Annotated in this window: 114 protein-coding genes, 1 rRNA gene, 1 pseudogene and 3 other annotated features (1 of these 119 running past the window's edge); of the genes and pseudogenes, 85 read left to right on the forward strand and 31 right to left on the reverse strand. The window is 35.6% G+C overall.

Annotated elements, in window-relative coordinates; genetic code table 11:
• Positions 1 to 10: 10 nt before the first annotated feature.
• Together rrf and ACTWP4_RS16730 are read left to right on the forward strand one after the other, a co-directional pair.
• A 5S ribosomal RNA gene (gene rrf / locus ACTWP4_RS16725) occupies positions 11 to 127 on the forward strand.
• A gap of 109 nt (positions 128 to 236) precedes the next feature.
• The gene (locus tag ACTWP4_RS16730) at positions 237 to 713 is read left to right on the forward strand and encodes an ASCH domain-containing protein (RefSeq protein WP_443129932.1); all 477 of its coding nucleotides are present in this window, start codon (positions 237 to 239) and stop codon (positions 711 to 713) included.
• 38 nt (positions 714 to 751) lie between these two features.
• Here ACTWP4_RS16730 and ACTWP4_RS16735 read toward each other — a convergent pair whose 3' ends face one another.
• Positions 752 to 2011 carry an NAD(P)/FAD-dependent oxidoreductase gene (locus tag ACTWP4_RS16735; protein WP_443129933.1) on the reverse strand — a complete coding sequence of 420 codons (1260 nt, stop codon included), beginning with the start codon at positions 2009 to 2011 and terminating at the stop codon, positions 752 to 754.
• A 300-nt stretch (positions 2012 to 2311) separates the two neighbouring features.
• Between ACTWP4_RS16735 and ACTWP4_RS16740 the strand changes: the two genes are divergently transcribed.
• Together ACTWP4_RS16740 and ACTWP4_RS16745 are read left to right on the forward strand one after the other, a co-directional pair.
• A complete protein-coding gene (locus ACTWP4_RS16740) occupies positions 2312 to 3934 on the forward strand; it encodes a putative polysaccharide biosynthesis protein (protein ID WP_443129934.1) in 1623 nt (540 codons plus the stop codon).
• 16 nt (positions 3935 to 3950) lie between these two features.
• Positions 3951 to 4652, forward strand: coding sequence for a pseudouridine synthase (locus ACTWP4_RS16745; RefSeq protein WP_443130080.1), 702 nt, complete (start codon positions 3951 to 3953; stop codon positions 4650 to 4652).
• A 50-nt stretch (positions 4653 to 4702) separates the two neighbouring features.
• Here ACTWP4_RS16745 and ACTWP4_RS16750 read toward each other — a convergent pair whose 3' ends face one another.
• A complete protein-coding gene (locus ACTWP4_RS16750; protein WP_018933617.1) occupies positions 4703 to 4921 on the reverse strand; it encodes an HTH domain-containing protein in 219 nt (72 codons plus the stop codon).
• A 142-nt stretch (positions 4922 to 5063) separates the two neighbouring features.
• Here ACTWP4_RS16750 and ACTWP4_RS16755 point away from each other — a divergent pair, with 142 nt between their 5' ends.
• The 4 genes from ACTWP4_RS16755 (at position 5064) to ACTWP4_RS16770 (ending at position 8516) form a co-directional block, all read left to right on the forward strand.
• Complete coding sequence (locus tag ACTWP4_RS16755; protein WP_443129935.1) at positions 5064 to 6077, forward strand: potassium channel family protein; 1014 nt, start codon at positions 5064 to 5066, stop codon at positions 6075 to 6077.
• A 4-nt stretch (positions 6078 to 6081) separates the two neighbouring features.
• The gene (gene thpR / locus ACTWP4_RS16760; RefSeq protein WP_443129936.1) at positions 6082 to 6633 is read left to right on the forward strand and encodes an RNA 2',3'-cyclic phosphodiesterase; all 552 of its coding nucleotides are present in this window, start codon (positions 6082 to 6084) and stop codon (positions 6631 to 6633) included.
• Between the two features lie 9 nt (positions 6634 to 6642).
• Positions 6643 to 7572: an NERD domain-containing protein gene (locus ACTWP4_RS16765; RefSeq protein ID WP_443129937.1), complete on the forward strand. Its 930-nt coding sequence runs from the start codon at positions 6643 to 6645 to the stop codon at positions 7570 to 7572.
• A 140-nt stretch (positions 7573 to 7712) separates the two neighbouring features.
• Complete coding sequence (locus tag ACTWP4_RS16770) at positions 7713 to 8516, forward strand: phosphotransferase (protein ID WP_443129938.1); 804 nt, start codon at positions 7713 to 7715, stop codon at positions 8514 to 8516.
• Here the strand turns inward: ACTWP4_RS16770 and ACTWP4_RS16775 are convergent.
• Positions 8497 to 8781, reverse strand: coding sequence for a YtzH-like family protein (locus ACTWP4_RS16775; RefSeq protein ID WP_443129939.1), 285 nt, complete (start codon positions 8779 to 8781; stop codon positions 8497 to 8499). The genes ACTWP4_RS16770 and ACTWP4_RS16775 overlap by 20 nt on opposite strands.
• 169 nt (positions 8782 to 8950) lie before the next feature.
• On the opposite strand from ACTWP4_RS16775, the gene trmB reads away from it, so the two are divergent.
• Positions 8951 to 9589 carry a tRNA (guanosine(46)-N7)-methyltransferase TrmB gene (gene trmB / locus ACTWP4_RS16780; protein WP_443129940.1) on the forward strand — a complete coding sequence of 213 codons (639 nt, stop codon included), beginning with the start codon at positions 8951 to 8953 and terminating at the stop codon, positions 9587 to 9589.
• 343 nt (positions 9590 to 9932) lie between these two features.
• On the opposite strand, the gene ACTWP4_RS16785 is transcribed toward trmB, so the two are convergent.
• Entirely contained in the window at positions 9933 to 10271 is a 339-nt protein-coding gene (locus ACTWP4_RS16785) for a PepSY domain-containing protein (RefSeq protein ID WP_443129941.1), read from the reverse strand.
• A 178-nt stretch (positions 10272 to 10449) separates the two neighbouring features.
• Between ACTWP4_RS16785 and ACTWP4_RS16790 the strand changes: the two genes are divergently transcribed.
• From ACTWP4_RS16790 to ytxJ, 11 genes are all read left to right on the forward strand, one after another.
• The gene (locus ACTWP4_RS16790) at positions 10450 to 11517 is read left to right on the forward strand and encodes a M42 family metallopeptidase (protein ID WP_443129942.1); all 1068 of its coding nucleotides are present in this window, start codon (positions 10450 to 10452) and stop codon (positions 11515 to 11517) included.
• Positions 11518 to 11525: 8 nt separating this feature from the next.
• Entirely contained in the window at positions 11526 to 12035 is a 510-nt protein-coding gene (locus ACTWP4_RS16795; protein WP_443129943.1) for a DUF84 family protein, read from the forward strand.
• Positions 12036 to 12123: 88 nt separating this feature from the next.
• Positions 12124 to 12654, forward strand: coding sequence for a hypothetical protein (locus tag ACTWP4_RS16800; RefSeq protein ID WP_443129944.1), 531 nt, complete (start codon positions 12124 to 12126; stop codon positions 12652 to 12654).
• Position 12655: 1 nt separating this feature from the next.
• Positions 12656 to 12970, forward strand: coding sequence for a thioredoxin family protein (locus tag ACTWP4_RS16805; protein ID WP_443129945.1), 315 nt, complete (start codon positions 12656 to 12658; stop codon positions 12968 to 12970).
• A gap of 178 nt (positions 12971 to 13148) precedes the next feature.
• Positions 13149 to 13952 (forward strand): DUF1444 domain-containing protein, encoded by an 804-nt coding sequence (locus tag ACTWP4_RS16810; RefSeq protein WP_443129946.1) that lies wholly within the window; start codon positions 13149 to 13151, stop codon positions 13950 to 13952.
• A 17-nt stretch (positions 13953 to 13969) separates the two neighbouring features.
• Positions 13970 to 14569 (forward strand): YtpR family tRNA-binding protein, encoded by a 600-nt coding sequence (ytpR, locus tag ACTWP4_RS16815; protein WP_443129947.1) that lies wholly within the window; start codon positions 13970 to 13972, stop codon positions 14567 to 14569.
• Positions 14570 to 14720: 151 nt separating this feature from the next.
• Positions 14721 to 16796: a DNA translocase FtsK gene (locus ACTWP4_RS16820; protein WP_443129948.1), complete on the forward strand. Its 2076-nt coding sequence runs from the start codon at positions 14721 to 14723 to the stop codon at positions 16794 to 16796.
• 352 nt (positions 16797 to 17148) lie between these two features.
• Positions 17149 to 18444, forward strand: coding sequence for a UDP-N-acetylmuramate--L-alanine ligase (gene murC / locus ACTWP4_RS16825; protein ID WP_443129949.1), 1296 nt, complete (start codon positions 17149 to 17151; stop codon positions 18442 to 18444).
• A gap of 483 nt (positions 18445 to 18927) precedes the next feature.
• Positions 18928 to 19353 carry a DUF948 domain-containing protein gene (locus ACTWP4_RS16830; protein WP_443129950.1) on the forward strand — a complete coding sequence of 142 codons (426 nt, stop codon included), beginning with the start codon at positions 18928 to 18930 and terminating at the stop codon, positions 19351 to 19353.
• Positions 19354 to 19356: 3 nt separating this feature from the next.
• On the forward strand, positions 19357 to 19794 hold the full coding sequence (locus ACTWP4_RS16835) for a YtxH domain-containing protein (protein WP_443129951.1): 438 nt from the start codon (positions 19357 to 19359) through the stop codon (positions 19792 to 19794).
• A 112-nt stretch (positions 19795 to 19906) separates the two neighbouring features.
• Positions 19907 to 20230 (forward strand): bacillithiol system redox-active protein YtxJ, encoded by a 324-nt coding sequence (gene ytxJ, locus ACTWP4_RS16840; RefSeq protein ID WP_443129952.1) that lies wholly within the window; start codon positions 19907 to 19909, stop codon positions 20228 to 20230.
• Positions 20231 to 20246: 16 nt separating this feature from the next.
• On the opposite strand, the gene pilM is transcribed toward ytxJ, so the two are convergent.
• Positions 20247 to 22385 carry a pilus assembly protein PilM gene (gene pilM, locus ACTWP4_RS16845; protein WP_443129953.1) on the reverse strand — a complete coding sequence of 713 codons (2139 nt, stop codon included), beginning with the start codon at positions 22383 to 22385 and terminating at the stop codon, positions 20247 to 20249.
• Between the two features lie 161 nt (positions 22386 to 22546).
• Here pilM and ACTWP4_RS16850 point away from each other — a divergent pair, with 161 nt between their 5' ends.
• From ACTWP4_RS16850 to motS, 4 genes are all read left to right on the forward strand, one after another.
• Positions 22547 to 23611 carry a bifunctional 3-deoxy-7-phosphoheptulonate synthase/chorismate mutase gene (locus ACTWP4_RS16850; RefSeq protein ID WP_443129954.1) on the forward strand — a complete coding sequence of 355 codons (1065 nt, stop codon included), beginning with the start codon at positions 22547 to 22549 and terminating at the stop codon, positions 23609 to 23611.
• Between the two features lie 639 nt (positions 23612 to 24250).
• Positions 24251 to 25246 carry a catabolite control protein A gene (ccpA, locus tag ACTWP4_RS16855; protein WP_443129955.1) on the forward strand — a complete coding sequence of 332 codons (996 nt, stop codon included), beginning with the start codon at positions 24251 to 24253 and terminating at the stop codon, positions 25244 to 25246.
• Positions 25247 to 25330: 84 nt separating this feature from the next.
• Positions 25331 to 26158 carry a flagellar motor protein MotP gene (motP, locus tag ACTWP4_RS16860; protein ID WP_443129956.1) on the forward strand — a complete coding sequence of 276 codons (828 nt, stop codon included), beginning with the start codon at positions 25331 to 25333 and terminating at the stop codon, positions 26156 to 26158.
• Positions 26148 to 26951 (forward strand): flagellar motor protein MotS, encoded by an 804-nt coding sequence (gene motS, locus ACTWP4_RS16865; protein ID WP_443129957.1) that lies wholly within the window; start codon positions 26148 to 26150, stop codon positions 26949 to 26951. Before motP ends, motS begins: the two co-directional genes overlap by 11 nt.
• A gap of 115 nt (positions 26952 to 27066) precedes the next feature.
• Here the strand turns inward: motS and ACTWP4_RS16870 are convergent, their stop codons facing one another.
• The 5 genes from ACTWP4_RS16870 to ACTWP4_RS16890 all read right to left on the reverse strand — a co-directional run bounded on the left by ACTWP4_RS16870 (position 27067) and on the right by ACTWP4_RS16890 (position 33135).
• A complete protein-coding gene (locus ACTWP4_RS16870; protein WP_443129958.1) occupies positions 27067 to 27465 on the reverse strand; it encodes a hypothetical protein in 399 nt (132 codons plus the stop codon).
• A 129-nt stretch (positions 27466 to 27594) separates the two neighbouring features.
• On the reverse strand, positions 27595 to 28755 hold the full coding sequence (locus ACTWP4_RS16875) for an acetoin utilization protein AcuC (RefSeq protein WP_443129959.1): 1161 nt from the start codon (positions 28753 to 28755) through the stop codon (positions 27595 to 27597).
• Entirely contained in the window at positions 28745 to 29395 is a 651-nt protein-coding gene (locus tag ACTWP4_RS16880; protein ID WP_443129960.1) for a CBS and ACT domain-containing protein, read from the reverse strand. Before ACTWP4_RS16880 ends, ACTWP4_RS16875 begins: the two co-directional genes overlap by 11 nt.
• A gap of 11 nt (positions 29396 to 29406) precedes the next feature.
• The gene (locus tag ACTWP4_RS16885; protein ID WP_443129961.1) at positions 29407 to 30027 is read right to left on the reverse strand and encodes a GNAT family N-acetyltransferase; all 621 of its coding nucleotides are present in this window, start codon (positions 30025 to 30027) and stop codon (positions 29407 to 29409) included.
• A gap of 111 nt (positions 30028 to 30138) precedes the next feature.
• Positions 30139 to 33135 (reverse strand): transglycosylase domain-containing protein, encoded by a 2997-nt coding sequence (locus ACTWP4_RS16890; RefSeq protein WP_443129962.1) that lies wholly within the window; start codon positions 33133 to 33135, stop codon positions 30139 to 30141.
• Between the two features lie 127 nt (positions 33136 to 33262).
• Positions 33263 to 33471, forward strand: a binding site (T-box leader).
• Positions 33472 to 33548: 77 nt separating this feature from the next.
• Here ACTWP4_RS16890 and tyrS point away from each other — a divergent pair.
• Positions 33549 to 34820: a tyrosine--tRNA ligase gene (tyrS, locus tag ACTWP4_RS16895; protein ID WP_443129963.1), complete on the forward strand. Its 1272-nt coding sequence runs from the start codon at positions 33549 to 33551 to the stop codon at positions 34818 to 34820.
• Between the two features lie 761 nt (positions 34821 to 35581).
• Here the strand turns inward: tyrS and ACTWP4_RS16900 are convergent.
• From ACTWP4_RS16900 to ACTWP4_RS16915, 4 genes and pseudogenes are all read right to left on the reverse strand, one after another.
• Positions 35582 to 36064, reverse strand: a pseudogene (locus ACTWP4_RS16900) (IS110 family transposase); the annotation flags it as partial.
• Between the two features lie 385 nt (positions 36065 to 36449).
• On the reverse strand, positions 36450 to 36548 hold the full coding sequence (gene cydS, locus ACTWP4_RS16905) for a cytochrome bd oxidase small subunit CydS (RefSeq protein WP_443129964.1): 99 nt from the start codon (positions 36546 to 36548) through the stop codon (positions 36450 to 36452).
• 71 nt (positions 36549 to 36619) lie between these two features.
• Entirely contained in the window at positions 36620 to 37636 is a 1017-nt protein-coding gene (locus ACTWP4_RS16910) for a cytochrome d ubiquinol oxidase subunit II (RefSeq protein WP_443129965.1), read from the reverse strand.
• A gap of 5 nt (positions 37637 to 37641) precedes the next feature.
• Positions 37642 to 38979, reverse strand: coding sequence for a cytochrome ubiquinol oxidase subunit I (locus ACTWP4_RS16915; protein WP_443129966.1), 1338 nt, complete (start codon positions 38977 to 38979; stop codon positions 37642 to 37644).
• 249 nt (positions 38980 to 39228) lie between these two features.
• On the opposite strand from ACTWP4_RS16915, the gene ACTWP4_RS16920 reads away from it, so the two are divergent.
• Together ACTWP4_RS16920 and ACTWP4_RS16925 are read left to right on the forward strand one after the other, a co-directional pair.
• The gene (locus ACTWP4_RS16920; protein WP_443129967.1) at positions 39229 to 39684 is read left to right on the forward strand and encodes a CoxG family protein; all 456 of its coding nucleotides are present in this window, start codon (positions 39229 to 39231) and stop codon (positions 39682 to 39684) included.
• Positions 39685 to 39798: 114 nt separating this feature from the next.
• Positions 39799 to 41223 carry an alanine/glycine:cation symporter family protein gene (locus tag ACTWP4_RS16925; protein ID WP_443129968.1) on the forward strand — a complete coding sequence of 475 codons (1425 nt, stop codon included), beginning with the start codon at positions 39799 to 39801 and terminating at the stop codon, positions 41221 to 41223.
• Between the two features lie 612 nt (positions 41224 to 41835).
• On the opposite strand, the gene ACTWP4_RS16930 is transcribed toward ACTWP4_RS16925, so the two are convergent.
• On the reverse strand, positions 41836 to 42123 hold the full coding sequence (locus ACTWP4_RS16930; protein ID WP_443129969.1) for a hypothetical protein: 288 nt from the start codon (positions 42121 to 42123) through the stop codon (positions 41836 to 41838).
• Positions 42124 to 42293: 170 nt separating this feature from the next.
• Here ACTWP4_RS16930 and ACTWP4_RS16935 point away from each other — a divergent pair, with 170 nt between their 5' ends.
• Both ACTWP4_RS16935 and ACTWP4_RS16940 read left to right on the forward strand, forming a co-directional pair.
• Positions 42294 to 43289: a glutaminase gene (locus ACTWP4_RS16935; protein ID WP_443129970.1), complete on the forward strand. Its 996-nt coding sequence runs from the start codon at positions 42294 to 42296 to the stop codon at positions 43287 to 43289.
• A 304-nt stretch (positions 43290 to 43593) separates the two neighbouring features.
• Positions 43594 to 43797: a VOC family protein gene (locus ACTWP4_RS16940; RefSeq protein ID WP_443129971.1), complete on the forward strand. Its 204-nt coding sequence runs from the start codon at positions 43594 to 43596 to the stop codon at positions 43795 to 43797.
• 380 nt (positions 43798 to 44177) lie between these two features.
• Here ACTWP4_RS16940 and rpsD read toward each other — a convergent pair whose 3' ends face one another.
• Positions 44178 to 44780 carry a 30S ribosomal protein S4 gene (gene rpsD, locus ACTWP4_RS16945; protein ID WP_443129972.1) on the reverse strand — a complete coding sequence of 201 codons (603 nt, stop codon included), beginning with the start codon at positions 44778 to 44780 and terminating at the stop codon, positions 44178 to 44180.
• 229 nt (positions 44781 to 45009) lie between these two features.
• Entirely contained in the window at positions 45010 to 45489 is a 480-nt protein-coding gene (locus tag ACTWP4_RS16950; protein WP_443129973.1) for a GAF domain-containing protein, read from the reverse strand.
• A 255-nt stretch (positions 45490 to 45744) separates the two neighbouring features.
• On the opposite strand from ACTWP4_RS16950, the gene ezrA reads away from it, so the two are divergent.
• The 6 genes from ezrA (at position 45745) to ACTWP4_RS16980 (ending at position 52327) form a co-directional block, all read left to right on the forward strand.
• Positions 45745 to 47451, forward strand: coding sequence for a septation ring formation regulator EzrA (gene ezrA, locus ACTWP4_RS16955; protein WP_443129974.1), 1707 nt, complete (start codon positions 45745 to 45747; stop codon positions 47449 to 47451).
• 24 nt (positions 47452 to 47475) lie between these two features.
• Complete coding sequence (locus ACTWP4_RS16960; protein ID WP_443129975.1) at positions 47476 to 47823, forward strand: hypothetical protein; 348 nt, start codon at positions 47476 to 47478, stop codon at positions 47821 to 47823.
• A gap of 145 nt (positions 47824 to 47968) precedes the next feature.
• Positions 47969 to 49111: a cysteine desulfurase family protein gene (locus ACTWP4_RS16965; protein ID WP_443129976.1), complete on the forward strand. Its 1143-nt coding sequence runs from the start codon at positions 47969 to 47971 to the stop codon at positions 49109 to 49111.
• A gap of 6 nt (positions 49112 to 49117) precedes the next feature.
• Positions 49118 to 50320 (forward strand): tRNA uracil 4-sulfurtransferase ThiI, encoded by a 1203-nt coding sequence (thiI, locus tag ACTWP4_RS16970; protein ID WP_443129977.1) that lies wholly within the window; start codon positions 49118 to 49120, stop codon positions 50318 to 50320.
• Between the two features lie 99 nt (positions 50321 to 50419).
• Entirely contained in the window at positions 50420 to 50626 is a 207-nt protein-coding gene (locus ACTWP4_RS16975; RefSeq protein ID WP_018933566.1) for an alpha/beta-type small acid-soluble spore protein, read from the forward strand.
• A 105-nt stretch (positions 50627 to 50731) separates the two neighbouring features.
• Positions 50732 to 52327: an amidohydrolase gene (locus tag ACTWP4_RS16980; RefSeq protein ID WP_443129978.1), complete on the forward strand. Its 1596-nt coding sequence runs from the start codon at positions 50732 to 50734 to the stop codon at positions 52325 to 52327.
• 321 nt (positions 52328 to 52648) lie between these two features.
• Here the strand turns inward: ACTWP4_RS16980 and ACTWP4_RS16985 are convergent, their stop codons facing one another.
• Positions 52649 to 53449, reverse strand: a complete 801-nt coding sequence (locus tag ACTWP4_RS16985; protein ID WP_443129979.1) for an NAD kinase — start codon at positions 53447 to 53449, stop codon at positions 52649 to 52651.
• 156 nt (positions 53450 to 53605) lie between these two features.
• Between ACTWP4_RS16985 and ACTWP4_RS16990 the strand changes: the two genes are divergently transcribed.
• The 4 genes from ACTWP4_RS16990 (at position 53606) to ACTWP4_RS17005 (ending at position 57025) form a co-directional block, all read left to right on the forward strand.
• Positions 53606 to 54142 (forward strand): hypothetical protein, encoded by a 537-nt coding sequence (locus ACTWP4_RS16990; RefSeq protein ID WP_443129980.1) that lies wholly within the window; start codon positions 53606 to 53608, stop codon positions 54140 to 54142.
• Positions 54132 to 54608 (forward strand): GerW family sporulation protein, encoded by a 477-nt coding sequence (gene ytfJ / locus ACTWP4_RS16995; RefSeq protein ID WP_443129981.1) that lies wholly within the window; start codon positions 54132 to 54134, stop codon positions 54606 to 54608. The genes ACTWP4_RS16990 and ytfJ overlap by 11 nt, the downstream gene beginning before the upstream one ends.
• An 86-nt stretch (positions 54609 to 54694) precedes the next feature.
• Complete coding sequence (locus ACTWP4_RS17000; RefSeq protein ID WP_443129982.1) at positions 54695 to 55672, forward strand: class I SAM-dependent methyltransferase; 978 nt, start codon at positions 54695 to 54697, stop codon at positions 55670 to 55672.
• A gap of 168 nt (positions 55673 to 55840) precedes the next feature.
• Positions 55841 to 57025, forward strand: coding sequence for an acetate kinase (locus tag ACTWP4_RS17005; protein ID WP_443130081.1), 1185 nt, complete (start codon positions 55841 to 55843; stop codon positions 57023 to 57025).
• 150 nt (positions 57026 to 57175) lie between these two features.
• Here ACTWP4_RS17005 and ACTWP4_RS17010 read toward each other — a convergent pair whose 3' ends face one another.
• The 4 genes from ACTWP4_RS17010 to ACTWP4_RS17025 form a co-directional block, all read right to left on the reverse strand.
• Positions 57176 to 58165 carry a glycosyltransferase gene (locus ACTWP4_RS17010; RefSeq protein ID WP_443129983.1) on the reverse strand — a complete coding sequence of 330 codons (990 nt, stop codon included), beginning with the start codon at positions 58163 to 58165 and terminating at the stop codon, positions 57176 to 57178.
• 17 nt (positions 58166 to 58182) lie between these two features.
• A complete protein-coding gene (locus ACTWP4_RS17015) occupies positions 58183 to 58680 on the reverse strand; it encodes a TVP38/TMEM64 family protein (RefSeq protein ID WP_443129984.1) in 498 nt (165 codons plus the stop codon).
• A 104-nt stretch (positions 58681 to 58784) separates the two neighbouring features.
• Entirely contained in the window at positions 58785 to 59987 is a 1203-nt protein-coding gene (locus ACTWP4_RS17020; protein ID WP_443129985.1) for a glycosyltransferase family 4 protein, read from the reverse strand.
• A gap of 653 nt (positions 59988 to 60640) precedes the next feature.
• On the reverse strand, positions 60641 to 61084 hold the full coding sequence (locus tag ACTWP4_RS17025; RefSeq protein ID WP_443129986.1) for a universal stress protein: 444 nt from the start codon (positions 61082 to 61084) through the stop codon (positions 60641 to 60643).
• 213 nt (positions 61085 to 61297) lie between these two features.
• Here ACTWP4_RS17025 and ACTWP4_RS17030 point away from each other — a divergent pair, with 213 nt between their 5' ends.
• The 8 genes from ACTWP4_RS17030 to ACTWP4_RS17065 all read left to right on the forward strand — a co-directional run bounded on the left by ACTWP4_RS17030 (position 61298) and on the right by ACTWP4_RS17065 (position 68578).
• Positions 61298 to 62050 (forward strand): SDR family oxidoreductase, encoded by a 753-nt coding sequence (locus ACTWP4_RS17030; RefSeq protein WP_443129987.1) that lies wholly within the window; start codon positions 61298 to 61300, stop codon positions 62048 to 62050.
• 87 nt (positions 62051 to 62137) lie between these two features.
• On the forward strand, positions 62138 to 62647 hold the full coding sequence (locus ACTWP4_RS17035; protein ID WP_443129988.1) for a DUF4178 domain-containing protein: 510 nt from the start codon (positions 62138 to 62140) through the stop codon (positions 62645 to 62647).
• Between the two features lie 21 nt (positions 62648 to 62668).
• Positions 62669 to 63337 carry a PspA/IM30 family protein gene (locus ACTWP4_RS17040; protein WP_443129989.1) on the forward strand — a complete coding sequence of 223 codons (669 nt, stop codon included), beginning with the start codon at positions 62669 to 62671 and terminating at the stop codon, positions 63335 to 63337.
• 118 nt (positions 63338 to 63455) lie between these two features.
• A complete protein-coding gene (locus ACTWP4_RS17045) occupies positions 63456 to 64121 on the forward strand; it encodes a DUF4247 domain-containing protein (protein ID WP_443129990.1) in 666 nt (221 codons plus the stop codon).
• Positions 64122 to 64140: 19 nt separating this feature from the next.
• Positions 64141 to 64536, forward strand: coding sequence for a DUF350 domain-containing protein (locus ACTWP4_RS17050; RefSeq protein ID WP_443129991.1), 396 nt, complete (start codon positions 64141 to 64143; stop codon positions 64534 to 64536).
• A gap of 75 nt (positions 64537 to 64611) precedes the next feature.
• Complete coding sequence (locus ACTWP4_RS17055) at positions 64612 to 66162, forward strand: polyamine aminopropyltransferase (RefSeq protein WP_443129992.1); 1551 nt, start codon at positions 64612 to 64614, stop codon at positions 66160 to 66162.
• A gap of 71 nt (positions 66163 to 66233) precedes the next feature.
• Positions 66234 to 66914 carry a metal-dependent hydrolase gene (locus ACTWP4_RS17060; RefSeq protein WP_443129993.1) on the forward strand — a complete coding sequence of 227 codons (681 nt, stop codon included), beginning with the start codon at positions 66234 to 66236 and terminating at the stop codon, positions 66912 to 66914.
• Between the two features lie 350 nt (positions 66915 to 67264).
• A complete protein-coding gene (locus ACTWP4_RS17065; RefSeq protein ID WP_443129994.1) occupies positions 67265 to 68578 on the forward strand; it encodes a DRTGG domain-containing protein in 1314 nt (437 codons plus the stop codon).
• Here the strand turns inward: ACTWP4_RS17065 and ACTWP4_RS17070 are convergent.
• From ACTWP4_RS17070 to ACTWP4_RS17080, 3 genes are all read right to left on the reverse strand, one after another.
• Positions 68564 to 68833, reverse strand: a complete 270-nt coding sequence (locus ACTWP4_RS17070; RefSeq protein ID WP_443129995.1) for a hypothetical protein — start codon at positions 68831 to 68833, stop codon at positions 68564 to 68566. The two genes, ACTWP4_RS17065 and ACTWP4_RS17070, sit on opposite strands and share 15 nt — an antisense overlap.
• Positions 68834 to 68909: 76 nt before the next feature.
• A complete protein-coding gene (locus ACTWP4_RS17075) occupies positions 68910 to 69209 on the reverse strand; it encodes a YtpI family protein (protein WP_443129996.1) in 300 nt (99 codons plus the stop codon).
• A gap of 676 nt (positions 69210 to 69885) precedes the next feature.
• Positions 69886 to 70785, reverse strand: coding sequence for a nucleoside hydrolase (locus ACTWP4_RS17080; protein ID WP_443129997.1), 900 nt, complete (start codon positions 70783 to 70785; stop codon positions 69886 to 69888).
• Positions 70786 to 71373: 588 nt separating this feature from the next.
• On the opposite strand from ACTWP4_RS17080, the gene ACTWP4_RS17085 reads away from it, so the two are divergent.
• Positions 71374 to 72318 (forward strand): DHH family phosphoesterase, encoded by a 945-nt coding sequence (locus ACTWP4_RS17085; RefSeq protein WP_443129998.1) that lies wholly within the window; start codon positions 71374 to 71376, stop codon positions 72316 to 72318.
• Positions 72319 to 72380: 62 nt separating this feature from the next.
• On the opposite strand, the gene ytrI is transcribed toward ACTWP4_RS17085, so the two are convergent.
• Both ytrI and ACTWP4_RS17095 read right to left on the reverse strand, forming a co-directional pair.
• The gene (ytrI, locus tag ACTWP4_RS17090; protein WP_443129999.1) at positions 72381 to 72893 is read right to left on the reverse strand and encodes a sporulation membrane protein YtrI; all 513 of its coding nucleotides are present in this window, start codon (positions 72891 to 72893) and stop codon (positions 72381 to 72383) included.
• The gene (locus ACTWP4_RS17095) at positions 72893 to 73225 is read right to left on the reverse strand and encodes a YtrH family sporulation protein (RefSeq protein WP_443130000.1); all 333 of its coding nucleotides are present in this window, start codon (positions 73223 to 73225) and stop codon (positions 72893 to 72895) included. Before ACTWP4_RS17095 ends, ytrI begins: the two co-directional genes overlap by 1 nt.
• A 145-nt stretch (positions 73226 to 73370) precedes the next feature.
• Between ACTWP4_RS17095 and dnaE the strand changes: the two genes are divergently transcribed.
• From dnaE to ACTWP4_RS17130, 7 genes are all read left to right on the forward strand, one after another.
• Positions 73371 to 76658, forward strand: coding sequence for a DNA polymerase III subunit alpha (dnaE, locus tag ACTWP4_RS17100; RefSeq protein ID WP_443130001.1), 3288 nt, complete (start codon positions 73371 to 73373; stop codon positions 76656 to 76658).
• Positions 76659 to 76746: 88 nt separating this feature from the next.
• Positions 76747 to 77313 carry a FadR/GntR family transcriptional regulator gene (locus tag ACTWP4_RS17105; RefSeq protein ID WP_443130002.1) on the forward strand — a complete coding sequence of 189 codons (567 nt, stop codon included), beginning with the start codon at positions 76747 to 76749 and terminating at the stop codon, positions 77311 to 77313.
• A gap of 52 nt (positions 77314 to 77365) precedes the next feature.
• Positions 77366 to 78244, forward strand: coding sequence for an acetyl-CoA carboxylase, carboxyltransferase subunit beta (gene accD, locus ACTWP4_RS17110; protein WP_443130003.1), 879 nt, complete (start codon positions 77366 to 77368; stop codon positions 78242 to 78244).
• Positions 78222 to 79196 carry an acetyl-CoA carboxylase carboxyl transferase subunit alpha gene (gene accA, locus ACTWP4_RS17115; protein WP_443130004.1) on the forward strand — a complete coding sequence of 325 codons (975 nt, stop codon included), beginning with the start codon at positions 78222 to 78224 and terminating at the stop codon, positions 79194 to 79196. Before accD ends, accA begins: the two co-directional genes overlap by 23 nt.
• Before the next feature lie 918 nt (positions 79197 to 80114).
• Entirely contained in the window at positions 80115 to 81074 is a 960-nt protein-coding gene (gene pfkA, locus ACTWP4_RS17120; protein ID WP_443130005.1) for a 6-phosphofructokinase, read from the forward strand.
• 50 nt (positions 81075 to 81124) lie between these two features.
• Positions 81125 to 82885 (forward strand): pyruvate kinase, encoded by a 1761-nt coding sequence (gene pyk / locus ACTWP4_RS17125; RefSeq protein ID WP_443130006.1) that lies wholly within the window; start codon positions 81125 to 81127, stop codon positions 82883 to 82885.
• A gap of 200 nt (positions 82886 to 83085) precedes the next feature.
• Positions 83086 to 83478 (forward strand): FxsA family protein, encoded by a 393-nt coding sequence (locus ACTWP4_RS17130; protein ID WP_443130007.1) that lies wholly within the window; start codon positions 83086 to 83088, stop codon positions 83476 to 83478.
• On the opposite strand, the gene ytvI is transcribed toward ACTWP4_RS17130, so the two are convergent.
• A complete protein-coding gene (gene ytvI / locus ACTWP4_RS17135) occupies positions 83459 to 84583 on the reverse strand; it encodes a sporulation integral membrane protein YtvI (protein ID WP_443130008.1) in 1125 nt (374 codons plus the stop codon). The two genes, ACTWP4_RS17130 and ytvI, sit on opposite strands and share 20 nt — an antisense overlap.
• 96 nt (positions 84584 to 84679) lie before the next feature.
• Between ytvI and ACTWP4_RS17140 the strand changes: the two genes are divergently transcribed.
• The 26 genes from ACTWP4_RS17140 (at position 84680) to ACTWP4_RS17265 (ending at position 110881) form a co-directional block, all read left to right on the forward strand.
• Positions 84680 to 85150, forward strand: a complete 471-nt coding sequence (locus ACTWP4_RS17140) for a DUF441 domain-containing protein (protein WP_443130009.1) — start codon at positions 84680 to 84682, stop codon at positions 85148 to 85150.
• A 180-nt stretch (positions 85151 to 85330) separates the two neighbouring features.
• Positions 85331 to 86446 carry a citrate synthase gene (citZ, locus tag ACTWP4_RS17145; RefSeq protein ID WP_443130010.1) on the forward strand — a complete coding sequence of 372 codons (1116 nt, stop codon included), beginning with the start codon at positions 85331 to 85333 and terminating at the stop codon, positions 86444 to 86446.
• Between the two features lie 56 nt (positions 86447 to 86502).
• On the forward strand, positions 86503 to 87768 hold the full coding sequence (gene icd / locus ACTWP4_RS17150) for an NADP-dependent isocitrate dehydrogenase (protein WP_443130011.1): 1266 nt from the start codon (positions 86503 to 86505) through the stop codon (positions 87766 to 87768).
• Between the two features lie 738 nt (positions 87769 to 88506).
• Positions 88507 to 88674, forward strand: a complete 168-nt coding sequence (locus ACTWP4_RS17155) for a tRNA U-34 5-methylaminomethyl-2-thiouridine biosynthesis protein (protein ID WP_443130012.1) — start codon at positions 88507 to 88509, stop codon at positions 88672 to 88674.
• A 180-nt stretch (positions 88675 to 88854) separates the two neighbouring features.
• Complete coding sequence (locus ACTWP4_RS17160) at positions 88855 to 89514, forward strand: HAD hydrolase-like protein (RefSeq protein ID WP_443130013.1); 660 nt, start codon at positions 88855 to 88857, stop codon at positions 89512 to 89514.
• A 373-nt stretch (positions 89515 to 89887) separates the two neighbouring features.
• Positions 89888 to 90583, forward strand: coding sequence for a response regulator transcription factor (locus ACTWP4_RS17165; protein WP_443130014.1), 696 nt, complete (start codon positions 89888 to 89890; stop codon positions 90581 to 90583).
• Positions 90583 to 91962 carry a two-component system histidine kinase PnpS gene (gene pnpS / locus ACTWP4_RS17170; protein ID WP_443130015.1) on the forward strand — a complete coding sequence of 460 codons (1380 nt, stop codon included), beginning with the start codon at positions 90583 to 90585 and terminating at the stop codon, positions 91960 to 91962. Before ACTWP4_RS17165 ends, pnpS begins: the two co-directional genes overlap by 1 nt.
• Before the next feature lie 193 nt (positions 91963 to 92155).
• Positions 92156 to 93160, forward strand: a complete 1005-nt coding sequence (gene hflK / locus ACTWP4_RS17175) for an FtsH protease activity modulator HflK (RefSeq protein WP_443130016.1) — start codon at positions 92156 to 92158, stop codon at positions 93158 to 93160.
• Positions 93147 to 94079: a protease modulator HflC gene (hflC, locus tag ACTWP4_RS17180; RefSeq protein ID WP_443130017.1), complete on the forward strand. Its 933-nt coding sequence runs from the start codon at positions 93147 to 93149 to the stop codon at positions 94077 to 94079. The genes hflK and hflC overlap by 14 nt, the downstream gene beginning before the upstream one ends.
• A gap of 715 nt (positions 94080 to 94794) precedes the next feature.
• Entirely contained in the window at positions 94795 to 97434 is a 2640-nt protein-coding gene (polA, locus tag ACTWP4_RS17185) for a DNA polymerase I (protein ID WP_443130018.1), read from the forward strand.
• 13 nt (positions 97435 to 97447) lie between these two features.
• A complete protein-coding gene (gene mutM / locus ACTWP4_RS17190) occupies positions 97448 to 98275 on the forward strand; it encodes a DNA-formamidopyrimidine glycosylase (protein WP_443130019.1) in 828 nt (275 codons plus the stop codon).
• A gap of 69 nt (positions 98276 to 98344) precedes the next feature.
• Positions 98345 to 98932, forward strand: a complete 588-nt coding sequence (gene ytaF, locus ACTWP4_RS17195; RefSeq protein ID WP_443130020.1) for a sporulation membrane protein YtaF — start codon at positions 98345 to 98347, stop codon at positions 98930 to 98932.
• Positions 98933 to 99055: 123 nt separating this feature from the next.
• Positions 99056 to 99661 (forward strand): dephospho-CoA kinase, encoded by a 606-nt coding sequence (gene coaE / locus ACTWP4_RS17200; protein ID WP_443130082.1) that lies wholly within the window; start codon positions 99056 to 99058, stop codon positions 99659 to 99661.
• 244 nt (positions 99662 to 99905) lie between these two features.
• Positions 99906 to 100283 (forward strand): adenosylmethionine decarboxylase, encoded by a 378-nt coding sequence (speD, locus tag ACTWP4_RS17205; protein ID WP_443130021.1) that lies wholly within the window; start codon positions 99906 to 99908, stop codon positions 100281 to 100283.
• Positions 100284 to 100958: 675 nt separating this feature from the next.
• The gene (locus ACTWP4_RS17210; protein ID WP_443130022.1) at positions 100959 to 101348 is read left to right on the forward strand and encodes a cytosolic protein; all 390 of its coding nucleotides are present in this window, start codon (positions 100959 to 100961) and stop codon (positions 101346 to 101348) included.
• Between the two features lie 22 nt (positions 101349 to 101370).
• A complete protein-coding gene (nrdR, locus tag ACTWP4_RS17215) occupies positions 101371 to 101844 on the forward strand; it encodes a transcriptional regulator NrdR (RefSeq protein ID WP_443130023.1) in 474 nt (157 codons plus the stop codon).
• Positions 101845 to 101866: 22 nt separating this feature from the next.
• Positions 101867 to 103234 (forward strand): replication initiation and membrane attachment family protein, encoded by a 1368-nt coding sequence (locus ACTWP4_RS17220; RefSeq protein ID WP_443130024.1) that lies wholly within the window; start codon positions 101867 to 101869, stop codon positions 103232 to 103234.
• 10 nt (positions 103235 to 103244) lie between these two features.
• A complete protein-coding gene (gene dnaI, locus ACTWP4_RS17225) occupies positions 103245 to 104180 on the forward strand; it encodes a primosomal protein DnaI (RefSeq protein WP_443130025.1) in 936 nt (311 codons plus the stop codon).
• Between the two features lie 93 nt (positions 104181 to 104273).
• A complete protein-coding gene (locus tag ACTWP4_RS17230; RefSeq protein ID WP_443130026.1) occupies positions 104274 to 105116 on the forward strand; it encodes a putative sporulation protein YtxC in 843 nt (280 codons plus the stop codon).
• A gap of 146 nt (positions 105117 to 105262) precedes the next feature.
• Positions 105263 to 105492, forward strand: a binding site (T-box leader).
• Between the two features lie 101 nt (positions 105493 to 105593).
• Positions 105594 to 107540: a threonine--tRNA ligase gene (gene thrS, locus ACTWP4_RS17235; protein WP_443130027.1), complete on the forward strand. Its 1947-nt coding sequence runs from the start codon at positions 105594 to 105596 to the stop codon at positions 107538 to 107540.
• A gap of 220 nt (positions 107541 to 107760) precedes the next feature.
• Positions 107761 to 107893 (forward strand) — a sequence feature (ribosomal protein L20 leader region).
• Between the two features lie 84 nt (positions 107894 to 107977).
• Positions 107978 to 108484 carry a translation initiation factor IF-3 gene (gene infC / locus ACTWP4_RS17240; RefSeq protein WP_443130028.1) on the forward strand — a complete coding sequence of 169 codons (507 nt, stop codon included), beginning with the start codon at positions 107978 to 107980 and terminating at the stop codon, positions 108482 to 108484.
• Between the two features lie 52 nt (positions 108485 to 108536).
• On the forward strand, positions 108537 to 108731 hold the full coding sequence (rpmI, locus tag ACTWP4_RS17245) for a 50S ribosomal protein L35 (RefSeq protein ID WP_443130029.1): 195 nt from the start codon (positions 108537 to 108539) through the stop codon (positions 108729 to 108731).
• Positions 108732 to 108790: 59 nt separating this feature from the next.
• Positions 108791 to 109147 (forward strand): 50S ribosomal protein L20, encoded by a 357-nt coding sequence (gene rplT, locus ACTWP4_RS17250; protein ID WP_443130030.1) that lies wholly within the window; start codon positions 108791 to 108793, stop codon positions 109145 to 109147.
• A 103-nt stretch (positions 109148 to 109250) separates the two neighbouring features.
• On the forward strand, positions 109251 to 109982 hold the full coding sequence (locus ACTWP4_RS17255; protein WP_443130031.1) for a DUF3784 domain-containing protein: 732 nt from the start codon (positions 109251 to 109253) through the stop codon (positions 109980 to 109982).
• Between the two features lie 13 nt (positions 109983 to 109995).
• A complete protein-coding gene (locus ACTWP4_RS17260) occupies positions 109996 to 110247 on the forward strand; it encodes a DUF1294 domain-containing protein (RefSeq protein WP_443130032.1) in 252 nt (83 codons plus the stop codon).
• A 55-nt stretch (positions 110248 to 110302) separates the two neighbouring features.
• The gene (locus ACTWP4_RS17265; protein WP_443130033.1) at positions 110303 to 110881 is read left to right on the forward strand and encodes a TVP38/TMEM64 family protein; all 579 of its coding nucleotides are present in this window, start codon (positions 110303 to 110305) and stop codon (positions 110879 to 110881) included.
• Between the two features lies 1 nt (position 110882).
• On the opposite strand, the gene ACTWP4_RS17270 is transcribed toward ACTWP4_RS17265, so the two are convergent.
• Positions 110883 to 111266, reverse strand: coding sequence for a sigma-w pathway protein ysdB (locus ACTWP4_RS17270; protein ID WP_443130034.1), 384 nt, complete (start codon positions 111264 to 111266; stop codon positions 110883 to 110885).
• Between the two features lie 127 nt (positions 111267 to 111393).
• Between ACTWP4_RS17270 and ACTWP4_RS17275 the strand changes: the two genes are divergently transcribed.
• The 3 genes from ACTWP4_RS17275 (at position 111394) to ACTWP4_RS17285 (ending at position 113673) form a co-directional block, all read left to right on the forward strand.
• The gene (locus tag ACTWP4_RS17275; protein ID WP_443130035.1) at positions 111394 to 111879 is read left to right on the forward strand and encodes a dUTP diphosphatase; all 486 of its coding nucleotides are present in this window, start codon (positions 111394 to 111396) and stop codon (positions 111877 to 111879) included.
• Between the two features lie 18 nt (positions 111880 to 111897).
• Positions 111898 to 112980: a M42 family metallopeptidase gene (locus ACTWP4_RS17280; RefSeq protein ID WP_443130036.1), complete on the forward strand. Its 1083-nt coding sequence runs from the start codon at positions 111898 to 111900 to the stop codon at positions 112978 to 112980.
• 246 nt (positions 112981 to 113226) lie between these two features.
• A complete protein-coding gene (locus ACTWP4_RS17285; protein ID WP_443130037.1) occupies positions 113227 to 113673 on the forward strand; it encodes a hypothetical protein in 447 nt (148 codons plus the stop codon).
• Here ACTWP4_RS17285 and ACTWP4_RS17290 read toward each other — a convergent pair.
• A complete protein-coding gene (locus ACTWP4_RS17290) occupies positions 113637 to 114269 on the reverse strand; it encodes a lytic transglycosylase domain-containing protein (protein WP_443130038.1) in 633 nt (210 codons plus the stop codon). The two genes, ACTWP4_RS17285 and ACTWP4_RS17290, sit on opposite strands and share 37 nt — an antisense overlap.
• A gap of 118 nt (positions 114270 to 114387) precedes the next feature.
• The gene (sspI, locus tag ACTWP4_RS17295) at positions 114388 to 114600 is read right to left on the reverse strand and encodes a small acid-soluble spore protein SspI (protein ID WP_443130039.1); all 213 of its coding nucleotides are present in this window, start codon (positions 114598 to 114600) and stop codon (positions 114388 to 114390) included.
• Between the two features lie 224 nt (positions 114601 to 114824).
• On the opposite strand from sspI, the gene ACTWP4_RS17300 reads away from it, so the two are divergent.
• Positions 114825 to 115343 carry the 5' portion of a TrmH family RNA methyltransferase gene (locus ACTWP4_RS17300; RefSeq protein ID WP_443130040.1) on the forward strand. The gene runs 222 nt beyond the window's last position, so the window shows 519 of its 741 coding nt (coding positions 1-519); its start codon is at positions 114825 to 114827; its stop codon lies off the right edge, out of view.

Raw genomic sequence — 115343 nt, forward strand, 5'->3', positions numbered from 1 at the left:
ACATACAAAGTCTGGTGGCGATAGCGGAGAGGTCACACCTGTTCCCATGCCGAACACAGTAGTTAAGCTCTCCAGCGCCCATGGTAGTTGGGGCTCGCGCCCCTGCAAGAGTAGGACGTTGCCAGGCAATTGAAAAACTTCTTAGTCACTGGACTAGGGAGTTTTTATTATGTAAAAAAAAACAGTTTAAAAACAATTTTGTAGGTAATTTATTAAAATTAAAAGGTGGAAGTTAAATGACACAGGATAGAATAGACGAATATTGGAGTCAATTTAAAAAGCTATCTCCAAATGCACCTGATACATATGATGCCTGGCCATTTGGAGCAAGCAAACAAGATGCTGATGACCTTGCTCAATTAGTTTTAGAAGGTAAAAAGACAGCAACATCATCTAATTATATAATGTATCAAGTTGAGAGTGACTCGTTACCCTATGTTGGGCTTTATAATCTCATTTTAGATGGGAATGATGCGCCAGTTGCAATACTCAAAACGGTCGAAGTAAATATTATGCCATTTGAAGAGGTATCTGAAGAACACGCATACTTAGAAGGAGAAGGAGACCGTAGTTTAAAATATTGGCGTGAAGTTCATCAAGCTTTTTTTGAAAGGGAACTTAATGAAATCAATCAAACATTTAACGAGCAAATATTAGTTGTATGTGAACGTTTTGAATTAGTTCACCCTATAATCGGGAAAAATCTAGACTAGGCATAAAGCTGAAGTCTAGATTTTTAATATCCTTTTGATTATGAACTTAGACTTTCCCAGGCGGCGTGCATACCTGCTACTCTTCCAGTAACCATAGCTGAAGTGATATTATAACCACCTGTATATCCATGAATATCTAAAACTTCCCCACAAAAGTATAGCCCATTCATTAATTTAGATTGCATCGTGTTTGGTACGACTTCTTTAATGGAGACACCTCCACCTGTGACAAAAGCTTTTGTCAATGAAAGACTGTCATGAACTTGAAAAGAAAAAGCTTTGAGATCATTTACAAAATCTTCCAACTTTTCCCGGGAAATATTAGCGCTTTTAAGCGTTTGTGAAATATCATTACGTTCTAATAAAAAATCTAAATATCTTTCAGGAACTAATCCTTTGACGATATTTTTGAATGTTTTTTTCGAATTCTCATCTATCATTGTTGAAAGTTCTGAGACAAGCTCATGTAAAGGTTTGTTAGGAATTGCATCGATTCGTACTTCAACATGTTTTAGACCTTTCATAAACAGCTTAACAATATATTGTGAGCATCTTAAAACCGCTGGACCTGAAATACCAAAGTGAGTAAATAACATATCCATTTGATGTGTGACAATTTTCTTACCTTTTTCGTCATAAACAGACAAGGCAATATCTCGTAAAGCAGTCCCTTGTAATAATTTGTTACGGATAAAATCTTCATTAGAAACGATTGGAACCTCTGTGGGATATAATTCTGTTATTGTATGTCCCGCCTTCTTAGCCCATGGATAAGCGTCACCAGTCGATCCAGTATGAGGAACAGCCTTACCTCCTGCAGCAATAACGACCGCCTTCGTTTCTATGTTATCTTGATTATCAAGTATAATTTGATGTGTACTCTCCCTGTAGTCAATTGCTTTTACAACAGTGTTTTTCTTTACTGTGACATTTAGTTCATCTAATCGGTGTAATAAGGCATTTACAACGTCGTTTGCCTTATTACTGACTGGGAACATGCGGCCATGATCTTCTTCCTTCAGAGCAACGCCTAGGCCTTCAAAAAAGTCTATAATGTCATAGTTATCAAAAATTGAAAATGCACTATATAGAAAACGGCCATTACCAGGAATATGTTTAATAACTTCATCAGCTGGTAACCGATTCGTTACATTACATCTTCCTCCACCAGATATCGCCAGCTTTTTTCCTAACTTATTTCCTTTATCAATCAATAGTGTTTTTGCGCCTTGCTCTGCGGAAGCAATAGCTGCCATCAGACCGGCTGGTCCGCCACCTATAATCGTTACATCCATCATTGTCTACATTCTTCCTTCCGCTCATATTCTTTTAGTAATAGTTTATCACGGTGCTAACCATCTGTAAGAGCCCGACTTCAAGCTTCTAAGTAACACAAAGAAGCTAAATGGGGATAACAGATGTTAAAACCCTGATAAGTTTTGCTAATGATCAGTAGGGATCAAAACGCCCACTTATCATAATCTCACTTTATCGCAGTTCTATCAGATTCACAAATAATCTGTCGAAATGAATAACATTATATGGAATGCTATGTTAAAATATTAACGTTACATATTTTAATGAATAAAGGTGAAAGCATGTCAAGTTCAAATTTTTTACGTGGAACACTCTTGCTCACTGGAGCAAGTTTTTTATCTAAATTTTTAGGGATGATTTATGTTATTCCTTTCACTAATATGGTTGATGAAACGGGAATGAGCCTATATGGTTATGCATATATCCCCTACACAATATTGCTAAGTATATCGACCGTAGGCGTACCATTAGCAGTTTCCAAATTTGTGGCAAGATATAATACATTAAATGACTATTATACAAGTATGAGAGTGTTAAAAATAGGTAGCTTGTTAATGTTAATAACTGGGTTTATTGCCTTTATAATTATGTATTTTGGTGCTGATTTGATAGCGCACCGGACTTTAGATGAAGACAGCAAAGTTATCACTGTGGATCAAGTAAAACATGTCATTCAAATGGTCAGCTTTGCTTTAATCATTATTCCTAGTATGGCCATTATGAGAGGTTTTTTTCAAGGCAATAAATCAATGGGGCCAACCGCCGTATCTCAAGTTATTGAACAAATTGTACGAATCGTATTTTTACTTACTTCCGTATTTATCGTATTAATTATTTTTAAAGGGGAAATATCAACTGCTGTTGGTTTTGCAGCATTTTCGGCACTTATTGGCGGATTGGCTTCTTGGGTTGTCCTTGCTTTATACTGGAAAAAACGAAAAAAATATTTAAATGCAGCAATCGAAAAACAAACAAAGAAGGTGAAAATTCCTTCATCTGAAATATTGAAAGAACTATTTCGTTATTCAGGTCCTTTTGTCCTCGTTGGTATAGCTATACCATTATATCAATTAATCGATCAATTTACGTTTGATCATACCATGGCTGCAATTGGTAAAGGTGATGAAGCAAAGATTGCTTTTTCTGCCTTTAGTGTACAAGGGCATAAATTAGTCATCATCCCTGTTACCATCGCGACAGGTTTATCACTGGCTTTAATACCTGAAATCACTAATGCTTTTAATGCTAATAAGATGGAAAAATTAAATGCACAAATTAACCAGGCATTACAAATCATTATGTTTTTTGTTTTACCGGCAGTATTTGGCTTAATTCTCCTAGCAGATCCGATCTATGGTGGTTTATTTGGAATAGACAATCTTGATATAACTGGTAAAGTTTTTGCATGGTATGCACCAGTTGCTTTAACTTTTGCTTTTTATACGGTGACTTCTTCGATTTTACAAGGAATAGAAAAGCAAAATTTCACATTAATTAGTTTATCAGCAGGAGTTCTTACCAAAGTATTATTAAATTCTATTTTTATACAAATGTTTCATGCAAAAGGGGCTATTATTGTAACATTAATCGCAACTAGTATAGCCGTGGCGCTTAATTTATGGCAAATTAAAAAAGCAATCAACTTTAGTTACCGTAAATCTTATAAATTATCCCTATTAATGCTTATTTTCACAAGCATTATGGTTATCGTGTTGTTAGTAGTAAAATACGTATTTGGTTTATTCCTAGATGTTCAGGAAAACCGACTACATGCCGTATTAATGATGTTAATTGGCGTTACAGCAGGTGGTGCTGTATATCTATACTTAGGTTATGCATCTACTTTATTTGAAAGGATAACAGGAAGAAGAATCGCCATTTTAGATCGACTAATCCGAAGATAGAAAGGAGGCAACACTTATTCGTTTAGATAAATTTTTAGCTAACATGGGTTATGGGAGTAGAAAAGATGTCAAAACGTTAGTGAAAAAGAAAAGAATTACAGTAAATAATCAAATTGTTCGTAAAGCAGATATCCATATCGATCCTAACAAAGACCAAATAATGTGTGATGATTTAATAATTGAATATAAAGAATATATCTACTTAATGTTGCATAAACCGGCAGGCTATCTATCAGCTACTGAAGATCAAAAGCAAAAAACAGTACTTGATCTGATAAAAAAACAGGATAAGGTGTTAGAACCTTTTCCTGTTGGTCGGTTGGATAAAGATACAGAAGGATTATTATTATTAACGAATGACGGTCAACTAGCACATGAATTACTGTCACCAAAAAAACATGTAGATAAAACATATATAGCAAAGTTAGCAAGGAATATTACGGATGAAGAAGTTAAACAATTTGCTGAAGGTGTTCTGTTAGAGGATGGTTATGTAACTAAACCCGCGAGATTGCGAACCATAGAAGATAATATGGTAAAGATTACGATAACAGAAGGGAAATTTCATCAGATAAAACGAATGTTTGAAGCTGTGGATAATAAAGTGCTGTATTTAAAGAGATTATCGATGGGAAGCTTGTATTTGGATAAGAATCTAGATATTGGTGAGTACAGGGAGTTAACAACAGAAGAGGTAAGTCAGTTATCTAGCAAATAAAATACCAGTATTAATCCAATACTGGTTAAGGCTATATTCAATAAATCAATTTACGATATTTTTACTTTTTTGTTTGTGATTTTCCAACGTCCCCGATTTGGACTGTTAACAAGTCCATTGTATGCTAGCAAATGTAAATCTCGTTGTACAGTACGATCCGTAATGCCAAACTCTTCAGCTATTTGGCTCGTGGTGACTGGCCCATTCTCTCTAATAAACAGGTAGACAGCCTTCACACGAGTTAGCATGCGGGTGGTTGATTGACTCAAAAAATCACTCCTTCAAAGTTTTCAAGTTAAACCTTGTTAAAGTATATTCATGATGTACTTTCTATTTTACACTTTATTCGAGGTATTATCTAGACATAACTATTAATTTACAGATAATTAAAAAAATGAGGTGAACATTTATATGCTCTTATTAAAACAATTGATGAAAAAAGTAATTCATATTTCGAATTATATGTTGTTTATTGCAAGTATTTTGTTAGTTATACTTTCCTCCATGTTAATCGTGTTGATAGAAAGAGAGTCATTTCCAACATTTTTCGATGGCTTCTGGTGGGTAATGACTACCGTTACCACAGTTGGATATGGTGACTTTTATCCAGAAACGGTTGGGGGCAGATGGTTGGCATTATTTTTATATGTGTTTGGCATCGGGCTTATTGGTGTGGTGATTGGGAAGATTATTGACAGTCTGGCGATTTATCGTAAAAAAAGACAGGAAGGTGATATTATGTATAAAGGAAAAGGGCATTATATTATTATCGGCTGGTCTCAGAAAGCGAAGTATGCTATTAAGGAAATGCTAGCGACACATGAAGATATTGACATAATTATTATAGATCAATTAGAGAAAGCGCCAATGTTAGAAACTAATATTTATTACATAAAAGGAAATCCGTCAGAACAAGAACCATTAGAAAAGGCAAATATTCAGGAAGCAAAATCAGTATTAATCTTTGCAGATGATGATATTACGGATGATCAATTAGCAGATGGTAAAACATTATTAATAGCTTCTACTATTGAATCAATGGCACCGGAAGTACATACAATAGTGGAGATTATGGAAGAAAGCCATATTAAGAATTTTAAATATATGCAAATTGACGAATTTATTATATCTAATGAAACCATTTCGTCTTTATTTGTACGATCAGCATTTCGTAATGGTATGTCTAATATTTTTGGTCAGTTGCTTCGGAGATCACAGGGCGACGATTTATTTTATGTACCTGTAAAATCAACGTGGAATACTTATAAGGATGCATTTGATGATTTATTAAAGCAAGGGGCAACACTGGTGGCGGATCGTCATCAGTTAAATATAAATCGAATGCTGGATCAGACTATACCTAATGATGCTGAACTATATGTTATATGTGATAAACCAACATATCAAAAAATAAAAAGAGGGTAAGAAGATGTGCAATATGAATAGACATTACTTTATCGCTGTTGAAATAGATACGGAAACAAAGAAATGGCTATATCAGATTCAGCAAAAACTAACAGAAGATTTTCATTATAAAAATTGGGTGGATCAGAACGATTTTCACATAACATTACATTTTTTCGGAGCGATTACAAAATCGATATTAAACGAAATAGCAACTCAATTGGAACGGTTGGATAACCAAGCTTTCACTGTGGAAATTACTAAATTGTCTACTTTTGGTTCTGCAAACAAGCCACGTGTTTTGTGGATGGGTGTAGAAAAAGATCCAAAATTATTACAACTACATCAGGATATTCAACAAATTGTAGGGAAGCACGTGCCAATAGATAAGCGTTCTTTTACTCCTCATATAACTCTTGCTAAAAAATGGGCGAGTGAACAACAATTGCAGAATAAGACCATACTTAACCAACCGACAGAAAAAAAACATTTATACGTTAATAAAGTGGTGATATACGAAATACATCCTGAAAAAAGGCAAAAATATCAAATTTGGCGACAGTTTGAGCTGAAATGAGGTGGCAAAGTGGCTCAATTAATTAAACTGGACAATTATATATCTCGTTATCAACGTGATATATTTCATTATCCAAGTCAATTTTCAAGGCTGAAAAAAGAAAACTGGGAACGTTTAAAATTTTTATGGGAAGATCAGATGCAACTTAAGTTAGAAGCAGAACCTGAAGAAGAGTTAAAAGAATCAAATTTTTCAAAATGGAGGTCTTTTTTCAGGAGTCGTTCTGAATCAGAAGATATCTATATGGAAGAGGATGAAACAGATGAGTTGGATATATTACCAGCTTCAGAGGAAGAATTAAAACATTACTTCTTAGATACTTTAATTCCGTTTCAATTAAAATGGGCTTCGACAACGATAAATGAAATGTCATTTATTAACCGTGATTATTATCAGGATTTTTTATTGAAATATTTTTTACAACGAATCCCTGATACGCATTTACTCATGTACTATCCGGTATTCCAATTGAAAAACGGACCAATGGACGGCGATATTATCTTAATTAGCCCCTTGGAAATTGAAATCATTACACTCATTGAAAAACCTAGTAATCAGACTATTATTCCAAATGACTCCAGATTGTGGTTTATCGAAGAAAATAATATTCAAAGTAAGTTTTTAAGTCCTTTAATAAGCACGAAAAGAACGGAAACCGTCATTCAAAGCATTTTAAAAAAATATCAACTAGATTACCCAATCAAAAAAGTTATCTTATCACGAACGAACTTGTTCGATTATCAATTGGAGCCATATCATACTAAATACATTGATCGTGACCATCATGAAGAGTGGTTAAAGCAAAAACAGCAATTGCATACGCCATTAAAGCATCAGCAACTAAAAGTAGCAGAATTAATATTAAAGCATTGTGAGTCAGTAGCTGTCAAAAGACCGGAATGGGAACAAGATGATACGTCAGATTCTTTTTCAAAATGACAAAAAAAGATAATATTTTTGTCGAAAATTAAATTTTCTCTTGAAATTATACCTAATTTTGCGTTAATCTATTATTACTATTCCCTTTTTAAAGATAAAGAGGTTAAGAGACTACTAAGAGGAATTGAGGGTGACAAGCTGTGGAACATATTCTAGGTGAAGATTGGACGATTATCCCTGCTGGTGGATCCACCGGTGCGGCTTATTATGCCCAATCGAATCAGAAAAAATTATTTTTAAAACGAAATTCATCTCCATTTTTGGCTGTACTATCTGCACAAGGTATTGTACCTAAACTTGTTTGGACAAAGCGCCTTGAGAACGGTGATGTAGTAACGGCTCAACAATGGCTGGATGGTAAAGCTTTAAATATTGAAGAAATGCAGCACCCTAAAGTAGCTAAATTATTAAGTAAAATCCATCATTCCTCGGAATTATTAGATATGTTGTTACGGATTGAAAAAACTACTATTATACCAGATCAAATGTTAGTAAGAGTGAAACAATTTGTGCAAGGTAATAAATTCGCACGTCATTCACTTACGATATATAAGGCGATAAAATATTTAGAAAAGCGGATCTTAGACGTTTATTATGATCAACAAGTTGTATGTCATTGTGATTTAAACCATCACAATTGGATGCTATCTAATAATGGTGAATTATATTTAATTGATTGGGATAATGCACGTGTCGGTGATCCAGCTATGGATATAGGAAGAATTCTTCAATCTTATATTCCAAAACAAGAATGGGATCAATGGCTTGAACATTATGGAATTGAAAATAGCAGATATTTAATGCAACGGATGCACTGGTATTTAATGATTGATGAAATAATTGGTTATGTATGGTCTGAAAATCGCAATAAAACAAAAGAAGCTAATACTCATTTAAATGAGATAGATCAGCTTCTTCATCAAATTAATGAATGGAATCTTTAATAACTTGTAACCATTGTTCGATTTCGGGTTGGTGCTTATTTATATGTTCATCAATATTATGAGATGTAGCACCTAATGTTCCATATTGGTCGATTACATCTATAATTTGCACTAAATCACTATTTTGAATGGATGGCTGTTGTTGAAGAGATCTGATTAATCTTGATATTTGTTCGCATTCTGAAGCACTCCCGCAACATTCTTCAGCGTGAAGACTTAAAAGATCATGTAGTAAATCTAACTGGTTATTAATGTTTAATGCCATAACTTATCTCCCACCTTTATGATTAGCATGATCTAAAAAGGAAAATAGTATACAAATTCAAAGTAGAAGGCTTTTGCTAAATAATTTGCAAAAGCCAATTTCATGTATGATCAAAATGACAAATGGCAAAATGAAACATAAAGATACTCTTCGTAAAGGAGCATAATTCATGAGAGCAAGACATAAACCATGGGCTGATGATTATTTGAAAGAAAATCACGAGATTGTAGAATTAAACCCTGCCGATAATAAAGGCAAATGGCAAAAACGGATTAGTAATGATAAACCAATACATCTTGAAATAGGCACAGGGAAAGGCCAATTTATTGAGGGAATGGCAGCACAATACCCAAATATTCATTTCATAGGGATTGAAGTTGTCAAAAGCATTATTGTGTCTACAGTGGAAAAAGTAAAAGATGCCCAGAGGTCAAATGTAACATTAATAAATGAAAATGCGCAGGATCTGTCAGACTTATTTGAAGATAATGAAATAGATCAAATGTACCTTAATTTTTCTGATCCATGGCCAAAAAACAGACATGAAAAAAGAAGGTTAACTTATCATACATTTTTAAAACAGTATCAGAGAATTTTGAAACCAAATGGTGAATTAGTATTAAAAACCGATAATAAAGGATTGTTTGAATATTCCTTAGTAAGTTTTTCACAGTTCGGATGTACATTGGAAGAAGTGACATTAGATTTACATGGTTTAGAAGACCCGACAAATGTGATGACTGAATATGAAGAGAAATTCTCAGCTAAAGGGCAACCCATATACCGTTGCCGAGTGAAATTTCCATAAGTTCTTATTAAGAAAAGCGCAGAGCGCCCGCTTAGAAACGTAGCGACTTCAGAATCAACATGGTAAGTAGGTCTGTGGCGATTGCTATTAGTAGCCATTATGAAATATATCGATCACTACTCCGGCGGCCTACTTCCCATTACGTGAGGTTGCCCTTCAGCAAACTTTTTCGAGCAAAAACCGTTCAAAAAAGTGGATCTTCAGGGCAAACGAGTCCCACAGGAGTTGAACTGGGCTGCCGAAGCGATTTCCTTGCACACAATAACTTTTATAATAAACACCATATACTTTTCTACCTTATGAAAAAAACCGAGCGAAGCTCGGTTTTTTTGTGTGGGCATTATTAAGCAGTAGTATGGACTTGATTTGGATGTTGTGGAAACATATCGATGACAGTTCCGGTATGTGCATCTACATAAAATTCATATGGAACATATTCGCCATCGATATGTTTGGTAATCCCACCGTGATATACATCATAATGTAGGTCATTTTTTTGAAATGGCTCTGATTTCATATAAATCCATGAACCACTAACTTCATACTTTTTTTGATAATTCTCTTTTACTGTTTTTAATGCTTTTTCAGGTTTAATTAGTTGTTTCTCATTCTGCTGTTGTTTCAGAAAATACCCTAATAAAAAGGCACATCCAGCAACAATAATAGTATTCTTCTTATTCATCGTTTCACTCCATCCATTGATTAAGTTAAATGACGAAACATATATCTTCATCTTAAGGATAATAATAGAAAAAAAGCAAGTAAAAAGCTATTCATGATAGTACCATCTTTTAAATGTATAATACTTTTCGAAAAATAAAGAAAAATGATATAGTATATTAAAGAAAGGATGACGACAAATGAATCAAGAAACGCTAGAGCTTTTTCGGACTCTAACAGAACTTCCAGGCGCTCCGGGTAATGAACATCAAGTTAGAAAATTTATGAAACAAGAATTAACAAAATATGCAGATGACATCATTCAAGACAGACTTGGTGGTGTTTTTGGTGTGAAACATGGTCAAGGACCAAAAGTTCTTGTTGCCGGTCATATGGATGAAGTGGCATTTATGGTAACTCAGATTACTGATAACGGTATGATTCGTTTTCAACCTTTGGGTGGCTGGTGGTCACAGGTATTATTATCCAAACGAGTGGAAATATATACGGAAGCTAAAAAAATCATCGGAGTTGTTGGGTCAATTCCACCACATAATCTTACACAAGCTGAACGTTCTAAACCTATGCAACAGAAAAATATGCTGATAGATATTGGGGCAGATAATAAGGAAGACGCTGAAAAGATGGGTGTAAAGCCTGGTCAATCAATCATCCCTGTTTCTGAATTTACTCCAATGGCGAATGAAAAGAAAATTTTAGCAAAAGCTTGGGATAATCGGTATGGATGCGGTTTAGCTATTGAATTGTTAAAAGAATTGAAAAATGAAACTTTACCAAACGAACTTTATTCTGGTGCTACCGTACAGGAGGAAGTTGGACTACGTGGTGCAAAAGTAGCTGCAAATATGATTAAGCCGGATATTTTTTATGCATTAGATGCTTCTCCTGCTAATGATATGTCTGGTGATGATAAAGAGTTTGGTCAGCTTGGAGAAGGAGCACTGCTACGTATTTTTGACCGTTCGATGATCACACACCACGGCATAAGGGACTTTGTTTTAGATACAGCAGAGAGTAACGGTATTCCATATCAATATTTTATCTCACAAGGTGGAACAGACGCTGGTAGTGTTCATCTATCTAATCAGGGGGTTCCATCAGCTGTTATTGGTATTTGTTCTCGTTATATTCATACACATGCATCGATTATTCATGTAGACGATTACCAAGCAGCAAAAGAATTGTTAATCAAGCTGGTAAAACAAACAGATCAAAATACGGTAGACGCAATAACAAATAATGGGTGAACTTCATAATGAATATTGTTGTAGGGTCGTTTAATAAAGCAAAGGTAAAAGCTGTTCATCGTGTTTTTCCTAATGCAAATATAAAGAGTGCTGATGTGGATTCACACGTGGATGCACAACCGAAATCGGATTCGGAGACTATGCAAGGAGCAATAAATCGAGCGAAAGCAAGTAAGGAAATAGCGGATAATGGTTATGGTATCGGTCTAGAAGGTGGAATTATGCAAATCGGTAGTCAAGTATTTTTGTGTAATTGGGGTGCTCTCGCTACACCAGATGAACAATTATATATAGCCAGCGGCGCAAGAATTCCCTTACCAGTTGAAATTACTCGACCCATATTAAATGGACAAGAATTAGGCGAAATAATGAAAGAATGGACAAAAATAAATGATATTCGCCATCACCAGGGTGCTATCGGTATTTTCACGGATTCGTTTGTTTCAAGGGAAGATATGTTTACTCATGTAACAACACTTTTGGCAGGTCAAGAAAGTTATCATCGCAATAGTAAATAAATGGCATGAATTTTTTCTTGTGAAATGTATAAAAAATAGTATTATAGATAAAGGGGGAAACTAGGACTAATTTATCAGGAGGATTTATATGAAAATGGAGAAAACTGGTTTGGTTGTTGTTTCCTTATTAATTGTATTTTTAATAGGAATGAGTATTTGGACGATCAAACCAACAGAGGAAGTTTTGTCTGAAGCAATTGATGTAGCAGAGCAACAATTTAAACAAGAGTCGAAAGAGCAGAATAAACAAGTTGATAACTTTTCCTTATATTTACCAGAAGGTTTTGAAGTAGAAGAACAGACGGTAAATAATTTGATACTGACAAAAGGAGAAAAAAAATATATTATATTTTATAATGCATTAGAGTCACAAACAAGCAGATTAAATTATGAAGCAGCAAAAGAAACAGATGATCATGAATGGTTAGTTCCCTTTGAAGAGAAAGATCGTTTTGGTTATATTAATATCGTTGAGTTAGAAGATCAATTTGAAGTACAGTTAGGAGTCGGTGGTGTTAAAGTTACGACTTTTAGTACTAAAAGTGAACTCACGGAAGATGTGAGAGATATGATGGATATCGCCAACTCAATAGCATACGAAGAGACAGGAGCATCATAATATGAGAACTTTACAAACAGAACAAGAATTTGAACAGTTGAAAAATGAACAAAAAGTCATCTTTTTATTTTCAGCAGATTGGTGTCCGGATTGTCGCATAATTGAGCCGATTTTACCTGCAATTGAAGAAAAATATAATGACTATTTATTTATCTATGTCGACAGAGATAAATTTATTGATATATGTGTGAACAATGATATCTTTGGGATTCCGAGCTTCTTAGCTTACGATCATGGAAAGGAATTAGACCGTTTTGTAAGTAAAGATAGAAAAACACAAGAAGAAATCGAAAATTTCATCGAAAAATTATCATAAATCATAAGAATCTATCTGTGCAGGTAGATTCTTTTTGCTTTTATCATGGTGCTAGCCATAAAACTTCTGCTAAAAGAAGTTTTACTTTAGTCAAATGCAGATTGGCTATTTTTCATTTGCTTAAAAAAGTGTTACAATACCTTTTAGTGTTTTCTTCCGCAAAAGGAGGATGAAGATAATGAAAATGACTTCAATAGAAATGAAAAGAAAACTAGATGAAATATTTGAAAATGATGAATGGCGTGTCTCTTTTAATAGGGATAAAGATGTTTATCGTGTTGAATGGAAGGATAGCAAACAAGGTGTTTCGATAAATATTCCCAATGTTATTGCAAAATATGAACGTAGAGGCGAAGTAGCACTTGAAGAGTTACAATTCCATGTGAGTGAATCTTTAAAAATGATGCATGAAGAACATCAATTAGAAGGACAAGAAAAGCAAATTTACCCTGTTATACGAGCAACGTCTTTTCCTAAGAAAACAAAGGCAGGTACACCTTTAGTTTATTCCGAACATACGGCGGAGACAAATATCTATTATGCTCTAGATTTAGGAACAACTTACCAACTTATAGATGAAAAAATGTTAGAAGAGCAAGGCTGGTCTTTCGAACGGTTAAAAGAAATATCGTTATTTAATATTCGTTCTTTAACGGTTTCACCAAAAAAAGATACAGTTGCCGATAATGATTTTTATTTTATTGCTACTCAAGATGGCTATGATGCCAGCCGTATATTAAACGAATCATTTTTAGAAGAAATGAAAGCTAATGCACTTGGAGAGGTAGTTGTAGCTGTACCTCATCAAGACGTATTGATAGTAGCGGATATCAAAAATGAAGCAGGATATGATATCATTGCGCAAATGACAATGAAGTTTTTTGCGGAAGGGCGAGTGCCCATCACATCACTATCGTTCATTTATGAGGATAAGCATTTAGAACCAGTTTTCATCTTAGCTAAAAATAAACCAAAAGAATAAGAGAGGAATAAGAAGATATGTTTGTTTACTACAATCAAAAAGGTATTGGAGATGTACTGCTTTTTCCAATCAAAAATAGTGAAAAAGTGACATTTGAACCGTATGAAGATATAGTGAAAATTCTTGACGAAAAATCAAATGAGGTAGTAGGATATAATGTTTTCCATGCATCTAACTATTTTACCAATTTATCAGATGGAAAAATGAAATTAACAGAAGCCCTTCTTGCCGAAATGAGAAAAGCTTTTGAACAGAATAATCTTTCAGATCGATTAGATTTAGATTTATCTCCTAAATTTGTTGTAGGATATGTAAGTGAAATCCAACCTCATGAAAATGCGGACAAATTAAGAGTCTGTCAAGTAGATGTAGGTAATGACAAATTACAAATTGTTTGTGGAGCGCCAAATGTAGACCAGGGGCAAAAAGTAGTAGTTGCAAAAGTGGGCGCTATCATGCCAAGTGGATTGGAGATTAAACCAACGAAACTTAGAGGGGTTGACTCTGTTGGAATGATTTGTTCACAGAAAGAATTAGGATTGCCAAATGCCCCAAAAGAAAAGGGAATTTATGTATTGCCAGCTGAAAAAGAAGTAGGTAATGAGTTTCAATTTTAGAACCTTTGTCTCCGGACAAGGGTTCTTTACACGTTTGAACGTGATTTTTCAGAAAATATAACTATTACAAGGAGCCTTTTCATGATAAAATAAGGAAAGAGTTCTCGATTGTAAAATCGTACATAAATTAGGAAGAGAGCGTGAACGTACGATGTGGAAAAATATTAAAAAGAGATGGGAACACTTATTTGAAGAGAACGAGCAAGAATTAACGAGTGAAAAAAAACCATTACAATATAAATCAATAGAAACGAAGATGGCATATAAGTATCCAAAAAGTAATACACCCGACACGATTATAAAAAGAAAACCAGTACATAAAGAAAAGCGTTCATCAGAACAACATCAAAGTAAAGAAGTTTCAGAGTATGAAAGTAAGCAAGAGCCTTTTAAAGCACAGGATGTACCGTCACCAGTGCATGGTTTTCGGAATCACACCAAGCTCGTGTTAGATGAAAACGAATCACCGAATAAACAATTGGAAACGACAATTGAACCTGATACCATCACTACAGAAGAAGAAAAGATGGAGGATGATCAATTGGTGGAAGAAAGTGAGTTAACTGAAACGACACCTTTACCTTCACCAATTATAGAAGAGAAAAATGATCATGAGAAGGAAAGTAAACCCAGTAAAACAGTTGAGATTTCGAAAGTAATGGAATCCAGGAAGAAAGATAAAAAGGACCAGAAAGCGAATGTGAAGCCATTAAATGTGATGATGACACCTCGGGATAAATGGAAACGTCACAATCAACGGAAAAACTCAACGCAACAAAAGCGTGAAAACCATTATTCGACTTCAGATCATGCTCAAATACAAAAATCAGTACCTATCCACTTGCTCAATGATGTAGAACACACTGAGCAAAATCATGATAATTGGGTAAATGAACAAGCAGAAACGTTACAAACAACTTTACGTTACTTTAATATAAAGGCAAAAGTCGTTGATAAGACACAAGGACCGTCTGTTACCCGTTTTGAAATTCAGCCTGAACCTGGTGTGAAAGTAAGTAAGATTAAGAATTTAAGTGATGATATTAAGTTAAATTTAGCGGCAAAAGATATTCGGATTGAAGCACCGATCCCAGGGAAAAATACCATAGGAATTGAAGTACCCAACTTGAATCCGGAGCCTGTTTTTTTGCAAAAGATGTTAGAGAGTAACACATTTCAAGAAAGTTCATCACCACTCACCGTTGCCCTTGGTTCAGATATTGAAGGGCAATCTGTAGTAACAGATTTGAAAAAAATGCCACATGGTCTTATTGCTGGTGCAACAGGTTCTGGAAAAAGTGTTTGTATCAATACGATCTTAATTAGCTTGTTATATAAAGCAAATCACGAAGAAGTCAAATTTTTGTTAATTGATCCAAAAATGGTCGAATTAACGCCTTATAATGATATCCCACATTTAGTAGCACCTGTCATTACGGATGTAAAAGCAGCGACCTCTTCTTTAAAATGGGCTGTTCAGGAGATGGAGGACAGATATGCGAAGTTTGTTGAAGAAGGTGCAAGGGATATCAATCGCTATAACGAGAAAATGAAACGTCAAAATCGTCCTGAAGATCATATGCCGTACATTGTTATTGTGATTGATGAATTGGCAGACTTAATGATGACATCACCGCAAGATGTAGAGGATGCGATTTGTCGAATTGCACAAAAAGCAAGGGCATGTGGTATTCACTTGCTTATCGCCACACAGCGACCATCTGTAGATGTTATTACTGGCTTAATAAAAGCTAATATACCTAGTAGAATTGCGTTTAGTGTATCGTCCCAAGTAGACTCTAGAACGATCCTAGATACGAACGGTGCAGAAAAGTTACTAGGAAAGGGCGATATGCTGTTTGTTGAGAACGGATCTGGGGAAACAAAAAGGATACAAGGTGCCTTTGTATCTGATGACGAAATTGAGCGTATCACTAACTATGTCAAGCAGATAGCGAGCCCAAACTATTTATTTGAACAAGAGCAATTGATTCAGCAAGTTTCTTCCAGTGAAAATACCGATGAACTTTATCATGAAGCGGTAGAATTTGTTCTAGATTATAATGGAGCTAGTGCTTCTTTACTACAGCGTCGATTTAAGATTGGATATAATCGTGCTGCAAGATTAATTGACATGATGGAGGATAATGGTATTATTTCTGGACAGAATGGAAGTAAACAACGTGAGATTCTAGTATCTCGTCATGATGTAATAAATAAGAATTAATCATAACCGTTTCATCAATTTTTTAATGGACATTTATCACGGTGTTTCGTTCCCAAAACCCCCACTTCAAGTTTCGAGTAAATCGAAAAAGATAAGTGGGGATTAGGAGAGCTAACACATTGATAACTCGCACATTATAGTCTGTTCAATATGATTTGATGAACATTCAACATTGATTGCGTATATAATAGCATAAATACCGTTTAGAATAATAAATATGCTTAAAGACTTGACACAAATCAAGATTTATTAGAAGATAATCTCTTGTGTTATATAAATTCTAAAAGATGATTAGAAAAATAATCATGATGAGACGAGTTAATTTTATCATTGATTTTGGAGGTTCTTTTTTATGAAAATTTACCATTTTATTGGTATTAAAGGGACAGGAATGAGTGCCCTGGCACAAATCCTGGCAGACTCTGGCGAACAAGTACAGGGCTCTGATATTGAAAAATATATATTTACACAGGATGCTTTAGAAGATAAAAATATTCCAATATTACCTTTTTCGGAAGATAATATTAAAGAAGGTTTAACTATCATTGCTGGAAATGCCTTTAAAGAGGATCATGAAGAAATAAAAAAAGCAAAAGAATTAGGGCTACCATTTTATCGCTATCACGAGTTTTTAGGTGAATGGATTAACCAATATACAAGTATTGCCGTTACTGGTGCGCATGGAAAAACATCTACGACTGGCTTACTTGCTCATGTTTTGGACAGAGCTTGTCCAATCTCTTATTTAATTGGTGATGGCACCGGAAAAGGAGCAGAAGATAGTGAGTATTATGTTTTTGAAGCATGTGAATATCGTCGTCATTTTTTAGCGTATAAGCCAGATTATGCGATTATGACGAATATTGATTTTGATCATCCCGACTATTTTAAAGATGTTAATGATGTATTTGAATCTTTTCAACAAATGGCTGATAATGTAAAGAAGGGTATTGTTGCTTGTGGTGATGATGAGTATTTACAGGCAATCCAAGCAAAAGTACCTGTACTTTATTATGGTTTAAATGACAGTAATGATTTTTGTGCTAAAAATATTCAAGTGGATGAAGATGGTACGACGTTTGATGTATTTGTTCGTAATAACTATTATGAAACATTCCGTATTAATGCATATGGAAACCATAATATATTGAATGCATTAGCAGTTATTACCATTTGCCATTATGAAGATTTTACTGCGTCACAAATTAAAGAGATCGTATCATTCAAAGGAGTTAAAAGAAGATTTTCCGAGAAACAAATCGGTAATCAAATTTTAATTGATGATTACGCTCATCACCCGAAAGAAGTAGAGGCTACGATAGAAGCGGCTCGAAAAAAATATCCTGAAAAGGAAATTGTTGCGATATTTCAGCCACATACGTATTCTAGAACGAAAACCTTTTTGAATGAATTCAGTGAAGCTTTATCACAAGCGGATGCTGTATACTTATGCGATATTTTTGGATCTGCTAGAGAATCTCAAGCAAATTTATCGATTAATGATTTGAAACAGTTAATCAATCAGAGTGAATTATTGAAATTAGACAATATTCATCTTTTAGAAAATCATCAAAATAGTGTATTAGTCTTTATGGGAGCGGGAGATATTCAAAAATACCAGGAAGCATACGAAAAAGGCTTTAAATAAGAAGGATTCGGCCTTTTTTGTATATTATATATGAAATGTGTAAAAAAGAAGGGTGGATTCCTTCTTTTTTTATATGAATGAAATGATAAAAAAGATACTGCGAGGCAACATTCACAGGGATTTGCTCCCCTTCCTTTATATACAATAGATTCTGTTGAGCCAGAATGCGATACTCGTGTGATCAACGCCGACACTGAACTTTCTGTTCTTCAAGAAGGTGATGTTCTCTGAGTCTTCTGGAAACGGTTTATAGTATGGTTCCTAAAGCAGGGGGAACAATGGAGTCCGCTCAAGTAGTTCTCTGACTGAAATGTTGTCCGATCGCTTTTAATAGACATAACCTAAGAGTTTATACTTGACTTTTAGAAGCTCTTTATTCTTATTACGTGCAATTTAGTATTATCTTGTTTAGAATAGCTAATAAAGGGTATACCATAATTAACAGGTTAATTAGTATTACATAACGAAGGAGTGAAGGCTCGGATGGAAATTCTTTTATACCTTGCAGCAATCATCGCAGCGGTTGCTTTTGCCATTTTAGTTATTTACTTAGTGAAAGTTTTGAAAGAAACCAAACGTATGATGTCACATGTGGCAGATACATTAGAAGGTTTAGAAAAACAAATGGAGGGTATTACAGTAGAAACAACGGCTTTATTAAATAAGACAAACAAATTAGCCGAAGATGTTAATGAAAAAACAGCTAAGCTAAACACATTAGTAGATGGTGTCAAAAATATTGGGGATAGTGTGAAAGACTTTACCCAATCCATCCGAAAGGTATCACAATCGGTCAATCGTATAGCAGATGAGAACAAAGAAACAACGGCAGAAGCTATTAAATGGAGCACTGTAGTAATGGAATTGTTTAAAAAAAATAGAAAAAATAAAACTAAATTGGAGGAATGAGAAATGACGAATCAAAACCAGAATCAGAATGAGGAGAACCAAAACATTAACAGTAAGGACTTTTTAATAGGATCATTAATTGGTGGGATTGTCGGGGCATCATTGGCGTTAATTTTTGCTCCGAAGTCAGGTAAAGAACTAAGAGGAGACCTAAACCAGGGAGCACACTATGTAAAAGACCGTGCAAATGATTGGAAAGATGTTGCTTATGAAAAAAGTGGAGAATGGAGAGACTATGCAAAAGAACAATCTCAACAACTGGGTCAAACTGTTTCCGAAAAATCACAAGACTTATCCAGTAAATTAAAAGAAACAAAAGCAACCATTCAAGAAAAAATAGCCAAAGATGAAGATCCTGAAAAGGCAGCAGAAGAAGTGGCACAAGCCATCGAAGAAGCAGCACAGGCTGTAGAAGAAGAAAACAATACAAACGTAAAATAACAGAATAAAGGCTGTCTTAGGGCAGTCTAGTAAGATATAGCCCGTTTCGGTGTCATCAATGAAACGGGTTTAATATTGGAACAATTCTTCACTTATTAAGGATGTGGTACTAATGGAAATAAAAAATATCGAATCGATTGAACAATTTCAGCAGATAGTTGAAGATAATGATGAATTTGTTTTGTTGAAGAATAGTTTAACCTGTCCGATCAGTGCAGCTGCCAATCAAGAATATGAAAGCTTTAGTGGACAAGCTGACATTCCTCTTTTTCGCTTACACCTACAGCATGCTAGAGAGCTTTCTAATTATATTGCTGAAACCTATCAGATAAAGCATGAATCACCACAAGTGATAAAAGTAGAAGATGGAAAACCAGTATGGAATACGAGTCATTCTAATATAACAGTAAATAGTTTAGAAAGTAATTGTATATAAAAAGAGACGCCGTGATTTAAGCATGGCGTCTCTCTATATTTATTTCAATATCATCATTTGGTTGTAACACTTCAAAGAATGTTGCAGATTGTCCATTTCTTTTTAATTCTACTTTTCCTTTTGCTTGGGATAAGTCAAGTGAAATAAAACGGAAGATATCTTGAAAAATAAACGGCTCTGCTTTCTGCTCAATGATTTGCAGTTTATCTTGATCTTCAATAACATCCTCTAAAGAAAGTACCTCACCACGTCGATAAACCTTAACGAGCTCTTTGGAAAGTGTCAGACGCTTTTTATTGTACGTAATAGTCATCTCATTCTGGTAATGAATCTCTAAGTTCTCAAGAAGTTCTTTTAAAGTTGGGAGTTCCGCCGTATATGTTTCTAGCATATCACCATTGTTAAGAAGGTTATCTAGTTTTGCTGGTTTTCCATTCTGCAGCATTGTTTTACTATAAGCTGCTAAAACCTTTTTATTATCATCAATCCAAATCGTATAAGGCGTGTTTACGTGTTCTGCAATCTGATAATCACGTAAGAAGTCTTGTAAAGTAATTTTCTGACTATATTTTATTTTATCACCATCTTTTAATAGATAGCTAGTTTTGACTTCTTTATCGTTTACAAGAATTCTTGGTTCTATCTGATAACTTTTTTGATTGTAATGCACTGTAATAGCAGATGGTTCTCCAATAAATTCTCCAAGACCCATTTCTGCGGCTGCACCATCCTGGCCTTTCTCAATGATTAACACATCTCCATTATGAACGATATCGTCAATATTCGATTCGTTATCATTCAATAAAATTTTGGGAGAAGTTCCGAATTCACCTGGTAAAGTGACAGACTTACCATTGTATTCAACCATTGCTGCCATACCTGGTTTTCCGTACAGTTTTTTGATATTAATTCCTGCAGCAAGCAGGCAATCAGCAATTGTTAAGTCTTTCATTTCAAATAAGCGAATTACTTGTTCATTAACCGTAACACTTATATAATGTACAGGATTTTGTTTCGCTGCAATGGCAATACCAATCGGAGTGATAAATTCAGGACCAATTGGTAAACCTTCATCTTTAGCTAACAATTGAATGGCATCAACACCTCTAATCGCTACTCGGTTAGTTGGGAGTTTCAGTTTGATCGCAAGTCTTTTTGCTAACTCAGGAGTTTGACTACCTCCACCAACTAACATGACTGCTTTTGGCGCCTTACCATTTAAAGCCAGTATTTCTTCTGAAATTGAGCTGGCTAGTTTGTCTACCGCGGGCGATATATGTTCGATTAATTCTTCATAGTTTACTTCCTGTTCAAATCCTAAAATGTCTGCAACTGTTGCAGTTTTATGTAAAGTAATCTCTTTTTTGAAATCTTCAGCCTGGTTAAAATCTAATAAATAGTGATCGCTAATGGCTTCGGTTATTTCGTCTCCTGCTCTTGGAACCATACCGTAAGCCGTGACTGTTCCCTCAGAAGTCAGTGCAATATCACTTGTACCTGCACCGATATCTACTAACGCAACATTTAATCTTCTCATTGATGGGGGGATCAATACATGAATTGCAGCTATCGGTTCTAACGTCAATGCTTCTAATTGCAATTCTGCACGATTTAAGGCAGATAATAATGACTCTACCACCACTTTCGGTAAGAAGGTTGCAATGATCTCTACTTCCGCTGTTTCACCTTGCTGGTCAATTAATGAACCAATTTCCTCCCCATCTAACGAATAATGAATAACAGAATAACCGACACAATAATAGTGATGACTAGCATCTTCATCTCCAGTGGCCAATTCATATTGTGCTTTTTGCACTGCTTCTAATTCTAAGAAAAGAATATCTTCTTCATTCATTAATGGTTGTTTTATAATTTCCTTCGTTGTTTGAATCCTTTTAGTTTTTAACGCACGACCAGCAGCAGCTACACAAACTTTCTCTAAAATAGTATTATGTTTTTCTTCCAAATGAATTTTTACTTGCTGGATTACTCTTGCAACAGAGACAATATCATGTATTTGTCCGTCTAACATGGAACGTTCATCATGTTCTACCATGTGATAGTCAATTAAATGATATTGCTCATTTTTCTTTTCCATTAATAGCCCAACAACAGACCTTGTACCGATATCTAGTGCGAACATTTGCTCATTCATAACTGTTTTTTTCCTTTCTATTGTGAAAAAATTTTAAATATTCTACAAAATATTCTATCTAACTGGTGACAAGTCGCCACTTTTTAGCTATAATTATCCGTAATTCTATAGAAAGTATAACATTTTTTTAGGAATTTAAAATAGGAGTAGGGGGATTTATAATGAGTAATGAACAATTGGATCAGCTTCGTGAAAAGCTTGACCAAGTTAACTTAGAGATCTTAGAGTTAATTAATAAACGTGCCGAATTGGTGAAAGAAACTGGTCAGGTAAAAGAAAAACAAGGTGCTAATCGTAGTTATGATCCAGTTCGTGAACGCGATATGCTAAATTTAATTACAAAGCATAATAATGGACCATTTGAAAATTCTACGATTGTTCACTTATTCAAAGAAATTTTCAAGGCTGGTCTTGAATTACAAGAAGATGACCATAGTAAAGCATTACTAGTATCTCGAAAGAAAAAACCAGATGATACTGTAATTGATATAAACGGAGATAAGTTTGGTGATGGTAACCAACACTTTATTTTTGGTCCATGCGCAGTGGAAAGCTATGATCAAGTAGCAGAAGTTGCTTCTGCTATTAAGAAAGAAGGCTTGAAGTTAATTCGTGGCGGTGCCTTCAAACCAAGAACGTCGCCATACGATTTCCAAGGTTTAGGTTTTGAAGGTCTGGAAATCTTGAAAAAGGTGTCAGATGAGTACGGATTAGCAGTAGTCAGTGAAATCGTAAATCCGGCACATATAGAAGAAGCAGTCAATTATATTGATGTCATTCAAATTGGTGCGCGTAACATGCAAAACTTTGAATTATTAAAAGCTGCTGGTGAAACGAATAAGCCGGTTCTATTAAAACGTGGTATGTCTGCTACTATCTCTGACTTTATCAATGCAGCTGAATATATAAATTCTAAAGGGAACGGACAAATCATCCTTTGCGAACGTGGTATTAGAACATATGAAAAAGCAACACGAAACACATTAGATATAACAGCTGTTCCAATCTTAAAACAAGAGACACATTTACCTGTTATGGTTGATGTAACACATTCAACAGGTAGAAGAGATTTATTATTGCCGGCAGCGAAAGCAGCATTAGCAATTGGCGCAGATGGTGTCATGGCAGAAGTGCATCCAGATCCGGCAGTAGCACTATCTGACGCAGCACAACAAATGGACATCCCAACATTCCATAATTTTATGAAAGAACTTTTAAATAATTAAGAAAAAAACTCCTGTTTGACAGGAGTTTTTTTTGTAAGGAAGGAAAGTATATAACCATTGGTATCACAGTGTTTTTGTATCTTATTTACGTTTAAAAAGTGTAATAAATAAAGATTTAGTTGACTAGTCATGTTGTTTATGATGAGAGTTAAAGTGTGCAAGCCACCCGCTGCGGCTGACCGTTTCGCTTTCCAAGGGACATGCTCTTCAGCTAACTTTTCCGAGCGGTCTTTGCTTGGAAAAGTTAGCTGAAGATAAAACCCACGGAGGGAATCGGGCAGTCGGAGCGGATGTTTAGCATTTCAAACTATGTCAAAATTGGCACCAGAGTTACTACGCATTATTTGATCAATAGTTACACATCATTTTGATGGCGAAGTACTATCACTTTACACGAGCAAAATGACGTGACTATTGTGGGATAATGTAGTATCTTATAAAGAGTTTTTGGCTGGTATAAGGTGCAAAAATGAAAACTTTTCATAAATTGATTGTTTTATTGTTAATTTTTCTGCAAAATTTGTTATAATATGAATGATATACATAAATAATGTAGATATCAATTAATTTTTGCAGAAATACTATTTGTAGCGTATGATGAGAGAAATATACGGTTTATGAATATTGGAGGTTATAATAATGAATGTGACAATTTATGACGTAGCAAGAGAAGCTAACGTCTCCATGGCTACTGTATCGCGTGTTGTGAATGGAAACCCGAACGTTAAGCCAGCAACTAGAAAGAAAGTATTAAATACGATAGAAAGATTAGGCTACCGTCCAAATGCTGTAGCACGTGGTCTGGCAAGTAAAAAAACAACGACAGTAGGGGTAATTATCCCGGATATTTCAAGCATCTTCTTTTCAGAATTAGCAAGAGGTATCGATGATATAGCTACTATGTATAAGTATAACATTATTTTAAGTAACTCCGACCAAAATAAAGATAAAGAGTTACGTTTGATTAATACCATGTTTGAAAAGCAAGTAGATGGCTTGGTCTATATGGGTGCGACCATTAGTGAAGAGCATGTACAGCAATTGAAAACATCACCTGTACCAGTAGCACTAGCTGCTACAATCGATCCGAGCGAAACGATTCCATCAGTTAATATTGATTATGAGCAAGCGGCTTATGAAGCAACTTCTCTTCTTATCGAAAATGGAATAAAACATCCAATTTATATAACTGGTGAAGAAGAATCTGCAGTCAATGAAAAGAAATATGCAGGTTATGTAAAAGCTATTAAGGAATCAAATAAAGAAGTAAATGAAGAATACATCATTAAGGCAGATTTTTCTTATGAATCAGGGATTGAGGCTGCTAAGCAAATCATTAACATTAAAGATTATCCAAAAGCGATTTTCGTAGCTACGGATGAAATGGCATTAGGTGTTATCCATGGTTTACAAGATAGCGGAATAAATGTCCCAGAGGATGTTGAGGTAGTTGGATTTGATAATACAAGGTTAGCAACCATGGTACGACCAACCCTTTCAACAGTTGTACAACCTATGTATGACATTGGTGCAGTTGCTATGCGTTTATTGACGAAATTTATGAATAAAGAAACTGTAGAAGAACAAAATGTAGTATTACCACATCAAATTGTTAAAAGAAACTCAACAAAATAAAATAAATGCCGATATTAATGCTAGGATGTTTTGTTACATCCTGGCATTTTATTTTTAGAGCTTTTTTACTGGGGAGAGAATACTATGAACAAAAGAGATTTATTGACTCCAATCGGCATTACCGTTGGTTTTATAATGATTATGTTTGGGATCGTTAGTAGTGGTGGTATGGGAGGATTTGTAGGTTTTGTGCAAGGATCCTCTGCCTTGATCGTACTTGGTGGACTAATAGCCGCACTTCTAGTGAATTTTAATATTGAACAAATAAAAACAACAAAAAATGTAATACAAGAAGTATTTAAACGAAATGAACATGATTTAGCTGAACTTATTGAGTTATTTGAGAGATTATCTGAAAGAGCTAGACGGGAAGGTTTATTAGCTCTCGAGAACGAGTTAGAAGAGGTTAATGACCCATATATTAAAAAAGGTGTATTGTTAGCCATTGATGGGATAGAGCCGGAAGTAATTAATGATATTATGAATGCAGAAATCGACGCAATGGAAGATCGCCATTATCGTGGTCGTTTAATAATTGAAAAAGCTGGTGAATACGCTCCATCCTGGGGGATGATTGGTACTTTAATAGGTTTAATTCTGATGTTGCAGAATTTACAGGATCCAACTACGCTTGGTCCTAGTATGGCTGTGGCTTTACTGACAACTTTTTATGGATCTGTATTAGCGAACTTAGTGTTTACTCCGATGGCTGGTAAATTAGAAACGAAAACTAATGAAGAAGTCTTTATGAAGCAAGTTATTATAGAAGGTGTAATTGGTGTACAATCTGGACAAAATCCTAGAATATTGAAAGAAAAACTTAGCGCATTTCTATCTAATAAAGAAAAGAATAATAAGAAAGTAACAGAAGAAGAGGAGAATTTTACGGAGGAATCCTTCAATGAAGCGTAGGAACAAACGTCCAGAGAAAAAAGGTGCACCAAAATGGATGGTTACTTATTCGGATATGGTAACATTGATTTTAGTATTTTTTGTCTTACTATTTTCAATGTCTCAAATTGATGCGAAAAAGTTTAGGGCGATCGCGGAAGCTTTTAGAAGTGAAACCATATTTGAAGCAATGCCATCAATTATCGAAGAAGAATTTCCAACAGAAAATGTAGAAGTACAAAAAGAAGCAGAAAATCATGATAAATCTGAAGACACTGCTTCTCCTGAAGACCAGGCAGGACAAGAACAGACTGAACCAGAACTGAATACAGTAGAAGGTACCCCTGATCAAGATGAACTGGATGAGTTGTTGGCTGAAGTGGAATCTTATTTGAATGAGCATGATTTAAATCGGGTTATTTCTGCTACTAGAACTGATCAAGGTGTTGTACTGGTTTTACAGGAAAGTGTTCTTTTTGAAACAGGAGAAGCTCAAATTCTTGATCCAGCAAAGCCTTTTTTGAATAAAGTTAGTGCCTTATTATCTAATATTCCGAATGAAGTCAGGGTAGAGGGACATACAGATAATCGCCCCATTTCAAGCTATCGATATCCTTCTAATTGGGAATTATCAGGTGCTCGAGCAAGTAGTGTTATTCGATTTCTGATAAACTCAAATGATTTTAAGGAATCTCGTTTTATTGCTGCTGGATATGGTGATACAAGACCAGTAGCATCAAATGATAGTGCTGAAGGATGGAGTGCCAATCGGAGAGTGGAGATTGTGATACTAGATTCTTCGGAAGAGACGTAAGGATAATATTGACGTGTTACAGTAAATTAAGAAGAAAAAGGCTTTGGAACATCAATCTAGACCAAGCCTTTTCTATATTTTGGTATGTTTGATTAATATAAAGCCCATCATTGCTTTAATTATCGAACAAACTCTCTAAATAATTATAATCAATGGAATTATCTTTCGCTGTGTAGAAAAAACCTTTATATCTTATTACTTCATTTGAATTAACAATTAGTTCATCAATGGCTTTTCCATTATCATTGTAAATGGTTGTTCTAAAACTATAACCTGTATATCCAAAAGAAGGTTTGCCTTTTTGAAATGTCACATCACTTAAATTGTTAATGATATATTCTATTTCTGTTTGATCAATAATTTCTAATTCGGATCCTGTATTACCATTAAAAACGGTTATTTTGGATACATTTGAAGGCTCCCAATTCACAACTTTATAGGGTATATATGTAAGTCCAAATATAAGAAGTACTAATAACGGTATTATCACTACAATAAGTAGTCGTTTTTTCAAAATATCCCCCTCCGCTCGTTAGTTACATTCTGTGACTAGACCTTTAAGTTCCTCAGCGGTTTGTAATCTCACCCTGATATATTTCTATACGTTAAAGATTTATGTATCATGTTAACCAGCTTAGTGAAACTATCCTCTTCTCTTGTTCTCAATGAATTTCAGTACTTGTTGATACATACGTCTATTATTTTCTTCAATCTCTTCACGTCTAGGAATTGCTCGATAATCTTGTAAACTATCTTGCCATGTATTAGGTAAAAGAATAGGGGATTCTGTCTGCCATTTATCCAACCAACTTTGCGGGATCATTCCGTGAAATGTCTCATTTGTATTCATTACTTTCCATAATTGTGACCAGGCTCTTGGGACAACTCTCCAAATATCATAGCCTCCACCGCCTAATGCCACCCATTTTCCTTGGCAATATTGATGGGCAAGTTGATGAATAATTCTAGGCATTTCTTCGAAGATGTCTAGGGTGCAATGTAAATGGGTAAGAGGGTCAAGGTAATGTGCATCGACCCCATGCTGGCTCACAATAACATCTGGTTGAAAGTACTCGACGATTTTTTCGATAGACGAATGAAATACTTCGAGAAATGAATCATCTTCTGTAAAAGCATCCAAAGGAAAGTTAAAAGAATAACCAAAGCCTTCTTTTATCCCACGCTCATTTGTTTTCCCTGTTCCTGGATATAAATATCGACCTGTTTCATGAAAGGATACCGTGCATACATTTGGATCATCATAAAAACAATGCTGTACTCCATCCCCGTGATGTGCATCTGTATCAATATATAATATTCTGACATCATAGTTTTTCCTCATATGTTGAATAGCAATGGCTATGTCATTAAAGATACAAAAACCAGAGGCACGGTTGGGAAATCCGTGATGAAGTCCACCACCTAGACTTAATGCATGGTTTACGTTACCTGCCATTACTTGTTCACATGCTTCGACAGATCCACTTACTGAAATAAGTGATGCATCAAACATACCTGCAAAACTAGGAGTATCATGTGTTCCTATCCCATAGCTTTCATTGGAGACAGGGTGATTTTTACTCGCTGTTTTTACTGCCTCAATATAGTCAATATCATGTATAGAGTACAAGACCTTTTCATTCAGTTTTGCCGGTTTTACAATTTGTTCTTTTGTTAATTCATTGCTTTTTTCTAATAGCTCTTTTGTTAACAGAAGTCTTTTTTGATTAAAAGGATGTTCTTCATGGAAGGAATAAGCCAGGAAGTCATCTGTATAAATAAAAGCTGTCTTATCAGATTTCATCTTGGTCCTCCCTATATGGATATAGTATTTGATATTCCGATTGCTGGAAATCTGTAACAACCGGCATAGGATTCATCGTTTGAATACGAAAAACGAGTACTTTAAAATTTGGATCATCAGTATCCGGATAACTGTAAACGGATACAATTTTAATATTTCTCTTGGTGAAATATTGGCATACATCTGATAATACTCCTATCCGATCAGGTACTTTGATCTCAAGCTGAGTGCTCGGTGAGTGAGTACCTGTTAGTTGAATAAAGGCATATAACATATCTTTTTCGGTAATCATGCCAACCAACTGATGGTTTTTAACTACAGGTAAACACGCAAATTCCTTTTGATAGAAAATAGCAGCTACCTCTTCAAAAAATTCATATGGATGTGTAGTAATGACAGGTGTAGACATAATGTCTTTAATGGAGCTTGATAGTACTTCTAGCTTTATTTCACTATCTAAGATCGAAGGACTAGCATCGCGTACATCACGATCTGAAACGATGCCAATGACATGCTTATCTTTATTAATAACAGGTATATGCCGGATACAGTGTTTTTGTAATAACTGTAATGCATCTGACACCGATGCTTCAGGTGGTAAAGAAACTACTTCTGTTTTCATAATATCTTTTACTAACATTTGCCCACTCCTTAAGTAAGAAATCTTAGCTTTTTAAATAATTCTTCATCTTCTTTCGTGACATTTTTGCCGATCCGAACCATTAAACAATTGGCAGGATGCGCCATTATTTCAGGTTCATTGGTAGGTGCAGGATACAGATTGCCGGCTTTCATCATTTTCTCCATGATTTTTCGATAGTCCCAAACACTTAATTCAGAATAGTTTAAATCCCAATGCCAGTAGTACTCAGTTGAAATAATAATATAGTTCTCCATATTCTCATCATTCATAGAAGTTTCAATTAAGCGGGAACCGAGCTTATTCCCCCGGAATTGTGGTGCAATTTCAATAGCTCCCAATTCTAATATATTTTCTTTTGGATACTTTGACCATCTTTCAATAGGGTCAGGGTGAAGGAACGTAACATAGCCTATAATTTCTTGGTTTACTGTAGCTATTAAGATTCTACCTTCTGGTAAATTAGCTATTTCTTTTAATGCTTCTAACTGTTCATTTGGAGGGCGAAAAGCTGTCAATGATTCATGGATCGTTAATTCTGAAAGTTTTTCAGACGATACAGGTCCTTCGATATGAATACGTGTGGCTTTGGTGTCAATGATTAATGCCTGGTAGAGTTTTTCGTGTATCAAAAGTTATATCACCCCTAGTACATCCATTTATTTTATTATAACGTAGAACTATCTTGGTGAACAGTAAATAAAAAGGACTCTTATCCTCAGCGAATAAGAGTCCTTTTACATTTATTCATTAGCATTTTCGGGTTCTGTCTCTGGTGCTTCTGATTCGTTTTCAGGTTTTGGTTCGGAAGTGTCACTGGTATTTTCAGTTGGTTTTTTATTGTCGCTACCAGATTCAGGAGTTTCATTCTCCGAACCGCTGTTATTTTGCTTTTTCTTAGGTTTTTTTTCTTCCGGCTTCGTTTTCGGTTCTGGTTTGGAGAAATCTCCTTTTTTTACTACATTACTTGGTTTTGATTCTTGTCCAAAGTAATCCACGGCTCTAACTTGGTAAACAGCATCGCTTCCTGGAATAGTAAACGATGTGTCGGTAGTAGAGCCCATCCGTTGGAAATTCTTATCATCAGGATTACTTGCTCGATAAATCCGATAACCTACTACATCAGAACTGTTTGATTTTTTCCAATTCAGTTCCTGATTATTCAGTTTTAAAGAAGTAGGTGGATTTGGCGCCTTTCCATCATTATTCACTTCTTTTTCATTTGGATATTTAATATCTTGCCATACACCTGATTTTGCAGCTGTAAGTTGCTTAATATTTGGTAATTTATCATAACCCATTTCCTTTAACCATTCCGGATTAAAACTTACGCCATCTCCATCTATAAATTCATCTGGTGAATTTTCACCTGCAAGTACCACCTTACCATCAATTGTTGCATATTTTTCTTTGATAAGACTGTTATCTCGTTTAGTTGGTACGTATTTTGCATTATAGATATCAGTTTGGACTAATCCCATCTCGCTACATATATCAGAAGGTAGAAGACCAGACGTAGCACAATAAGATCTTGAAACAATACCACCAGGACTCTCAAAATTATTAGAAGGTGCCATTAATTTAGGACGAATCTCGGTTGCAGCATTTACTAATTTAGCCCAGAACGTATTGTTACGTCTACTATAGCCTTTATCTAGACCTTGATTGTAGTCATATCCCATCCAACTTCCTAACGTAACATTTGGATTAGTTCCGACAAACCAAGTATCTCGATAGCCATTTGAAGTACCAGTTTTTCCTGCCCAATCTACACTTTTGTTTACGAGGTTAGCTCTTGCTGCTGTTCCCGTACCACGTGTCAGAACATCTCGCATCATATCGATCATTAGGTAGCTAGTCTGAGGACTGAATACTTCTACTTTTTTGCTTTCGTGTTCATAAACAACTTCTCCATCTTTTGTTTCGATTTTTTCAATCATGTAACCATCGACGAAACTACCCATGTTACCAAAAGTAGCGTAAGCATTCGTGTTTTCTTCGACTGTTACACCATTATAGGTACTACCTAGAGTTAACGATAAGTTTTCGTAATCACTATGATTTGGATCATCTGTTAAACCATCAAATCCCATTTTGTCTAAGAACATTTTGGCTGGATTTTGATCCAAAATTCTTTTGTACACCGCTAAAGCTGATACGTTGTGAGATCTATAGAGTGCTTCTCTTGCAGATACAAGTCCATAATACCGCTGTGAATAATTTGTTGGTGGTCTCTTATACCCGTAACTAGAAAAATCCTGAGCAACATCTGGTAGGACGGATCCTGGTTGAACAGCTCCTAATTCCATTCCTGGTGCATAAGCTGCAAGAGGCTTCATTGTACTACCATTATGTCTTCTAACTTCTGTCGCATGATTTTGCTGTGAAATTTCAAAGTCGCGTCCACCGACAAAACTTAAAATTTTTCCAGTACTATTCTCGATTAGGATACTACCTACTTGAACAGGTTGGTTACCTAACTGTACCATTTCACCTGTTTCAGGATCCTCTATCATAATAGGTTGATTATTTCTTTCGTTTCTAGCTAGCTTATCATTTCCATAGTTGTCATACTCACGAGCAATTTTCTGGAATGAATCATATATTTTTTTATCGATTGTAGAATGAATTTTATAACCATTTTTTCCAATTTCCCTGTTTGCTCTAATTTCGTATTCCTCTTGTAAAATTTCACTAGATTCTAAATCTTCTTTTGTATAACCGTCTTGTTTAGCAAGAACTTCAACTAAAATATCAACTGCTCTATTTTGTAGTTCTTCCATTAAATATGGATAGTTTTTAAGTACAGATTCCTCAGGTTCTTTAAAATCTGCTACTATGTCGTACTCCATTGCTTCTTGATATTCTTTTTTATTGATATACCCAGCGTCTAGCATTCTACTTAAGACAGAATGCATCCGATCTAGACCAGGCTCTAGGCCTTCTTTATCTTTTATTCCTCCACCATTTAGAAATGGCGTATAATAAGAGGGGCTTTGTGGTAAACCAGCAATAAAAGCAGATTGTGCAAGATTTAATTCACTAGCATTAACCCCAAAAATACCGGTAGCCGCTGTTTGGATTCCTGCTATATTTTGACCGGAAGCGTTTCGACCAAAAGGCACAATGTTTAAATATGCTTCTAATATTTCATCTTTTTCGAAAAAGCGTTCCAATCGCATAGCTAATAGCATTTCTTTTGCTTTTCGCTCAAAGGATACTTCGTTCGTTAAAATTTGATTTTTAATAATTTGTTGTGTTAATGTACTTCCACCACTCTTAGTAGCGGAGTTCGTTACTTCTTGAAAAACCGCACGAAAAATCGCTTTAGGTACGATACCATTATGTGTTTCAAAATATTCATCTTCGGTCGCAATTACAGCATTTCGTACATGTTTACTAACTTTATCCAATGAAATTTCATCTCGTAACAAATCGGTGCTAACGTCAGATAGAAACACATTATCCGCAAAATATAACTCTGAAGTTTCCTCATAGTTATAGATTGCACTAGCCATTTGTTCTTCCGTTTGGATTTTTTCGTCAGCAACTAATGAGGCAAAGTAACCTGCACCAAGACCACCAACGAAAAAGCCTCCAATAATACCAATCGTAATAAAGAATAAAACGATATTCCAAATGATATGATAGCTAATTCTTGTAGATCTTTGAATAATTTTTTTATTCCAAATTTCTTTCATAGATTGCCACATATTATGAAAAAAATCTTTTATATCCATAATATTACCTCCTAAATATTCCACTACATATTATAGCACAGCCGTCAAACAGTTTTGATATAAATTCACGAAAAAAATATTGCAATTATATTACAAATATGCTTTAATGATATAACAATTAAACATCCATAAAACAATGAAGGTTTGAAGTAGTGGAAGATTCCCTTTTTTAGAGAGTTGGCGGTTGGTGAAAGCTAGCAAATAATCTTACCATGAATTACGTTCCAGAGTTTCTTCATGTTGAATGAAGACGGTGTGGTCTGCATCGTTAATTCCTTAAGTGGCATTTCGCTTGAAGTGCAACAAGGGTGGTACCGCGAATATCTCGTCCCTTTTTTATGAGGGAGGAGTTTTTTTATGGATTTTTTTCTTCGTTACAGAATCAAATATTCTATAAAAGGAGTGTTATTAAAATGCACATTTTAGACGAACTTTCCAAGAGAGACCTGATTCAACAGACAACCGATGATGAAGGATTGAGAAAACATTTAGATGAAAATCTAGTTACACTTTACTGTGGTTTTGATCCGACGGCAGACAGTCTACATATTGGGCATCTATTACCGATATTAATGCTGAAAAGATTTCAAAATGCTGGTCATCGTCCTATCGCTTTAATTGGTGGTGGAACAGGTTTGATTGGTGATCCGAGTGGTCGTTCTACAGAAAGATCTTTAAATAGTCCAGAAGTAGTGAAGGGCTTCAGTGAGAAAATCAAAGAACAATTAGCAAGTATTTTAAACTTTGACCAAGGAGAAAACAGTGCGGTAGCTCGAAACAATTATGAATGGCTATCGTCAATGACGTTTATTGAATTTTTGCGTGATATTGGTAAACATTTCAGTATCAACTATATGTTAGCGAAAGACTCTGTAGAATCAAGACTCGAGAATGGTATCACCTTTACAGAATTCAGTTACATGATGTTGCAATCGTTCGACTTTCTTAATCTCTATGAGAAAGAAAATTGCACACTTCAAATTGGTGGTAGTGATCAATGGGGGAACATTACTGCGGGCAAGGAATTAATCCGCCGTAAACGGTTTGAAAACGACGAAGAAGAGGCAGAAGTATTCGGTTTAACGGTACCACTGATCACAAAGAGTGATGGTACAAAATTCGGAAAAACTGCTGGTGGAGCGGTATGGCTGGATTCAAAGAAAACTACACCATATGAATTTTACCAATTCTGGATTAATACGGATGACCGTGATGTGATTCGTTTCATTAAATACTTCACATTTATCGGCTTTGATGAAATTGAAGCTTTAGAGAAAGATTTGGAAGATGCACCAGAGAAACGTATTCCTCATAAACGTTTAGCAGAGGAAATGACGAAACTTGTTCACGGGGAAGAAGCGTTACAACAAGCACAGAAAATTACAGACGCATTATTTAGCGGTGAATTAGCAAGCTTGAATGCGGAGGAGATTGAGCAAGGCTTTAAAGACGTTCCTTCTGTCTCCATCGAGAATAAAGAAATTAGTTTAATTGATTTATTAGTGGAAGCCAATATTTCTTCTTCCAAACGTCAGGCGCGGGAAGATATTAAGAACGGTGCCATTTACATTAATGGTACAAGAAATCAAGAGTTAACACATCAATTAACTGATGAAGACCGCATTGAGGATAAATTTACGATTATTAGAAGAGGAAAGAAAAAATACTTTTTAATTCGATTTTAATATTAAGATGTAGCAGAAACCAGGCAAATACAGCCTGGTTTTTTTGTAAGGAAGGAAAGTATATAACCATTGGTATCATAGCATTTTGTATCCTACGTTTAAAAAGTGTAATAAATAAAGATTTAGTTGATTAGTCATGTTGTTTATGATGAAAGTTAAAGTGTGCAAGCCACCCGCTACGGCTGACCGTTTCGCTTTCCAAGGGGCATGCTCTTCAGCTAACTTTTGCAGGAGGAGTTCGCTCCTGCAAAAGTGGATCTTCAGATCATGCTATTCCCTTAGGAGTCGAAACGGTCGGCCTCCGCTATACCTTTTTCTACAACGAATATCAGAAAAAGCATATTGGTTTTATAACCATATGAGTGATGCAAATGCCATATTTTTGCACTTTCACAGGGATAATCACCCAAGTTGCTAGGTCTGACAAATGTTGTAGCGCAGGCATTAAACGAAGGCGCCCACTTCAACTCCTGTGGGACTCGTTTGCCCTGAAGATCCACTTTTTTGAGCGTTTTTTGCTCGAAAAAGTTAGCTGAAGGGCAAATCCCACGGAAAGACCAGCTATGGAAAGTCAACCCTAAAAACACTTAAATTAAAAATAATTATTTGTTTAAAAAAAGGCATGCGAAAATACACCTCATGTGAGAGGTGTTTCAAGGGAAAATATGTTCGATTTTTACTTACTTAACGTGTGGCTCATATGGCTTGTGATCTCGTAATATGGCAAAAATAATATGTGTTAGCTTTCTGGCTACGGCTCCTGGGAAGACCTGGTCGAGAAGTGCTATGACCTTTCGTTTGATATCCGAACTTTGATCTACCAGGGAATAACGCAATCTTTCCAAATGCCTTATCTGAAGCAAATCCTCTTCTATAAAAGGTGTTGCATCTGGAGCGTCCATTCGAATAACTTGTGCAATGAGAAAAGCATCACGAGTATCTGTTTTTGTCTTACGTATATAAAAATTTCGCAAAGCATCAGATTGTAACGGATTGAAGGCTGTTACCTTAAAACCAAGTTGGTGAAGATAAGTGAACACAGAGAGCCAATAATGTCCAGTCGCTTCTAAGCCGCAAGCACAATTATCAGGGGTGAGTTGATGTTTGTTTACAAAAGCTAACAACTTGTCACTCCCGGGTTTAGAATTAGAAAAACGAAGCGTTTTTCCAATCGCATTACCTTGCTGGTCAATCACTCCGGCTTCGTGTTCTTTTTTTCCAATATCAATCCCTAAGTAGTACATGTAAACACCACCCATATGATAGATTAATCAGAAAAGAGGAATCCTCCGCATCTTTATAGATATCCATCCTCGTTCGATATTCGACAACATGTGTCATCCAGCTGATACGAATCATTCTATAAAGAAGGAGGCATCAGACTTTCCGACGAAGACTAAGCTTCAAGGGAAGTAACGATACCTCCATCTGATTCCCCCCATTATACAATTTCATGGGGATACCTTAAAATTAAGGTTACCTATATCATACGAGGGGAGTGGGCAGCCGGAGTGGTGGTCAAACGGTCGATATAGGCGGGTTTTGCCCAGTTTTTCTTAAACAATCATAAGATATTACAAAGGCCATGGTTTTGTTTTGTTTAAGGTTAGAAAATCCAGTCAGGGTTCATTATTTTATTTTCATATCTTTTGCGATAAACCAAAACGTAAACATAATACTGACAATAATGATAATAAATGGTGCATAAAAATATAGAAATTCGTTCATCTATTTTACCTCCTAGTTTATTACGATGATCATGCCCCCACTTTAATACGCAGAAGGATTCACGCTAATCATTACTTTATTTTTCCTTCTACATAATCTTTATTGAACAGGAAAAGCCGTAATAATAGCCATAAAGAAGGCAGCAATAAGCAAAGTCCTGCGATAAAGGCAACAATTAAAGCAATAGCCATACCCTCGCTGGTAAAACCTTCTTCTATCGTCAAATAAGGATACAGCAAGTAGGGATAATGAGAGAATCCGTAAGCATAAAAGGCAACTAAAAATTGTCCAGTCAGTAAGAAAAAAGCAAGACCATAAGATTTTTGTCGCCAAATTAAATAGACTGCAGTGATAAACAATATTCCTGAAAGAGCAAACATCCACCATAGATCGAGCATTCTTTGATAATGAATTGGATTATGTGTTCTCAATTCAACAATAATACCAGTAGCAGTAATAATAGCAGGTCCTGCCCAGATTAATGCATATTTCCGCAATAGAGCTGTTGCCGCTTTATCTTTTGCTTTTTTGGCATACCAGGTTAAAAAAACAGCAGAAATATAGAGAACAGAAGTTAAACTTAAGATCACGATACTCCATGTTAAAGGGCTTGAAAACAAGGCAGTATATTGTAAAGAAAGTTTATTATTACTTTCTTCAATAAAACCACCTTCAGAGATGGTTAATACGACCGAGAGTGATGCTGGAATTAATAAGCCAGAAAAACCATATAAGTAAGTCCAAACATTACTCCTTAATTTCCCATAAGTAGTGAAGGCATAATAACCACCTCGAATCGCTAACAAAATTAGGGATAGACTGGCAGGAACTAATAATACTGTTCCATAATAAAAAGCAGTACTAGGAAAGAATCCTACAATTCCGACAAAGAAAAAGACAAGAAAGACATTGGTGACCTCCCAAACTGGTGAAAGGTAACGTTGTACAATTTTACTAATGATATGATTTTTTTTGGTTAAGACACTGTATGCATGAAAGAATCCCGCTCCAAAATCGATAGAGGCAACGATTATATATCCAAATAAAAATAGCCAAAGCACAACAATTCCAACGATTTCATAGGACACATAATTCACCTTCCATTCCTTTGTTGATCCAATAGTTCTCGCTCTACTGGATTGTTTTGAAACATTCGGGTTAATACAATAATACTTGCTAATCCAAGTACTACATATAAGCCAATAAAGAGCAAAAGCATTAAATCAACATGGTTACTGGTTGTCGCGGCATTTTCTGTACGTAAAATGCCACGCAATACCCATGGTTGCCTGCCAACTTCTGCTAACCACCAACCAGCTTCAATAGCAATGATGGTTAATGGACCTGTGCTTACGATCAACCATAGAAAGGTCCTGTTGTTTATAAAGCTTTTTTTCAATGCATGACCAACAAGGTAAAATAGTGCGATCATGGTTGCAAATAAGCCGATGATCACCATTATGTTAAACAAATAATGGATGTAGAGAGGTGGGATTTCGTCTTCAGCGAATTGGTCTAATCCAATAACCTCTGCATTCGGATTTCCATGAGCAAGAATACTTAATGCATAAGGAACTTCAATGGAAAATTTAATCTCTTCTCCATTGGTTAAAACTCCGAACAATGTCAGTGATGCCTGTTCTTCTGTTTCAAAGTGCCATTCCATTGCCGCAAGCTTTTCTGGTTGATATTCTGCCAAGTATTTACCAGCAAAATCTCCAATTACAGCAGAAGCAATCGAGAATACTAGTCCAACTTTCATCGTAAGTAAAAGAGCTTTTTTGTGATAAACATGATTTGACCCTGTTAAGAGACGAAAAGCACCAATCGCAGCTAATACAAATGCTGAAGTCATATATGCTGTCGCAATTACATGAGCAACTTTTGTCGGCATGGCAGGATTAAACATGGCGACGAGCGGCTCAACATTAATGAGATTGCCATTCATTAATTCAAATCCTTGCGGTGCATTCATAAAGGCATTTACCATAGTAATAAAAACCGCAGAAAAAGATGCTCCTATTGCTACTGGGAGTAACAGTAACATATGCTTGCGTTGATCACGAAACCTGTCCCAAGTATATAAATAAATGCCAAGAAAAATGGCCTCAAAGAAGAAGGCGAATGTTTCCATAAATAATGGAAGTGCGATTACATTCCCCGCTAACTCCATAAAGGTTGGCCATAACAAATTAAGCTGCAATCCAATTGCCGTCCCTGTAACTACTCCAACAGCAACCGTAATAATGAAACCTCTTGTCCACCTTCTGGCTAATAAAATGTAGTGCTCATCCTGTTTCTTAATCCCAAGCCACTGTGTTAGGAAGATTAGAAAAGGAATCCCTACACCAATTGTTGCATAAATAATATGGAACGAAAGTGTTAATTCGGTTAATAAACGACTGTAAAATACAGCTTGTGCAGAATCCATTGTCTCTCCCTCTCATCCTGAAAGAATACGCCCTAGTAATGACAAACCGATAACAAAGGCAACAATAAAGGCTAACATAATCAACCAGCGTTCTTGCTTTTTATACATGGTAGGATCCTCCGATTAGCGATAAGCTATTGGTAGTGTATAACACGAAGGGGTGGAGTATTCCTTTTTTACATAAAATCAATGTAAAAATGTGAATGATTACTCAAATATTGACATATGAAATGATAAGGAGGGATTTAAATGCCGAATGGTACACATTTTGTCCGATTAGATTTGCCGATTGAAAAGGTTTGGGATTTTGTCAGCGATATAAACAGGTGGGCTCCGTTAGCACCAGGATATATCGACCATCAGATTATTAATGATCACCAATCGACATGGCATTTCAAAGGTGACGTTGGCAGGATGCAGAAGAAGATAAGGCTAAAAGTAAATATAAAAGAATGGGTAGAGCCAACGAGTGTTCGGTTTGAGTTGAAGGGAATTAGCGAAAATTTAGAAGGAAGCGGGTATTTTCAAGCAGAGAAAATAGCTTCTAAAAAAACGAATGTCACTGGTTGTCTAACCATATCCGCAGGTGGCATGATGGGGCCAATGATAAATAGTATTTTAAAATCGGTCGTACCAAAAACTACAATTGAATTTACAGAGTCTGTGGCCAATCAATTGATGGAAGAAGAAGCTGTTTCGAAGTAATTACATATCCCTCAACCATAAAATGGATGAGGGATTTACTTGTTTTTTTAGAAAAGTTGTATTATATTATTGATTTTGGGGTATAAGTTTTTCATACGAAAGGAGTGGGTCATCATGGATAAAGTAGAATTTATTGCTTCCAAAATAATCGAATGGGGTAATTTGATCCTTTGGGATTATGTACTAATTTACTTATTAATAGGTGCAGGTTTATTCTTTACCCTTCGCTCTAAATTTGTTCAGTTCCGCTTGTTTGGGGATATGTTTAAAGTTATTTCTGAAGAAGCAGTTGAGCAGAGCGGTAAAAAAGGTACGAATGCATTCCAAGCATTTAGTATTTCGATTGCATCGAGAGTAGGGACAGGAAACCTAGCAGGAGTGGCTTTAGCAGTTGCAATAGGTGGACCTGGTGCTGTGTTTTGGATGTGGGTAATCGCCATAATTGGAATGGCAACTGCCTTTATCGAGAGTACGCTTGCTCAAGTTTATAAAGTACCGGATAAAGATGGTTTTAGAGGCGGACCGGCTTATTATATGGAAAAAGCATTAGGACAAAAATGGATGGGAATTTTATTCTCGATATTGATAACCATTACATTTGGTTTTATTTTTAATGCGGTTCAAGCAAATACGATTTCAGCTGCAGTGGAACAAGCGTTTAATATTGATAAATTGTGGACTGGTATTGCTCTCGTTGTGTTAGCAGGATTAATTATTTTTGGCGGTATTAAACGTATTGCTTCGGTTGCTGGAGTAATTGTACCTATCATGGCAATAATCTATATGGTTGTTGGATTTTACGTTGTATTCACGAATATCACCGCTATCCCGGATGTATTTATGCTGATTATAAGAAATGCACTCGGATTAGAAGAAGTCTTCGGTGGTGGCGCCGGTGCTGCAATGATGTATGGTATTCGCCGTGGTCTCTTTTCCAATGAAGGTGGTATGGGTAGTGCACCGAATGCTGCTGCAACTGCAGGGGTCAACCACCCAGTCAAGCAAGGACTTGTACAATCGTTGGCAGTATTTTTTGATACGATCGTCATTTGCAGTTTAACAGCCTTTATTATCATTCTGTATGATAATTTCTATCAAGCATCAGAAGATGGAATTCAGCTGACACAAGTTGCCTTAAGTGCACATGTCGGTGAATGGGCATCGATTTTCTTAGCGATTACGATCTTCTTCTTTGCTTTTAGTTCTGTAATTGGCAACTATTATTATGGTGAAACGAATGTCAGCTTCTTAAATCCGAAGGGAATATGGGTTAATGTCTATCGTGTGGTCGTTTTAGGCATGGTCATGTTCGGTTCACTTGCATCAATCCAGATAGTTTGGGATATGGCAGATCTATTTATGGCAATGATGGCTGTAGTAAACTTAATTGCAATCTTACTGTTAAGTAAAGTTTCCATGGAAGTACTACAAGACTATGTTAAACAGAAAAAACAAGGAAAAGATCCTGACTTCCACTATAAGAATGTAAAAGGTTTAAAGAACATTTCCTGGTGGGGAGTGCAGGATGAGGAGAAATAATTTAACAACTTTAAGGTAGATAAAGTAGTTCGGTTTTAAAGCACCAAACTTTAAATGGTGCTTTAGGACGGACTGCTTTTTTTATTGTAATGGCAATGGAACATGTTAATTAAACGAAATATTAGGTAGGTAAAGAATTTGGATTATGAATTAACATTAAATTGATTGACCCATTTGTTTAATTCTATTTTTGTATTTTTATCAAGTGAATTCAACTTTTTATTGAAATTTTGCTTTGCCCATTCATACAGTTCTTTATCATGGTGATTGACTTGTTCGATAGATTGGATGATGTCTGGAGAAATGTTATCTATCTTAGGTCTGTTTTTTGTTTTATTTTTTCTGTTAATATGATAAATTCCATCCGTACATTTTATTCATGAAAAATAAAGATTCAAGATACAACTCGGTAAACCCTACTAAGTCAAAATGCTTGGTGATGTTCTTTTTCGCTTTTTCTAAATCATCGGGGTCTCCCCCGATAAATAACGAGTCGCGAGATTCACCGTTCTATAACGAATACTACGAATATCGTTATTCTTATAAGGTATATTTTCTATTTTTTCATTTTGCATATATTCCAGAAATTCTTGAAGGGTCATATTATTAATTTTATTGGTATAAGGCGCTTCGTTGATAACTTCTTAAGAAATAAAAAGTAGAAATGACACGGTCAGCCGGGTCCCTTAAAATCGTGAAAAAGCGAATTGGTTGTTGATACTCTTTAAAATATCTGTTGTGCCAAACATGGATAGTATCCTGTTGTCTTCCAAGTAAGTCCCATAAAGTCTTTCCACCTGTTTTCGGTATATGCAAAAACACTGGATGCTTGGAGTTTTTAACTTCCTTATCAAAATGACCATGCTTTTCAGCCTTTCTAATTGATCGTAAAACTCCCACTTATGGAAATTTCACTTTATCATAAGATTTTTACTGTATTATAAACAGTTAACAGAATTATGTGTGGGTCATACGATGGAGCAACCGACAGGGAGTATAATAATTTTACCCTTTTCTCTTTACATGCAACTTTTACGAATGGACAAACTACTTCCAGGTGAGGTGATTTTTTGGTACAAGGAGCTATTAATCAAAATACAAAATTAACAAAAGAGTGGCTGCAAAATTATGTGGATGATTGGGTGAAATTTTATAGTAAACATACGAAAGAAGGGGAAGTTGCTTCCTACATACCACTTTTAAAGCAAGCAAATAAAAGTCACTTAGGGATTACTATTACAGGTATTAACGGTGTTACCATTGAGTCTGGTGATGTTGATATACCTTTTACGATACAGAGTATTTCCAAAGTGTTTACCTTTATTGCAGCATGTATGGAAAGAGGAGTTTCCTATGTGCTGGATCGGGTTGATGTGGAGCCAACTGGAGCGGCTTTTAATTCAATTATGCACCTAGAAATGAAACAGATCAAAAAGCCATTTAATCCATTTGTGAATGCTGGCGCAATTACCGTAACATCGCTATTGCCCGGAAAAACATCTGATGAGAAACTGGAGCCTCTTTTTCGGTTGCTTGAAAATATTTTAGGATACCGTCTTTCATTAAACATGGACATATTTAAGTCGGAAAGTGAAAACTCGATACGAAATCGAGCTATTGGATATTATCTAGTTGAAACTGGCTATCTCGAATCAGAGCTAGAACTGACATTGGAAACATATTTTAAACAATGTTCAATCGAAATTTCACTTAAGGATTTGGCTCATTTAGGTACGATATTAGCAAATGACGGTAAGGATCTAAAAACGGAGAGAGAAATTATTCCAAAACAAGTTGCTCGTTTAGCAAAGGCATTGATGCTGACTTGTGGGATGTATGATGCTTCTGGAAAATTTGCGGCGTATGTTGGAATTCCAGCCAAAAGTGGTGTCTCTGGTGGAATTGTTGCCGTTGCTCCTCCAAGAGCTAGGAACGAGGATCTTCCTTTCATTGAAGGGTGTGGAATTGGGGTCTATGGTCCGGCGCTCGACAAACAAGGTAACAGTATTGCAGGAATTAGACTTCTCCGTCATATAGCAAAGCAATGGGATTTAAGTATATTTTAAAGAATGAGTTCGTATGTATGTGCAGAAGGTGCTAACAAGACAAAATCATTCATCTGTTTGCGATTGTGGTGGTTTAATTGGCGATACGGCAATTAAGTAGATGTGGCGTATGCTTGATATTTTGATCAAGGAAGTATGTAGAATAGTTCGTTAAAAGCGATAAAAGTTGGATTGTGAAAGGTTACACTTAATCTAACTAATAGTATAGTGGAGATATTCAAAAAATAACTTCCAAAAAGAGGATTTTTTGAATTTGAGTAGAATTAATAATGAAGATGAAATTATTTTCAAAGGAGTGGGGGAAATGAGTGAACAAGGACAGAAGTCATTTGTAGAACGGATTGATGCAGTATTTCTTCCAGTGAAAAATCTTAAAGAATCGTTGGTTTGGTATCAGGAAATATTTGGTTTTAAATTACAATATAAAAATAAGAGAATGGGTGGTTTAGCTGTAGCACCAATTGTGGATTTCACCTTGTCGAAATTTCAGTTTTTTTCAACCTATTAATAAATACACTCCTTTTAATTATCTTGTTAACGACATAGAAAAAGTAAGACGTATTCTAATGCAAAAAAATGTAATTGTATCAGATTTTAGAGAGGGAGAACCGAAACGCTTTGATTTGACTGATATAAATGGGAATATGATAAGCGTAATACAATTGTAAATAGTAACCTATTTTATAAAAGCATCTATTAGTTGTTGCTTAGATGAATAAACTATTTCTTTAAGTCAACCGTTAATTCGCCTTCTATCAGGAAGGGTATAGACAATAAAATACGGAGGAACTAAATTTTTTATATAAAAGAAAAGCTCTCAGATCCTTTAAAAAGGGTCTGAGAGCTTTAATGAGTACATAAAATACTCGGTTATACAAAGCAATCTTATTAACGAGAGTAGAACTCAACGATAAGTGCTTCGTTAATTTCTGCTGGTAATTCAGAACGCTCTGGTAAGCGAGTGAAAGTACCTTCTAATTTGTCCGCGTCGAAGGACACGAATTCAGGTGTGAAAGTGTTAGCCTCAATAGCATCAGCAATAATATCTAGCTTTTGAGATTTTTCACGTACACCAATTGTTTGACCAGGTTTTACTTGGTAAGAAGGAATGTCAACGCGACCTCCGTCTACAGTAATGTGACCATGGTTTACTAATTGACGAGCTTGACGACGAGTACGTGCAAGACCTAGACGGTAAACAATGTTATCTAGACGAGATTCAAGAAGGATCATGAAATTCTCACCGTGGATACCTTTCATTGCGCCAGCTGCATCAAATAGATTACGGAATTGACGTTCGTTCACTCCGTACATGAAACGTAGCTTTTGTTTTTCTTGTAATTGTAAACCATATTCAGATAGTTTACGACGTTGATTAGGTCCGTGTTGACCTGGTGCGTAAGGACGTTTGTCTAACTCCTTACCAGTACCTGTTAATGAGATACCAAGACGACGAGACTTTTTCCATACAGAACCTGTATAGCGAGCCATAGTGCATCTTCTCCTTTATATATAAATTTTGCATAAAATAAGACAGTGTGTCCCTATCTCGACAGCCATTTTGTTTTTCATGCATCCTCGCCCTAGTAGCAGAGAGTTACACGATGCACCTCTTGTTTGAGGAACAAAATGGTCAGCCAGCGGTTCACATAGGCTACCTTTTTTACACAAAGTCCATTATATGATGCTAGAGAAGGAATGTCAACATTTATATGATGCTCTAAATATATTTTTCTAACGTTTGAACGAATTTTTCTAAATGCTTTTGATCTATTTCATCGAAGCGGTTTTTACTAGGACTATCGATATCCAACACACCAAAAACCTCACCGTTCTTCATAATAGGAACAACGATTTCTGATTGACTTGCTGCATCACAAGCAATATGGCCTGGGAATTGGTGAACATCTGCAACAAGTTGGGTTTTCTTTTCAGCTACAGCTGTTCCACAAACACCTTTGCCACTTTTAATACGGACACATGCCGGTAATCCTTGGAATGGCCCTAATACTAGTTCATCTTCTTTCAAGATATAAAAACCAACCCAATTTACATCATTTAAGAATTGGTTTAATAATGCCGATGCATTAGATAAATTAGCAATCAGGTCTGGTTCATCATGTAAAAGGGCGTCCAACTGTTTAATTACGATCGGATAATCTTTCTCTTTAGCACCTTTATAATCTTGTGTTTCAAACATATATATCCACTCCTCATTATTATCTGAACTTTATGAATTTTAATTATCATACAATACATTCTCTAAAGTGACAAATCATCAAGCTTCATATAGGAAAGTACAGATTTCGATAAAAATATTCAAAAATAGTAAAATTTTTAGCAAAAAGGTGTAGAAACATGGTATCATAACAAGTAACAATAAAGTCGTCTCAAAATATAAGGAAATTTAACTATACATATACAAGTTATCGGTTGCTTTGAAGGAGGATTAATTATGTTGGAATTCGTGATCGGTGGAATTCTTATTATTATCGTATTACTTATTATAGGACTAATCTTTAGGAAAAAGGTCTATGATAATGTCGATCGACTTGAAGCATGGAAGATGGATATTATGAACCGTAATGTTACGGCAGAATTAGCTAAAGTAAAACAATTGAATTTATCTGGTGAAACACAAGAAAAATTTGAGAACTGGAAAGAAAACTGGGATATCATTCTTACAAGAGATCTGCCTGATATGGAAGAATACTTGTTAGATGCGGAAGAAGCTGCAGATAAGTTTCGAATTAAATCAGCCAGGAAGAACTTGCAACATGTAGAAACAGCGTTGCAGGATATAGAATCCAATATTGAAGATATGTATAAAGAACTTGATCATTTACTTAACTCAGAGAAATATGTTCGACAAGAAATTAAGGAGTTAGATCCGAGAATAAAAGAATTAAAGAAATATCTTTTACATAATCGAACGCAATTTGGAAGAGCGGAAATTGTTTTTGAATCTGAATTAACGAAGTTGGAGAAAAGGTTATCAGAGTACTCTACGTTAACAGATGAAGGAAATTATATTGAAGCACAAGAATTGATCGAGTCGTTAAAAGACGAGATAGTAATAATAGAAGAAAAAATCAGTACATTTCCGGGTATTTATCGTCAATGCAAGCAAGTAATTCCAGAACAGATGAAAGACTTGCTTCGAGGTATGGCTGAAATGGAGGAAGAAGGTTACCGTGTACAGCAGTTCGGATTTGAAAAGGAATTAAAGCAGTATGAAAACCTATTGAAAAATGCGATAAAAGAATTAGATAATGGCGAGACAAATACCATTGAAGAATCATTGGAACAAATGGAAGATCGGTTGAATGAAATGTTTCAGTTATTGGAAAAAGAAGCAAAATCTAAATCAATTGTAGAAAGCCAATTTCCAAATGAAAGACAACATTTAATCGATATCCAACAGCAGGTTGAAAGTACGTCTAATCAAATTAAAGAATTGCAACAAACATACTATTTAGAAGAAGCAGATCTCGAGTTATTTCTTAGTATCGAAAAATGGCTTGATAAATCAGAAAACCAATTTGAACAAATTGAAAAAGATTATGAAGATCGTAAAGCTAATCATTTGGAAATTAAAGATAAACTCGACACTTTTTCAGAGGATCTTGATAAGTTAGATAAAGCACAAGAAGATTTCCAATTGCAAATTAAAGATTTAAGAAAAGATGAGATGGAAGCGAAAGAAAAAATTTACGCATTAAAGCAACAATTAATCTCTACTGATAAAAAACTACAGAAAAGTAATGTACCAGGAGTTCCATCTTTTATTATCAATGCATTGGAAGAATCAACAGAAAAATGTGAAGTCGTTCTGAAACAGTTACAAAAACACCCGTTAGATATGGGAAAAGTCCAGCATAGTATTTCTGAAGCAACTAAATCAGTCAATAATTTTGTGGAACAAACGAATTTATTGCTGGATCAAGCACGTTTAGTAGAACTTGCCATTCAATATGGAAATCGATATCGGAGTGGTCACCCATTATTATCAGCTCAGTTATCTGAAGCTGAGAAACTATTTAGAGATTATAAATACGAAAATGCGTTAGAAACAGCTGTTACAGCATTGGAAGAAGTTGATCCAAATGCTATGGCAAAAATTGAAGAAATGGATAAAGCATTTCAACAAATGGCGAATTAGGTAAAATAAAGGCGGGAAGACAGCATGAAATGGTTAATAATAGCATTGTCAGTTGTGACAGTTACGGTCTGGGGAATTGTTCTGTTTTTTTACTTGGATCTCGGGCAAAAAACCTACATATACGCCGATCAACATGCGATCGTTCACCATAAAACTGATCACAAACAGGCAAATTTTATATTTAGGTCGAAGAGAACACCCGAACCGAATGGATTTTTAACGCAAAACAAAGACTCAAGCAAAGATAATTCTGAGCCTGAAGAACCTGAGCAAACCGAAGAGTCTTTAGCAAATCTCACGCATAATTTAAGTGATAACAATACAGTTTCGATTGATGAATTGATGGCAGCGTTAGATATTGAGTATGAATAGTAAAGTAGAGAAGATATTCCTGTTTTGAGATAGGGATATCTTTTCTATTGATAGCAGAGAATTTTTCTCAGGCATAACTTATTTGCACGATCGGTAAAATATGATAAGATATGCCAATGTTAATCGAAAAAAAGAGGGGTTAAGGATGATTTATTTAGATAACAGTGCTACGACAAAACCAAATCCACAAGTATTAGATAGCTTTACTAAAGCATCTACTCAGTACTTTGGTAATGCATCATCGATTCATGGTATTGGAATGGATGCGGAGCGTTTATTACGTAAATCGAGAGAACAAGCTGCATCTTTGCTTGATGTAAACGCTAATGAAATTATCTTTACATCGGGAGGTACAGAGGGTAATAACCTGGCAATTAAAGGTATTGCGCTGGAACATCAGAACAGAGGAAAACATATCATTACCTCATCTATTGAACATCCATCTGTTTTGGAAACTTGCCAAGGATTAGAAGCATTAGGTTTTGAAGTAACATATTTAGATGTGGATCAATCAGGTTTAATTGATATAGATAGTTTAAAGAAAGAAATAAGAGAAGATACGATGTTGGTTTCTGTCATGCATGTGAATAATGAAATAGGCACGATCCAACCGATCAAGGAAATAGGCGAAGTGGTGCAAAACTATCCGAAAGCATTTTTTCATGTTGATCATGTGCAAGGATACGGAAAAGTACCTTTAAATATGCAAGAGAGTCATATCGATTTGTGTACAATATCTGGTCATAAGATTCATGGATTAAAGGGTACTGGAGTTCTTTATGTAAAGCATCATGTGAAATTATTTTCATTAGCACATGGTGGTGGTCAGGAAAGAAGAATTCGCTCAGGTACGGAGAATGTTGCCGGAATCGTTTCATTAGTAAAGGCGATGCGTGTAGCGAAAGAGAATCAATCCGAGCTATATAAACATTTAACTTCTTTAAAGGTTGAATTAATGGAACAATTGCACACGTTGAATAAAGTCGTAATTAATACACCAAAAACAAACAGCGCACCTCATATAGTAAATTTTTCGGTGCGTGGACTGAAACCGGAAGTAGTCATTCATGCTTTAGAGGAATTTGATATATTTATTTCTACAAAGTCTGCATGTTCTTCGAAGAGTGCGGATGAAAGTGCTGTTCTGATTGCATGTGGTAAAAGCCGAGATATTGCAATTTCTGGCCTGCGTGTTAGTATGTCTTATGAGACAACCAAGGAAGAAATTGATTTTTTCTGTCAAAAATTAAGGGAAGTCATAAAAAAATTAAGTGAAGTAATGGGGTAGATATCAATGCAATATGATCATATAGTAATTAGATATGGAGAACTAACATTAAAAGGTCGAAACAGAAAATTGTTTACTACACAATTAGCAAAAAATGTCCGACAAGCATTGCGGAAATTTCCGGCAATTAAAGTAGACAAAAAACGAGACCGCATGTATATCGTATTAAATGGTGAGGATCCTGACGCAATTATGGAAAGGTGCCGGAAAATTTTCGGTATTCAAAATATGAGTGTAGCGATGAAAGTAGAAAATGATGAAACAGCAATTAAAGAGCAAGCACTTAAACTCTTAACGGAAACAGAGAATGTCAGAACGTTTAAAATATCAACCAAACGTTCTAATAAAGAGTTCCCGATTGGCTCACAAGAATTTAATCATGTTTTGGGTGGTTATTTATTATCCAATACAGAAAATATCACAGTTGATGTTCATCAACCAGATTTGGAAATTACCGTTGATATTCGTTCTGAAGCAACCTATTTAACATCTCAAAAGATTCAAGGTGCTACAGGTCTTCCGGTAGGCTCTTCCGGAAAATCGTTACTTCTTTTATCTGGTGGTATTGATAGTCCTGTGGCTGGTTATTTAACCATGAAACGTGGTGTTCAATTGGAAGCAATACACTTTCATTCACCACCATATACTAGTGAAAGAGCAAAAGAGAAAGTGTTAGATTTAGCAGAGAAATTATCCTTTTACGGCCATTCAATAAAAGTGCACATTGTACCTTTTACAGCATTGCAACAGAAAATACATCGTGAAATACCACATGGTTATTCGATGACAGTGATGAGAAGAATGATGATGCGTATCAGTGAAGCTGTTGCAAAACAGGAAGGTATCTTATCATTAGTTACGGGTGAAAGTCTCGGCCAGGTAGCAAGTCAGACAATGGAAAGCATGCATGCTATCAATGCAGTAACTAATTATCCGGTGATCCGACCGTTAATTGCGATGGATAAAGACGAGATCATAAGGATCTCAGAAGATATTGATATGTATGATATATCTATCCGCCCGTTTGAGGACTGTTGTACGGTTTTTGTGCCGAAGCAACCAAAAACAAAACCAAAATTGGAAAAGGTAGAGCAATTTGAAGTGAATATAGAGTTTGAACAAGATATTCAGGAAATCGTGTCATCGATTGAAACTGTTGAGATTGAAGCAAAAGATAAACAAGAAGAGGAGTTGGAAGACTTACTCTAAACAATTGGATTAATTAACAACAACTACCAGTCAATATTTTGCATGATTTCACCTCTAAAAGTTCATGATAGTAATGTAGTCAAGAGGAGGTGAAAGCAGATGGCGAACAACAACAGTTCAAACAATCTAGTAGTTCCTGGAGTAAGCCAAGCTCTAGACCAAATGAAAGTTGAAATTGCACAAGAATTTGGTGTAAACTTAGGTGCTGACACAACATCTCGTGCAAATGGTTCAGTAGGTGGAGAGATCACTAAACGTCTTGTACAAATGGCTGAACAACAAATGGGTGGACAAGCAAACCAATAATAAAATGAAGGATAGTGCTAGTGCACTATCCTTTTCTTATGGGAAACTTTTTGCTATCGTTATATCATATCAAGAGAAGATTATAAGGCTAGGCTAGGTGATAGAATGGGTACACTTATTTTTGGCGGTACGATTTATACGATGGAAGATGAATCATCCACAACAGAAGCTGTGTATGTAGAAAAAGGAACAATTATCGATGTTGGTAAAGAGTTAGACTTAAGAAATACATTCATGCACAGGATAGACCAAGAATATAACTTGGACGGGGCAACGATGTACCCAGGATTTGTCGATAGTCATTTACATATAATTGGTCACGGTGAGAAATTATTACATCTAGACTTATCATCTATGAAATCTGCTAAAGAAGTATTACATACGTTAGAAAGAAAAGCAAAGAAATTAGAAACAGATGAGTGGTTAATAGCAGATGGTTGGAACGAAAACCAATGGCAAGATGCAAGAATTATTGATAAAAAAGAATTAGATGATATTTCGTATGGTCATCCGATCATATTGTCTAGAATATGTCGTCATGCCATTATTGTTAATTCCAAGGTATTGGAATTAGCAGGTATTAGAAGTGAAACAGAAGATCCTCAAGGTGGGAAAATTATTCGAGATCCAACAGGGGAGCCAACGGGATATTTATTAGATCAAGCTCAGGAATTAGTGAAGGAAATAATGCCTCCGATATCAGAAGCGAAGTTGCAGGAAACAGTCAAGGTCGCAATAGAAGATCTTCTTCGTTTAGGTTTAGTAGGGGGACATAGTGAAGATCTTTCTTATTACGGTGGATTTGAACGGACCTTGAAAGCATATCATCAGATTTTACCTAAAAAGTATAAATTTAGAGCACACTTACTAGTTCACCATCTTGTATTTGATGAAATGTTAGATCAAGGTTTAAGATATGGTGATGGTGGAGAATTTACTACACTTGGAGCGATGAAGATATTTTCAGATGGTGCATTAGGTGGAAGAACTGCTTGGCTGAGTGAACCATACCATGATGACCCAAACAATGTAGGAATTCCTATTCATAAGTTGCATAATTTAGAAATATTGTTTCAAAAAGCGCGGAAATTTGATCATCCTGTTGCTGTACATGCAATAGGTGATAAGGCGGTTGAGGAAATTGTAACTTGTATTGAAAAGTATCCATTAAGTAATGGTTTAAAGGACAGAATCATTCATGCTCAAATTATGAATGACAAGTTACTGGATAGATTAAAAAATATTCCGATAGTGCTCGATATTCAGCCTTCTTTTGTCGCTTCGGATTTTCCATGGGTCAAGGATAGGCTTGGTAATACACGATCAAATAAGGCTTATCCATGGAAAACGTATTTAAATAACGGAATTGCTTGTGCAGGAGGCTCAGATGCGCCGATTGAAGAGGTCAATCCATTATTGGGAATGCAAGCTGCTGTGACAAGGAGATCAAACATTGATGGAAAAATATATGGTAGTCATCAGAAACTATCGGTCTTTGAAGCCATTTCTTTATATACAAAGGGGAGTGCAAACGTTATTGGTCATGCCCATGACCGTGGAATGATTAAGCCAAGCTATGCAGCCGATTTTACCATATTAGAAAAAGATTTGTTCAAACACGATCCTGACCTATTCCACGAAATAGAAGTGAAAGCAACCATCGTAGACGGAGAAATCATGTACGAAAAACCAGAGGCATAGCACCTCTGGTTTTTGTGTAAAAAGTATAAATTGCAGGTAACGTGTATTCTCGGTAAAAAAATAGGATATTAGTGCGGACATTTGTTCCGTTATTTGTGATAAAAGTGGCGATTTTAGGCTAATAGCGGACATCTATTCCGCTATTCATTGAAAATCACGCTTATTTTTACCGAAAGGGACCAAATAAGGGATTAAATGTCCGTCAACACCGAAAAACAGGTGATATTGCGCTAAATAACGCACTAAATGTCCGCTCAACAAACGTTAAAATGTTCATCAGTAGTTACCTTTTTTCTAATGAACCGTAGGATAACGTTCAACTTACAGGAAGGTTCGTTGGACGCGATCCCAGAAGGAATTGTTTTTTAATTTCACCGTTTTAATACGTTTATCACTTAACTGAATCGTTAAAGTTTGAATGTTTCTTATCGAATAAGCCTCATTATCAAGTCCTACGATCGGATAATCATTACCATCCTGTATCACTTCCAGACGTAATGTTCGATCTTGATTTAATACAAACGAAGAACCTAACGTACGATAGCGGTTATTATTTAGCGAAGCAAGCTCCGTTACTTGTAAACATGGGATTTTCGGATCAATCACTGCACCTGAAGTGGACTTGTTATAACCTGTACTACCTGTAGGTGTAGCTACAATTAATCCATCTCCACGGAAACGCTCGAAATGATTATCATCAATAAATACATCCATAACGATCGTTTTAATGATAGCTGAACGAATAGCGGCTTCATTTAAACAATGGAACGTTGACTGCCCATTGATGGTAACATCAATTACAGGGAAACGGCGAACTTCAATGCTATTATTTTTCATCGATTCCACCATCTCATCATATTGATCAATATTAAAATCACAGTACAGGCCTAATTCATCTGCATGTGTAATTCCAACGTATAAACAATCCTGACGAAAGTTCGTATGGCGGACAGCTTGCAAGAATTCACCATCACCTCCGACGCTGATTACAATATTAGCATCCTTTGGTTCTTCTACGATTTGGAAGCCTTGATTTTTAATATACTTAAATAACGGTTCCAATTTTTTAATAATTTCCTTATCTTTCTTATAATAAAAAAATAAATTACTTCTGTTGTCCATTTTTCTTGCCTCCTAACAAGCAATATGTATCTATTCTCATCTTATCATGGTTTCAAGAGCTATCCTATTGATAACTTTTGATTATTTTGTGTTGATTGTTACTACTTTATGATTATTCTAGTATTTACTCGTAAATAATAATGATGAGGTGAGAATATGCTGATTGTCTTATTAATGATTATTTTACTTCCTGTCATTATCATACTGTTTATTTTATCGAGATCACGAGTTTTTATATATATGGACTGGCAATGGGATGAAAATGATAAAAATGTCCAAATTAAAATCAGTATATTGCGTATTACTTTTTATCAAGAGACAATCGATCTCACCGAGTTAGATTTTCCATCACTAGAAACAGACGATAAAGTGGATATGAAAGAGATGTATCACGTTGTAAAGAGTGTGTTGAAAAAATCTAAAATAGAGAATATACATACAGATACAATTATTGCTACAGATGATCCATCTATTACAGCTTATCTATTTGTGTCCATCACAACTTTAGCCGAATGGATTAGGTCCCATTACAGTAATAATCGACATATTGAGCTCAATGTATCTGCAGATTTTGAACAAGAAACCATTCAATCAGTGGGTGAGTGCATGATATCGGTAAAATTGAGTAAGACTATCAAAGAAATGAAGAAAATGAAGAAATTGCGAAAGGAGTCAGAGAATAATGGAAGATAATAATCAGAATGTTCACCCGTTAGAAGGATTTATGAATTTAACGATGGAAAATTTGAAACAATTAATTGAAGTGGATACAGCAATTGGGAAACCAATAGAAGTTCCAGATGGCAGTATGATCATTCCTTTATCAAAAGTAAAATTTGGTTTTGCAGCTGGTGGTAGTGAGTTCGTTCCAGAAAGTCAAAAAAATCAACAAAGTGAAAAAGGTAAACAAGATGAAAAAAGTCAACAAGATAATCAATCAGACTCGATTATCCCGTTTGGTGGTGGTAGTGGTGGAGGTGTTGCGATTATTCCCTCAGCATTCTTAATAGCAAATAAAGAAGGTGTCCAACTCCTTACCCTAAATGAATCTTCAAGTGCTTATGAGAAAGTATTAGAGAAAAGCCCTCAAGTAATCGATCAAGTTTTGGATATGTTAAAACAAAGAAAAGATGGAAAGCAGCAAGGTAATGATATATAATGCTTCTCAGTAGACAATTTGATTTCACTGCCTTCATAATAAATAGGCAGTGAAATCATTTTGTATATTGATGGAGGGAAGAAAAGATGTCATTTGATATAGAGAAAGTTTTTTCAGATTTGGATCAATTAACATCTGCTATAGAAGAAACAGAAAATGAACCATATTTAGAAAGTTTAATTTTTGCTTTGCGTGCAATCCAAACAGAAGAACCACTAGAATTGCCTAATCCAAAAACAGAAGAAAGCTTAGCATCACTAAAAAAGTCATTTTTTCATGAAGATGTAACAAGTGAATCAATTAGAAAAGTCATTCAGCTAGCCTTAATCAAAGGGATGAAAGGATCTACACAACATCAACATGTTGTAACACCTGATTCTGTAGCCATGTTTATGGGCTATTTTATCCAAAAGTTAATGCCAGACACGAAACAGTTTCGTTTGTTTGATCCAGCAAGTGGTGCGGCGAATTTATTAACTGCTGTGGTTAATCAGGTAGAAGCGGATGTTACGGGATATGGAAGCGAAATTGATCCGACATTAATTCAAATAGCAGTAGAAAGTGCAAACCTGCAGAAAGTAGCAGTTGAATACTTTCATCAAGATAGCTTGACTCCTTTATTATTAGAACCGGTCGATACGGTTGTGGCAGACTTACCTGTTGGGTATTACCCAAATGATGAACAAGCTGCCAAATTTGAATTGAATGCTGATGAGGGACATGCATATTCCCATCATTTATTTATAGAACAAAGTATAATGTATACAAAAGAGGCAGGTTACTTATTATTTTTGATTCCTAATTTTCTTTTTACTAGTGACCAAAGCGATAAATTACAAAAGTATTTACGCAATAATGCCCACATATTAGCAATGCTGCAATTACCATTGTCAATGTTTTCTTCCGAGCAGCATGCTAAAAGTATATTAGTATTACAAAAGCACGGTAAAGACACAAAACCACCAAAACAAACATTAATGGCTCAATTGCCATCTTTTAAGGATGTCCATGCCACACATAACATTCTTAAAAAAATAGATGATTGGTTTAAATCAGAAAAATAAGAAAAGTCAGAAAATAAAAATTTTATGAAGCAAACGTTACCATTTGATATTCCTGTTGCAAACTTATTCTGACGGTGTTTAAATGGATATGGGAATGTTTGAACAGATGTAAAAACATTGATTCACTAGTCAGGATAAGTAAATGAAAGAATGAAAGGATTGAAAATGTTGCGTAAAATTTTAGCTGTTAACGCTGGAAGTTCTTCTCTAAAGTTTCAACTAATTGAAATGCCAGAAGAAAAAGTGTTGTCGAAAGGACTTATTGAACGTATCGGAATTGCAGATTCCGTTTTTTCTATTGAATTTGAGGATAAAGAAGATGAAGAGATAAGAGATATTCCTGATCATGCAGTAGCTGTTAAGCTATTACTTGATAAATTAACTTCATTTGGTGTCATCAAAAGCTTAGATGAAATAGATGGTATTGGACACCGTGTTGTACATGGTGGCGAGAAATTTAATGATTCAGTAGTAATAACTGAAAAAGTTATAGAGGATATTGAAGAGGTATCTGACTTAGCGCCGTTGCATAATCCGGCGAACTTGACAGGTATCCGTGCTTTTCGTGAAGTGTTGCCTGAAGTGCCTTCTGTTGCAGTGTTTGATACAGCATTTCACCAGACAATGCCTGAGCAATCTTATTTATATAGCTTACCGTATGAATATTATCAAAAATACGGTATCCGCAAATACGGATTTCATGGTACTTCACATAAATATGTCTCAGAACGTGCATCAGAATTAATGGGTGTACCTTTAGAACAACTGCGCTTGTTATCTTGCCACTTAGGAAATGGTGCAAGTATTGCGGCAATTGAAAAAGGAAAATCCATTGATACTTCCATGGGTTTTACACCTTTAGCTGGTGTTACAATGGGGACAAGGTCTGGAAATATTGACCCAGCGCTAATTCCATATATCATGGATAAAACTGGTCAATCAGCTTCAGAAGTGATGAATGTTTTAAATAAGAAAAGTGGTATGTTGGCTCTATCCGGATTTTCAAGTGACTTAAGAGATATTCAGGAGAAAGCGGAACAAGGTGACAAGCGTGCAGAATTAGCACTTCAAGTGTTTGCCGAAAGAATTCACAAATACATTGGTTCATATGCTGCAAGAATGCATGGCGTTGATGCTATCATCTTTACTGCTGGTGTGGGCGAAAACAGTGTAACTATTCGTGAGCGTGTATTAAAAGGATTAGAATTTATGGGTGTTTATTGGGATCCAAGTCTAAACAACATTCGTGGGAAAGAAACATTCGTTAACTATCCACACTCACCAGTAAAAGTAATCGTCATTCCAACCAATGAAGAAGTTATGATTGCCAGAGATGCAGTGCGATTAACTTAATAATCGTTGATATAACAAAGGGGTGGAATAATACAAATCCTCCTTATAATTTCTATAACTAAATGTAACGATCTTCTTTTTATGTAATGATAAATTATGTTGAAGGAAGGTCGTTTTTATTGATTGCTGGATTTTTATTTGGACTCCCTTTTAAGTGCGATAGAATTGTATTAATTGCTTCCCGATTTCCTTGATATCTTTTTTCTGTGCAAGCCTATAACCATTCTCCGTTAAATCATCCACTTTGCCCATTAACATATCTGGTATCCATTGCTTAAAATCAGACAAACATTTGCCCTTGTAAACTGTATCTCCATGCTTTAGCCATTTCGTATAAATCGGAATGTCTCGAACTAGTATGGGGATTCTAGCAGCCAATGCCTCAAGTAATACAATTCCTTCTGTTTCCTCGTTTGTTAAAAACAGAAACAAATCACTTCCACAATAGGCATCTTTTATTTCGTGTCTATCAACAAAGCCAGGAAAGTGTAAATTCGGTATATCTTGTTTCATAGCTCGTTTAATTTTGGCCGGTACCAGCTTTGAGTTGGTGTAACCAAACCAATAAAATTGGTATTCTGGTAATTGCTTGGCTAGCTCGATAAAATCTAATATTCCTTTTCGTTCCATAAAATGCCCTACAGAAATAATGACTTTTTCCTGATCTGTTAAATGATATTTTTTTCTAAATCGATTTCGTGCTTGACTTGTGCGAGTGAAAAAACTCATATCAATGCCATTTGACAGGCTGAAAATAGGCGGATTCAATTTATAGCTTTGTAATATTTGCTTTGCATATTCTGTAGGTGTGATCAATATATCTCCTCTGTTATAGCAAAAGGTGATCCATTTCTTAAAAATTGGTGCAATTAAATTGGACCCAATGAAGGAATTACGGAAATCCTCCATCGTAGAGTGTGCATAATATATAACCTTTTTTCCTTTTTGTTTAGCCCACCAACTCATAATGATGGAATTAGGGAAAATTGTATTAATGTGTACAATATCAAAATCCTCTTTATGATTATATGTATGTGGAATATTTAAAAGCTCTAAGGCTTTTTTTTGATGGCGAATTGCTTGACCGATCCCACTTTTACTTACCAGATTTAGAGAGCCTGTATATAATAACACTTTCATCAAATAAATCCCCCTTATTAAGTGAAAAAAGATACAAGGTTTCGGAAAATAAATTCAAGTCCAAAGCTATAAATGGCAATGGGAAGAGGTTTTCCAATCAGAATAATTGCTGTGAATTTGTTAAAAGACATCTTGGTTGTACCAGCGAGATAACAAAGAAAATCATCTGGTGCGATTGGCATAAAGATGGCGATCCCGAATAATATGGGGAATTTCTTATGTCCTACCCAGTTTTGGTATTTTTCCCTAAGCTTTTCCTTGAACAAGAGGGTTATCACAGAACGACCATATTTTTTTGCAATTAAAAAAGCAGCTATGGACCCTAAACAAATCCCAATATAATTATAAAGTAAGCCCATGATTGGACCGAAAATTAAAATACCGCCAAGACATCCTATTCCTCCAGGCACGATGGGGAAAACCACTTGCACTAATTGAAAGACAATAAATAATAGAGGCGCCCAAATGCCATATGGCGCTAAAAAGCTCTCCAAAGCTTTTTCTGAATAAAACAACTTTGTCTGTATTCCATATATGAAAAAAATGAGACATGCTAATAAGCTAAGAATAGTAAGTATATGATATACATATTTGATGGTTTTGGGATTGTATAAGTTCATCATTGGTTCATTCTGCTCTGCTTAAGATATGGGATTTTATGCTCGTTCTTAGGATTTGTGGCAATAGATTGACGATAAATGTTTTCTAGTTTTTTTGCAAAAGAAAGAGAAGAATAATGTTGAGCAGCCTCTTTTACCGCGCGTTTGGATAGCTGTTCATATAACTTCTCATCTGTGATTAGTGTATGTAGCTTTTCCCTAAAATGATTGAGCGAATGATATTGCCAGCCGTTAATGCCGTTGGTAATAACATTATCTAAACAAGGATCCTTACGACAAAGAGCAGGGACTCCACTTGCTAATGCTTCAATATAGGTTAAGCCCTGTGTTTCACTATTTGAAGCACTAACAAAAACATCTGCAATCTTATAATAAGTTGCAATTTTATCTGGTGGCACCATTCCTGTAAAAATAATACGATCTCGAATATGTAGTTTTTCTGTAAATTTCTCTAGCTGGTTGCGATGAGGGCCATCACCTACAATGAGTAGAGATATATTGGGATGATTAATTTTAGCGATGTATGTGAAAATTTCTTCTAAGTTTTTTTCCTTTGCTAGTCTTCCGACAAAAAGTAAAAGTTTTTGATCCGACGGAATACCAAGTCTTGCTTTGAGCCTTACTTTCTGATTAGGTTCAATTCCTTCTGTGAATTTATGTAAATCTATACCAGTAGGGACAACCATAATTTCTTTTGTTATACCATAACTTTTTAATAAAGAGTTTACTTTCTTGGTAGGTGCTATTACGTAAGTAGCGTTTTCAAGCACTTTTTTTGTGAAAATAGCTACCATTACTTTACCCCATTTTCGGTTTGGTGAAAAATAATGCGTGTAATCTTCATATACAGTATGGTAGGTATGCACGATCGGAATTTGAAGCTTTTTAGCAATGAATTTTGCAAGACGAAAGGTGCTGAATTCACATTGTGTATGGATCACATCTGGCTGCCATTCGATCAATTCTTTAAGATGTTTATCATTAGTGGATAAAGTTATTCTTGCTCCTGGATAAATTGTTCCAACACCAACAGAGCTAATAAAGGTTATATCCACTTTTTTATAGGATCTTTTTTGATTAGATAGTGTAAGTATACGGACTTCGTGACCTAGTCGTTCTAATTCTCTTTTTAGGTTGGCGATAGATGTTACTACTCCATTAATAACAGGAAAATACCATTCCGATGTGATTAAAATTTTCATTGTAATCCCCCAGTTTTCTGAACCATCAAAGAGAATTGGTTACTGATGATTCATGAGATAAAACAGATTTTCTCTGTTTATGGAGACAATTTTTGTCCTCATTTCCAAATAGTATAATATACTTATTTTAATATTGTATTAACTGAAGTTTAATTTTTTATGAAGCTTTCGTAGTAAGTATTAATTTTTGAAGTTGGGACAAGCACACATTCCTTTTTGAAAATGTGTGATGATGATGAAGCTTAACTGTATTAGTAAAAGAAGAGGGACATTTTCTTTCCGTATCTATATCACGGTGCAAATCGCCCGTAAACCCCCCAATGATGGAAGTCTCACTTTATGATAACTTGTCTACGTGTTTTTTGTAATGGGATGGAAATATAATTTGAAGTAAGAGATGAGGCGGATGTTATTTCGATGTAAATTAAAGTACTGTATAAAAAGCATTCATATGTCGTGTATTATGAATTTACTTCATATCAAAATGCTTGGATTTAAGTTCGAAGAATATAGTTGCCTTTTTGAGAGGTTAGTCCGATAGTCCATGAGATATGGATGTCTTTACGAGGTAAATGAGGATATTCGTCATTAGGATACATTACCTCGTGAAGCCATCCAATAAAACTGCTCGTGTTTTCATGATACGATTAAAATTAACTTCTAACCACCAACACATCACAAGAAGCATAGCGGGTGATACTTTCTGAAACGCTTCCAATCAAAAAACGCTCGACTGCATTCATACCTGTTGCCCCACAAATAATCAAGTCTGCCTCAAACTTCTTAGCGAGATCTTTAGGGATTTTAATTTTTGGTGAGCCAATTTCTACATGTGTTGTAATATCAGTTATCCCTCTTTTATTTGCTTTATCTTGATATTCATCAAGTAGGGTTTGAGCATAATTTTCTGAGCGAGCAGCAAGTGTTTGATCGTAAACTTCTGGTGCTACAGTTGTAATGGTTCTTGTATCAATCACATGTGCTAAAAACATTTTTGCATCATTTCTTAAGACGATATCAACTGCTTTCTTAAATGCTAGCTCTGATGCATCAGAACCATCTACTGCTACTAAAATGCGACTATATTCAAAAGTCATACTATCTCTCCCTTCACATCTATAGTTTTAGTATATCATGTATCCGCTTACATGTGAAAGTTCGAATAAATTTTTCTTATTATTCATATACCACTATTAACGATTTCTAAACCCTACACTATAAACATAACGAACCTACACAATATTAGAAAAAATGAAGACAATCATGTAACATATAAGATGTAAGAGAAGTAAGATTAAGGAGGAAAAAACATGGGACACGCCTTTATTACGGCTGGAACAAAAGGCTTAGGGTTAAAAGTAACAGAAGCATTTATCAAAAAAGGACATGCTGTTTCTATTACATATTTCAGAGATCATCAACGAGCGCAAGAAATGTTTAAAAAATTCCCGGACGCATCGATTGAGATCATTCAAGCTGATGTCTGTAAAAAAGATGACTTAACGAATGCTGTTAAAAAAGCCGTGGAAAGGTTCGGTACCATTGACTATTTAATAAATAATGCAGGGCCATTTATATTTGAGCGAAAAAAATTAATGGATCATACAGAAGAGGAATGGAATCAAATGATTCGCGGTAATTTAGATGCTGTTTTTCATATGTTAAAATTAACGATACCGGCAATGCGAGAGCAGCATTTTGGAAGGATAGTAAATTATGGCTTCCAGAGTGCTAATTCAGCAGCTGGGTGGATTAATCGAGCTGCCTTTTCAGCTGCTAAAGTGGGGTTAGTATCGTTGACGAAGTCTGTCGCATACGAAGAAGCAGAGAATGGAATTACATCGAATATGGTCTGTCCAGGCGACATTGTCGGAGAGATGAAGGAGGGATCGATCAAGGAAAGCAGAAAAAACAAAGATCCCAATACACCGATAGGGCGATCTGGAACGGGTGAAGATATAGCACGTACAGTAATGTTTTTCTGTGAAGAAGATGCAGATATGGCAACAGGTACAGTGGTAGAGGTTACAGGTGGATTAGATGTTATTCATCAACATCGCTAAAATTTTTTGAGAAAATTGAAACCTTTTTTTGAACTAGTTCGTATCTAACTATAACAACCCATTAAAGGAAGAAATGAGGTGCACCACTTGGGTTTCTTTTCAAAGTTATTTAATAAAAAGGAAAAGAAAGCAACAGTTAAAAAAAGAGATTTGCTTTCAATAGAAGTGGGGGATATTATTGAATATGACTTAGCTGATTATGAAGTAGTTGGTAAGATTAATTACCGACAAAACAATTATACATGGTACAGTTATCAGTTGTTAGGGGAAACTAAAACAATTTGGTTAGCTGCGGAGATGGATGATGAGTTAGAACTAGGTATTTATGAGAAAATCCAACTTCCTGAAGCAAATGATTTCCCTAATCAACTAGTATTTAATAACAAAACCTACTCGCTAGATGAAAGAGGTCAGGCTGAAGTAACTGGTGAAGGAAGAAGCAGTTCTTTAACGGGTCAACTTATTCGCTATGCAGAGTACTGTGATACTGATGAAGAATCTTTTATCAGTTTGGAAGAATGGGATAGTGATGTAGAGGCAAGTGTTGGTTATCCAATTGAAAATTATGAAGTTAAAATTATTGCAGGTTCACATTAATTATCACTAGGAGGAGTTTAGATGTTTCAATTTTTTAATCGTGTAAAAACAGTGGTTAGTTCAGAGTTGAATTCTATGTTAGATAAGGCAGAAGATCCGGTGAAAATGCTGGACCAGTTTATGCGTGATATGGAATCCGATATTAGAGAAGTAGAAGCGGCTGTAGCCAAACAGATCGCCAATGAAAAAATGTTAAAAAGAAAGTCAGATGATGCTCAAGCATTAGTTGAAAAACGTCAAGAACAAGCAGAAAAAGCTATTGAAGCTGGCAACGAAGACCTTGCTCGTCGCGCATTAGAAGACAAAAATGAACAAGAAACACAAGCAAATACGCTTCGTGAATCGTGGGAACGAGCTAAACGAGATGCAGATCAGCTACGTGAAAAATTAGATGATATGAAAAAAGAATATCAACAAATGCAACTGAAAAAAGATTCTTTAAAAGCAAGAGCAGAATCTGCTAAAACTCGTACGAAGATGAACCGGACGATGTCATCTATTGGTAATGATGCTTCGAAACAAGGATTTGAACGTATGGAGGAAAAAGTTCTTCAATTTGAATCAGAAGCAGATACAAGTGAAGATTTATCTTCTGCGAGCAAGTCACTAGATGATGAATTTGAAGAATTAGAAAAAAACGATGTCGATGACGAACTAGCAGCCCTTAAAAAGAAACTAGGAAAAGAGTAAACAGACATCAGGAAAAATGGGTTGTTCCATAAGTTAGTTTAAGAAATGAAGTAGCTAGCTTTTGGGACGCCCTCTTTCTACATGGATATATAGAAGTAAAGCAGGAGGTGATCTTGGAGTGAATAAAAAGATAGGTTTGGGTATTACCTTATTATTTTTTATTTTGCTTGTTGGTTGTAATTCAAATTCATTATCTAATTTATCTGCATTTGATGAATCCAGTGCTGTTTCAAAGGATGATCTGGAGGTTTCAGAATCAAAAGAAGATATAATCGACCAATTAAGAAGATCCAATAACTCAGATATCAAAGCACTTATTTCCAACAATTTTAATTTTGTGGATTCTGTTGTGGGAGAAGATACAACTGCAAATGTTTATGGTACGTTACTGTTCGAAGTAGAGGAATTAGCCGATCTATTTGCGGAGATTCAACAACCGAAGGAGATCAGTGATTTTATAGACGGTCAACAAATACTTGCTTACTCTGATTTTTTTATCGTCATAAAAGAAAGTGAAGAGTTAGCTAATGCAACATTTATTGAAGTTGCAAGCGAGCAATTTGTTCGTGAAAATTATTCACCTAATTTCTTAACTACATATTTTACTATCCGTATGCTTGACAGTTTCTTTGGTAATAATTGGGTGTCTAATAGAAGAAGTTACTGCAGTTCAAATGACTGCTACGGTGGTTACTCTACATCCCGTAGTTATAATAAGGGTGGAGTTACTAAAAATAGAGGTTTAGGGTCTTTTCGTGGAGGAGGACCTAGTACAGGAAAATAATAAAAAGGAGAGCTGAATAATGGAACCTTTTATTTCAACATTTATTTATTTTGTTGCAGCAATTATCGTTGTCATTATCGGACTTGTCATTTTTGAATGGCTTACAACCAAGTATAAAGATTGGGATCAAGTAAGAGATGGTAATCAGGCGATTGCATTATCCATAGCAGGGAAAATAATTGGTATTTGTATCATCTTATCATTCGCTATTTACCATAGTGTCGATGTAGTCGAAACACTGATATGGGGTGCATATGGCGTCATTTTACAATTAATAGCATATCTTATTTTTGAAGGGATAACACGTAAATTTTCTGTAGAGCAACAATTAAAAGATAATAATGTGGCAGTTGGTATTATTTCGTTAGCTGTTTCTGTTGGGTTGGCCTTTGTTATCGGATCATCAATCACATAATGCAGAAAGCCTGATCTTTTATTTTAAAGGTCAGGCTTTTCCAATCGTGACTATCATAGGAAGTGTGGAGTGGGCATGGAAGAAATTAAATTAAAACAGAGTCATTTTATTTATTGGGCGTCAGGAATAGTTTCTATATGCGGTATAATATTCGAAGTACTATTCGGTGCGCTAGGATCTTATATTTTAGGTGATGGAGTTAAACAGTATACGTTAACTATTTCTTTATTCCTTACAGGCATGGGGATAGGTGCAAGTTTGAGTGAAAGAGTAACGAAACATTTACTGTTATCTTTTATTTATATTGAATATCTTGTAGCATTGATTGGCGGTTTTTCCAGCTTTCTCATGTTTGCAGCAACCGCTTATTTTTCTAGTGGATCGGATGCCTTATTTCTTTATTCTATTACCTTAATCATCGGTGGACTAACCGGTGTAGAATTACCAATTTTAATACGGAAAGCAAATGAGATAGGTGTTACAATACAGAGGAGTACGGCAAGAGTGTTATTTTCTGATTATGCCGGAGGTCTGATTGGCGGTTTATTATTTGTTTTCTTATTAAGACCACAGTTAGGGATGGTGAAAACCGCTTTTTTAGTTGGTTTGATCAATCTTTCGGTAGCATTAGTTGTTCTATATTTGTTTCGTAAGGAGTTAATCAGAAAGACGTTGCATGGAATAATTGGAGGAATTATTGCTCTCTTGTTAATAGCTGGCTTAATTTTTGGCGAAACATTGGTTTTATCCTTTGAACAAAAACTTTATAAAGACCCTATTATCCATTTCGAAGAAAGTCAGTATCAGAAAATTGTTGTGACAAAGCAAAACGAAGACATTAGATTGTATCTTGATGGTGGCCTGCAATTGAGCTCAATTGATGAACAGCGTTACCATGAAGTGCTAGTTCATCCCACGATGGCTTATTCCAAAAGTCATGAAGAAGTATTGGTGCTCGGCGGTGGTGATGGTTTAGTTGTGAGAGAATTATTAAAATATCCAGACATCAACAATATAACATTGGTTGATTTAGACCCCGCAGTAATAGAACTGGCAAACACGAACCCGCATCTTCTAGAGTTAAATGACCATTCGTTACAGGATGACAGTGTATCGGTTGTGAATCAGGATGCATTTGAATATTTGGAAGAGAGTGAAGATTGGTATAATACCATTATTGTGGATTTGCCTGATCCCAATAATGAAAGTCTCAATAAGTTATATACGAAAGAATTTTATTCTCTTGTCCGCAATCATTTACGTCCAGGAGGTGCGGTCATGGTTCAAGCGACAAGCCCTGTTTTTGCTCGTGAAGTATATTGGACCATATCAAATACGGTCGCTTCAACTGGGTTAAAGGTAGAAAATTTTCATGTCGATGTTCCTAGTTTTGGTAATTGGGGATTTGTAATGGCAAGCAGGGACCCGATTAAGGTAGATTCATTAAAGATTGAGGTGGAAACAAGATTTCTGACGACTGAATTGTTACATAGCTTAACCGTATTTGGCAAAGATGAAGACGAAAACATACTGGACAAAAACGGGAATCAGAAAGAATTAGAAGTGAATACATTAATTAACCCTAGACTGATAGATATATATGAAAATTCTTGGCAATATTATTAATGCATGTTTAAATAATCCATAAATGGGAAAAAGGATATAGAATAATTTAGTAAAAAGGAGTGCATATTTGCATGAAAGTATCTTTCCACGGACAATCCTGTGTCAAAATCCAAACTTCCGAACATACTATTTTAATTGACCCTTTCATCTCAGGAAATGGAACGAGTGATTTAGATCCAGATACACAAGAACCGGATGTAATTCTGTTAACACATGGACATAATGACCATGTAGGGGATACTGTTAGCATTGCACGACGAACTAATTGTCTTGTCGTGGCACCAAACGAATTAGCTGTTTACTTTGGGTCTAGAGGATTGAATACACATCCAATGCATATAGGTGGTGCACATACATTCGATTTTGGAAAAGTGAAATTCACTCCTGCCTTCCATGGTTCTATGTTTGAAGATGACGAAGGAAACAAAATATATGGTGGTATGCCTGGAGGTATTTTATTCTTTGCAGAAGAAAAAACGATCTACCATGCAGGTGATACAGGCTTATTTTCTGATTTGAAATTAATAGGTGACATGAATAATATTGATTTAGCCTTTCTACCAATTGGTGATAACTTCACAATGGGGCCTGAGGATGCATTAATTGCAGCAGACTGGGTCCAAGCAAAGCAAGTTGTGCCAATGCACTACAACACATTCCCGTTAATTGAACAAGATGGAGAAGCATTCTGTAACCAAGTAAAAACAGGAAAAGGCGTTCACTTGAAACCAGGAGAGTTTGTAGAACTATAAGCGAAGAAAAGGTCAAAGCAAAATGCTTTGACCTTTTGTGTGACATATAAATAATAGCTATTAATAGTGCTGATCGTCAGTAAAACCCCCACTTCAAAGGGAGTAAATCAAAGAAACTAAGTGGGTGATAACGGACACTAACCATCAGTGGGGGGGCAAAAACCTACTGATGGAAGTCTCACTTTATTAATACAGATAATTAAAAGGTTATAAAACAGTATGGATTGATCATTTGATGAAAACAAGAAATACATAATATCTCAAGAAAAAATTGAATATTACCACGAACAACTGTATAATTATTATAGATGAAAAAATACTAGTACAGATGAAAGAATGGTGAGCAACGATTGGCTACAAAACATGAACAAATTCTATCCTTTATTGAATCCTTAAAAGTTGGAAATAAAATATCTGTAAGGCAAATTGCAAAAGAGCTTAATGTAAGTGAAGGAACAGCTTATCGTGCCATTAAAGAAGCAGAAAACAAAGGTCTGGTTAGTACCATTGAACGTGTTGGAACCATTCGAATTGAACGTAAACAAAAAGAGAATTTTGAAAATCTAACCTTTGCCGAAATTGTGAGTATAGTGGATGGACAAGTACTTGGAGGCAGAGACGGCTTATACAAAACTTTAAACAAGTTTGTAATTGGTGCGATGAAGCTTGATGCGATGATGCGCTATACGGAAAAGGATGCCCTTTTGATAGTTGGTAATCGTACAGAAGCCCATCAATTAGCATTAAAAGAAGGCGCCGCAGTTCTTATTACTGGTGGATTTGATACGGACGATGAAACAAAGCAACTAGCAGATCAAAAACAGTTACCTATTATTTCAACTAGTTATGATACTTTCACCGTAGCAGCGATGATTAACCGAGCTATCTATGATCAGCTAATAAAAAAAGAAATTGTTTTAGTCGGTGATATTTATACCAAAGTTGAAGATACATATTTTTTAATGACAAAAGACGAGGTTGCCAAATGGTATGAATGGGAAGAAAAAACAACTCATAGTCGTTATCCTGTAGTTGATGACAAAAATAAGGTTGTCGGGATTGTTACTTCCAAAGATGTCATTGGGCGAAAGATGGATATGTTAATTGAAAAGGTTATGACCAAAAACCCACTAACTGTGATGAAGGAAACATCACTGGCATATGCTGCACACATGATGGTGTGGGAAGGTATTGAAATTATGCCTGTTGTTGATCATCACCACCACCTTGTGGGTCTTATATCTCGTCAAGATGTGTTGAAAGCACTTCAACATATTCAAAAACAACCACAAGTTGGAGAAACGATCGATGACATCGTTTCGAATTATTTTGATCATTCGCCAACAGATCCAAATCATTCTACTTATCATGCTGAGATTACTCCTCAAATGACGAATCAGTTAGGAACTTTATCATATGGAGTATTTGTTTCTTTTGTCATTGAAGCGGCTCGCAGAATGCTGCGACATCAGAAGAAAGGTGACTTAGTTGTGGAGAATATTACGGTTTATTTCATTAAGCCTATTCAATTAGAAACAACTGTTACATTCCAACCCAAAATTATCGATGTAGGTAGAAAGTCAGCTAAGGTAGATATTGAAGTATTTCATGAGAAAAAAGCAGTTGGTAAAGCGCTGCTGATGGCACAATTAATCGACCGCTAAACGAGAAATAGGAATATTACCAGCAGTGTTTCCAAACCCATCATCCATTCTTAATGGCACCGGTAATACAAACTGCGAACCAATGAAAATTCGTCTTTGTATAGCTTTTTTCGACTCTAATTTATAAAGCCTGCTTGGAAACGCTCCGGCAGAATACTGCGCTTTTACCCAAAGGGCATAAGTTAACATCTGCTTAAGCAATCTTTCGCAGTGTATCCTATACCGTGGGATCGGCTTCAGCTTTTGCTGTCCCACAGGAGTCTCCTTATTCTGCCTACGCTAATAACATTATAAAAGCAAATTGCTACAGCAATTTGCTTTCCTTAGAACGTTATTGATTGGATTGTGCTCGTTTTTGATATTCTCCTCTATAGTGGATCAGACGTTTAATACCACCATATCCTTGGACAATACCAAAGAAAAGAAATACGAGTGTAATATATAACGCAATCTGAGTTTGATAAAATAAATATTGATTCACACCAAAGAAACTTATAAAAATACCCAACGCTATTCGAGCTTTTGCATTTTTAATTTCTTGCGTGAGTGGATCATGATCCCTCATTATCATTACTTTATAATAAATATACATAATAAACGATAATACAATCATAATTGGGAAAATAACCATAATAAAACCTCCAAAAACATAACAAACTATGTGCTAGATAAGTGAGACTTCCATCAGTGGGGGTAGCACCTACTGAATGGTCAGCGAAAATTATCAAGGTTTTAATGTCCATTATTCTCCTTTTAGCTTAATGGAGTTGCTTGAATCTTGAAGTGGGGATTTTACGGACGAATAGAACCTTCATAAAAATACCTTTCTATTGTATCGTGACTATAATAGAAATGCTAGACAAAACCCTTATAACCATCGTGTCCAATAAGATTATAGGTGCTAACTAATTCAGTTAGCACCAACATTAGCCCCAGTAATTCTTTAACTTAACACTGATACTGCAATTTCTTCAACTTCCTTTAAAGTGTAAGTGTACCTTATAAACCATTTCGACAGTGTTACCTAATCTGTCTACAACAGTTTATAGCGCTTTTCCTTTTCTTAATCCAGTATATGCTAACGAAAAATTAGTCTATTGTTTGTTGTGTTAAAATATTTAATTTTTCCAGGTGTAATGAAGTTTTCTAACTTACTATCTTTTTTTATATTCATCTTTTTGAATCTGTTTCGTGGTACGATCTCATCATCTAGATGTAATTAAAAGGAGCGCAGTGGAAAAGCGCTCCTTACAATGATAATATGAGAATAAAATAGTTCTATAAAAACAAGTAATTCAATATGCGCTTTATACATGATTATCATCTTTTTTGCAAAATTGCCTTAACTTTGCAAAGAAGTCCTCAAGGATAAAGCGAGAGTCAATCGACTCATACACTTTGATCGGTCGATATTTATCTGAATGAATATAATTCATATTTTGACCAAGGACTGGGGCAGGCTTCCATATCCATTTACCACAATCAGCAAATAATAATACACCAACGGCTGGGGAATCACCAAGTATACGGTATTCGGAAGGTCTTGACACGCTTTTATTGTTAAAATTAATAACTTGTTCTACTAGATATTTGCCTATTTCCCCATTTGAATATATTTTTTCAATAAGTTCTGCATAGCTAACAGGCATCATACGATAGACATTTCTAGGTATCTGCCATAATTCTAGACTAGATTTAAATATAACGTTTGCTGCATGGATATCGTTTGATAAATTATATTCGCGTCCTCCAGAAGGCCAATCTCTTCCCCCGATCCAAATAACCTTAATGTTTTTTTTAGCAATCTCTGGTTCTTTTAGTAATGCAGAGGCCATATCTGTAAGTGGTCCCAAAAATGCTATATGAAGAGGACGACTATCCTCTTTCATGGCTTCTTCAATAATTAACTCTGCTCCAGGAGAGTCAATAGGTGTTGATTCATCAGGCATAGCATTTGCTGCCCCATTTTCAACGCGAAATTTTCCATCTAATTTCATTAAGTTTAAAAGTAACATTGTTTCGTCATAACTGTCTTGTAAACTTGTTTTTGATTTTTGATTACCGAAATGGGCAGGAATAATTCCATGGAGTTCAAAAGAAGAGGTTAGGATTGCATGCACTATCGCAAACTGATCATCAACTTCATTCTTAGCATCAGTATTAATAATAACTCTTGTTTTTTTCTCATCAGGTATAGTAAAGTCCATTTTCAAGAAACCTCCATCAGTTCATTTTAGCCTCGAAATAATTCGATTTCCTTGCTTCTCCAATATAAGAGTAAGTTTTTAAAATTAATTTACATACTTCTACACCACTTATCAAAATTCCTGCAAATACATAATAATTTATAAGGTTGAATGAAGAATTAGAAAACCAAGAGCGCAAAGATGATATGGTTAATGTGATTCATGATTTACTCAAACACTTGATAGCATAACAATTAATGAAAATCCAGAAGTCGATACGGATATCACTGAGTAAGAAGGACAATAGCTAACATTACAAGTTCTAGTTAAGAAACTGAATAAAAATTAAGCACCTACCTATTCGATAGATGCCTTAATCCCTTATCAATTCATCTACCCACGTATTATTTTCATTCCCAAAACTAGCCTCAATTTCCTTTGGTTTTATACTTATTTATGTATTTGCGTTTTAGAACGATTCATAGTAAAGTGTTGATACAATGGGATTTTTTAGTTTTTAATTATCCATTCTGCATGATGAAAATCTTATCGTAACTATAAAGAATTGCTAGTGAAAAAATAATAGGAACTTTAAAAGGAGTAGTATATATGCCAGTAATGTCGCAAATATTTGAGAAAATAAAACAATACGATACAATTATCATTCATCGTCATGTTCGTCCAGACCCTGATGCATATGGGTCACAAAATGGACTAGCAGAGATAATTAAAGCAAGCTTTCCTGATAAATATGTATATGTAGTTGGTGAAGAAGAAAGCTCATTATCATTCTTAGCAACGATGGATGATATCAAAGATGAGCTTTATTTAGAATCGCTTGTTATTGTGTGTGATACGGCAAATCAGGAAAGAATTTCGGATCAACGCTTCGAACAAGCGAGGGAAGTTATAAAAATTGATCATCATCCAGTGGTCGATGCTTACGGAGATGTCCAATGGGTGGATGTAGAGGCGAGTTCTACTAGTGAAATGATTTATCATTTCTATAAAGAACAACAAGACAAAGGTTTAAAAATGACGGATAGAGCTGCTTTTCTTTTGTATAGTGGGATAGTTGGTGACACTGGTCGCTTTTTATTTCCGAGTACTACCGAAAGGACTTTTCAATATGCATCAGAGTTAGTTGCTTATGATTTTGACCGTTCAGAGATGTATGAAGAAATGTACAAAACAAACTTAAATATTGCCAAACTGAAAGGGTATATTCTTCAAAATATTAGCGTATCAGAAGCTGGTGTAAGCTATGTGAAATTAACAAAGGAAATTTTGAAACAGTTTAATGTAACAGCATCTGAGACTAGTTCAGTTGTAGGAGTTTTAGGAGATATTGAGGGGATTAAAGTATGGGTTATCTTTGTTGAAGAGGAAGATGTTATTCGTGTTCGACTCCGTTCTAAAGGACCTGTTATTAATCAGGTAGCAGCAAATTATGAAGGTGGCGGACATCCCCTTGCATCCGGAGCAAAAATTCATAAATGGGAAACAGTAGACACCGTTTTAGCTGATTTAGAAGAAGTGTGTAAAGAAAAGTAATCTGTAAGAAGTTCATTTCTCAAGGTCTGATGTTGAAGTGGGACCTTGAGAAATGATGTTTCTTATGATTCTGCCATTTTTAACTTGATAGATAAATATAATGTTTCGCTTATAATGATTCTTTTGACCTCTGCTTGGAATCTGAAATCATCAATATTGATTGTTTTGTTTTCGATGGTCCCAAGAAGCAGATCTATAGAACCGACAATATCATCAACGCTTTTGCCTACGGCGTGTGCCGCCTCTTTGCGAATCGCTTCTTCTAATTGTCGAATCATTATCCTGTCACTTTCAATGTTTAACTCTTCAAGGTTTAAAAATTCAATATTTATTTCAGTAACTTGCAATCCTTTTTTGGTTTGCTGGTCAAGTGCTTCGTGATTTTTTCGTAAATTTTCATAGTCTAATTTGAGGTCTTGAAGATCTCCTCGCAATGCCAGGTTTTCTTCTATCCACTTTTCTTGTAATTCTCCAAACATATAAATGAAAATTATATAGCCAATAATCGTACCAATAGCAACACCGGCCAGAAATCGTTGCCATGAAGGACGTTTATGATACGGAGGAATGTGCATTATTGTATCTCCTCTTGAATAAGCCATTCAATTACTAATAATGCAGTATGTGCACCGCCCATTGCGGTAATAATCAGTAAAATTTGTTTGACTAAATCAATGGTAGATCCTTCGTAAATACCTCTTTCAAAATTATAAATGGCATCAAAAGTACCCCCGATCGCTGCGACAATAGCCCAGATCCGTAAATTTTTGGCAATCCGGCTTATATGTGTGAATGGGGCATCGCCTGATAGAAATGCTCCTATACTGCCAATTATGGATCCACCAATCATTACACCAAAAGCGATAAAATAACATTGAATCATCGTTGCCATGAAACGTTCTTCCATCCACACCCCTCCCGGAAAAGAAATTATACCTCAATAAAATATATGGTAAACTTGTCTACTATATGTTTACTAACTTACAAGTTGTAAAAGGTCTGATATAATAAAGGAACAAAACATTTGATCGCATTGCATAGGAGGTGAGAATATGCCGCATTCTTCCGCACTACAAATCAAAAGTGGTTACTCTTTAATGAATAGTACCATCCAAATAGCACCATTGGTAAAACAGGCGAAAAACTATGGTTATCAACATCTTGCATTGACGGACGAAGGAATCATGCACGGATCGATCCCTTTTTATCAAGCGTGTAAGAAGGCGGGTATTAATCCGATTATTGGGCTCACCTATCACGTTGAATTCAATGAGCAGCCGGTTGAGATTATCGCTTTAGCTAAAAACGTAACTGGATATCAGCATTTGTTGCAGATAAGTACAAAGCTGCAGCACGGTGAAAAAATGAGTCTCCATATGTTGGAGGACTACGATGAATCTGTTGTAACCATTTTCCCTGGTGAACAATGGCAAGTAGAACAAATAGAATCTAATCTACAACAAATCAATTCTAATTGTGATTTGAATAATGTTTATCTTGGTGTATCGGAAAATATGATCAATCACCGAAACATACTTGAACAATTGAATATAAAAAAGCTTGCCTTGTCAGATGTAAGGTACCTGAATAAGCAAGATGTGGTTGCTTATAGTAGTTTGAGGGCCATTGATCAAGGTGTAAAATGGCACAAGGAAATGGTCGAGGAATTGGAAGGTACATATTTTAAATCGCCTGACGAGCTTGAAATAGCTTTTCGAACATGGCCTGAGTTACTGACAGAAACGGATCAATTGGCAAAACTGTGTCACATTGAGCTTCCGTTAGACCAAAGGTTATTACCCAAGTATCCTGTTCCAGATGGTAGGCATGCTGACCAATATTTAGAGGAACTATGTGAAAAGAATTTAATGAATAAATATTCACGTGTGACAGACGAAATTTCCGAGCGTCTTCATTACGAAATCGACGTCATTCAATCGATGGGGTTTAGTGATTATTTTCTCATTGTTTGGGATTTTGTAAATTACGCAAAAGAAAATCAAATTATGGTGGGACCAGGTCGTGGATCTGCAGCTGGATCACTTGTATCTTATCTTTTAGGTATTACAGAGGTCGATCCAATTAAATATGACTTGTTATTTGAACGGTTCTTAAACCCGGATCGTGTTACGATGCCAGATATCGATATTGACTTTTCAGATGAGAAGAGAGATCAGGTAATTCGTTATGTCGTAGAAAAATATGGTGCAGATCACGTGGCGCAAATTATAACTTTTGGTACATTTGCGGCGAGGTCTTTGTTACGGGAGCTTTTTAAAGTTTTAGATATTCATGATAATGATCAGACATATATTTTAAAATCATTGCCAAAAGATAGTAATAGTACCATTGCGGCATTGTTAAACCAAACATCGGAATTAGTTGAGTATGTGAAACAGTCTGACCAACTAAAACAGTTATTTAAAATCGCTAACCAGCTTGAAGGGCTTCCTCGTCATGTATCGACACATGCGGCAGGAGTAATTATAAGTGACCAAGAGATGACACAACACGTTGCAACGATGCCATCGCAAAGTAATGTCGCATTAACGCAATATCCAATGAATGATTTGGAGAAAATCGGTTTATTAAAAATTGATTTTCTTGGGTTACGTAACTTAACATTAATTGAAAAGATTGTTAAGCAAATTGAATTCCATTATAAGAAATATATTTCCATAGAAAACATACCTTTTGATGATGAAAATACTTACAGACTATTACAAAAAGGTGAAACAAATGGCATTTTCCAATTGGAATCACAGGGGATGCAAAAAGTGTTACGGGAATTACGCCCAAGTAATTTTGAAGATATCGTAGCAGTAAATGCATTGTACCGACCAGGTCCTATGGAATTTATTCCAACATATATTGAACGTAAACATAAGAAGAAGGAAATACCTCATCTTCATCCTGATTTGGCATCGATATTGGAAAAAACATATGGAGTGCTCGTCTACCAGGAACAAATCATGCAAATTGTTCATAAAATGGCTGGTTTTACATATGGTGAAGCAGATATTCTTCGACGGGCAGTCAGCAAGAAAGATAAAACACTTCTAATGGATAATAAGCAAAAATTCATCAATGGAAGCTTAAAAAATGGGTATAACAACCAGACGGCAGAAGAAGTGTTTGATTGGATTGTTCGTTTCTCTAATTATGGATTTAACAGAAGTCATGCGGTTGCCTATAGTGTCATTGCCTATCAATTAGCATATTTGAAAGCAAATTATCCTGTTGCATTTTTTATAGAAATGTTAAGCATGAACATGGGAAACACCGAAAAAATACAAATCTATTTACGAGAAGCTAAAAGCAGAAATATAGAAGTGTTGCCACCATCTATTAATCAAAGTATTGGTAAATTCAAAGCTGAAAAAGGTGGCATTAGAATTGGTTTAAATATTATAAAAGGGATAGGATTTCAAGCTGTACAAACCATATTGGATGCGCGTAAGAATCAACATTTCAAAAATTTATTTGATTTTTGCTTAAGGGTGCCACTGCAAAAAATCAACCGTACGATTATTGAATCGCTGATTTTAGCTGGTGCATTTGATGAATTGCATGACAATCGTGCCACCCTTTTAGCAAGTCTTGATGAAGCTATGGAACAAGGTGAATTATTTAGAGAGTTTGATGACCAGATTCACTTTTTTGAAGGGGATCTAGCTCTAGATGTTACCTATACAGAGACAGATCAGTATCCAATTATGAAACAACTGATGATGGAGAAAGAAGTGATAGGATTCTTTGTATCTACACATCCATTAGCTCAGGTACGTGATAAAATTCGCAAATATGGATATGTTTCGATCCAACAATCACACTACTTAAAGCAGAAAAAAACAAAAATGGCTGCAGTGGTTCAATCTTTAAAAGTGATTCGAACCAAAAAAGGAGAGTCCATGGCTTTTGCAACACTCTCAGATGAATCAGGTGAAATCGACGCTGTATTGTTTCCAAATGTATTCCGGCAAGTAAATCATTGGCTTGAAGAAGATGGTTTTGTATTTGTGGAAGGAAAAATAGAAGAACGGAATGAAAAAAAACAAATGATTGTTAATGATGTACAGCCCTATCAATTGGAAGAAAAGCAACTAACTACTGACAGTGTTTATATTAAAGTAGTAGATGGAAAAGAGGAGCCGTTGGAGAAACTGGAAGAGTTAGCAACAAAATATCCAGGAGCTTCTACCGTTTATCTTTACCAAGAGAAGCAGCGTAAGTTGTTTAAATTGTCGAGTCATTATAATCTGGATAGTGCGTGGAATGTCGTCAAAGAATTAAAACAATATTTTGGAAATGACAATGTAGTGATTAGGCATTCTTCATAGAAGGGTGCCTCTTTACATCATCTTTTGATCTGATATAATGTAATAGTTAATTGGTCTGACCAGTAAAGACGGCAACAGGGGGAAAGTGATGTCAGAGCGCATTAAAGTGTATCAGCAAGTACTAAGTGAAATTCAACGTCTTATCAAAGAAGATGGTTATTTACCTGGAAATAAGCTGCCGTCTGAAAGACAGCTATCTTTACAATTAGATGCAGCTAGATCCTCTGTTAGAGAAGCTTTAAGAGCCATTGAATTGTTAGGGATTATCGAAACAAGGCAGGGGGAAGGTACTTACTTACGAGATTATCAAACGTACCATGCCGTAGAGCTGTTAGCTTCATTTGTCTTACAAGATTCTCAGATACAAGTAGAACTGCAGCAAGCTAAAAGAGTGTTGGAAAATCATGTGTTATCAATTGACTCACTTTCAGATCAACAGCTACGACGATTGATGGAGATTTTAGATAATTCTTCTTTATCAAAAGAGGAGAAACACCATCAGTTTTTTCTTGCTTTTTTTAAAGCTAATGGCAATCAGCTATTGTTGAAAATTTGGTGTCTTATGCAAGACTTTTCTGAGAATATTGAGCAAGATGTTTATCCTGATCAATATTATTATGATATGGTAAAAAAATACAAAAAAACAATTGAATAAGAGATTTTAGTTTCGAATACATTGTAGTGTAATGAAGAAGGAGGAATCTTCCTTGTTGAAAGATTTGTTTGGAAAAAAGAAAAAATATGCGTCTATCCCTGGCGAGAACGCCAAAAAGGATGTACCAGAAGGTTTGATGCAAAAATGTGGTGGATGCAAAAAAATATTTTATCAGAAAGAACTAAATAAAAATTTAAATGTTTGTCCTGAGTGTGGCCATCATCATCAAATTTCTGCTTATGACCGTATTAACAGTTTGTTCGATGAAGGAAGCTTTGTGGAATGGGATAAGGATTTGTTATCACAAAATCCACTTCAGTTTCCTCAATATGAAGAAAAACTGGAGAAAGATAGAGAAAAAACCGGTTTAAATGAAGCTGTTGTCACTGGTGAAGGCAAAATACACGAGAAACGAACTGCGATTGCTATCATGGACTCTCGTTTTAGAATGGGTAGTATGGGGTCTGTTGTAGGCGAGAAAATCGCTAGAGCAATTGAACGTGCACGTGAAGAAAAAATGCCGATCATTATTTTTACTGCTTCAGGTGGAGCTCGTATGCAGGAAGGGATACTAAGTCTTATGCAGATGGCCAAAACGTCAATTGCCATTCAACGTTTGCATAGAGAAAATGGTTTATTTATTTCTGTGATGACAAATCCTACAACGGGTGGAGTATCTGCAAGCTTTGCTTCGATTGGAGATTACAATTTCGCAGAACCAGGTGCATTAATCGGTTTTGCTGGTCGAAGAATAATCGAACAAACCATTCGTGAAAAATTACCGAAAGATTTTCAAACCGCAGAATTTCAGATGAAACATGGACAAGTTGATAAAGTAATACACCGTGCGGAGATGCGAGATACGTTAGCAACGATATTGGACATCCATGGAATTGGAGGTGACACAGTTGAAACAAGTGCTGGAGTTTGAGAAACCTGTTATTGAATTACGTGAAAAAATTGAAGAATTAAAAGCAATGACCATGGATAGTGATATTGATTTATCTGATGAAATTAGCAAAATGGAAGATCGATTAGCTAAATTAGAAAATGATATATACGGAAAGTTACAGCCATGGGACCGTGTGCAAATCGCCCGTCATGCAGAACGTCCTACATCATTGGACTATATAGAGCAATTATTTACTAATTTTATTGAATTTCATGGAGATCGTTTATTTGGCGATGACGAAGCGATTGTTGCAGGTATTGCCAAGTATAAAGGGAAACCTGTTACGGTTATTGGTCAACAACGCGGTAAAAATACTAAGGATAATATTAAACGTAATTTTGGTAGTCCCCATCCTGAAGGATACAGGAAAGCACTGCGCCATATGAAGCAAGCAGAAAAGTTTAATCGGCCTATCATTACCTTTATTGATACGAAAGGTGCTTATCCAGGAAAAGCTGCAGAGGAACGAGGACAAAGTGAAGCCATTGCAAGAAACTTGATGGAGATGGCCGGAATCCAAGTACCAATTATATGTATTGTGATCGGTGAAGGTGGAAGCGGTGGTGCGTTAGGTATTGGAGTAGGAGACAGAATTCACATGTTAGAGAATTCTACTTATTCCGTTATATCACCAGAAGGAGCAGCCGCATTGCTCTGGAAAGATTCAGGACAAGCAGAAAAAGCTGCAAAATCATTGAAAATAACAGCACCTGATTTAAAAGAATTAGGTGTAATTGATGAAGTCATACCCGAACCACTTGGCGGTGCACATCGAGATTTGGTAACTCAAGCATTAAATATCAGCAAAGTATTAGATGAATCATTACAAGAATTAGAAGGGGAAAATGAAACATCATTACTCGACAAACGCTGGGAAAAATACAAACAAATCGGCGAAGTACATTCATCAATAGAAAAAATAGAAGTCTAAATACAAACCTCTCCATCTATAGGAGGGGTTTTTCTAATGTGTGTGAAAATGGTCCAGAAAATACATAAACTGCGTTTAGGTTTGCTTGCTACCGTTCTTTAATGGATGAGTGCTTGATCGTCGCTGCGGAAAAATACTCCCTTTCACCCAAGGGTAAAAGTGCAACATTTACTCTAGCCAAGAACGCTTTCGTAGTGTTTTCTATGCCGTAGGGCAACATTTCAGCAAGGGAACTACTTGAATAAGCATCTTTGCTCCCTTGCACCGAGGAAGCCTAATACGAAGCATTACTAGAAGACGCAGGTGCATCACGCGAGCTCTTCAGTGTTGCTGATTCGAAGAGCAGGACGATCAAGTGTTGGCGTTGGTCACAGGACGTGGCCGCTTTTAGCCGACCCACAGGAGATAAAAAGACAGAAAATCCAAGAATATAGTTCCATAGGTTCTATACTTTCAATAAACAGAACACAACGTCTAGCGTAGGCAGAATACGGAAACTCCTGTGGGACAGCGAGAGCTGAAGATCCACTTGGTAAAGTGGGTTCTTTACCAAGTTAGCTGAAGCCGAGCCCGCGGAAAGCGCAGTATTCTGCCGAAGCGAATATCAGCACTAATCATCAATCAGAATGCAAGAAAGCAACATCAAGAGAATTTTCACTAGTTCGCAGTATTTATCTATATCGAATTAAACAAAGTAAAATTGGGAGTTTTCTTATATTTGATAAACAATCATTGTTGGGTAAAAAAACAAAAAAGCTTTCAAAGTTAATAGAAATACGCTAAAATTATAATGTTAAGGGGTGAGTTTCGTTTTTATTTCATGTATAATCTTAGGTGGAATTCCTATATAGTTTAAAAGAGAGAAAAGATGGGGAGAAATGTTGTAGGACAATTTATTTTGTTAATGAGGTGATTTATTTGAAAAAAATTGGTGTATTAACAAGTGGTGGCGATGCACCGGGGATGAATGCAGCGGTTCGTGCGGTTGTTCGTAAAGCAATCTATCATGAATTAGAAGTTTATGGCGTTTACAACGGATATGAAGGACTTATGGAAGGTAATATAAAAAAAATGGAGTTAGGTTCTGTTGGGGATATCATTCAACGTGGTGGAACAATTCTGTATTCTGCACGCTCGGAAGAATTTAAGACAGATGCCGGTCAACAAAAAGCAATTGAACAAATGAGAAAAATTGGGATAGAGGGACTCATTGTCATTGGCGGAGATGGGTCGTTTCGTGGTGCAGAAAAATTAACCAAAAAAGGGTTCCCATGTATTGGTGTTCCAGGTACTATCGATAATGATATTCCAGGTACTGACTATACAATCGGCTTTGATACAGCTTTAAACACAATCGTCAATGCAGTGGATAAAATTCGTGATACAGCTACTTCACACGAACGTACATATGTAATTGAAGTAATGGGAAGAGATGCGGGAGACTTAGCGTTATGGGCAGGTCTTGCAAATGGTGCGGAAAGTGTTATTATTCCCGAACAAGAAGAAAGTTTTGAAAGTGTAGTAGGTAAGCTGAAACGCGGTCAAGAACGTGGTAAAAAACATAGTATCATCATTCTGGCAGAAGGTGTCGGCAGTGGTGTTGACTATGGAAAACGTATAGAAGAAGAGACTCAAATGGACACACGTGTAACGGTCTTGGGCCATATTCAACGAGGTGGTTCACCTTCCGGATATGACCGTGTATTAGCAAGTCGCCTAGGTGCAAAAGCAGTAGACTTATTAATGGACGGAATTGGCGGTCGTGTGGTTGGTGTAATAAATAATGTTGTTGTAGACCATGATATATCAGAAGTTTTAGCGGAAAAACATGCTGTCAACATGAATATGTATAAATTAGCAAATCAACTATCTATTTAATTTAGCAAATATTATCGCAACAGGGTTAGATGATTGAAGGAGGAAGTAAAATGAGAAGAACTAAAATCGTTTGTACTATTGGACCAGCATCAGAAGCAGAAGAAAAATTGGAACAATTGATCAAGGCAGGTATGAATGTTGCCCGTTTAAACTTCTCTCATGGAGATTTTGATGAGCATGGAGCAAGAATTAAAAACATTCGAAATGCAGCAAAAAAATTAGGTAAAACAGTTGCCATTTTATTAGATACAAAAGGTCCAGAGATTCGTACTGGAACTTTAAAAGACGGAAGAGCTGATATTGTTAAAGGAAACACTGTATATGTTTCAATGGATGAGATTGAAGGAAATGAACAACGTATTTCGGTAACCTACCCTCAATTAATTCATGATGTAGAGGTTGGTTCCAAATTATTACTAGATGATGGTTTAATAGCGCTAGAAGTAACGGAAATTCTAAAAGATAGAAATGAGTTAAAAACAGTAGCGTTAAACTCTGGGTTATTGAAAAACAAAAAAGGTGTAAACGTTCCGAACGTAAGCGTGAATCTTCCAGGTATCACCGATAAGGATGCAGCAGATATTAAATTTGGTATTGAGCAAGGAGTTGACTTTATCGCCGCTTCTTTTGTTCGTCGTGCATCTGATGTGTTAGAAATTAGAGGGTTGCTTGAGGAACAAAATGCAACACATATTCAAATCGTTCCTAAAATCGAGAATCAGGAAGGTGTCGATAATTTAGATGCGATTCTCCAAGTAAGTGATGGTTTGATGGTTGCACGTGGTGACTTAGGTGTTGAGATTCCACCTGAAGAAGTACCGTTAGTTCAAAAAGAGATGATTTATAAATGTAACAATGCTGGTAAACCTGTTATTACAGCAACGCAAATGCTTGATTCGATGCAACGCAATCCAAGACCAACAAGAGCAGAAGCTTCAGACGTTGCAAATGCTATTTTAGATGGAACAGATGCAATCATGCTTTCTGGTGAGACAGCTGCTGGGGATTATCCGATTGAAGCGGTAGAAACAATGAGTAATATTGCGAAGAGAGCAGAAACAGCTATTGATCATAAAGCAATGCTTGATTTGCGATCCAAAGCATCTGATGTGACGATTACTGATGCGATCAGTCAGTCAGTTAATCATTCAGCAATGAACTTAAATGTTGATGCTATATTAACACCAACTGTTAGTGGTTTTACTGCTCGTATGATTTCGAAATATCGTCCGGAATCGCCGATTATTGCCGTTACATTTGATGAACAAGTAAGCAGAAGATTAGCGCTTGTATGGGGTGTAGAAACAATTGTTGGTACGCTTGCACATACGACAGACGACGTATTAGAAGAAGCAATAGAACAAGGGTTGAAAACAAATCATTTCAAACGCGGTGACCGTGTTATCATCACTGCTGGTGTACCAGTTGGTGAAAGTGGTACGACTAACCTACTTAAAATTCATGTAATTGGTGATGTTTTAGCAAAAGGCCAAGGTGTAGGGAAAGGTAGTACTTACGGACGTGCCGTTATTTGTAAAGATGTAGAAGAAGCAAAGTTAAAAGTGAAACAAGATGATATCATTATTACTTATGGTACGGATAAAGATATGATGCCATCGATTGAAAAAGCAGGTGGTATCATCACGGAAGAAGGCGGATTGACTTCTCACGCAGCAGTAGTTGGCTTGAGCTTAGGTATTCCGGTTATCGTAGGTGTCGAAAGAGCTCTTGAATTAATTAATGATGGACAAGATATTACTATTGATGCACAAAAAGGTGATATCTACGCTGGTCATGCAAGTGTATTATAAAAATGGAGATTTAGAGAAGAAGCTAGCCTTCTTCTCTATTTTTCACTATCAGAAAATATAAAGTGAGACTTTCAATAATGAGAGTTTTACGGAAGATTTGCACCGTGAAAAATTTAAGGGTGATAGTATAAGAAAACTTAGGATTCCGCCACTACTTGGCGATAAACCAAGTTTTTCTTTATCAAAAAAGGGTGATGAATATGTTTCGTTGGTTACTTTTATTCATTTTGGTAGTTCCAGCGTTAGAAATTGGTATTTTTGTTTGGGCTGGTGGGTATATAGGACCGTGGTGGCTTATTTTCTTGATTATACTTACCGGAGTTATTGGTGCTTGGTTGGCCAAGCAGCAAGGGTTAGAAACGTTAAGAAAAGCACAAGAATCAATGAGCATGGGGTATGCACCACAAGAGTCAATTTTTGATGGTATTTGTATTTTGATTGGTGGAGTTGTACTGTTAACACCAGGATTTATAACAGATATTATCGGTTTTTGCCTGCTAATTCCTTTTACTCGAAGACCATTTAAAAATATGTTTCAGAACATTGCGCGTAAATGGATGGATAGCGGTAGATTTACGATTTATCGACGGTAATGTGATTATGTTTAATATATTGCCAGAGGATGTAGAACAGATTGGCTTCACTACATGCTTTACCGATAAATAAGATAGCAGGGCCGAGCCATAGTCCCTTAACACCAAATAATTGAAAACCTAAATAAATGGAAAGAATCGTTAAGATAGGATGAATCCCTAAAGCATTGGAAATGATTTTCGGTTCCAAAATTTGTCTTTGCAAAATAACAAATATATAAAGGGAAAACAAGCAAATCGCCAATGTCGTGTCTTCTGTCATAAACAGATATAAACTCCATGGTATAAAAATGATTCCAGTTCCTAAAATAGGTAAGAGATCTACTAAAGCCATCAGAATTGCTATTGTAAAAGCATGCTTAATTTGGAATAAACTTAACCCAAAAAAGATTGTCGTGAAAGTAATAAAAAGGAGTAATAATTGTGCTTTTAGATACTTAATGACCTTTGTTTTTATTTGCTTTGAAATAGTTGATATAATTTCGATGTATGATAAAGGGATTTTCTTCGAAATATATTGATAGAACTTGTCCCAATCTTTACAAATGAAAAAAGTACACAAAAAAGAAAAAATTAGTACAGTAACAGACCCTGGCAGGCTTGCTACCTGCATACCAACCCAGTTCAACATTATTTCTAACATATAAGCAATCTGATCGGCAAGGCTTATACTGATCTCAGTTAATTGTTCTTCTATAATAGAATGCTGTTCAGTAGGCAGACTGTGAATAAATTGATTTGATTTCTGAATGATTGGTTGTATCCATTGATTAAAATGGTCAATAGATCGTTCCAGTAAAAACTGGAGATTATCCGGCATCCATTTCGTTAAATAAACAATTCCTTGTAATAATTCAACTCCAATATAAAAAAGAGACATAATGGTGCCAACTATCGCAATTAATATTGCTAGAAGACAACTGAGGATATAGGGGATTTTTAATTGAAAATGCATTAATTGAATAATGGGATATAAAAGAATCGCAAATACACATGCTAAAAAGAACGGAAACAAAAATTGGACAATCAGATATATGATTAATAAAAGCACCGATAGCATTCCAAATAAGTGAAAAATCCTAAAAGTCATTTGCTTGGTTAACATTATTTAAATCTCCTTTTGAATCAGAGGTTATTTTTTTCAAATTTAAGCACTTTGTGATAAGATATTCATTGGTTAGAAAGCAGTGGAGGACTTGTAATGATAAGTAGTTCAACCATTTTTTTACTCATATTATTTTTGTTAGGGTACATCGCAAAAAATCAGGCCATTATGGTAGCTGTATACATACTCTTTGGAATGAAATTATTAAAAATTGATGATAAGCTTTTTCCTTATATACAGGACAAAGGGATTGGCTGGGGCGTCATCATCATAACGGTAGCTGTTTTGATTCCAATCGCTACTGGAGAAATAGGCTTCAAAGACTTATTACAAAGTGTAAAATCTTATCATGCATGGGTTGCACTTTTTGCAGGTATGTTCGTAGCAGTCGTTGCAAAACATGGACTTTCACTGTTAGCAAATGACCCTGAGATTACTACTGCACTGGTAATAGGCACTATCATCGCCGTTGTAGTATTGCAAGGTGTTGCTGTTGGTCCTTTAATCGGCGCAGGAATCGCATATGTTATTATCAAAATGCTGGATGCACTTCCGTTTCTTAAGTAAATTAGAGGTAATACAAGCTATGAAAGAAAACGAGATTATATGATAAATTTTAATCGTTTTCATTTACTATCTTTTTTTGTTTGTTTATAATAGGCATGGGGATGTTCAAAAGCACCATTATTTTTATCGCTTGAACGATAAAAATAAAAGCAATTTGGATAAGAAAAGGAGAGGGATGTTATGTCAACAACGAAAGGACTTGAAGGGATAGTAGCAGCAGAGTCAAAGGTAAGTTCCATTATTGATGATCAGCTTACATATGTCGGTTATACGATTGATGATTTGGCAGAGAATGCTAGCTTTGAAGAAGTTGTTTTTTTATTATGGAATAAAAGGCTTCCAAATAAAGAAGAGTTAGCTGAACTGGAAAAAGACTTATTTGATAATATGACATTACCAGATGGAGTAATAGAACATTTTAAATCGTATGATATACATAATGTGCATCCAATGGCAGCTCTAAGAACAGCGGTTTCACTGCTTGGTCTATATGATACAGAAGCTGATGAGATGACAGATGAAGCTAATAAACGTAAAGCTATTCGATTACAAGCAAAAATAGCTTCTGTTGTAACAGCTTTTTCACGAATTCGTGATGGGAAAGAAATTGTTCAACCGAAAAAAGACTTAAGCTATGCAGCAAACTTTCTTTATATGTTGAATGGGGAAGAGCCAGGAGAGCTAGAAGTAGAAGCTATTAACAAGGCATTAGTACTCCACGCAGATCATGAATTAAATGCATCTACATTCACTTCACGTGTTTGTGTTGCAACACTATCTGATATTTATTCAGGTATTACAGCTGCAATTGGTGCGCTTAAGGGACCACTTCACGGTGGTGCAAACGAACGTGTAATGGAGATGTTGCTTGAGATCGGTGAAGTGGATAATGCAATTCCATATGTAAAAGAAAAAATGGCAAATAAAGAAAAAATCATGGGGATGGGCCATCGTGTTTACAAAAATGGTGACCCACGTGCTAAACATCTGAAGAAAATGTCGAAAGAATTAACAGCACGTCATGGAATGGAAAAATGGTATGAAATGTCCGTGAAGATTGAGGAATATATTAAAACGGAAAAAGGCTTACCTGCCAATGTTGATTTCTACTCCGCTTCCGTGTACCATAGTTTAGGGATTAAACATGATCTGTACACACTGATTTTTGCGATGAGCCGTTTTTCAGGTTGGATTGCACATATTTTAGAACAATATGAGAACAACCGTTTAATCAGACCACGCGCAGAATATGTAGGTCCACAAAAACAAAAATATGTGGATATTAATCAACGTTAACCATTTTCTTTTTGAAAATGATATAAATATTAATGAATCTAGGAGGAATTTGAATTATGGGTGAAAAAATTACTGTAGAAAAAGGTGTTGTGCAAACACCTAATAAACCAGTCATTCCTTTTATTGAAGGGGATGGAATTGGTCCAGATATTTGGGCTGCAGCTAGCCGTGTATTAGAAGCAGCTGTTGAAAAGGCTTATAACGGTGAAAAAGGAATTGAATGGAAAGAAGTTCTTGCTGGTCAAAAAGCATATGACCAAACTGGTGAATGGTTACCAGAAGAAACTCTTGATGTAATCCGTGAATATAAAATTGCGATTAAAGGACCTCTTACAACACCTATCGGTGGAGGTATCCGTTCATTAAACGTAGCACTTCGCCAAAAACTAGACTTATTTACTTGTCTACGTCCAGTACGTTGGTTTGAAGGTGTACCATCTCCTGTTAAGCGTCCTGAAGATACAGATATGGTTATCTTCCGTGAAAACACAGAAGATATTTACGCAGGGATCGAATGGCAAGAAGGATCTGACGAAGTGAAAAAAGTAATCGACTTTCTTCAAAATGAAATGGGAGTGGAAAATATCCGTTTCCCAGAAACTTCTGGACTAGGAGTTAAACCAGTTTCTAAAGAAGGTACTAGCCGTCTTGTACGTGCAGCAATTGATTATGCTATTAATGAAGGACGTAAAAGTGTTACTTTAGTACATAAGGGTAACATCATGAAATTCACAGAAGGTGCCTTCAAAAACTGGGGTTATGAACTAGCTGAAAAAGAATATGGTGACAAAGTATTCACATGGGCAGAATATGACAAAATCGCAGAAGAAAAAGGCCGTGACGCAGCAAATAAAGCACAAGCGGATGCGGAAGCAGCAGGCCGTATCATTGTAAAAGATGCAATTGCGGATATTTTCTTACAACAAATTCTTACTCGTCCAAAAGAATTTGATGTTGTTGCGACAATGAACCTAAATGGTGACTATGTATCAGATGCACTTGCTGCACAGGTTGGTGGTATTGGTATTGCACCAGGTGCAAACATTAACTATGAATCAGGACATGCGATTTTCGAAGCAACACATGGTACTGCTCCTAAGTATGCTGGTCTTGATAAAGTAAACCCATCTTCTGTTATTCTTTCTGGTGTATTAATGCTTGAACACCTTGGATGGAGAGAAGCTGGTGAATTAATCCTTAAATCAATGGATAAAACAATCGGCTCTAAAGTAGTAACATATGACTTTGCACGTCTAATGGACGGAGCAACAGAAGTAAAAGCATCAGAATTTGGTGATGAGCTAATCAAAAATATGGAATAATAGGGTTATAAAAGCACCGGTGAGTTCAAACTCTCCGGTGCTTTTTATACAAACAAGAAATTATTAGATGGTACATAAAAACACAAACTGCGCAATAACCTTTTCAGGGGGGTGCTTTCTCCCAATCTTTCTTGAAGTGAGTGTCATGGCCACCGCTTAAGCAGAATAATGCGCTTTTACCCAAAGGGCATAAGTCACATCTGCTCAAGCAAGCTTTCGAAGTGTATTCTTTACCGTGTATTATTCCTTCAATAACTTGAGTACTACCTAATGCGGAGGCAAGATTCGTAGACTAGAGGGATAGTTCTCATATTTGTGGAGTTAGTTTGTGAAGTTTTGATCTTAAACTTATTGTCAGGATTGTAGAATAAGCAGATTTTTATGGAAAATATAAAGGTAAGTATGATAGTAAAGGTTGTGCATCATGAAAAAGACTGTTTATTTATTACGAGAAAATTATACCTTTTTTAAATTAGCTGTATTGTTAAGTGGAATGGGTTTTCCTCTTTCCATATTAATTATGTCTGTATCTAAAACATGGAGTTTAATTTTAATAGGAGTATTTTTTGTAATACTTCAATATCTTTTGATTTTTTTAGGTGTTGACCCCTATTATAACCATTATTTCTTTCTTCTAATATCTGTATATATGGTTTTACATCAAATAACTTTATCATTAATACCATTAATATTATACCAATAGGGTAAGTTAAAACTCCTCGTCGAAGGTTAAATAAAATGAAGGATATGTTACTGGCGATATTAGGAATTATAGTGGCTTGGGCTGTTTGGGGATTTTTTACCAACGATTTCAGTACGCCGTTGCTTTTTGGTACGATTTTAGCTATATCGGTAGGATTTAGTATCGGAAAGAAAGATAAAGGAAAAGAAATAACTAATCACTAATAAATGATTATAATAAAATTCTTACAATGTTCTAAACCTTAATTATCTTTCTATTGATATTCAGTTAAATGGTAGCATTACTTCAAAAAAGGGTAAAGCTATTTCTTCTAAGGACAGAAGAGGTATTCGTTAGCTTATATCCACTTTTTTGTTAAATTTGAAAAGGGAGAGAAGAAGATAATGTCTCAGTCACTAATTTTTGATATGGATGGAACACTATTTCAAACAGATAAAATTTTGGAATTATCACTTGAAGATACTTTTAACCATTTACGTTCACTAAATAGATGGAGTACAGTTACCCCTATTGATAAATACCGTGAAATAATGGGTGTGCCATTACCAAAAGTATGGGAGACTTTGTTACCTAATCACTCTGTTGAGGAAAGAGAACAAGTGGATACTTATTTTCTAGAAAGACTAATTGAAAATATAAGAAGTGGAAAAGGTGCATTATATCCTGAAGTAAAAGAAGTCTTTAGTTATTTGAAAGAGAATAATTTTTCAATATACATAGCAAGCAATGGTTTGACGGAATACTTAAAAGCGATTGTAAGTTATTATCATTTGGATAAATACATTACGGAAACATTTAGTATCCAACAAATTAATTCACTGAATAAATCGGATTTGGTTCAGAATATTATAAAAAAATACGGCATCACTAATGGAACAGTAATTGGAGACCGGCTTTCAGATATAAATGCAGCTAAAGATAATGGTTTAGTTTCCATTGGGTGTAACTTTGACTTTGCACGAGAAGATGAACTTGCTCATGCTGATATGGTCATTGACGATTTAACAGAGCTACAAACAATATTACCTAAATTATTCAAATAGCATATTGAACGATGGGCTTATGTTGAGCATGCTAAATAAAAAGTTGGTTTCTTACTTATTATTAACTAGACTATTATTTCAAGTATTTGTAAAATAGGTTTACAACTTTATATGGATAACCTTTTTACAGTTGAACGGTGAATTGAGTGATTCAAAGGTATCTTAGTATATAACCTTTTTATCACGAAACATTCAACACTTGTCTGTACAGATATTTGCCTGGGAAAGTGGTGCAATGTCAAAATAAGTTTAAGAATTGTAAAGAAAAATTTACATGTTATTGGAATTTTTGTTGTGTAAATCTATTCACATTAGGTGCACGTCCATGTATGATTAAGTTAAAATAGATAAAATAAGATGGGGTGCTTTTTTAATGGAAGAGAAAGTATTAATCGTTGATGATGAACAATCTATTGTAACTTTATTACAATATAATATTGAGAAGTCTGGGTTTAAAACGGATACTGCTTTCGATGGAATTGAGGGATTACATAAAGCGGCTACCGGAGAATTTGACTTAATTATATTAGATTTAATGTTACCAGGTATGGAAGGCACAGAAGTATGTAAAGCTTTAAGACAGAAACAAATTGATACACCTATTCTAATGTTAACGGCAAAAGATGATGAATTTGATAAAGTGTTAGGACTAGAATTGGGTGCTGACGACTATTTAACAAAGCCTTTTAGTCCAAAGGAAGTAGTCGCAAGAATTAAAGCAATCTTGCGTAGATCTAGAAAACAAGAAGGGGCGGCAGACCAGCCATTTATTAAAATTTCAGACTTACTCATTTATCCACAACAATATGAAGCTACAATCAAAGGGGAACCTCTCAGCTTTACCCGTAAAGAATTTGAATTATTGCACTATCTTTCTAAACACAAAGGGAAAGTGTTATCACGCGATCAGTTGCTAAGTGCAGTCTGGAATTATGATTTTGTTGGTGACACAAGAATTGTGGATGTACATGTTAGCCATTTACGTGAAAAAATTGAACCGGATACGAAACATCCGGTATACATCAAAACAATTAGAGGGCTTGGTTATAAAATGGAGGAACCATATTAATGGACGTCAAAAAAAGAATAAATCTGTTTTATCGTTACATATTAATGACCGCTTCAGTATTTATTTTAATGGGGATTGTTATATTACCTCTTACCTCTAATGAAGAGCAATTTTTTGTGTTATTTTCTTTAATTATAGGATTTATTATTTTATTGGTTTTAATTTATCACATGTTTGAAAACTATGTACGTCCAATCCGAGCATCAATCAATGTTACAAATGAACTTGTAAAAGGAAATTATAATGCCAGAACATACGTGAAACCACATGGTGAAGCACAGCAACTGAGCAATGCAATTAATGTGTTGGCGCGAAATTTACAAGAAATGACTATTCAAGAGAAAATGCAAGGAAGTCAATGGAAGACAGTTTTGAATAACATGGAAAGTGGGCTTATGTTAATTGATGAAAGAGGATACGTCCATTTAATTAACCGTAAATTCATGCAAATGATTGGGAGAAAATCTTCAGATTATATTGGGTTCCTGTATTATGATGTGTTAAAGGATAAGACAATCCATAAAGTGGTACAAGAAACTTTTTTGTACGAAGAAAAAATGACCGGTAATATTACTATAAACATAAATGGTGAGAAACACTATATCGAAGTAGTCGGCGCACCTGTCGTTAACGATGTAAAGGATTTAAAAGGAGCAGTACTTGTATTCCATGATATAACAGATTTAAAACGTGTCGAAGAAATGCGTAAAGATTTTGTAGCTAATGTATCTCATGAATTAAAGACGCCAATAACATCCATTCGAGGGTTTGCAGAAACGCTTTTAGAAGATGAAATGGCAGATGATGAAATTAAAGAACAATTTCTTACGATTATATTAAAGGAAAGTACTCGTTTACAATCATTAATACATGATTTACTCGAATTGTCTAAAATTGAAAAAGAAGAAATGAAGCTTTCAACCAAATTAATAGAAGTGGATGAATGGTTGCAAAGCAGTTTGACGTTACTGGAGCAACAAACTAGTAAAAAATCACTACAATTTACCAAAGCGATAAAACCAAACATTTCCTTTCATGGGGATCCTGATCGCTTGCAGCAAGTGGTATTAAATTTAATGTATAATGCAATTAGTTATACGCCTGAACATGGAAATGTTTCTCTTCGAGTTGATGAAAACGATAGTGAAGTGATCATCGAAGTAGAAGACACGGGAATTGGTATACCTGAAGAAGCAAGACAACGTATTTTCGAAAGATTTTACCGTGTGGATAGAGCTAGAAGTCGTAACACGGGGGGAACAGGTTTAGGATTAGCGATAGTTAAACATATTGTGGAGGCACACAAGGGAACGATAGCTGTTTCAAGTGAAATGGGAAAAGGCTCGTGCTTTACCGTGAAAATACCGAAAAAGTGGTGAGAGAATGGATAAATTCTTTCACCACTTTTTTTACATAGGAATATAACAAATTCTATTGATTTAGTAATAGTACACCATAATTTGGTGATAAGCCTAGTTTTCTTCGTAAAGTAAATGAAACTTTTCTGTAACATCTTACGTATGTAGGGAATGTATGGTAAAGTTTTAAAGGAAATAAGAAGGGGGAACTATAATGACTTTAAAGCAAATTTACAGCTGGATCGGAATTGTCATAGCTGTAGTTTTCTTAGGTTTATTTGCGGCAACAAGTTGGTATACCGTGGATGAATCAGAGCAAGCTGTCTTAATTACATTTGGTAAAGCAGAAGAAGGAATGACAGAACCAGGCCTTCATTTTAAGTTACCGTGGCCGATTCAAACAGTAGAAACATTATCAAAGGAAACATTCAGTTTGAATTTTGGATATGATCCGGAAAAAGCAGAAAATTCAGATGTTGTGCGAATGATTACCGGAGATGAAAATATTCTACAAGCTGACTTAGTAGTTCAATGGAAAATAATTGAACCAAGTAAATACTTATTTAACTCCGATGATCCACAACAAGTGCTTTATAATGCTACATCAGCTTCTTTAAGAAGTATTATTGGATCTTCAACTATTGACGAAGCATTAACAGATGGAAAAGCAGAAATAGAGAATAAAGTATTGGACTTATTAGTAACACTTATGGAAGATTATGACGTAGGAATTGCTATTCAAGATGTGAAATTGCAAGAAGTAGATTTACCTAATGAAGAAGTGCGTCAAGCATTTATGAAAGTAACGGACGCACGTGAAACAATGAATACTAAGAAAAATGAAGCAGATAAATATCGAAATGAGATTTATGAGGAAGCCCAAGGGGAAAAAGATGCGATTATCTCAAGAGCGGAAGGAGATAAGATAGAAAGAATTGAAACTGCTAAAGGGGATGTGGCAGCTTTCAACGCATTATACGATGCTTATGAAAGTAATCCAGATATCACAAGGCAGCGATTGATTCTAGAGACACTTGATCAAGTCTTGCCTGATGCAAACATTTATATTATGAATGATGATGGGAATACATTGAAATACTTACCCTTAGCTGAAAACAAATCATCTACATTACCACCAGCAACAGAGTCCTCCGATAATAATCAATCAGAGAATAATACTGAGGATAGTGAGGAGGAAAATAATAATGACAGAGAATAACAATGTTCATGAAATGAAGAAAATGACACCGAAAGAGATTAGAAGAGTAATAAAAATTGGGCTAGTAATTTTACTTACTGTAATCGTCTTAATTGTTTTTGTTAGTAGTATGTTTGTGGTGAAAGAAGGAGAATATAAAGTAGTTCGCCAGTTTGGAGAAGTAGTTGCTATTAAAGACGAACCTGGTCTGAAATTTAGGATACCCTTATTACAATCGATTACAACGCTTCCCAAGAAAAAATTAGTATATGACGTAATGGAGCGTGAAATCAATACATTGGATAAGAAACGTATGATTATCGATAATTATGCGATTTGGGAAATTACGGATCCCGCTTCCATGATTGCGAATGCCCGAACGGAAATGGGTGCAGAAGCAAGAATGGGTGAATTTATATTTTCTGTTATTCGCTCAGAACTGGGTTCTATGGATTATGATGAAATTATTAATGATGAAGGAAGTACAAGAGGTGCCCTAAACGAAAGAGTCAGGGATCGTGTCAATACACTACTAGAAAGAGATAATTATGGTATAAGGGTAGACGACGTGCGAATCAAACGGACCGATTTACCTGAAGAAAACGAACAATCTGTTTTTAACCGCATGATCTCTGAGCGCGAAACAAAAGCTCAACAATACCTTTCACAAGGGGAAGCGGAAAAAAGCAGAATTACGGCAAAAGCTGATCGTGATGTAAAAGAAATGATATCAAAAGCGAATGCGGAAGCCGAAGAAATCCGAGCAGAAGGCGAATTAGAAGCAGCGAAAATGTATAACGAAGCATTTTCACAAGATCCTGAATTCTATCAGCTGTATCGAACACTTGAATCTTACAAAGAAACAATCGATGGTGAGACAACTATTATTATCCCACAAGGATCTCCTTATGCTGATCTATTGTTAGGATATATAGAATAAACACAAAAAGCTTTCAATCCATTTCTTATCCAACTGTGGATAGGAAATGGTTTTTTTAAATATGAGAAAAAGGTGCACAAAAAATATAAACTGCGAAGTTATACTATTTAGATTTGCTTTCTTCCATTCTTTTATGGATGAGTGCTTGATCGTCGCTGCGGAAAAATACTCCCTTTCCGGGGGCACGGCCTCAGCTAACTTGGTAAAGAAAACCCGCTTTACCAAGTGGATCTTCGGCTCGTGCTGTTCCCCCAGGAGTGTCGCATTTTTCCGCAGCTTAGCATAGTGGTCTGTTAAAGTGACAGGAAATACAAAGAACATAATTCAAGAGTTCTGTTCTTTCAATAAATAGAACACTTAAATTAGCGGAGGCAGAATACGGAGACTCCTATGGGAACAGCACGAGCTGAAGACCCCGCAAGAAAATGTATTTTGTTTTCTGAGGAGGCTGAGGCCGTGCCCATGGAAAGCGCAGTATTCTGCCGGAGCGTTTCCAAGCACTCATCATCATTCAGAATGGGAGGAAACTATACCAAGACAAATTTTCACTATTTCGCAGTTTGTATCTAGTGTGAATGAGGACTGGGAGGGGTATGGACGATTTTTCTTATGTCTTCATCCATAACCATTCAAAAGGGAGTAATCAAAATTTTCTTCTCTCATCCAATCATGGTAAAATAGAAGCAATGTATAGAACAAAAAGGAGACCGGTAATATGACGAATAAACTGATATTAATCGACGGAAATAGTATCGCCTATCGTGCATTTTTTGCGTTACCACTGTTAAATAATGATAAAGGGGTATACACGAACGCAGTGTATGGCTTCACAACTATGTTATTAAGAATTTTGGAAGAAGAACAACCGAGCCATTTGCTCGTAGCGTTCGACGCCGGAAAAACAACATTCCGTCATAAGACATACAAGGAATATAAAGGTGGCCGTGAGAAAACCCCGTCCGAATTAAGTGAACAATTTCATGTTTTACGAGAATTGTTAGATGCATTTAATATTAAACATTATCAATTGGAAAACTATGAAGCAGATGACATTATTGGTACGATTGCCAATCAAGCAAAAGAACAGGATTGGCAGGTAAAAGTCATATCAGGTGATAAAGACTTACTACAGCTTGTTTCAGACAAAGTAGACGTCCGTCTCACGAAAAAAGGTATAAGTGATGTGATGACCTATACACCAGAAACATTAAAAGAAGATATGGAAGTAACACCGGAACAAGTCATTGACTTAAAAGCATTGATGGGAGATAAATCAGATAATATCCCAGGTGTCCCTGGTGTTGGACAAAAGACTGCTGCTAAACTTATTAAACAATTTGAAACAGTAGAAAACTTGTATGAGCATTTGGATGAAGTTTCAGGGAAAAAGTTGAAAGAGAAGCTAGAAGCAAATAAAGAGGAAGCTTTTATGAGTAAAGAGCTTGTGACGATAAATCAACAGTCACCAATTGAAATTACTGCTGAAGATACTGTCTACGAAGGTTATGTTGATCAAAAGGTGAAGGATATCTTCCTTGATTTAGGCTTCCAGTCTTTATTAAATCGCATTGACGGAGATGCAGAAGAAGATGGACAAACGGAATCATTAGAAGATATGATATATGAAAATGTGACGGAGATAACAGAGGATTTATTTACTGGACATGATGCATTTGATATTGAAATTCTCGATGAAAATTATCATACAGAGAAGATGATCGGTGCTTCTATTGTGAACGAGAATGGCAAGTATTTTATTCCGATTTCTGTTCTCGAAAATTCAAAAGTGTTCAAACAATGGGCAGAAGCTGACAGTCAGAAGAAATATGTATTTGATGCAAAGAAAATTACCGTTCTTTTAAATCGATTATCGATTTCAATAAAAGGGATTGCTTTTGATACCCTGTTAGCATCGTATTTAATTAATCCATCAGAAAATAACCATGATATTCCAGCGATTAGTCACCGATTTGGAGAAAAAAATGTCCGTTTCGATGAAGAGGTCTATGGTAAAGGAGCGAAGAAAGGCTTACCAGAAGAAAATCAGCAATGGGAAGAGCATATCGTTCGGAAAACAAATATGATATATCAACTAAAAGAACAAATGGAACAAGCCTTGAAGGAGAACAAGCAATTGGCACTGCTCATGGATTTGGAGTTACCACTTGCTCTTGTCTTAGGTGAAATGGAAGCAACCGGTGTAAAGGTGGACAAACAACGTCTCATTGATATGGGGAAAGAATTAAAGGCGAGTCTCACTACTTTGGAACAAGAAATTTATGAGTTAGCAGGTGAAAAGTTTAATATCAATTCCCCTAAACAGTTAGGTCCAATTCTTTTTGAGAAATTAGAATTACCTGTCATTAAGAAAACAAAAACAGGATATTCTACTGCAGCTGATGTATTAGAGCAATTACAAGGGAAACATGCGATTATTGATAAGCTTTTATTGTATCGTCAATTGAAAAAAATAGATTCGACTTATATTGCAGGTTTATTAAAAGTGATCCATGAAGATACTAGTAAGATTCATACACGTTTTAATCAAGCTTTAACGCAAACAGGTAGATTAAGTTCGATTGATCCTAACTTGCAAAATATCCCGATAAGAATTGAAGAGGGCCGGAAGATTCGCCAAGCGTTCATTCCATCAACTGACGGTTGGAAGCTGATTGCGGCAGATTACTCACAAATTGAATTACGCGTATTAGCCCATATTGCCAAGGATGAAAAATTACAGACTGCCTTCAAGCAAGATAAAGATATTCATACACAAACCGCTATGGATGTTTTCCATGTGTCAGAAGCAGAAGTTACTTCAAATATGCGACGACAAGCAAAGGCTGTAAACTTCGGTATTGTTTATGGCATTAGTGATTATGGATTGTCACAAAGTCTTGGTATTACTAGAAAAGAAGCGAAATCGTTTATTAATCGTTACTTGGAGAGCTATCCAGGTGTGAAAGAATATATGGATGAAATCGTGCAAGAAGCGAAACAAGATGGATATGTAACGACGATTATGAACAGAAGAAGATATTTACCTGATATCACGAGCAGAAACTTTAACCAACGCAGTTTTGCAGAACGAACAGCAATGAATACTCCGATTCAAGGTAGTGCTGCTGACATCATCAAATTAGCAATGATTGAGTTGGATCAACAACTAAAAAAAGAAAACTATCAGGCAAAATTGCTATTACAAGTACATGATGAATTGATTCTGGAAGTACCTGAAGAAGAATTAGAAGCTATTGCTAAGCTTGTTGTCGAAGTGATGGAAAATGCAATTGAACTAAGTGTACCTCTAAAAGTGGATGTCGAGCAAGGTGACACGTGGTATGATGCGAAATAAGGAGAATTAGAAGATGCCAGAATTACCTGAAGTAGAAACGATTAGACAAACGTTAAAACAGTTAGTAATTGGAAAAACAATTGAGTCAGTTGATGTGTTTTGGCCAAAGATCATTCAAGAACCAGATGATGTTGAGCAATTTAGCGCACTTCTGCATGGACAAACCATACATGATATTCGCAGGAAAGGTAAATTTTTGTTGTTTGATTTGGACGAGCATGTCCTAGTATCTCATTTGAGAATGGAAGGAAAATACGGTGTGTATGATCGCAACGAAGAGGTAATGCCACATACACACGTTATGTTCCATTTTATAGATGGTACAGATTTACGTTATCGCGATGTTCGTAAATTTGGAACGATGCATTTACAAGAAAAAGGAACGGAAACAACGAAGAAACCACTCGTTTTGTTAGCCAAAGATCCTTTAGAGGCTGATTTCTCGTTACAAACCTTTCAAGAAAAAGTGCAAAAAAGTGAACGTAATATTAAAAATATTTTATTAGATCAATCAGTTATTGCAGGTTTAGGTAATATCTACGTAGATGAGACTCTTTTTTTGGCTGAAATCCATCCTTTAACTAAGGGTATCAGCTTAACAGATGAACAAGTGATTCAAATTAAACAAGCGGCTGTTATTACATTAAAGGATGCGGTAAAGCAAGGTGGAACAACGATTCGGTCGTATGTAAATTCACAAGGACAAATCGGAATGTTTCAACAGCAACTAAATGTATATGCACAGAATGATAAACCATGTAGTAAATGTGAAGATATCATTATGAAAATAAAAGTAAATGGCAGAGGAACACACTATTGTCCGACATGCCAACCCATTTAGTTTTCTCACAACTTTTTTCATTACTCCATATAATACAGAAATGTCTCGATGAAGGAGTAATGAAAGCAGATGATGTTAACCTTACTTATAATAGCGATAAGCATTGATAGTTTTTTAGTGGCATTTACTTACGGATTAAGAGGATTGACGTTACCTATTAAAGAATTGCTTATAATATCGGTAACGGTTGGAGCGACTTTCGCGATATCAATGCTATCAGGTACGATCTTATCTTCTGTCATATCTGTTCGTTCCACTGAAATAGTAGGGGGATTTATTTTAACGCTGGTAGGTATTATATTAATATCTTCACTTTTTCAGGAAAAAAAGAAGAAAGATCTACCTTTTCTTATTAAAATTCTAAAGAAACCAATGACAGCCGATATTGACCGATCTGGAAAAATTAACGGTGTGGAACCATTTTTGATTGGAATTGCATTATCATTAGATTCTTTTGGTGCAGGGATTGGGATTTACATGCTAGGTGCTTCCCCTATATATACGCCAATATTCGTCTTTTTCATGACAGCATTATTTCTTTTATTAGGCGTCAATATTGGTAAATATTTTGCACATATAAAAGGGTTAAAGAAAATGTCCTTTATCCCGGGATGCTTACTCATTATCATTGGTATATGGAAAATGGTGATAGTTTAAAAACGTCGTTACAGCAACTGGTATATGCTTTATAAGTTTATTCCAGTTGCTTGTTATAAAATATTTTAGAGACGACAGCTTTTTTTGCGCTGATTTTGGACAGGCTGTCAGTTAAAAAAGGTGATAATATTGATAATTGGATTAACAGGCAACATAGCAACAGGTAAGTCAACGATTAGCAACATGTTTCGAGACAAATATAAGATTCCCGTAATTGATGCTGATATTGTTTCGCGTGAAGTAGTAGAACCAGGGGAACAAGCGCTAGAAGAGGTTGCAGCAACTTTTGGTGAAGATATTTTATGTGAAGATGGTAGATTGAACCGCAAGAAGCTGGGATCGATTATATTTCAGGATCAAACTAAAAGAGAAACATTAAATAGGATCGTTCATCCAGCTGTTCGTAAAAAAATGCTTTCCAAAAAGGAAGAACTACTCCAACAAGGAAATCAAACGATTGTAATGGATATACCGCTTTTGTTTGAGAATAACCTTACATATTTAGTGGAGAAAACTGTTGTGGTTTATACATCGGAATCTATTCAATTACAACGGCTTATGGATCGAAATAAATTGACTGAAAAAGAAGCAAGAGATCGCATGAACAGTCAAATGGATTTAGATGAGAAACGAAAACTTGCCGATGCTATTATCGATAATAGTGGCTCCATTGAACAATCAGAAAAGCAATTATTTAATATCCTCAAAAAATGGGAATTAATCGAATAGATATGTAAAAAATACGAAAGAAGCCATTTTTGTCTTGTCAAAATCGACAAAAGTAGATATAATCTTTTTGCACATATTTTTGCAGCTGAATCATAAATGTTTATGATAAGCTTGTACTAGGAACTTTTGAATAGTGGCAACCGAATGAATGCTTAAAGGGTTAGGACCTCTTTGGACTAACTTTCCCCCGTGGCATATCAGGCATTATTATTCGAAAGAATTTGTGGAAAAGGGGGAGTTATGTATGGATACAATGGGAAGACATGTATTAGCGGAATTATGGGAATGCAATATTGATATGTTAAATGATATGGATCGTCTCGAAAAGACATTTGTTAATGCCGCTCTTAAAGCAGGTGCTGAGGTGAGAGAAGTTGCGTTTCACAAATTTGCACCATTTGGCGTAAGTGGAGTTGTCATTATTTCTGAGTCCCATTTAACGATTCACAGTTTTCCGGAACATGGTTACGCAAGTATTGATGTCTACACATGTGGTGATATTATTGATCCTAACGTTGCGGTTGCATATATTGAAGAGCAATTAGAAGCCAAATCGACAGAAAAAATGGAAGTGCCTAGAGGTATGGGTGCTGTTCAAATTAAAAATATAAAAGTACAATAAAGTAAGATGAAACCGTGTGAACCCGTTTCGAGAACCAATGAAACGGGTTTTTACTTTTAAAGAATGATGTACAAAAACATAAACTGCGAAATAATTTTATGTGGTTTTACTTCCTTCCACATTACATTTTGTTGAGTGGAGACCATACGCTCCGGCAGAATACTACGCTAATAACGTTATTCTATCTTTTTAAGTGGAAATACTCGTAAACCTATTCCCGTGTAGTACCTCTTTCAAAAATCAGAACACTACGCAGAATGGAGTCAAGATACGCAGATTCCTACAGGAGTAGCACGTGTCCGAAGACCCCGTGATACACCTGCGTCTTCTAGTAACGCTTCGTAGGCTTTCTCAGTGCAAGGGAGCAAAGAAGTTTATTCAAGTAGTTCCCCGGCTGAGGCCGTGCCCGTGGAAAGCGAAGTATCTTGCCGTAGCGTATGTTTGCAATCATCAAAAACTAAGATAGAAGGAAGCCGTTCTTCGCAGTTTGTATAAGCTCCCTATAAGAACAGGAATGGTAGGGGGTAGATATTTTTGTGAAGCTTTGGAAGTAGTTATATAACTATGATTCTATTTATTATGTAATTGGTTGATTCTAATGAAGATTAATCGTTTTCTTTTTAAAAACATGTTACAATTAAAAGTAAACAAAAATACATAATGAGGTGTAAGTTTATGTCATTTCGTAACACGTTAAATAAGAATTTCAATAATCATTCTGAAACAAGGGACAAGCACTGGGATCCTGCACTAAAAACACACTATTTTAAAACAACAAAAGATAAAGCATTTGATAAATTAGAACCACTTTTCAGTAGTATGAAAGAATGTCAAATCGTAGGTGTCTCCAAGGATCATGGGGAAATTAGCTTTAATTATAAAGCAGGTAGAAAAGTGTTTGTTATTATGACCATTATTATGGTAAGACCTTATCGTACGGCAATTGATATTTCTGCTACAACGGAATCAGCGGTACCGTTTGATTTTGGGTACAGCCATAAATTAATTCCTAAACTTTATGATAAGATAAAAAAAGAACTAGACTTTATAGGCACGACAGAATAAATGTAATGAAGGATGATTGAGATTGCGATGTCCACATTGTAACTATAAAAATACAAAGGTTTTAGACTCAAGACCAATTGAAGAAGGCCGTTCAATTCGACGTAGAAGAGAATGTGAATCTTGTAATTTCCGTTTTACTACTTTTGAGCGTCTTGAAGAAGTCCCGTTAATTGTAGTTAAAAAAGAGGGTACAAGAGAAGAGTATAGTCGTGATAAGTTGATGCGCGGCTTAATTCGTGCATGTGAAAAACGTCCGGTTGCTCTTGAACAATTAGAAAATATCGCAGTGGAAATTGAAAGAGAATTACGAAATCGAGGGACGTCAGAAGTCAAAAGTGATGAAATTGGTGAAATGGTAATGGATCGATTGGCAGATGTTGATGAAGTAGCGTATGTAAGATTTGCTTCTGTTTATCGGCAATTCAAAGATATTAGTGTGTTCTTAGATGAATTGAAAGATTTAATCCGTCATGATAACAATGATAAGAACGAGTAATGGATAGGAAGGGGCTATGTATATGGAACTCGGCGACATTGGAAAAATACTACCATCAGAATTATATATAGTCGAAATGTCTCAAGAACTACCACTTTCCTATACTAATGCATTAACACATCTGTATCAACCTCTTATCGGTATTGATGCGTTATCCCTTTACCAAACACTGTATACTGAATCGACATTCTCTTCCGGTTATCAAACCCATCATATGTTGATGAATTATATTGGTTTACCATTGGATCGCATCTACAGAGCGAGAAGAAAGCTTGAAGCAATTGGTTTGTTGCAAACTTTTGAACAGGAGGATGAACAACATAAGGCTTATCATTACCTGTTACATCCACCACAATCACCAGGTCGTTTCTTTGAAAATGATTTTTTAAGTCACTTGTTATATCATCAAATAGGAAGCGACAAGTATAAAAAAGTAAAACAGGCTTTTGTCAAACAAGATAGTGAAAAGAAAGAAGAAAAAGAAACGACTGCTCGCTTTGAAGAAGTGTTTCAACTTATTGATCTACAACCGAATACATCGCAACTACAGGCGGAAGAGTATTCTGTGGAAGTCCCAATTCAGGAAAAAGTTGATTTTGAATGGTTAGAGCAAATATTAAAACAACGGATGTTACCGGTCCAATCTATCTTAACACCGGCAGCAAGAAAGTTAATTAATCAGATGTACGTAGCCTATGACTTGCATAATCAAGATATTGAAAAAGCATTGATTTGGTCGATCAATGATGAAAATCAACTACAAACAGAAGAGTTTAAAAATGCATGTATGGATTTGATTAGTGGAACTAATAAGCAGGTGTCTATTCAAGTTGCTTCTGATAAACAAAAATTGCCTGAGAAATCATCGAAAACAACAACGAAATCAAAAGAAGAGCAATTTATTGAGATGCTGGAACACATATCTCCACGACAATTATTGGAAGACCTAGCAGACGGAAATCAAGCATCACAACAGGATTTAAAAGTTGTAAGTGAAGTGATGACCAATCAAAGCTTAAATCCTGGTGTTATGAACGTATTGATTCATTATGTTTTATTAAAAACAGATATGAAACTGTCAAAAAGTTATTTAGAGAAAATCGCCAGTCACTGGGCTCGAAAAAATGTCAAAACAGTGAGACAAGCTATGACGCTTGCGAAGTCTGAAAATAAGAAATATCAACAATGGACAACAAATTCAAAAAATAATCAGCGCTACCTTTCTAAGAATACAAAGAAAGATATTGTTCCAGACTGGTATAAAAAACAGAAACAACAAACAAAACAGCAAACAAAAAGAGAAGCATCATCAGAAGAAAAAGAACGACTTGCTAAAGAAGCGGATGAAATGCTTGCGCAATATTTAAAACAGCAAGCGAATGAAGAATAGGGTGATAATTATGGAACCAATTCAATCAGCCATGAAAAAATGGATGAACGATAATAAAAAAATAAAAGATAATTTTACCCAGCAACGGAATAAGGTTATCAATGACCCAGAAATTAAACAAAAGTTAAGCGAGCATGTCGAAATAGATGAAAAGGATATTAATCGTAATTTAATGAAGCTTTATGAATACCAACAAGCATCAAAAAATTGTTCTGATTGTCCTAATCTAGACGGCTGTAAAAATATATTAAAAGGCTATACGCCGCATTTGGATATTGATGGGAAAGATATTTCTTTACGATATGAGAAATGTAAAAATAAAGTCCATGAAGAAGCTCAGCTCGAAAAGGAATCATTGGTTCGTAGTTTATATATACCTAAACAGATTAAAGAAGCTGACTTAGCAAATATGGATCGTGACTCCTATGAGCGTAAAGAAGTAGTTAGAGAGATAATCGAGTTTGTACAAAATTTCTCCAAAGGGGAATTCCATCGAGGTTTATATATTCATGGACCTTTTGGAACGGGGAAATCTTATATACTTGGAGTTATTGCGAATGAACTCAAAAAACAATATATTCAGTCAAACATCATATACATGCCAGAGTTTGTAAGAGAGATAAAGGCTTCCATTGGAAATGACAGTTTTCAGTCCAAGATTGAAAGCTTTAAAAAGGTACAGGTTTTAATGTTTGATGATATTGGTGCTGAGTCGATATCTCCATGGTTCCGAGACGAAGTGCTTGGCGCTATTCTACAATATCGGATGATGGAAGAATTACCTATATTCTTTACTTCCAATTATAATTTAGAACAATTAGAAGATCATTTATCGACGTCCAATAGAGGGGATGTAGAAACGATAAAAGCTGGAAGAATAATCGAGCGGATGACCCAGTTAAGTAAACCAGTCGAATTAACGAAACGTTACCGAACGAATGAATAACCATGACTTCTGTCTAATCCTTGGACAGAGGTTATTTTTTTTCATTATCACCCATATAATATACCAGTTCGATGGTGGTGAGGGTGATGATATGTGTTAGAAGTATATTTTGAGCAAGACAATGAAGCTGAGGTGTTTTATCAATTAGCAAAACAAGTTGACCAATGGAAAGCAACACGCAAACGAACCAAGAAAAATCTAGTGCAGCTCCATTTGTTGGAAGACTTGAATTGGGGCGAAAGGAAGAACCAGCTTGCTCCATTGTTAAGTATGGTATTTATTCAGTGTCGAGAACTACCTATGATTCAACATATACTTATGAAAAAGTATTATTTTTCAAGTGAAGAGGAGATCGAAAGAATAACAGCTATTGCCAGATCTTTACTTGAAAAAGATGAATCTGTATATGAGGATCGAATTCATCAACATGAATTGCGTGACACATTAACGACGATTTTTTCCATGCAAATAGACGCATCTTTTATCCGATTTGATTCCATTGTTCACTTCAGGTTACATCACTATATCGACCAATTAACGGAAATGGTCGGTCTGGCAATAGATGAATTTAAAAGAGAAGAAGAATATCAAGATTTTATTCATTCCATTAGAGAATTTGTCAGGCGCAAATCACCTGAAGAAGAAGTTGTTCATGTTTTGCAAGGGGAAAGATTCCAGATTTTTAGGGATAATGGGGAACTCTACACAATAGAAGATTTACAACAAGTTAAATCACGTTTTCCATTATTTATTTTCGGTTTAGAACAAGAAGAATGGGATATATCACCGCTTATTATGTTGGCACCAAACCATATTCACATGTATGGTGAGGATCAAACAGAATCAAGGACTCATACAATTATGACTATTTTTCAAGAAAGATGTTCTTTTTATCCGACTGATTACTTTCCTTTTTATCACGCAAGTTTCAAGTAAATCATAGGGGCGAAAACGGATACCATGCCCCTGATAAATTTCGCTAATCATCAGAAGGGGTAACAAAACCTCTTACTTTATCATGTTGATGAAAAAGAATCTTGATTTTTTCGCTGACAATCGTTATAATAAGGCGCATAATAATAAAACTTGCGTTGAAGAGGACATGATAGAGTGTAAGGCATATTATTAGAGAGGGAAGCCTTGGCTGGAAGTTTCCTGTATGACCACATTCTATTACCACCTCTGAGCTCTACTAAGGAACACTCTTAGTAAGTAATTAGTAGCGTTTTGTCATCGTTATCGACTTTTCAATGAGCTACATTAGACGTGTAGAAAATTGGGTGGAACCACGGGTATAACGCTCGTCCCTTTACTTTTTAGTAGGGGGATGGGCGTTTTTTATTTGCCTAAAATGATGACAATAACGGTTGTCAAAAGTAACATCGAGAATAAATAAAAAGGAGAGTATGTCACATGAGCAAGATTCATATTACTTTTCCAGACGGAACAGTTAAACCTTTTGATAAAGGGACAACTGGTGAGGAAATTGCATCTTCCATTTCACCTGGATTAAAGAAGCAAGCATTAGCTATTAAATTAGATGATACGTTTTATGATTTGCGTACACCTCTTGAAAGAGATGGTGCTATCGAAATCATAACGGTAAAGAATGACGAAGGTCTAGAAATTTTACGACACTCTACTGCACACCTCATGGCCCAGGCGATCAAACGCCTTTATGACAATGTAAAGTTAGGTGTTGGTCCTACTATTGATGGTGGCTTCTATTATGATATTGATATGGAAGAAACAATTACACCGGAAGATCTACCACGAATTGAAAAAGAAATGAAACGAATTGTGGATGAAAACTTAGAAGTGGTCCGCAAAGAAGTAAGTCGTAACGAAGCAAAAGCGATCTATGAAGAAATCGGTGATGACTTAAAACTGGAGTTGTTGGATGCTATTCCTGAAGACGAAACAGTAACTATCTATGAGCAAGGTGAATTCTTTGACCTTTGTCGTGGTGTTCATGTTCCGCAAACAAGCAAAATCAAAATCTTTAAGTTGTTAAGTATTTCTGGCGCATATTGGCGTGGAGATAGTAATAACAAAATGTTGCAACGTATTTATGGAACTGCATTTGAGAAACAAGGCCAGTTAGATGAATATCTACGCTTACGTGAAGAAGCGAAAGAGCGTGACCATCGTAAATTAGGTAAAGAATTAGGTATCTTCACGGTTTCCCAAAAAGTTGGGCAAGGGTTACCATTATGGTTACCAAACGGAGCAACTATTCGTCGTACAATTGAACGTTATATTGTCGACCTTGAAGAGCGTCTTGGTTATAACCATGTATATACACCAGTTCTGGGGAGTAAAGAATTATATCAAACAAGTGGTCACTGGGATCATTATCAAGATGACATTTTTCCACCGATGGAGATGGATAATGAAGAACTGATTTTACGTCCCATGAACTGCCCACATCATATGATGGTATACAAGAATGAGCTTCATAGTTATCGTAATTTACCAGTTCGTATTGCAGAACTTGGAACAATGCATCGTCACGAAATGTCTGGAGCATTAGCAGGTCTTCAACGTGTACGTGCCATGACTTTAAATGATGCACACATTTTTGCTCGTCCGGATCAATTGAAAGATGAATTTATTCGAGTGGTAGAATTAGTGCAAAATGTATACAAAGATTTCGGAATTGATGATTACTACTTCCGTTTATCGTATCGTGATCCAGAAGATACAGAAAAGTATATTGATAATGATGAAATGTGGGAGAAAGCACAATCTCTGTTAAAAGAAACAATGGAAGAAATGAAATTGGAATATGTAGAAGCAGACGGAGAAGCAGCTTTCTACGGACCGAAACTGGATGTACAAGTAAAGACAGCTTTAGGTAAGGATGAGACATTATCTACTGTACAATTAGATTTCCACTTACCTGAACGATTTGACCTCACTTATATTGGTGAAGATGGTAAAGAACATCGTCCAGTGGTTATTCACCGTGGGGTTGTATCAACAATGGAACGGTTTGTTGCCTTCTTAATTGAAGAGTACAAAGGGGCATTCCCAACTTGGTTAGCTCCAACTCAAGCAAGAATTATTCCAGTATCTGCAGAGGCACATTATGATTATGCGAAAAAGGTCGAAGAAGAATTACGTTTCGCTGGTGTTCGTGTCGAAGTAGATGAACGTGACGAAAAAATCGGCTATAAAATTCGTGAAGCACAAACTGCCAAAATTCCGTTTGCTTTAATTGTAGGAGATAAAGAAGTAGAAGGAAATGCGGTTAATGTCCGTCGATATGGCGAAAAAGATTCAGAAACAGTAGGCCTTGATACATTTAAGCAAAGGGTTGTAGACGAAATACAACACAGAACATTACGAAAAAAATAAAATGGCTCCCCTCTATTTTATTATAGAGGGGTTTTACTACTTGCAAGAATGGACAAAGTAACCATAAAAATTTTGGCATACATAGAGTTATGTTTAAATTCGTTAAAAGGGATTATGTTGATTAAGTATAAAAGTAACCTCGCAGAGTTGTAGTAATAAAGATGTTGACAATCTGCAAGTCGGATGTTATTATATTAGAAGTGAATTTAATATGATCACAAGAGACAAGTAGAAGCACCCGCTTCTCACCTGATTGACGCAGGATGTGTAGTTGACAGGTATAAAATCCGACTTTTTGTAATGAAATTCAGGATGTGTGGGTGCAGTATGTGTACCGACATTTTTTTTTATGAAATTTTTAGACTTGTCTAGTTAAAATGATCATGTTTCATTACGCTTTTATTAAATTTCGGAGGTGGCTGATTATTAGCAAAGATATGAACGTCAATGAGAGTATTCGAGCGCGTGAGGTGCGTCTCATTGATTCAAATGGGGATCAATTAGGAGTTAAAACTCGTCAAGAAGCGTTGGACATTGCTCAAACAAGAAACCTTGATTTAGTATTGGTGGCGCCAAAAGCAAAACCACCAGTATGTCGTATCATGGACTACGGTAAATTCCGTTTTGAGCAACAAAAGAAAGAAAGAGAAGCACGTAAAAAACAAAAAGTAATTAACGTGAAAGAAGTTCGTTTAAGCCCTGGTATTGAAGAACATGATTTCAATACGAAGCTTCGTAATGCGCGTAAATTCTTAACCAAAGGAGACAAAGTAAAAGTCTCTATTCGCTTCCGTGGACGTGCGATTACCCATAAAGAATTAGGTCAAAAAGTATTAGAACGTATGGCAGAAGAATGTCAAGATCTTTCAACTGTTGAGCAAAAACCGAAAATGGAAGGTCGTAGTATGTTCCTGATGCTTGCACCTGTAAACGAAAAGAAATAACTCGCTAGAAAGCGATAAGTTAAATAGATTTAGTTTCAAGGAGGAAGTAATAATGCCAAAAATGAAGTCACATAGCGGAACTGCTAAAAGAATGAAAAAGACAGGTTCTGGGAAGGTAAAACGTTCCCACGCATATACAAGTCACTTATTTGCAAACAAGTCTCAAAAACAAAAACGCAAACTACGTAAAGCAGGTCTAGTATCAGCTGGAGACTACAAACGCATTAAACAAATGTTGCCTAAATAAGGCACTAAATTGATTTCAAATAACAGAAAAGATTCGTTGATTTATAGGAGGGAATTATTATGGCACGTGTTAAAGGTGGAACAGTCACACGTAAACGTCGTAAACGTATATTAAAGTTAGCTAAAGGTTATTATGGTTCAAAACATTCATTGTTTAAAACTGCAAAACAACAAGTAATGAAATCAGGTCAATATGCATACCGTGACCGTCGTCAGAAAAAACGTGATTTTCGTAAACTTTGGATTTCTCGTATCAATGCTGCGGCACGTATGAATGATCTTTCTTACAGCCGTTTCATGCACGGTTTGAAACTTGCTGGTGTTGAAGTAAACCGTAAAATGCTAGCTGACTTAGCTGTAAGTGATGAAAAAGCATTTGCACAATTAGCAGACCAAGCAAAATCTGCATTAAAATAAGATCGTAATATATAACGGATAGTTCTGATTAGAGCTATCCGTTTTTTTATATTTCGAAACCTTTGATCATTGAAAACGTAAAAATGAAAAGGAGGGGGTAAAATTGGATACAGGTCTCATCATTTTTGTCATTATAATGGGATGGACATTAATTATTTATGGTGGAATTACATTTTTCATTGTAAAGAAAAAACATAACTACTTGATTTCTGGCTTTTCAAATCGTCCAAAAGAAGAACAAGAGTATTTAGAACAAAATGGCTACATCAATGCAATGGGCAAGTTACTTACCTATACTTTTTATTTATTAGCAATATCATTTGTACTAGGATTATTTTCTGTTCCTTATGGTTTCGAAATTAGTTTAACTTTGTTTATGATTATACTGTTTGCTGGTATTATCTGGATACAGCGGTATGAAGTCCCGCATAAACGAAAGAAAAATTACTGGATCATCGGTATTGTTGCTCCAGTTACTTTGATTCTTATAACAGGCTTATCTATATCTGGATTTACTGAAAATGATATTACTGTCGAAGATGGCTATTTGGTGATCTCCGGGATGTATGGGGAAGAGATTCCATTTCAAGATATTAATCAGGTAGAGAAAATTAACCAGCTTCCAGAGGTGATTGCAAAAACAAATGGTTTTGCAATGACTAATCGATTAAAAGGTGAATTCCGTATGGAAGGATATTCAGAAACCGTTACACTGTTTATATCAGGTGATGCCAATCCTTATCTTGTTATAGAAACAGAGAAAGGTACGATTATTTTTAACCGAGATACAGAAGCAGAAATAGATAGATTATATCAACAACTACAAACTCGTTAAGGTTGTGAAACTAATGTTAATATACGTAGCAATTATGAATATTATTTCGTTATTTACAATGTGGATAGATAAAAGAAAAGCAAGAAAGAAGAAATGGCGTATACCTGAAGGACGTATCTGGCTATTTGCCATCATTGGCGGTGCTCTTGGAGCTACGATCGGGATGCATGTATTTCGACATAAAACAAAACATACACTTTTTGTCATAGGGTTACCTGTTATTGCAATCATTCAATGTGTATTGATCATTATCTATTACAAATAGTTCCTGTCATAAAGGCTCGTCTCTTGTCATATTATTAAAAAGAAGGAGCTGATGAATGATGCCAATTGAAATGCTTAGCCAAATTAAAGTAATGGAAAGCTATGCATTTGTTGCCCCTATGGTATTTATAATGGTACATATACTCCGCCCTCTGTTTTTTATCCCAGTATTACTATTGTGTATTACAGGAGGGGTTGTGTTTGGCTTATTAGCTGGTACCGTATATTCCATTATTGGTTTAATGATTTCGAGCGTTTTGTTCTATCTGATCATTCATTTGTTACCTGCCCTAGAAAAGCGCTGTAAACGATTGGAAGAAAAGCTATTAGGTAATGAATTATCGTTAAATACCATTCAAATTATGTTATTAAGGATGCTGCCTTTTATCCACTTCCATCTTATGTCTTTTTGTATATATAAAAAATCCGTAAGTTTTTCGTCTTACTTACGGACAACTTTTTTTACTGTTATACCTGTAGCCTGTTTTTATACTACTTTAGGTAAAACCATTCAAGAAATATCTATCTATTATGCGGTTCCACTTGTAGTAATGGTTTTAATCCTTGCGTATTTTGTGAGAAGGAAAAAGGTAATTATTAAGTGGCAAACCTTTTTCCAGCAAAAAACAGCCTGAATTATTTTAAATGTAGTTTATTGATTGGATATTTCCATTCAATTTCAGCGTGAGGATAACGAATCAATATTTCTTCTTCTAAGAAGTATATATCCTTGCGCTCAAACCCTTTCAATTTCTCCGGGTTTCTTGTATGCATCACTATGTTAATAACCTCAAAGGCATCTTCTGTGGTACCCAAATACTTTTCTCCTTCAAATATAAACCCTTTATACGTAATGAAAAAGTTTTTCTTAATATTATCATTGTAATCAAGGAAATAAAATTCACTTTTTTCCTGAGCTACTTCAAGCTTCCTTTTTGGATTGACGATATATTTATAAGCAGTATATATTAATACAATCATAGCAATAACAACTAAAAAACGAAAAAGAATAACGATCACAGACATCAACTCCTAATATACAAGACTTCTAAGTATGCTTACGAATCTGGCGATGCTTTGGTTTCAAAAAAATAAATCAAACATGCTATAATATGAGAATAAATCCAAAAACTAAAGGGAGAATAATATGAATTGGCAAACACTTTTTGATATGCAACGAGAATTAGATAACTATATTTTAGCACAACATGATTTGAAAAACGAAAATGTTTTTGATAAAAAGGTATTAGCATTATTAGTAGAAGTAGGAGAATTAGCAAATGAAACAAGATGCTTCAAGTACTGGAGTGTGAAGCCAGCTAGTGAAAAGTCAGTTATTGCAGAAGAGTATGTGGATGGTATTCACTTTATTTTATCCTTAGGATTGGAATTAGGACTAGATCAATATCAGTCTGATAGTCACACTGATGAAAAAGACTTAACAGCATTATTTCATGAGGTCTTCCACTCGATTACTGATTTAAAGGAAAAACAAACGGTTGAAGCATATAAACAAGTATTTGATACATATTTAAAATTAGGTGAAAAATTAGGCTTTACAGCAAATGATATAAAAAAAGCCTATGTAGATAAAAATAAAATTAACTTTGACCGACAAAATCAAGGTTATTAATTCTAGGAGGAAAATAAAATGTCAAACTATGAACAATTAACCATGTTAAAAGAGTTAACAGATGCACGTTCGATTCCAGGTGATGAAAAAGAAGCTCGTGAAGTAATGAAAAAATGGATTTCACCATATGCAGACAAAGTGTATACCGATAACCTTGGAAGTTTAATTGCAGAGAAGAGCGGGGATGAAAAAGGTCCGAAAATCATGGTCGCTGGCCACTTAGATGAAGTTGGTTTTATGGTAACGCGTATAGATGATAAAGGTTTTGTCTATTTTCAAACAGTTGGTGGTTGGTGGAGCCAAGTAATGCTAGCACAACGTGTAACAATTTTGAGCAGAAATGGAGATGTTACAGGTGTAATTGGTTCAAAACCACCTCATATCTTATCTGCTGAAGCTCGCAAAAAACCTGTAGACATCAAAGATATGTTTATTGATATTGGTGCTTCAAGTAAAGAAGAAGCGGCTGAATTTGGAGTGAAACCTGGTGATTCGGTTGTACCATACTTCGAATTTACACCATTGAAAAATGAAAAATTATTATTAGCTAAAGCATGGGATAATCGAATCGGTTGTGCAATTGCGATAGAAGTATTACGCAGATTAAAAGGAGAAGATCACCCTAACCGAGTATATGGCGTTGCAACAGTACAAGAAGAAGTTGGATTACGAGGTGCTAAAACATCTGCACATGCGATTGAACCAGATATTGGTTTTGCAGTGGATGTTGGCATTGCGGGAGATACACCTGGAGTATCAGATAAAGAAGCAGACAGTAAAATTGGGGATGGCCCACAAATAATCCTGTACGACGCGTCTATGGTATCCCATAAAGGATTAAGAGATTTTGTTATCGACACTGCAGATCAGCATCAAATCCCGTACCAATACGCACATTTGGCAGGTGGAGGTACTGATTCAGGTGCCATTCATTTAACTGCAAACGGAGTACCAGCATTATCAATTACCATTGCTACAAGGTATATACACACACATGCCGCGATTTTACATCAAGATGATTTCGAGAATGCTGTGCAACTAATTGTTAAAGTAATTAAAAAATTGGATAAAGATACGGTCGACAACATCACATTTTCGTAAGAGATTATAGTAATATGAGTTGATAAAAGAAAGACCACACGTATTAGTGCCATAGCTGGTATGTGTGGTCTTTTTATAAAGAGGGTAAGAATACATAAACGGAGATTTCTATGCAGGCGTTATCCGCTTTTCTTAAAAGATTTGCGCTTTATTTCTCTGATGATTGTTAAGTGATAAAAGACGTTCCAACACGCCACTTGTTAAAGCAAGTCAAATTTTGCATTTTTTAAGTGATTCGCCAAGTGAATGGAGAGCACGAATCCCGATTATATGGATTTAAAAGGGATTCAAGGAACAAAAGAGAGCATGAATCCCGATTATACGGATTTAAAAGGGATTCAAGGAGCAAAAAAGAGAGCGAATCCCGATTATATGGACTTAAAAGGGATTCAAGGAACAAAAGAGAGCATGAATCCCGATTATACGGATTTAAAAGGGATTCAAGGAGCAAAAAAGAGAGCGAATCCCGATTATATGGACTTAAAAGGGATTCAAAGAGCAAAAGAGAGCACGAATCCCGATTTTACGGATTTACTCTTCCAAATGCTGCAACCAACATTTATAATACAAGAATTAGAAATATACGTAATCAATAGAAAAACCATTTCCGGAAATACGGAAATGGTTTTGTTATACGATACTTTCAGCTTAATGTGCTACGCTAGGTATTTGCCGAGTACTTTTTGGACGTAGGATTGTGTTTCTGTAAATGGAGGAACATCCTTGTATTTATCAACATTTCCAGGACCTGCGTTATAAGCAGCTAATGCTAATGTTTTATTTCCATCGTATCGGTCCAACATTTGTTTTAAATATTTTGCTCCGCCAAAAATATTATCAACTGGATCAAATGGGTTCTGAACACCTAATCCTTTTGCTGTATCAGGCATCAACTGCATTAATCCTTGAGCTCCGGCATTGCTGACAGCTTGTTGATTGTAATCTGATTCTGTTTGGATTACCGCATCAATTAATTTAGGATCTATATTATATTCCGTTGCAGCTTGTTCAATAATAGTAGTTATATCAGGATTAATTGCTGTATTTGAACTATTAGTAGCCGGGTTGTTAGTTATCTGTGATCTTATCGATTGAGCCAATCCAGGATTACTCAAAAAGTATTCAGCAGGAATTTCGTTACTGCTAGATCTATTTGTATAAGATGAATTTCCGATTAAGGATTGAAATAATTGGCTAAAATCAGTGCTCGTATTATTCGAATTGGAGGTGCTTGTTAAAGTAGACATCGCCTGCATTTGCATTAAATGATAAATTGATTGTACGTTCAATGAAACGCGCTCCCTTTTTAGTAGAATATATCTATAATAAATATACAATTTATCACATCAAAAAGCAATATCATGTTTAAAAAGGGAAAGGACTTGAACAAAGTCAAGTCCTTTTGGCTCATTGTTTATTAACAGCTTGTTCTAAAGCGTCGAGCACTTCTGTTTTTTCCGATTCATCTGCTTGTTGCCAATATAGTTCAAATAAAACACCAAGACCAGGAAGCATTTTCTCTTCGCCACTCTGAATGGCATCGACAATAGTTGCTTCTAAATCATTAGCAGAATTACCAGACACGTTGGACATGATTGCTTTTCTTAAATTTAAATCCATATTATCACCCCATCTTTTACATTTTTAACGGAGATGTCTAACTCCGAGTACCTGAAACTAGGCGACTTCCCTAAGCGTACTACTTACCGTGATTCTTTTATCTCAGTTGCTTCGATCTTGTCGCTACGTTTCTAAGCGTGCGCTCTGCGCTTTTCTTAATATAGTTTGACCTGAATAGAGAAAAATATGTATGATAGAAACATCAAAAAAGAGGAATGAGTCATATGCTAACATCTGTTAAGAATGAAAAAGTAAAGAATTGGCGAAAATTAAAAAAGAAAAAAGAACGAGATATACAATCAAAGTTTATGATCGAAGGCTTTCATTTAATGGAAGAAGCACACAAAAGTGATTGGGAAATAATAGAAATTATTTTTCAAACAGGAGTAGAGGTAAGTGCTGACTGGCTTCATTATCCTTCATATGAAGTGGCAGATAATGTGATGGCAGCTCTTACGGATACAAAGACACCACAAGGTATATTGGCTGTTGTCCACAAAAAAAAGTGCAGTGAAAAACAGAGTCAACGAGCATTACTGGTAGATCGCGTCCAAGATCCCGGGAATTTAGGGACGATGATTCGAACTGCAGATGCAGCAGGATTTGATACAGTGATATTAGGAACAGGAACTGTCGACTTATTTAATGATAAAGTCATTCGCTCTACCCAAGGATCAATGTTTCACCTTCATGTTTATGAAGCGAATTTACATGATGAAATTGATCGTTTACAACAGGAAGGT

Origin of the sequence: Gracilibacillus sp. D59, from assembly GCF_052246695.1 — a bacterium.
In the GTDB taxonomy this organism is placed as follows: domain Bacteria; phylum Bacillota; class Bacilli; order Bacillales; family Amphibacillaceae; genus Gracilibacillus.

Excerpts from the sequence above, each read along its gene's own strand:
- ACTWP4_RS16835 (WP_443129951.1), top strand. The coding sequence starts at position 19,357 with ATGACGAATCAAAACCAGAATCAGAATGAGGAGAACCAAAACATTAAC.
- icd (WP_443130011.1), top strand. The coding sequence starts at position 86,503 with ATGGGTGAAAAAATTACTGTAGAAAAAGGTGTTGTGCAAACACCTAAT.
- ytfJ (WP_443129981.1), top strand. The coding sequence starts at position 54,132 with ATGGAAGATAATAATCAGAATGTTCACCCGTTAGAAGGATTTATGAAT.
- ACTWP4_RS17260 (WP_443130032.1), top strand. The coding sequence starts at position 109,996 with ATGTTAATATACGTAGCAATTATGAATATTATTTCGTTATTTACAATG.
- ACTWP4_RS17030 (WP_443129987.1), top strand. The coding sequence starts at position 61,298 with ATGGGACACGCCTTTATTACGGCTGGAACAAAAGGCTTAGGGTTAAAA.
- pnpS (WP_443130015.1), top strand. The coding sequence starts at position 90,583 with ATGGACGTCAAAAAAAGAATAAATCTGTTTTATCGTTACATATTAATG.
- hflK (WP_443130016.1), top strand. The coding sequence starts at position 92,156 with ATGACTTTAAAGCAAATTTACAGCTGGATCGGAATTGTCATAGCTGTA.
- rpsD (WP_443129972.1), bottom strand. The coding sequence starts at position 44,780 with ATGGCTCGCTATACAGGTTCTGTATGGAAAAAGTCTCGTCGTCTTGGT.
- ACTWP4_RS17210 (WP_443130022.1), top strand. The coding sequence starts at position 100,959 with ATGTCATTTCGTAACACGTTAAATAAGAATTTCAATAATCATTCTGAA.
- ACTWP4_RS17105 (WP_443130002.1), top strand. The coding sequence starts at position 76,747 with ATGTCAGAGCGCATTAAAGTGTATCAGCAAGTACTAAGTGAAATTCAA.
- polA (WP_443130018.1), top strand. The coding sequence starts at position 94,795 with ATGACGAATAAACTGATATTAATCGACGGAAATAGTATCGCCTATCGT.
- ACTWP4_RS16820 (WP_443129948.1), top strand. The coding sequence starts at position 14,721 with ATGTGGAAAAATATTAAAAAGAGATGGGAACACTTATTTGAAGAGAAC.
- ACTWP4_RS16965 (WP_443129976.1), top strand. The coding sequence starts at position 47,969 with ATGATTTATTTAGATAACAGTGCTACGACAAAACCAAATCCACAAGTA.
- ACTWP4_RS17080 (WP_443129997.1), bottom strand. The coding sequence starts at position 70,785 with ATGGACTTTACTATACCTGATGAGAAAAAAACAAGAGTTATTATTAAT.
- thrS (WP_443130027.1), top strand. The coding sequence starts at position 105,594 with ATGAGCAAGATTCATATTACTTTTCCAGACGGAACAGTTAAACCTTTT.
- ACTWP4_RS17085 (WP_443129998.1), top strand. The coding sequence starts at position 71,374 with ATGCCAGTAATGTCGCAAATATTTGAGAAAATAAAACAATACGATACA.
- dnaI (WP_443130025.1), top strand. The coding sequence starts at position 103,245 with ATGGAACCAATTCAATCAGCCATGAAAAAATGGATGAACGATAATAAA.
- ACTWP4_RS17095 (WP_443130000.1), bottom strand. The coding sequence starts at position 73,225 with ATGGAAGAACGTTTCATGGCAACGATGATTCAATGTTATTTTATCGCT.
- motP (WP_443129956.1), top strand. The coding sequence starts at position 25,331 with ATGAACAAAAGAGATTTATTGACTCCAATCGGCATTACCGTTGGTTTT.
- dnaE (WP_443130001.1), top strand. The coding sequence starts at position 73,371 with ATGCCGCATTCTTCCGCACTACAAATCAAAAGTGGTTACTCTTTAATG.
- ACTWP4_RS17050 (WP_443129991.1), top strand. The coding sequence starts at position 64,141 with ATGGAACCTTTTATTTCAACATTTATTTATTTTGTTGCAGCAATTATC.
- cydS (WP_443129964.1), bottom strand. The coding sequence starts at position 36,548 with ATGAACGAATTTCTATATTTTTATGCACCATTTATTATCATTATTGTC.
- ACTWP4_RS17000 (WP_443129982.1), top strand. The coding sequence starts at position 54,695 with ATGTCATTTGATATAGAGAAAGTTTTTTCAGATTTGGATCAATTAACA.
- ACTWP4_RS17060 (WP_443129993.1), top strand. The coding sequence starts at position 66,234 with ATGAAAGTATCTTTCCACGGACAATCCTGTGTCAAAATCCAAACTTCC.
- rpmI (WP_443130029.1), top strand. The coding sequence starts at position 108,537 with ATGCCAAAAATGAAGTCACATAGCGGAACTGCTAAAAGAATGAAAAAG.
- ACTWP4_RS16880 (WP_443129960.1), bottom strand. The coding sequence starts at position 29,395 with ATGTTAGTAAAAGATATTATGAAAACAGAAGTAGTTTCTTTACCACCT.
- citZ (WP_443130010.1), top strand. The coding sequence starts at position 85,331 with ATGTCAACAACGAAAGGACTTGAAGGGATAGTAGCAGCAGAGTCAAAG.
- ACTWP4_RS16980 (WP_443129978.1), top strand. The coding sequence starts at position 50,732 with ATGGGTACACTTATTTTTGGCGGTACGATTTATACGATGGAAGATGAA.
- ACTWP4_RS16830 (WP_443129950.1), top strand. The coding sequence starts at position 18,928 with ATGGAAATTCTTTTATACCTTGCAGCAATCATCGCAGCGGTTGCTTTT.
- ACTWP4_RS16755 (WP_443129935.1), top strand. The coding sequence starts at position 5,064 with ATGCTCTTATTAAAACAATTGATGAAAAAAGTAATTCATATTTCGAAT.
- ACTWP4_RS16920 (WP_443129967.1), top strand. The coding sequence starts at position 39,229 with ATGCCGAATGGTACACATTTTGTCCGATTAGATTTGCCGATTGAAAAG.
- ACTWP4_RS16950 (WP_443129973.1), bottom strand. The coding sequence starts at position 45,489 with ATGTTTGAAACACAAGATTATAAAGGTGCTAAAGAGAAAGATTATCCG.
- tyrS (WP_443129963.1), top strand. The coding sequence starts at position 33,549 with ATGCACATTTTAGACGAACTTTCCAAGAGAGACCTGATTCAACAGACA.
- ACTWP4_RS17285 (WP_443130037.1), top strand. The coding sequence starts at position 113,227 with ATGGAGAGCACGAATCCCGATTATATGGATTTAAAAGGGATTCAAGGA.
- ACTWP4_RS16875 (WP_443129959.1), bottom strand. The coding sequence starts at position 28,755 with ATGAAATCTGATAAGACAGCTTTTATTTATACAGATGACTTCCTGGCT.
- ACTWP4_RS17140 (WP_443130009.1), top strand. The coding sequence starts at position 84,680 with ATGATAAGTAGTTCAACCATTTTTTTACTCATATTATTTTTGTTAGGG.
- ytxJ (WP_443129952.1), top strand. The coding sequence starts at position 19,907 with ATGGAAATAAAAAATATCGAATCGATTGAACAATTTCAGCAGATAGTT.
- ACTWP4_RS17165 (WP_443130014.1), top strand. The coding sequence starts at position 89,888 with ATGGAAGAGAAAGTATTAATCGTTGATGATGAACAATCTATTGTAACT.
- ACTWP4_RS17130 (WP_443130007.1), top strand. The coding sequence starts at position 83,086 with ATGTTTCGTTGGTTACTTTTATTCATTTTGGTAGTTCCAGCGTTAGAA.
- ACTWP4_RS16735 (WP_443129933.1), bottom strand. The coding sequence starts at position 2,011 with ATGATGGATGTAACGATTATAGGTGGCGGACCAGCCGGTCTGATGGCA.
- speD (WP_443130021.1), top strand. The coding sequence starts at position 99,906 with ATGGATACAATGGGAAGACATGTATTAGCGGAATTATGGGAATGCAAT.
- ytrI (WP_443129999.1), bottom strand. The coding sequence starts at position 72,893 with ATGCACATTCCTCCGTATCATAAACGTCCTTCATGGCAACGATTTCTG.
- ccpA (WP_443129955.1), top strand. The coding sequence starts at position 24,251 with ATGAATGTGACAATTTATGACGTAGCAAGAGAAGCTAACGTCTCCATG.
- pyk (WP_443130006.1), top strand. The coding sequence starts at position 81,125 with ATGAGAAGAACTAAAATCGTTTGTACTATTGGACCAGCATCAGAAGCA.
- infC (WP_443130028.1), top strand. The coding sequence starts at position 107,978 with ATGAACGTCAATGAGAGTATTCGAGCGCGTGAGGTGCGTCTCATTGAT.
- trmB (WP_443129940.1), top strand. The coding sequence starts at position 8,951 with ATGAGAGCAAGACATAAACCATGGGCTGATGATTATTTGAAAGAAAAT.
- sspI (WP_443130039.1), bottom strand. The coding sequence starts at position 114,600 with ATGGATTTAAATTTAAGAAAAGCAATCATGTCCAACGTGTCTGGTAAT.
- ACTWP4_RS17160 (WP_443130013.1), top strand. The coding sequence starts at position 88,855 with ATGTCTCAGTCACTAATTTTTGATATGGATGGAACACTATTTCAAACA.
- ACTWP4_RS16975 (WP_018933566.1), top strand. The coding sequence starts at position 50,420 with ATGGCGAACAACAACAGTTCAAACAATCTAGTAGTTCCTGGAGTAAGC.
- ACTWP4_RS16790 (WP_443129942.1), top strand. The coding sequence starts at position 10,450 with ATGAATCAAGAAACGCTAGAGCTTTTTCGGACTCTAACAGAACTTCCA.
- ACTWP4_RS17280 (WP_443130036.1), top strand. The coding sequence starts at position 111,898 with ATGTCAAACTATGAACAATTAACCATGTTAAAAGAGTTAACAGATGCA.
- ytpR (WP_443129947.1), top strand. The coding sequence starts at position 13,970 with ATGTTTGTTTACTACAATCAAAAAGGTATTGGAGATGTACTGCTTTTT.
- ACTWP4_RS17220 (WP_443130024.1), top strand. The coding sequence starts at position 101,867 with ATGGAACTCGGCGACATTGGAAAAATACTACCATCAGAATTATATATA.
- ACTWP4_RS16990 (WP_443129980.1), top strand. The coding sequence starts at position 53,606 with ATGCTGATTGTCTTATTAATGATTATTTTACTTCCTGTCATTATCATA.
- ACTWP4_RS16985 (WP_443129979.1), bottom strand. The coding sequence starts at position 53,449 with ATGGACAACAGAAGTAATTTATTTTTTTATTATAAGAAAGATAAGGAA.
- ACTWP4_RS16925 (WP_443129968.1), top strand. The coding sequence starts at position 39,799 with ATGGATAAAGTAGAATTTATTGCTTCCAAAATAATCGAATGGGGTAAT.
- ezrA (WP_443129974.1), top strand. The coding sequence starts at position 45,745 with ATGTTGGAATTCGTGATCGGTGGAATTCTTATTATTATCGTATTACTT.
- ACTWP4_RS16940 (WP_443129971.1), top strand. The coding sequence starts at position 43,594 with ATGAGTGAACAAGGACAGAAGTCATTTGTAGAACGGATTGATGCAGTA.
- ACTWP4_RS16810 (WP_443129946.1), top strand. The coding sequence starts at position 13,149 with ATGAAAATGACTTCAATAGAAATGAAAAGAAAACTAGATGAAATATTT.
- ACTWP4_RS17040 (WP_443129989.1), top strand. The coding sequence starts at position 62,669 with ATGTTTCAATTTTTTAATCGTGTAAAAACAGTGGTTAGTTCAGAGTTG.
- ACTWP4_RS16890 (WP_443129962.1), bottom strand. The coding sequence starts at position 33,135 with ATGGATATAAAAGATTTTTTTCATAATATGTGGCAATCTATGAAAGAA.
- pilM (WP_443129953.1), bottom strand. The coding sequence starts at position 22,385 with ATGAATGAGCAAATGTTCGCACTAGATATCGGTACAAGGTCTGTTGTT.
- ACTWP4_RS17075 (WP_443129996.1), bottom strand. The coding sequence starts at position 69,209 with ATGGTTATTTTCCCAATTATGATTGTATTATCGTTTATTATGTATATT.
- ytvI (WP_443130008.1), bottom strand. The coding sequence starts at position 84,583 with ATGTTAACCAAGCAAATGACTTTTAGGATTTTTCACTTATTTGGAATG.
- ACTWP4_RS16960 (WP_443129975.1), top strand. The coding sequence starts at position 47,476 with ATGAAATGGTTAATAATAGCATTGTCAGTTGTGACAGTTACGGTCTGG.
- ACTWP4_RS17010 (WP_443129983.1), bottom strand. The coding sequence starts at position 58,165 with ATGAAAGTGTTATTATATACAGGCTCTCTAAATCTGGTAAGTAAAAGT.
- ACTWP4_RS17055 (WP_443129992.1), top strand. The coding sequence starts at position 64,612 with ATGGAAGAAATTAAATTAAAACAGAGTCATTTTATTTATTGGGCGTCA.
- ACTWP4_RS17020 (WP_443129985.1), bottom strand. The coding sequence starts at position 59,987 with ATGAAAATTTTAATCACATCGGAATGGTATTTTCCTGTTATTAATGGA.
- ACTWP4_RS16800 (WP_443129944.1), top strand. The coding sequence starts at position 12,124 with ATGAAAATGGAGAAAACTGGTTTGGTTGTTGTTTCCTTATTAATTGTA.
- ACTWP4_RS16730 (WP_443129932.1), top strand. The coding sequence starts at position 237 with ATGACACAGGATAGAATAGACGAATATTGGAGTCAATTTAAAAAGCTA.
- ACTWP4_RS16785 (WP_443129941.1), bottom strand. The coding sequence starts at position 10,271 with ATGAATAAGAAGAATACTATTATTGTTGCTGGATGTGCCTTTTTATTA.
- motS (WP_443129957.1), top strand. The coding sequence starts at position 26,148 with ATGAAGCGTAGGAACAAACGTCCAGAGAAAAAAGGTGCACCAAAATGG.
- ACTWP4_RS17025 (WP_443129986.1), bottom strand. The coding sequence starts at position 61,084 with ATGACTTTTGAATATAGTCGCATTTTAGTAGCAGTAGATGGTTCTGAT.
- ACTWP4_RS17265 (WP_443130033.1), top strand. The coding sequence starts at position 110,303 with ATGATGCCAATTGAAATGCTTAGCCAAATTAAAGTAATGGAAAGCTAT.
- ACTWP4_RS17275 (WP_443130035.1), top strand. The coding sequence starts at position 111,394 with ATGAATTGGCAAACACTTTTTGATATGCAACGAGAATTAGATAACTAT.
- ACTWP4_RS16795 (WP_443129943.1), top strand. The coding sequence starts at position 11,526 with ATGAATATTGTTGTAGGGTCGTTTAATAAAGCAAAGGTAAAAGCTGTT.
- hflC (WP_443130017.1), top strand. The coding sequence starts at position 93,147 with ATGACAGAGAATAACAATGTTCATGAAATGAAGAAAATGACACCGAAA.
- ACTWP4_RS16775 (WP_443129939.1), bottom strand. The coding sequence starts at position 8,781 with ATGGCATTAAACATTAATAACCAGTTAGATTTACTACATGATCTTTTA.
- ACTWP4_RS16850 (WP_443129954.1), top strand. The coding sequence starts at position 22,547 with ATGAGTAATGAACAATTGGATCAGCTTCGTGAAAAGCTTGACCAAGTT.
- rplT (WP_443130030.1), top strand. The coding sequence starts at position 108,791 with ATGGCACGTGTTAAAGGTGGAACAGTCACACGTAAACGTCGTAAACGT.
- ACTWP4_RS17155 (WP_443130012.1), top strand. The coding sequence starts at position 88,507 with ATGAAGGATATGTTACTGGCGATATTAGGAATTATAGTGGCTTGGGCT.
- ytaF (WP_443130020.1), top strand. The coding sequence starts at position 98,345 with ATGATGTTAACCTTACTTATAATAGCGATAAGCATTGATAGTTTTTTA.
- mutM (WP_443130019.1), top strand. The coding sequence starts at position 97,448 with ATGCCAGAATTACCTGAAGTAGAAACGATTAGACAAACGTTAAAACAG.
- ACTWP4_RS16740 (WP_443129934.1), top strand. The coding sequence starts at position 2,312 with ATGTCAAGTTCAAATTTTTTACGTGGAACACTCTTGCTCACTGGAGCA.
- ACTWP4_RS16915 (WP_443129966.1), bottom strand. The coding sequence starts at position 38,979 with ATGGATTCTGCACAAGCTGTATTTTACAGTCGTTTATTAACCGAATTA.
- thpR (WP_443129936.1), top strand. The coding sequence starts at position 6,082 with ATGTGCAATATGAATAGACATTACTTTATCGCTGTTGAAATAGATACG.
- murC (WP_443129949.1), top strand. The coding sequence starts at position 17,149 with ATGAAAATTTACCATTTTATTGGTATTAAAGGGACAGGAATGAGTGCC.
- thiI (WP_443129977.1), top strand. The coding sequence starts at position 49,118 with ATGCAATATGATCATATAGTAATTAGATATGGAGAACTAACATTAAAA.
- ACTWP4_RS16805 (WP_443129945.1), top strand. The coding sequence starts at position 12,656 with ATGAGAACTTTACAAACAGAACAAGAATTTGAACAGTTGAAAAATGAA.